This is a genomic window from Paraburkholderia sp. SOS3, assembly GCF_001922345.1.
In the GTDB taxonomy this organism is placed as follows: Bacteria; Pseudomonadota; Gammaproteobacteria; order Burkholderiales; family Burkholderiaceae; genus Paraburkholderia.
In genome coordinates, this window is record NZ_CP018812.1 from 2,869,487 (window position 1) to 2,978,015 (window position 108,529).

Sequence of the window (108,529 nt, forward strand, 5' to 3'; positions counted from 1 at the left end):
GTCGCGCACGCCCATCGAATAGGCGAGGCGCGCAACCTTCGATGGCCCGACTTTTTCCATCAGCTGCGCGGTGATGCGGTTCTTCGAATAGGCGAGCGCGTCGCGCAGCGTGACCGGCCGGCCGCTTGGCGGCGTATCGTCGTTCGGTTTCCAGATTTCGCCGCCCGCCAGCGTGATTTCCACGGGCTGATCGACGAATGTGTCGTCGGGCTTCGCGCCGTTTTCGAATGCCGCGCCATACACAAACGGCTTGAACGTCGAGCCCGGCTGGCGCCGCGCCTGCTGAACGTGATCGTACTGGTCGTCGCTGAAATCGCGGCTGCCCACATAGGCCTTGATCTCGCCGTCGCGCGGATCGATGGCAATGAACGCCGCCTGTACGCGCGTCTTGTCATCGCACAGCGACTGCATCAGGTGACGGTCCGATTCGACCTGCTTGAGCGCAATGTCGTCGGCAAGGCCCGACTGCTTTGCCGCGCGATACTCGGGCGTCTCGCGCACGAACGCGGTAAATACGTCCTGATGCGCCGAACACGCATGACGCGTGCCCCACACCGAATTCGCCACCGATTGCAGCTGGTTGCCCTGCCAGACGAGTGCCTGCGTCGCCATCGTCTGCAGGCGCGAATCGAGCGTCGTGCGCACAATCAGGCCGTCTGAATAGATGTTGTAGTCGTTGGCGTCGGCCCACTCGATCAGCCACTTGCGCAACTGCTGCGCGAAATGCGGCGCCGGGCCCGGCGGCTCCGTCTGGCGCTCGAAATCGACGCCGAGCGGCCGGCGCTGCAGCGTCTGAAATGCGGCCGGCGTAAGCCGTCGATACTTCACCATCTGCGCGAGCACGATATTGCGGCGCTGCAACGCGCGCTCGGGATTGATCACCGGGTTGTAGTAGCTGTTGCCCTTCAGCATGCCGATCAGCGTCGCGCTTTCGATCACCGTGAGGTCGTGCGCCGATTTGTCGAAATAGGTGCGCGCGGCCATTTCGATGCCGTACGCGTTGTACAGGAACGGCACCGTATTCAGATAGGTTTCGAGAATCTCGCTCTTCGTATAGACCGCTTCGATCTTGAAGGCCGTGATCGCTTCCTTGATCTTGCGCGTAAGCGTCGGCGCGCGGCCGATTTCGTCGGGGTACAGATTGCGCGCGAGTTGCTGCGTGATCGTCGAGCCGCCCTGGCGATCGCCCGAGAACGTATGCAGCGCCGCCGACGCGGTGCGCTTGAAATCGATGCCGTGGTGCTCGTAGAAACGATGGTCTTCGGTCGAGATCAGCGCGTCGATCACGTGCGGCGACACATCCTGCAGCTTCACCCATTCGCGGTTCGACGGTTTGAATGTCGCAAGCAGCTTGCCATCCGCAGAAAACACCTGGGCCGGCTGTTCGACTTTCGCCTTGCGGATGTCGCCGATGCTCGGCGTGAACGGAATCAGGATCAGCACGTACAGCAGCATCAGCGCCGGCACCGCGGCGACCGTCAGCGCGACGCCACGCCGTGTCGGATGACGCACGCGCTCGAGCGCGCGAATTGCGTAGGGCTTGAGGAAGTCGAGCGCCGTCGCGCAGAAACTACGGACGAACGGCGCGATGGGTCGTTTCACGCAGGCTTACCGTCGGCAGAAAAGGCTGCATCGTACCAAACCAGCGCGCATAGGCCCGCGTTTTTGCGTTGAAACGACGGCCGCAACCCATGCGGTGCGCAAAAGCGAAAACAGCCGCCCGAAGGCGGCTGTGATCCGGCACGGTGCGCGCAGACGGCTAACGATCAGGCATTCGCGCCGAGCGCCGAGCGCTTCGGCGTCACCACCGAGACGACGAACGTCACGACGATATTCGCCGCGAGCGCGATCAGGCCGATATAAAGCGGCCAGCTCGAATCGCCGACATGCAGCGTGAACACCGGTTTCAGACCTTGCGACATCGCGAGCCCCGTGCCGAGCACGATGCCGACGAGCCAGCCGAAGAACAGGCCCGGCGTATTGAGGCGCCGCGTGTACAGCGTGAAGACGATGGCCGGGAAGATCTGCAGAATCCACACGCCGCCGAGCAGTTGCAGGTCGATCGCGTATTGCGTCGGCAGGAACACGATAAACAGCAGCGCGCCGAACTTCACGACGAGCGACACGAACTTGGCCGTCGACGCTTCCTGCGCAGGCGCCATGTTCGGCGACACGAGCGGACGCCACAGGTTGCGCGTGAACAGGTTCGCTGCGCCGATCGACATGATCGCGGCCGGCACGAGCGCGCTGATCGCGATCGCCGCTGCGGCGAAGCCGACGAACCACGACGGGAACAGCGTGCCGAACAGCGTGGGCACGACGTCCGAAGCCGACTTCACGTGGATGCCGGCGGCGATCGCCATATAGCCGAGCAACGCGATCAGGCCGAGCAGCAGCGTGTACGCGGGCAGGAAGATCGCATTCTTGCGCACCGTCTGCTGCGACGACGACGACAGCACGGCCGTCATCGTGTGCGGGTACATGAACGCGGCAAGCGCCGAGCCCAACGCGAGCGAAGCGTACGCGGTGAACTGCGTCGGCTTCAGGATGATGCCGGTCGCGCCGCCCTTCGCCTTGAAGTACGTATCGGCCGCATCGAACACCTGACCATAGCCGCCGAGCTTCTGCGGAATCAGCCAGACTGCCGCGATCACGACGATGTAGATCATGATGTCCTTGACGAACGCGATCATCGCCGGCGCACGCAGACCGCTCGTGTACGTGTAGAGCGCGAGGATCACGAACGCGATGACGAGCGGCAGTTCGCCCGATACGCCAAGGCCCTTGATCACGACCTGCATGCCGACGAGCTGCAGCGCGATATACGGCATCGTCGCGACGATGCCGGTCAGCGCGACCGCCGCCGGGAACCACTTGCCGCCGTACTCGCCGTGCACGTAGTCGGCTGCCGTGATGTGGTTTTTCGCATGGGCGATTTTCCACAGTTTCGGCATCACCGCGAACACGAACGGATAGACGATGATCGTGTACGGCAGCGCGAAGAAGCCGTACGCGCCGACCGAGTAGACGAGCGCGGGCACCGCGATCACCGTGTAAGCGGTATAGAAGTCGCCGCCGACGAGGAACCACGAGATGATCGTGCCGAACTGGCGGCCGCCGAGGCCCCACTCGTGCAGTTGCGTGAGATCGCCGCGCTTCCAGCGCGCAGCGAGGAAGCCGACTATCGTAACGAGCGCGAAGAAGGCGATGAAGACGGTCATCGCAACCGGGTTGACGGGGTTCAGGTCGCTCATCGGATACCTCGGTAGACGACGTAGATCAGCAGCGACGTGAGCGGAACCCACAGGAACTGATACCAGTAAAAGAACGGAAAGCCGGCGAAAGATGGGCGCGTGTCGTTATAGAAAGGCAACCACAACAGCGCGATATAGGGGATCAGCAATATGAGCCAGAGCCATGAACGGCCGGCCTGATCTGATGGTTCCACGATTGTCCCTCTTGATTTATATAGGAAAAACGAATTATTCCCCGCGTCGGCGGCAAGGCCTGAGCCTCGCCGTTCGGTCAGCCCCGCGCAAAGGTACGCGCATTATCCAGGAATTTGTTCGTCAATGCCTACGTTTAGTAAAGGGACGGGCTCGTGCGCTGCATCATGACGCGACGCGGCCCGCGGGGGTGAGCCGCGGGCCGCGCAAAGCACTACGCCGGCATCAGGTCTTGTCGCCGACCATCCGGCTGCCGGCCGCCTCGAGCTTCTGTTCGAACGCTTCCATTCTTGCCGCGAGCTTTTTGCCGAGCGCGCCGAGATCGGCGTTGCTCTGACGCAACTCCGGAAAGAGCGTCTTCTCCTCTTCCTCGACGTGATGGCGAACCATCTCGGTCAGCACCTTGAAGGTCGCATCGAAGCCGCGCTGACCCGGCTTCAGCGTATCGAAGCGCGCGATCAGCGTCTTGACGAGAAAGTGCTCGACATAGGCTTCGTCGACATCGATCACGTCGCGGCCGCTCAGTGCGTCGTGAGCCGCCGGATAGAGAATTTCCTCCTCCACCATGGCGTGGACGGTCAGCTTTTCGCACGCGCGCTGCACCAGCGTGCCCTTCGCATCGAGGTCGTCATCGGCGGCGCGTTCGAATGCCTCGAACAGCTTGTCGACCGCGCGGTGGTCTTCTTTCAGCAGCGCAATCGCATCGGTGGTCGCTTTATCGGGGGTAGCGGTGCTCATCGTGGCTCCTGTGGGTCGGTGTCGGGCGCATCCGTAGGCCTTGCCCGAGGTTGTCGAGTGCGCTCGATGGCGCGTTCCTGGCGCCGTCGACGGCGCTCGCGTAATCAATGCGCAAGGGACGTTCCACGGCCGCGCAGCGCGCGAGACGGGCGGGAATAAAGCGTGCTGGGCCGTTCTCGCATCCGTGGCGACCCGCGTCGTCTTACGCTCGGAGCAATGAATCGTGACCACGCGCAACGCAAAAATTCAGATCGGCATATCGGGCTGGCGATATGAAGGATGGCGCGGCACGTTCTACCCAAAAGGCCTTCGACAGGCGGACGAATTGCAGTTCGCGTCGCGCGCGGTGCAGACGATCGAAATCAACGGCACGCACTACAGCCTGCAGTCGCTCGACAGCTACCGGAAGTGGTACGACGAAACGCCGGACGATTTCGTGTTCAGCGTGAAGGGCGCGCGCTACCTCACGCATATGCTGCGCTTTCGCGACGAAGCCGCACGCGCAGGCCTCGCGAATTTCTTTGCGCAGGGGATGCTGGCGCTCAACGAGAAGTTCGGGCCGATTCTCTGGCAGTTTCCGCCTTCGTTTCGCTTCGACGCGGAGCGCCTCGAGCGTTTTCTCGCGATGCTGCCGCGCGACACGCAAGGCGCGCTCGACCTCGCCCGCCGGCACGACAAGCGCGTACGCGAACCGTATCTCGCCATCGACCGGCCGCGGCGCCTGCGGCATGCGATCGAAATCCGGCACCCGAGCTTCGTCGACGCCGCGTTCGTCGCGCTGCTGCGCAAGCACGGCGTGGCGCTCGTGGTTTCCGACTCGACCGAAGACTGGCCGCACGTCGACGACCTGACGGCCGATTTCGTCTATTTGCGGCTGCACGGCACGAGCGCGCGCTACTCGGGCTCGTACGACGACGCGGCGCTCGACACGTGGGCGCAACGCATCGAGGCATGGGCGCACGGCGGCCAGCCGGCCGATGCGAAACTGATCGCGCCTGACAGGCCGCCGCGAAAACGCTCGACGCGCGACGTCTTCTGCTACTTCGACAACGACACGAAAACGCAGGCGCCGTTCGACGCGCAACGTCTGATGGAGCGGCTCGGCGTCGAGCCTGAAATACCTCTCGTGCGCCGCGGCAACGTGGCAAGCACCAAAGACAGCGGGCGCAAGCAGGGCGTGCCGGTCAGGCGCCCGGCCCCTTAGCAAACCGTTCGCGCAAAAACTGCGTGAACGCCCGGATCGTCACCGAGCTTTGCCGGTGCTGCGGATACACGGCGAAGAGCGTGATCGGCGGCGACGCAAACGCTTCGAGCAGCGGCACGAGCTGCCCGTTCTTCAGCGCGCCCTCGACGATGAATTCCGGCAGCAGCGCGACGCCGGTGCCCGCAATCGCCGCATCGCGAATCACCTCGCCGTTGTTCGCGCGCAACGGCCCGTGCACTTCGATATGGCGCACCGCGCCGTCGATCTCGAACCGCCATCCGGTACGCGCCTCCTCCCCGTACAGCAGGCACGGGTGCCGGGCGAGGTCGGCCGGCGTCACGGGCAGACGCCGCGTGTCGCGGTAGACCGGGCTGCAGCAGGCGATCATGCGGAATTCCGCGAGCTTCTGGGCAATCAGCGTCGAATCGGCGAGCGTGCCGATGCGCAGCGCCATGTCGTAGCCCTCGCCGACCACATCGACGACACGGTCGCTCAGTTCCATATCGATGCGCACCTCGGGGTTCGAGCTCAGAAACGCGCCGACGAGCGGCGACAGGTGGACCATGCCGAACGACAACGGCGCGCTGACGCGCAACAGGCCGCGCGGATACGCGCGCTGCGACGACATCGCCAGTTCGGCGTCGGCCACGTCGGCAAGGATGCGCGTGGCGCGCTCGTAGAACTCGTAGCCGAGGTCGGTCACCGCGAGCTTGCGCGTGTTGCGCACGAGCAGCCGCACGCCAAGGCTCGCCTCGAGCGCCATCACGCGGCGGCTGACGAACTGCTTCGACAGTTGCAAACGGTCTGCCGCGGCCGTGAAATTGCGCGCCTCCACGGTCGCGACGAAGATTCTCAGGTCATCGAGTTGCATCGGCTTGGCTCCCTTCGGCGCCTGTTTCGGCGGGGCGCGTCGACGTCCATTTCGCGTTGGATTTCACGTTCTATTGTCAACTATATGAGGACAGTCAATCGCGTTTCATGTCGATTATAGCCTCTCTAATTGACCTAAACTTCGTTTCAACGCGTGTGGCTTCTGACACGCCCGAATTGAAACCGCACCTCTTACGGAGATCGCCATGATTGAAATCAGACACGCCAACGAACGCGGCCACGCCAATCACGGGTGGCTCGACTCGCACCATACGTTCTCGTTCGCGAGCTACTACGACCCGAATCAGATCGGCTTCTCGGACCTGCTCGTGATCAACGACGACCGTGTCGCGCCGGGCCGCGGCTTCGGCAAGCATCCGCACCGCGACATGGAAATCTTTTCGTACGTGCTCGAAGGCGCACTCGAACACAAGGACTCGATGGGCACGGGCTCGGTGATCGTCCCCGGCGATATCCAGCTGATGAGCGCCGGCACCGGCGTCGCGCACAGCGAGTTCAACCACTCGGCGAGCGAGCTCGTGCATTTCCTGCAGATCTGGATCGTGCCTTCGGTGAAGAACGCGACGCCACGCTATCAGCAGCAGCATTTCGCGGCCGAGCAGAAGCGCGGCAAGCTGCGGCTCGTGATTTCGCCCGACGGCGCCGACGGGTCGCTCGAAGTGCGTCAGGACGTGCGCGTCTACGCAGGCCTGTTCGACGGCGCGGAAGCGGCCGACATCGAACTCGCCGCAAACCGCTACGCGTACGTGCATGTCGCACGCGGCGCGATCACCGTGAATGGCGTGCGCCTGACCGAAGGCGACGGCGCGCGCATTCGCAATGAACGCGAGCTCAGCTTCAGCGCCGGCGACGACGCGGAAGTGCTGGTGTTCGACCTGCGCAACAACGAAGTGTCGGAGCTGTGGTCGTGAACGCGCAGGTCGCGATCGCCATTTATCAAGCGATATAAGCAGAGGAAACAAACATGAACAATCTGATCGACCAACGGCGCGACGCGATTCTGCTCGTCGCTCGGGTGCTGCTGATGGTGCTATTCGTCGTATTCGGCTGGAGCAAGCTAACCGGCTTTTCCGCAGCACAAGCGTATATGGCGACGACCGGTGCGCCAGCTCCGTCGGTGGCCGCCGCGATCGCCGTCATGATGGAACTGGGCGTGGGCGTGCTGCTCGCGGTCGGGTTTCTGACGCGGCCGCTTGCGTTGCTGCTCGCGCTCTATACGCTCGGCACCGCGCTGATCGGCCATCACTTCTGGACGCAGACCGGCATGGAGCAGTACGCGAACATGGTCAATTTCTACAAGAACGTCAGCATTATCGGCGGGCTGTTGCTGCTGGCCGTGACGGGGCCGGGGAAGTATTCGTTCGACAGGCGATAACGGTAGAACGCGGCGTAACGCACTGCGCCGGCTGTGGTTGAACGAAGTTTCGGGCGGCCAGCGTGCCGCCCTTTTCGTTTGCGCGCCGCGGCCGAACCCTATTCGGCCAGACAGTAGAAGCCGCCCAGGCGGTCGATCCAGATGATTTCCTGCGCCTCTTCGAGCCGGCGCCATTCTTCGTCCGTCACCATGATCTCGGTCTCGTCGCCGAGCTCGTAGAATTCTTCGTCTTCTTCGGTGAACTGCTGAACCTTGACCGTTCGCATCGCCGCACCTCGTGCTTGAGAGAGCCGCACCCACCGCGCTTCGCGTGCGGCCGGCGCGGTTCCCGACGCGGCCATTCTACCGGCATTGCGCGCATGCAAAATCAACCCGCACGCGCTAAAAAAACGGGCGCGCTGCCCGTGAAGGCAGCGCGCCCGCTTCATTTCCACGCCATTCGCGCGATCCGCGCTTGCGGCGAACCCAACGGGTCCGACGCCGCGCCGCGGCAAGCGGTGCTTAGAACTTGTGGCGCAGACCGAGGTTGACCATCGTCTGCGTCGACGTGCCTGCGTAGCCGTACGAACCGATCGACGCTTGCGCCGCCACGGCTCCGCCGTTGCCGTCGCCCGTCTCGCCGCTTGCGTGCTGGTACGCCGCCGTCATGTACACATCGGTGCGCTTCGACAGCGAGTAGTCGGCGCCGATCGATACCTGATGGTAGGTCGCCGAAGTATCGCCGTTCGACTTCGTGTAGCTATAGCCGACGCCGAGCAGCATCGCGGGCGAAGCCTGCCAGTTGAAGAAGCCCTGTCCCGTGTTGTACTTCTCGTCCTCGCCGAACAACGACGAATTGTCGCGGCGGTATTGCGCGTTGCTGTAGCCGGCGCCGACCGTGAACGGCCCGAACACGTACTGGCCCGCGACGCGCGCGATCGCGAGCGAGTGAGCGGTTGCGTAACCCGTGTTGATCGGACCGTCGAACGTGCCGTCGGACGTGCTCGCGAACGTGTCGCGAGCCGCAGCCGATGCCTGGCTGTTCGCCGCGTAGAAATAGCCGGCTGCCAACGACAGCGGACCCGTGTTATACGCCGCGGCAAACGCGTACGACTGCTCAGAACCGGTCGAGCCTGCGATGCCGCCGAACGCGTACATTGCTTCGAACTGGAAGCCCGACCACACCGGCGATGCGTACTTGACCGCATTGTTCACGCGGAAGCTGTTGTCGTAGTTATCGACGTCGCCCGCGGTAGCGAATGCGCTGCCGAAGTAGTTGTCTGCGGTGATGCCTTGCACGAGGTCGATCAGCGGGTCGTACTGGCGGCCGAGCGTCACTGCGCCGTACTGGGTGCTCGTCAGGCCGACGTATGCCTGGCGGCCGAACAGACGGCTACCCTGGCCCAGTTGGCCCGTCGACGGGTTGAAGCCGTTCTCCAACTGGAAGATCGCCGCGAGACCGCCGCCGAGATCTTCGTTGCCCTTCACGCCCCAACGCGTGCCGGACAGGTTGCCGTTACTGGAGTTGCCGAGCGCCCACAGGTTCTGGCTGCCCTGAGCATGATTCACGTACGTGATCGACGTGTCGATCGTGCCGTAGAGCGTAACGCTCGATTGCGCGTGCGCGGCCCCGGCGGCACCTAGCATCGCCAGCGAAATGACCGAGAGGGAGGTCGTGCGTTTCATTATTTCTCCTTGCACTTTTAGTTGAGTGGACGCGAAGCGCAGACTACCCGTGCAAAGAATTAATGTAAAAAACGGCAAAAAGACACGTCTCGGATGCGCGACACGAGTAATTCGCGCATTATTTCCTTTCCATCAATAGATAGAATCGGAATAAGAAACAATCCAGGTCGTTTCCGCGAAAATTCGCGCTGATCTGGTCGAAAACAGACATGCGCATAACCCTCATCAAGCTTCACCGAGGATCATTGCGAAAAATAGAATAAGTAATTTCACGGAACGAATAGCCGCGACAAATTGGACCGGCTAGAGTGCACTCGCTTCACAATATCCGTAGACAGCGGATATCCACGCATTTGCGCGGCTCAGGCCGCGCTTTTTTCTTTTGTGAAGCGTTTTTGTAAACGCGCGATAAGGCTTTATAAAAGCTGACAATAATTTTTCAAAAGGCCTTTAAAGCGCGTTTTAAAACTGTCGCGGCGCTCAGATCCCGCCGAGCAGCACGTTGACGTTTTTCAGCTTCGTGAATTCGAGCAGTTCGTCCTTCGACTCTTCGCGCCCCTGTCCCGACTGCTTGTGGCCGCCGAACGGCGCACCGAGAATGTGCGTCGACGTATCGTTGATCCACACATAGCCCGATTCGATCGCCGCCGCGACACGGTGCGCGGTATCGATGTTTTGCGTCCACACCGATCCTGTCAGGCCGACCTCGAGGCCGTTGACCGTCGCGAGCATCTGCGTCTCGTCGCGCCAGCGAAAAACCGACAGCACCGGCCCGAAGATTTCATCACGGGCAATCGCCATATCGGGCTGCACATCGACGAAGACGGTCGGCTCGATAAAGAAGCCGTCCGCAAGCGCCGGCTCGGCCGGATGCTTGCCGCCGAGGGCAAGCGTCGCTTTCTGCTCGTGCGCCTTTTCGATGTAGTGCAGCGTGCGCTCGTACTGCGTACGGTTGATCATCGCGCCCATCGTCGTGCGCATGTCGGTCGCGATGCCGGGGCGATACAGCGATGGCAGCTGCTTCACGAGCGCATCGACGAAGCGGTCGTGAATCGAATCGTGTACGAACAGCCGGCTCGTCGAACCGCACGACTGGCCGCACCATGTGAAATTCATCCCCTTGATCGCGCCCGCGACGGCTTTTTCGAAATGCGCGTCCGGATAGACGATCATCGCGTTCTTGCCGCCCAGTTCGAGCAGCGTGTGCTTTATCGTATCGGCCGCCGCGCGCAGCACGGCCTTGCCGGCTTGCACACTGCCGATCAGCGCGATCGCATCGACGCCAGGGTGGCTCGCGAGCGCCGCGCCCGCTTCGCGGCCGCCGACCACACAATTGAGCACGCCCGGCGGGAACACGTCTTCGAGCAGCTCCATCAGGCGGATCGTCGACAGCGGCGCCTGCTCGGGGGGCTTCACGACGACCGTGTTGCCCGCGGCAAGCGGCGCCGCGATCTTGCCGGCGGCAAACATGAATGGATGGTTGAACGGGAAGATCCGCGCGACGACGCCGCGCGGCTCGCGCACCGTATAGTTCAACGAGCCATTCGATGTCGGTATTGTTTCGCCCTTTATCTCGAGCACGAGGCCCGCAAAGTATTCGAGCAGCTTCGCGCCGGCCTGCGCATCGAACATCATCGCGTTGACCGGATTGCCGCAATTCGCCGCATCGATCAACGCGAGTTCCTGCGCGTGACCGAGCACGCGCGACGCCGCCTCGCGCAGGCAGCGCGCCCGTTCGAGCGGCGGCGTGCGCGCCCATGTGTCGCGCGCGGCACGCGCGGCGGCCACGGCTGCCGAGACTTCTTCGGTACCGCCGCTCAACACGTCGCGTAGCGGCTTGCCCGTCGATGGGTTCATGCAGGAGAGCGTCGCGGCGCGCGATGGCGCGTGCCATTTGCCACCCCAGTAGAGTCCGCCCGCCTTCGGCAAGCTCGACGGCACGCGCGGCGACAAATCGCCGTGCGCGGCTTGATTCGCCTCGATTCGATCGTTCATCGGTTATTCCTCGCTGATTCGCTGGTCGGGATATAACGTAGACGTTTTCGCGACTCGCCTATTCCATGGGCAATACAATCGAAAGCACATTGCGCTTCGGTGAGCGGAATAGCGGATGCGCGGTGAATGTTCTTGTAGGAAGGCCACGAGCAGGAGCATTGATGAACGACATTGCGCAACGCATGCTTTCCGAAATCCGGGACCTTTCATCCGAACTCGCCGCTCGTGCCGCACAGATCGAAGCGGAACGGCGCTTACCGGCCGATCTCGTGCAGACGATGCGTTCGCTCGGCGTGTTCCGCATGTACGTGCCGCGCAGCCATGGCGGCCTCGAGCTCGATATCGAAGGCGCAATGGCGGTGGTCAGCGCGCTTGCCCGCATCGACAGTTCGATCGGATGGCTCGCCGGGATTGGCGCGACGGCGCCGCTCTTCGCCACGCGTTTGCCGCGCAAGGTTTTCGACGAGATGTACGGCCGCGGCCCGGATGTGATCATCGCGGGCGCGGTGCAGCCTACGGGTACGCTCGAGCAAACAGCCGAAGGCTGGCGTTGCAGCGGACGCTGGGCATTTGCGAGCGGTTGCCTGCATGCGGACTGGATGTTCGGTATCGGCATCGTCAACGCAAATGGCTCGCCGGCAAGCGGCACGAATGATGCGGGCACCGCGCCGACGATGCGCGGCATGATGCTGCCGGCCGGCGCGTGGCGCATCGAGGACACGTGGAGCGTCGCAGGGCTCGAAGGCACCGGCAGCCACCATATTTCGCTGATGAACGCGCCCGTCCCCCCGAGCCATCTGTTCGATCACATCAACGGCGAATCGTGCGTGGCGGGCCCGCTTTATCAGGCAGTGGCGCCGTTGCTCGCGCCGATGGGGTCGGCCGTGATGGTTGGCATTGCCGAAGGCGCACTCGATGCGATCGTCGCGCTCGCGAATACCGGTCGCCAGCAGTTTCGCGTCGCGACGGCCATGCGCGATTCGGAAATTTTCCTGCACGATCTTGGACGTATCGAAGCCGAACTGCGCGCGGCACGCGCATTCCACGAGACTCAGGTTCGCGTGCTGTGGCAGCGCGCGCTAGAAGGCACGTTACAGGACGATGCGCTGTATCTGCAGGCCTCCCAGGCAGCGGTCTGGATTGCGCGGACATGCGTGCAGATCGGCGACGCGTGCTTTGCGCTAGGCGGCGGCGCGGCGATCTACGACGGCTCGCCGCTGCAGCGCCGCTTGCGCGATCTGCACGTTGCCGCGCAGCACGCGGCCGTGCATCCGCGCCACTATGTGTCGGCGGGAAAGTTGCTGTTAAAACGCGGTCATCCGATCGTATCGGGTTCCTGACTCTGGGCGAGCGCCGCACGCAGTCGGCACGCTACCAGGTGTGAGGTTGGCTCTACCCGCATGACCGGTTCGACACAGCCGGTTCGACACAGCCGGTTCAACGCAGCGGTCAACCCGGCAGCTCAATCGCAGCGATTCGACGGCCCCAACCCATCGGCCCCGCTCACCGGTCTTCGCTCATCCCCGCGAGACGTGCCTCGCCCGCGTCCTTCGCAGCGGCTGCCGTGCTGAACGATTCGTCGGAAACCAGCGACCGCCGCACATTCTTCGCATCGAAATCGACGAGCGTGATGACCCAGACGAACCCGCCTGCCCGCTCCGCGGTCTGCACGAACGCGCGCAGATTGCCGTTGCTGCCCTCAGATTTCATGATGACCTCCCGAAAAGCATTGCACTGAGAAACTGCGCCTGCCGGTGGGGTTTCGCACATCGCGTTCCTGCCCGGGCGCACGAGCCGCCACGTCAGCGCAACGAGCGCCGCGAACGCAACGTACGCGACCGTGAAAACCCACGCGGGTAATTCGTAATACAGCAGACGGCCGACCCAGCGCTGCACGAAGCCTTGCGTTGCGCCCGCATCGTGACGCAGCGCGTCTTCGAGCACGGTCAGCGGACACGCGACGCCCAGCAGCGCGAGCAACGCGACGATACCGATCGCCGCAAGATGCACGCCACGAAATACGTGACTGCGCACCCAGCGCCAGTGGAAAGCCGCGCCTACCCAGATCGCGGCCAGCCCGCCGACGATAAACAGCACGAGCGCCGCATGCACGACGAGCACGGCATCGGCGAGCGCGGTCACCGTGCCTGTCCGCTCGCCCGACCTTCAGCGCGCCGCCGTCACCACCTGCCCGGTTATGTTCTCTTCGACGCACTTGCGATACGCCTGCGCCACGACCGACGCGCGCACCGCATCCGATGCATCGCGGCCCATCTGCTGCAGCGTTTCGGCCACCCATCCCGGACTCACGACATTCACACGCAGCATGCCGCGCAATTCGAGTGCCGCTGCGCGCGCAAAGCCTTCGACGCCCGCGTTGACGAGACTGATGGCGGCGCCGCCCGGCATCGGATGTTGCGCAAGCGTGCCGCTCGTCAAGGTGATCGAGCCGCCCGGATCGATTTTCCGCATGCCGCAACGCACCAGATTCACCTGGCCCATCAATTTGTTGGCGAGACTGAAGGCAAAATCGCTATCCTGTAGCTCGCCGAGCGGCGCGAATTTTGCTGTCCCGCCCACGCAAACCACTGCATCGAGCGGCCCCGCATCGTTGTACATGGCGACGATCGACGCCTGATCGGACAGGTCGACTTTCAGTGCCGGGCCATTGCGGCTCGCACCGATTACTTCATGCTTCGGAGACAACAGCTGGATGATTTCCTTACCGAGGAGCCCTGTCGCTCCGACGACCAGTATGCGCATACCGCCTCCTGTACTCACGATGCATCGCGATGCATGCGGTAAGCGCGCAATGGCCGCGCGACAACCGCGCCGTGTTCCCGTGGCGATTCACGCTGTCATCCATTTCGCGAGCCTCGTGTTGCCCTGTCTGATCGTTCTATCGGGCTTCGGCGGCCATGCGGGAGCCCGACTATTCTGTTCCGCTGAGTTCCCGCGTGCAACCACCCGACACACCTGAACCTGCAACTCGCGACGTCATGCACATGACTCAAACGATCGGTCCGAATCGCGACCTCATGCTGACCCTGTCGGATGTCGTCAAGCGCTATCCTGGCAATCCGCCGCGCACTGTGCTGAACGGCATATCGCTCGAACTGCGGGAAGGCGAGTGCGTCGCGATCGTCGGCGAGTCGGGCAGCGGCAAATCGACGCTGCTCAATCTCGCGGCAGGGCTCGACAGGCCCGACGCCGGCCGCATCGTGTTCGACGGCCAGGATCTCGCCGCACTCGACGACGATCGCGCGACACGGCTGCGCCGTGCGCGCATGGGCTTTGTCTTCCAGGCGTTTCACGTGCTGCCGAACCTTACCGCCGCGCAGAACGTGGCGTTGCCGCTGCGGCTCAATGGCGTGCCGGCCGCCGATGTCGCCGCGCGCGTCGCGGCCGCACTCGCGTCGGTCGGGCTCGCCGATCGCGCGCATACCTTGCCGCGCGAACTGTCCGGCGGCGAACTGCAGCGCATCGCGATCGCGCGCGCGCTCGTCCACCAGCCGCGCCTCGTGCTCGCCGACGAACCGACCGGCAATCTCGATCACGACACCGCGGCGCGCATCCTGCGATTGCTGCTCGATATGACGCGCGAGTCGCGGGCCGCAGTGCTGCTCGTCACGCATTCGACAGCGGCCGCGGCGAGCGCCGATCGGGTGCTGCGGTTGACGCGCGACGGGCTGGCACCGAACGCGCCGCTGCATCTGCCACCTGAAGAGCGCGCACGATGAGCCGCAGGCGATGACCATGGCCGACATCCCGCAACGCTTGTCGCGCGCGTCCAAAGTGCGGTCCAATTCCGCGCGCGCGATGCTGTCGACCGCGGCGGCGCTGATCGCCGGGGAAAGCCGCAGCCATCCGCTGCGCGCGCTCGTCGCGATGCTCGCCATCGCAGCCGGCGTCGCGATGGGCTATGCCGTGCAATTGATCAACGGCGCGGCATTGTCCGAACTTGCGTCGACGGTCAATTCGCTGACGGGCGACGCGGACCTCACGATCCGCGGCCCGCGCAACGGCTTCGACGAATCGCTGTATCCGCGTATCGCGCAACTGCCCGACGTCGCGGCCGCGAGCCCGGTCGTCGAAGTCGATGCGCGCGTCGTCGGACACGCCGACGCGTTGAAACTGCTCGGCGTCGATGTGTTTCATGCGGCGCGCGTCACGCCCGACCTGGTCGGACGCATCGAGCCGGCGAACCCAAACGAGAACCCAGGCAACGGCCCGAACGCAAACGCGAGTGCAAACCGGCTCGATCTGCTCTCGCCGGATACGGTGTTTCTGTCGCCCGCCGCGCTCGCATGGAGCGGTCGCAAGGTCGGCGACACACTGACGGTGCAGGTCGGCCTGCGGCAGGTCCCGTTGCGCATCGCGGGCACGCTGCCCGCGTCGGGCACGAGCGTGCGCGTCGGCGTGATGGACATCGGCGCAGCGCAATGGCGGCTCGAACGGCTCGGCACGCTGCAGCGCATCGATGTCAAGCTCAAGGCCGGCGTCGATGCCGCGCGATTTGCGCAGCACATCGCGGCGCAGCTGCCGGCCGGCGTCGCGGCCGTCTCGCCGCACGAGAACGCGCATCGCACCTCGCAACTGTCGCGCGCCTATCGCGCGAATCTGAACGTGCTCGCACTCGTCGCGCTGTTCACCGGCGCATTCCTCGTATTCACGATCCAAGCGCTCGGCGCGCTGCGGCGGCGCACGCAATTCGCGTTGCTGCGCGCGCTCGGCGTGACGCGCCGCGGCGTGGTCGCGCTGATCGTCGCCGAAGGCACGGTGCAAGGCGTGATCGGCGCGCTGACCGGCGTCGCGCTCGGATATGCGGTCGCGGCTGCCGTGCTGCATTTCGCCGGCGGTGATCTCGGCGGCGGTTACTTCGAAGGCGTGCACCCGCAGGTGCATTTCGACACAGCGGCCGCCTGCCTGTTCGTCGCGCTCGGCCTCGGCGCCGCGGTGCTCGGCAGCGTCGCGCCGGCGCTCGACGCGGCGCGCGCGCAGCCGGCACAGGCACTCAAAGCCGGTGACGAAGAAACGAGCCTTAAGAAGTTGCATCGATCGCGCGCGCTGATTGGCGCGCTTGGCGCAATCGGCATCGGCATTGCGCTCGCGCGGTTGCCGGCCGTCGACGGTCTGCCGCTGTTCGGTTACGCATCCGTCGCATTGCTGCTGATCGGCGGCGTGCTCACGATGCCGACCATCGCGCGCATCGTATTCGATGCCTTGCCGCGCACGCAGCATGCGTTGCCCCAGCTCGCACTCGCGCAACTGGCGCATGCGCCGGGGCGCGCGGCAATCGGGCTCGCGGGCATCGTCGCGAGCTTCAGCCTGATGGTGGCGATGGCAATCATGGTGTCGAGCTTCCGCATCGCCGTCGACGACTGGCTGCAACTGCTGTTGCCCGCCCCGCTCTACTTGCGCGCGGCGCCTGCCGGCGACAGCGGATATCTATCCGCCGCGGACCAGGCCGCGATCGCGTCTACGCCCGGCATCGAACGCAGCGAATTTCTGCGCGCGACGCAGATCACGCTCGATACGCATCTGCCGCCGGTCGCTTTGATCGCGCGTCCGATCGATCCGCGTCACCCGGCCGCGCGCCTGCCGCTGACGGGCACGCCGCTGGTTCTGCACGACGACGCCGTGAGGCCCGCGTGGGTCAGCGAGGCGATGGCCGATCTGTATCGCCTGCATGTCGGCGATCGCATGGTGTTGCCGGTCGGCGGCCGTTCCGCGACGTTCACGGTCGCCGGTATCTGGCGCGATTACGCGCGGCAGTTCGGCGCGGTCGTGATCGATGAAGCGGACTACCGCAAGCTCGCGGACGATACGCGCGCGACCGACGCCGCCCTGTGGCCCGCGTCCGGCGTATCGACCGGACAGGCCGTCGAGCGCATACGTGCGCGCGTTGCGGGCGGCGATCGGCTCACGTTCTCCGAACCCGGTGAAATTCGCGCGGCGAGCCTCAGGATTTTCGACCGCAGCTTCGCGGTCACCTATCTGCTCGAAGCGGTCGCGGTGCTGATCGGACTGTTCGGCATCGGCGCGAGCTTCGGCGCGCAGGCGCTGTCGCGCACACGCGAGTTCGGCGTGCTGCGTCATATCGGCGTGACGCGCGCACAGATCGCCGCGCTGCTCGTGATCGAAGGCGCACTCGTCGCGCTCGTCGGCGTCGCATCGGGGCTCGTGCTCGGAACGGGCATCGCGGCAGTGCTCGTCTATGTCGTGAACCCGCAGTCGTTTCATTGGACAATGACTTTGCATATGCCGTGGGCGCTCGTCATGACGCTCGCTTCTGCGGTCATACTGGCCGCCGCGCTCACTGCATTGTGGAGCGCGCGCTCCGCGCTGTCGGTCGATGCCGTGCGCGCGGTGCGCGACGATTGGTGAACCGACCACGATGAAACGCCGCACATTCCTCGCATTGCCTCGCGCGCTTGCTTCGCTGCTGCCGGTCGTGGCGCTCAGGTCGCCTTTCAGGTCGCTTTTGAGGCCGCTTTTGCCCCTGGTTTCGCTTGCGTCCTTGCCGCCGCTGATGCGAGCGCAGCGCGCGTTAGCGAAAGAACCCGACTATCCGCCCGTCACCGCAGGCCGCACACTCGTGTTTCCGCGCGACTTCGGCGCGCATCCGCAGTACCGCACCGAATGGTGGTACGCGACCGGATGGCTGTTCGCCGCCGATCGCACCGCGCTCGGCTTCCAGGTCACGTTCTTCCGCTCGCGGCCCGCACTCGACGAGGCGAATCCGAGCCGGTTCGCGCCGCGTCAGTTGCTGTTCGCGAACGTCGCGCTCAGCGACCCGCAAGCGGGCAAACTGCAGCACGATCAGCGCTCGGCGCGCAGCGGCTTCGGTCTCGCGCAGGCGAGCGAAGCGGACACGAGCGTGCAGATCGGCGCGTGGTCGTTCGTGCGCGATACGCATAACGGCGCATACAAGGTCGACATCGATGCCGCCGACTTCGTGATGGAGTTCGCGATGCAGCCGACGCAGCGCGTGCTGCTCAACGGCGCGCAAGGCTATAGCCGGAAAGGGCCGCTTGCGAGCGAGGCGAGCTACTACTACAGCGAACCGGCGCTGCACGTGAGCGGCATGCTCACGCGCAATCGCACCTCGGGCGGCAAGGCCGAGCCCGTGCAAGGTATCGCGTGGCTCGATCACGAATGGTCGTCGGCGTATCTCGCCGATGAGGCGATCGGCTGGGACTGGATCGGCCTCAATTTCGACGATGGCGCCGCGCTGATGGCCTTCCAGATGCGCGACAAGGCAGGCCGTAAGTTCTGGGCAGGCGGCACGCTGCGGCGCGCGGACGGATCGTCGCATGAACTCGCACCGGCCGACGTCGTGTTCACGCCGCTACGCTGGTGGCGCTCGCCGCATACCGATGCGCGCTATCCGGTGGCGATGCGCGTCGATGCGGGCGATCTGCATCTGACGCTGACGCCCCTTTTCGACGACCAGGAGGTGGATAGCCGCGCGAGTACGGGCGCGGTGTATTGGGAAGGCGCCGTAACGGTGACGGCGGCCACACCGGCAACGCAGAGCGGCTCAGCGTCAGCAGCGCCCAGAGCAACAGCAACGGCCTCGAACGAAGCGGCGAAGCCGCTCGCGCGCGGCTATCTGGAACTGACCGGATACGTTGCGCGGCTGCGGTTGTAGGCGCAACTCAGCTTTCCGAAGTAACGGGTTTGGGTCTCTCGACTCGCTTCATTGCAACCGGCGCGGCCGCGCCGAGCCGCCCTTGCCGCTCTTCTTCCACGCGGCGCAGCATCTCCGCGGCTTGCCACGAGATCAGCGCGAGACAGCCGAAGATCACCTCGCGTATCCGCTTGACGAACGCGAGCGACAGCGCCGCATCGTGACTGACGCCGAACATCTCCGCGAGCAGCACGACCGATGCTTCCTGCACGCCGAGCCCCGATGGCACGAAGAATGCCGCGTGGCGCACCGCTTGCGTAATCGCCTCGATCGCGACCGCGCCGCCGACCGACACCGGATGGCCGAGCAGCGCGAGCGCGACATACGCTTCGAGCGCGCCGAGCACATAGCCCGCGAGCTGCCACAGGAAGGCGCGCAGCAGCAGGCCCGAGCGCACCATCAGCGCGTCGATGTCGGCATCGAGACGCTTGCCGTCGATACGCTGCAATAGCGGATGCGATTCGCCGAAGAGCCGCCCGGCCCAGCGCTCGATCGCATGGAAGATGCCGCCGCGCCGCAGGAACACGACTGCCGCGGCCGGCAGCGGCAACGACAGCAGCAGACCGAGCGTGATCGCATGCCAGGCGCCTGAGCTTTGCGCGGACGCAACGATCAGCACGATGCCGATCGCGGAGAACGCGTACTGCACCGCGAGCGTCACGATCACTTCGACGATCACGCTCGCGCTCACGAAACTCCCGTCCGCGACCCGCCACTGCGCAAGCCGGATGCCGATCACTTCGCCGCCGATACCGACCACGGGCAGCAAGCGGTTCACCGCTTCGCGCACGGTCGCGACCCACAGCAGAAAACCGAGCGGCGCACGCCGGTCGAGCAATAACCGCCACGCCTGTGCGTCGAGCAGCAGCGGCAGCAGATGCAGCGGCACGAGCAGCAGCAACGGCCAACCGGCGTGCCGGATCATCTCGACCGCTTCGCCGACGCGCACATGCAGCGTCAGCGCGATCAGAATCGCGATCCCGACCGGCCAGCCCACGAAACGCAGCCACTTCATGACAGTACCGCCGCTTCGGGCAGCGCATCGCCGAACACATCGCCGAAGCCGCCGCACGTTGCGCCCGCCGCACGCAGCGCCGATGCGACTCGCGGCGACAGCAGCGCATTCAGTTCGTCAGCATGGCGATAGCTGCGCATGCCGTCGGACAGCGCGGTGTCGCCCGCCGTGGCCGGATGGCAATAGATTTCGCCGACGCCGTGCGGCAGATTCGCGATGGTTTCCAGCAGCACGGCTTCGTCCATGCCGCCCGTATGCGCAATGCCGACGACGTAATCGTTGTGCGCAATACCTGCGCGCCTCAGGCGCGCGCGCACGCTCGCCATCCACGGCCGGATCCATGCGGGCGAATGCGCTTCGTACGGCAGCCGCATCGCGCGCATGCCGTAGTTGCGGCCGATGGCGAGGATCATCGAGAGCACCGTCGGGTGCAGATGGAAATGCTTGTGCGTATTGACGTGATCGAGCGGCAAGCCGGTCGCTCTGAATGCTTCGAACTGCGCGCGAATTTCCCGCGCAAGCTGCGTGCGCACGTGAGGCAGGAAGAAAAAACGGCAACCGTCGCGCACCATGTTGTCGCCGAAACGGCCCTGCGCATCGACGAGCGCGGGAATGTCGCCGCGCGGCAAGGTTGCCGCGCCGTCGGCCAACACCAGATGCAGACCGACGCGCAAGCGCGGCAAACGCCGCGCGCGCTCGATCGCATCGCGTGCGGCCGGCGCGCCGACCATCAGGCTCGCAGCGGTCAGCACGCCGTGCAGATGCGCGCGCTCGACTGCGTCGTTGACGCGCTCATGCAGGCCGAAATCGTCGGCGGTCAGAATCAGCGCGCGGCCGGACGGTGGCATGGCGAAGCTCACGCCTCGTGCGCCCTCAGGAAGCGGAAGAATTCGACGCCTTCGCGCAGACGCCGTTTCATCATCTCCCAGCTCATCAGCATCTCGCGCACGATCTCCCAGATCTTCGACGGGCGGAAGTAGAACTCGCGATAGAACTGCTCGAGGTGGTGATAGATCTCGTCGCGCGACAGGTGCGGATAACCGATCGCCGCCAGTTGAACGCCTTCCTTGCTGACGAGGTTGATGACCTTGTTCTCCTCCATCCAGCCGTTCTCGACGGCCTGCTTGTAGAGCGTCGTGCCAGGATACGGCGCCGCGAGCGACACCTGAATGGTGTGCGGATTGATCTCCTTTGCGTACTCGATGGTCTTGCGGATCGTCTCCTGCGTTTCGCCCGGCAGGCCGAGGATAAACGTGCCGTGGATCTTGATGCCGAGCTTCTTGCAGTCCGCGCTGAAGCGGCGCGCGAAATCCGTGCGCACCCCCTTCTTGATGTTGACGAGGATCTGATCGTCGCCCGATTCGAAGCCCACCAGCAACAGGCGCAGGCCATTCTCCTTCATGATCTTGAGCGTCTTGTACGGCACGTTGGCCTTCGCGTTGCACGACCACGTCACGCCGAGCTTGCCGAGGCCGAGCGCGATCGCTTCGGCGCGCGGCGCGTCGTCGGTGAAGGTGTCGTCGTCGAACATCACCTCTTTCACTTCAGGCATGTTGTCGCGAATCCACTTCACTTCCTCGAGCACGTTGTCGACCGAACGCACGCGATAGCGGTGGCCGCTCACCGTCTGCGGCCACAGGCAGAACGTACAGCGCGACTTGCAGCCGCGGCCCGTGTAGAGCGACACATACGGGTAGTTCAGGTAGCCGATGAAGTAGTTGTCGATCTTCAGATCGCGCTTGTAAATGGGCGCCACAAACGGCAGCGAATCCATGTCCTCGAGGATCGGACGCGCTTCGTTGTGTTCGATCGAGCCGTCCCTGGCACGCCAGGACAGGCCCTTGATTTCGGCGAACGGTTTGCCTTCGGCGATTTCCTTGCAGGTGAAGTCGAATTCCTCACGGCAGACGAAATCGATCGCCTCGGTCGCGGTGATCGAGTTGTGCGGATCGACCTGCACTTTCGCACCGACCATGCCGACGACGATCGACGGCTTGTGCTTTTTCAGGTCTTCGGCAAAGAGCGCATCGGTCGGGAACGACGGGGTGCTCGTGTGAATGATGACGAGGTCGTACTGTTCCGCGATCTTCAGCGTTTGCGCGACGGAGAGGCCGTCGGCCGGCGCATCGAGCACGCGGCTGCCGGGCACGAGCGCGGCCGGCTGCGCAAGCCACGTCGGATACCAGAAGGAACGGATTTCGCGCTTGGCCTGATAGCGCGACCCTGCGCCGCCATCGAATCCGTCATACGACGGCGCCTGCAGGAACAATGTCTTCATGGTCGTCTCGGTACTCGTGTTCGCGCTCATGTTCGTACTCATCTTCGTACTCACTCCGCCCTGCAATATGTCAGCGTTGCGTTCATTCATGGAATTGTCAGATATTTGTGCGCTCGGGGTTTATCGGCCATCGGAGACTTCGAACACCTCCACGGTATCGAGCTTGGCCGTTCCGCTTTCTGCGGTCTGCGTCGTAACGGGAACCCGCGCGCCGCGCCAGATCACATAGGACCCGAACGCACCGGCGAGCCACTGTAACATCAGCAATGCGTCGCGCAGCGGGACGAGCAGCAGGTCGCGCCAGAACGTCCACCAGTTGCGCGTCGCATGAATATGCATCGAGAGCCGCGCGAGGCAGCCGGCGAACGTGATTGCCGTCATCGCCGCCGCGGCGACCGGTTGCGTTCCTTCTGCCTGGAACGCGCCGGCGAGCCGCGCGCCGAGCAGCAGCCACGGCGAGGTGAACGTGATGAACAGGAACGCGAAGCCCGCCGGATTGACCGAACGGATCGTGCGCAGCCAGCGCGTTTCGCGATGCCAGAGCGCGACAAGGCCCGGCTCGATCACGTCGGTCGCGACGATCACTTCGGACAATACCGTGCGCAAGCCTAGCGCGCGCACGTGGCTTGCCAGCCAGTAGTCGTCCGCGAGGCAATCCTTCAACGGCTCGAAGCCGCCGATTCTCTCGAACGTCTCGCGGCGCAGCGCGATCGTTGCGCCGAAGCCGAATTCGCGCGAGCCCGTTGCGTGCGCAACGAGTACCGAGGGCAGAAACCATTCGTTGACGAACAGCGCGCCGACACGGGACCAGAAACCCTTGATGCCGGTCGCGCGATACAGACAGGTGACGACGCCGTTACGCGGATCGGCGAGCGGCGCGCAAACGCGCTGCAGGTAATCGGGCGCGACGGCAATGTCGCTGTCCGCCACGACGAGCAGCTCGTAACGTGCGTGCTCGGCAAGATTCATCAGATTACTGACTTTCAGGTTGCTGCCGTGCACGCGCGCATCGACCACGAGCGTGATGTCGCAATGCGGATACGCGGCCTGCAGCCGGCGCACGACGCCGATCGCCGGATCGTGCGCGGACGACACGCCGAACAGCAACTGGAAGCACGGATGTGTCTGCTCGCAAAACGACGCGAGGTTTTCGTAGAGCCGCGGCTCCGCGCCGCACAGCGGCTTCAGTATGGTGACGGCACCGAGCGCCGCGGGTAGCGGTTGCGGCTGCCCTTTGCGCGAACGCCAGCGTGCCGTGCGCCGCAACAGACCGGCCGCAAATCCTGCATAGACCGTCGCGCCGCAGCAGATCGCCGCAAGCAGCCACTGCGCATAAGACGTCCAGTTCGCGGTCATCGGGCGCGAGCCTCCTTCGAGAAGCGCTGGAGGGCCGATCCTGTCGACAGACGAGACATGCTCACGCTGATTGGTCTGATTAACATCGAAGGCACTCCGCTCGTGTCGTCGAATGCGAGCGTAAGGTTTGTATGTGAAGCGTAGATGTTCCGGCAGAATTTGCCGGCGTCGGAGTAAAGGTTAGCCAAATAAGGGCGCACGTGCATCGACCGCACGCAAACCAAGCGCAGACGAGCCTTATGGACGGATGGCATGCCCCGCCCTCCGACGCGCGCAACCGCACTCGCGATCGCGTGGCTGACAATGGAGCGCTGCACCGTCAGCGGAATCGCCGGTGCAGGGTGTCTCTGGCAATGTTCGTTTCATCGATTGACTACAACGCGCGCAAAAGAACACTTGCAATTTCGTTGGGATCGGCAAAGCCGCCCTTACGAAAATATAATTATTTCTTTCAAATAAAATATGCTGCGGAAAGCAAAGCCGCAACACGAATACTAGCAGTGGTTTCTTAGCAAAACATTAAGCTGCATCAGCCGGCCGGCGTACGTCACCGTCGCGCAGCGGTCTACCGTGTGCCGCGAAAGATCCCTGTTTTACAGTACTCTTAGATTAAAAACGACAAACTTTGCGACGACGCTATGCGCTGACGACCTGGGACGCAATAGACTTTTTCGGTATTGAAAAAATAGAATTCGAGGATGCTTCAATTGCAAGGCAATCGCGTTATTCAAATCCTCGACATACCGCCCGATAATCGGGTGGTTGCCGATATGGCAAAGACGCCGTGCCGCGAATTTCGCGTCTGGGCCGGCTACGGCTTGTCGCACCCCGATTGTCAGCGACTACGCGATGCAGTTGACTTGCCGCCGCTATCCGCGATGCCGGTTCAGGCGCGAAGCATCGCTTTGCGCCCATGTCGGATTGCGGCGATCCGTCACAGCTATTTCACATCGAACGTGTATTCGCCGTGCGTGCGGTGCCCATCGGATGCGACCGCCACCCAATGCACGGTGTACTGTCCGGCTGCCAGCCCGGACAAGGGCACGCTAATCACCCTGGGCGTTTTCGCGTCGATGCGCGCCTTGCTGGTCGTCACCGGCTTGCCCGACGCGTCGGTGACTGTCAGCGTCGAGAATGCGGGTTCGAGCGGACCGTTGAATGTGACGCTGACCTGTGCGGGTGCGGATACCGTCGCGCCCGCGGAGGGCTCCTGCTTCGACGGGAAGACGTGCGCGAATGCGGTCTGCGCGACAAGCAGCGTCGCGGCACATAGTGCGCATAGGGTCGTGTGCTTGCGCGCGAGGGTTGATTCTTTCGGTTTCCGGAACATAAGGCGTCGCTGCGGTTATGGGTGGATGCGCGAGCGCATCGATCAGTCGCCGATGCGCCGGCGACGGCTTCGACACGGCGTGGCCGGTTAATGTTCCAGAGGCGGTTCCAGAGGCGGTTCCAGAGGCGGTTCCAGACGCGGGGCCAGCGGCGGCCTCAATAGTGTTTCAGGCTCGTTTCAGCCGCTCGATCAGCGCGATACCGGCAGCCGGGTTGTGCTCCTTGAAACCGCTGATCACATACAGGAACACCTCGCGCGGGCTTTTGCCGGCGGCCACCGGCTTCGCGACGGTTTCGAGGCCGGCCGGGTGACCGCCCGACGCCCACGTTCGCATCCGCGCGGTCCATAGATTGAGTGCGGCGTCATCGTAGCCGTGCTCGAACGCGTCGGACGTGCCCATGATCCGCGCGTAGACGAACGGCGCGGTGACATCGGCGATCTGCAAATATCTGGAATCCCCGGCCACGACGATCGCCACGCCGTGCTTGCGGGCAAGCGCGACAAAGGCCTCGTTGCGAAAGCTCTCGTGCCGCACTTCGACAGCATGGCGCAGCGCGCGGCCGCCGGCCTCTTTCGGCAGCAATGACAGAAAGGCATCGAAGTCCTGCTCGTCGAACTGCTTGGTCGGCGCGAATTGCCAGTTGATCGGCCCGAGCTTGTTCTTCAGTTCGAGCACGCCGCTTGCGATAAAGCGCTCGATCGACTCGCCCGCTTCCGCAAGGATTCGCCGGTGCGTCGCGAAGCGCGGCGCCTTCAGCGAGAAAATGAAGTCGTCCGGCGTCTCGTCGTGCCACTTCGCGAACGATTCGGGCTTCTGCGATCCGTAGAACGTGCCGTTGATTTCGATGGTCGTGAGCTGGCGGCTCGCGTATTCAAGCTCGCGTTTCTGCGCAAGGTCTTCGGGGTAGAACAGGCCGCGCCACGGCGCGAAAGTCCAGCCGCCGATGCCCACGCGGATGGCGGGCATCGTTGAACCGGCACCGCTGGCCGATTTTGCGGTGGCGGGCCGGGTGTTTGCCATGGGCTCGGGTTTGCGGGAGGCCGCCTTCGTGGCCGGCGCTTTCTTAGTCGCTGCCTGCGTAGCGACTTTCGTCGCTACCGCCTTCTTACCCGCCGCTCGAGCCGCCGTCTTGCCCGCCGCACCCAACGCGCCCGACGCGCGTTTAGCCGGTGCCTTCGCGGCCGCCTTCGTGGATTTCGCCGCCTTCGCGGCCGGTTTGCGCGCTGCCATGGATGACGTCTCCCCTCATGCGTTCGACCCGCTCCAGTGTAGCGAATCGCGCGAGGCTGCGCGTCGTCCTTCGCACGCTATGACCGGTACGCTTCGGGCCGTCGATCACGCAGCACATGGTTGAATGCATTGAGCTGGCGATGCCGGCGCGCATCGGCCAGATTCACCTGCGCGAGAAGAATCTCCTCATCGGTCGCACTCGCGGGGCCGGCGACCGGCCAGCCGTGCGCGTCGACGATCACGCTGCAGCCGAGGAACGGCTGGCCGCGCTCGTTGCCCACGCGATCCGCGGCCGCGACGAAAAGTCCATTCGAATGCGCGCCGCTCATCGCGAGCAGATTCGCCATGACCGGCAATCCGGCCGGCTGCGCGGGCATCGGCACCCAGTTGGTCGGCACGCACAGCATATCGGCGCCGCCGTTTGCAGCAAGCCGGAAGACTTCGGGAAACCAGATGTCGTAACAGATCGCGCATGCAATGCGCCCAAACGGCGTATGAAACACCGGCACGCCGAGATTGCCGGGCTCGAAGAACAGATTTTCGTCGCCCCACAGATGCAGCTTGCGGTAGTTGCCAAGCACGCGTTGCGGGCCGATGATCGCCGCCGCGTTATAGAGCACGTCGCCGTCGCGCTCCGCATAGCCGGCGACCAGCGTGACGTCGAGACGCGCCGCCACGGCCGCCCATGCGCGAATCGTCTCGCCGTCGGCAAACGTCTCGGATAGCGCGAACGCTTCCTCGCGCGTCTCGAACACATAGCCCGAATTGCACAGTTCGGGCAATACGATCAGACGCGCGCCGCGCGCATGCGCTTCTTCGATCAACGCGGTTGCGCGTGCAACGTTGTGCGCCTTCGCGCCGACTTCCGGCCGCATCTGGATGCAGGCAACGCCTACCTTGCTTTCGCTCCCCGCAGTCATAGAACCACACTCCTCGCAATCGGCGAACGGATCGCATGCCAGCAATGCACGTTTTCATAAGCATGCGCAACGCGCAGCACGGTCGCTTCGTCAAATGGCTTGCCGACGATCTGCAGGCCAACTGGCAATTCGCGCGCATCGAAACCGCACGGCAGCGACAGCGCCGGCAGACCGGTCAGATTGAACGGATAGGTGAGCCGCCATGATGCGGCAAGCGGGCTTTCCTCGAGTCCGCCGGTGATCACCGACGCCTGGCCGCGATGCCATGCGGTCACCGGCGAGGTGGGCGTCACGATCGCATCGACGCGTTCGAACACCGCATTGAAGTCTTCGATCAGCACGCTGCGCAGCTGCTCGGCCTTCAGGTAATCGGCAGCCGTCACCATGCGGCCGATCTCGACGAGCGTGCGCACGTCGTCGTTCATCGCCGCTGTCGCACCTCGCTGCAGGCCGCGGTCGTGATAAGCGCTCGACGACGCAAGCTCGATGGCATAGATCGCGCCGAGCCCGTATTGCAGATCCGGCACTTCGAAATCGACGATTTGCGCGCCGAGCGCAGCCAGATCGGCAATCGCCTGTTCGACGCGCGCTTCGACGTCGACTTCGTTCGCGCCGAAAAAGTGATTGCGGCACACGCCGATGCGCAAGCCCGCCACGCCTCTCTCGAGCTGCGCGGTGAAGTCGGGCACGGGCACGTCGGCACTGCCGGGGTCGCGCGCGTCGAAGCCGGCCAGCACGTTGAGCATCAACGCGGCGTCGCGCACGGTGAGCGCAAGCGGGCCCGCATGATCGAGCGACCAGCTATGCGGCACGATGCCGGCGCGGCTCACGCGGCCAAAGGTCGGCTTGAGGCCGACCACGCCGCACAGGCTCGCCGGAATACGGATCGAGCCGCCGGTGTCCGAACCGAGCGCGCCGAATGCGAGGCCTGCCGCGAGCGCCGCGCCGGAGCCGCCGCTCGAGCCGCCGGGAATGCGCGACAGGTCCCACGGATTGCGCGTCGGCGGCGTCTCCGTGCCCCATGCGAATTCGTGCGTGCGAGTCTTGCCGATCAGCACCGCGCCCGCCGCGCGCAGGCGCGCGACGGCGGCCGAGTCCTCGTCGGGAAACACGTAGCCCGGTGCGCGGCTGCCTGCGGTGGTCGGCATGCCGGCCGTCAGGTAGTTGTCCTTGATCGCGATCGGCACGCCATGCAGCGGTCCGCGCCGCTCGCCGCGCGCGATTTCGGCGGCACAGCGTTCGGCGTCGGCCCGAGCGCGCGCATTGATGCATTCGTATGCGAGCACGTCGGTGTCGAGGGCCTCGATGCCGGCGAGCAGCTTATCGATCACCTCGACCGGCGAGACGTCGCCATCGGCGATGCGCGCGGCGAGCGAAGTGAGATCTTCGATATCGCTCATGGTCGCTCCATCGTGCGATAAAGACGCGCGATGTCGAACACGATCGCCGGGTGACGATCCGACAGATCGAGCGTGCGCAGCTTGTCGATCTCCGCGAGGATCGTTCCGTACACCGACAGATTGTGCGCGATGCGATCGTCCGCGAACTCGATACCGATCCAGCGCGCGAGTGCATCGATGCGTTCGTCCGCTGTAACGTGCGCACGCCGCGTCGCTCCCGGACGCGCCGGCGGGGACGTCAACAGCATCCGCGTGACCGCGTCCGACGGCGCGCGACCCGGGTCGTCGCGCGTCGGCATGCTTTCGACAAACGGTGCAACCTGGTGTCGCGCGAGCTCGAACACGCGCCGTAATTCGGCTACCGGATTCTCATGTTCGTCGACGCGCAAATCGACCCATGCATACGCGTCGTCGCGCATGACCTTGAGCGCCGCCGATTGCTGTCCGCGCATGTCGCCGCCCGCGGCCTGCCCCGCCTCGAGCGCCTGCATCAGGCGTTCTTCGAGCGTGAGGTCCGGCGTCGCTTCGAACGCGGCCTGCATCGCATCGAGCGTCGCGGCCCCGACCAGCATGTTGCCCTGAACCGAATAGGTTGCACCGGTGCGCTGCCCGGCCACGCTCGTGCATTGCGCACCGGTCCATGCCGCGCCGTGCCCGCGGCTGCCGATCATGCCGATCTGCCGCAAATCCGCGGCCGGGTCGCCGCCGAGCGCCTGCGCGAGCGCGCTCTCCGCGTCGGCGCCTTGTTCGAGCAGCGCGAGCGCGTCGAGCGCGAGATACGGGTTGACCCACGATTGCGTCGACACTGCGCCGACGCCCGCGCGCACATAGATGCACATCGCACCCACGGCCGGCACTGCGGTGCTGACAGCCACGCCGAGCGCGCCGGTGCCCGGGCAACGCGCGACAATCGAAAATGTCATGAAAAGCGGTCTCCGTGGCTAAAGCGATAGAAAGCGCGCAACGGTCTCGTGCGCTGCCGGGTCGGACGTCGAACCCGCGGCCGGAATTTCGCCGAGTTCGAGCACCGCATAGCGGTTCGCAACGGCGAACGCAAAGTGCACGTGCTGCTCGACGAGCAGCATCGATGTGCCGGAGCGGTCGCGCTCGCGCGTCAGGATGCCGACCAGCCGTTCGATCACGGACGGCTGCATGCCCTCGGTGATTTCGTCGATCAGGATCAGCTTCGGCTCGCGGATCAGCGCGCGGGCCACGAGCAACATCTTCTGCTCGCCGCCCGACAAGGTGCCGGCCTTCTGCCGCAAACGCTGCTTCAGAAAGGGGAACAGGTCTTCGATACGTGCAAAAAGCGGCTTGAAATCGCGGTCGCGCACGAGTGCGAGCTTCAGGTTTTCCTCGACGGACAGATCCTGGAACAGGGCCTGTTCCTGCGGAATATAAGCGACGTCGCGCCGCGCGATCCGGTTCGGCGGCAGGCCCGTGATGCGCTCGCCGAACAGCGCGACGTCGCCGCTTTTCGGCCGGATATAGCCCATCAACGTCTTCAGCAGCGTCGATTTGCCCATTCCGTTCTTGCCCATGATCGCAACCACTTCGCCGCGCGCAAGCGTGAGGTCGATGCCCTTGAGCACCATCGCTTCGCCATAGCCGCTTTGCAGCGCGCCGATATCGATTGCAGGTGATGTGCTCATGCACTGCTCCCTGTGTTGGCCGCCCCCGCGTGCGATTCGCCCGCATACACGGCGCGCACGAGGTCCGAGTTCACGACTTCGTCGACGCCGCCGTCCATCACAATGCGCCCCTGGTGCAGCACGACGATGCGCGAGCTGATCTGCCGCACGAAATCGAGGTCGTGCTCGACGAGCAGCAGGCACATCCGGTAGCGCGTTGCGAGCGAGACGAAGATCGAGCCGATCTGCGTGCGCTCCTGCTTCGTGAGGCCCGCGGTCGGTTCGTCGAGCAACACCGTGCGCGGTTCGAGCGCAAGCACCATGGCGAGTTCGAGCGCCTGCTTCTGGCCGTGCGACAGATACCGGCACGGCCGCTCCGGTATGCGATCGAGGCCTGTCAGCCGCAGCACGTCGAGCGCGGGCTGCGGCAACTCGAGCGTCGTTGCGCGTTGCCATCTCGATGGCCGCGCCACGCGATAGCGCGCGATCCGCAATGCTTCGGCCACGCTCAGCGAGTCGAATACGGTCGCTGTCTGGAATTTGCGTCCGACGCCAAGCGCCACGCAGTCGTAAGGCGCAAGCCGCCGGATCTCGGCGCCGCCGATCTCGACAGTGCCGCCCGAACGCTGCGCGCCATCGGCAATGCAGCGCATCAGCGTGCTTTTACCCGCGCCGTTCGGTCCGATCAGGCTCAACAACTCGCCGGCATGCGCGTCGAAGCTGATGCCGTCGAGCACCTTGAGACTGCCGAAATGCTTGTGTATGTCGCGCAGCGACAGCGCCGGGGCCGGCGTGCCCTGAGCTTCGCCATCTCCCGGACCTTCGTGCTCGCGCGCGGGCGCCGCGACGAACGTGACCGCGACCGGCGCCGGGCCTCGGCGGCGCGGCAGCGCGCGGCGCACGCCATCCGCGACCAGCGGCGCGAGCCCGCGCGGCATCGCGACGATCACGACGACAAAGGCGATGCCGATCAGCAGCGTCCAGATATACGGCAGGTCGCCGCTCAGATATGCGCTGCCTGTATCGATGAGCAACGCGCCGACGATCGGGCCCAACAGCGAACCGCGTCCGCCGAGCGCGACCCAGATCACGAGTTCGGTGCCGAACACGAAGCCTGCATACTCGGGCGCCACCACCATCTGCACGCACGCGAACAGAAAGCCCGCGAACGCGGCGACGAGCGCGCATGTGTCCATCAGCCGGGCCTTGTAGCGCGATACGTCGATGCCCAGATATTCGCAGCGCGACTCGTTCTCGCGAATCGCGACCAGCAGCCGGCCCGCGTCGCTGCGCACGAACAGCCACGCGATCACCGCGACCAGCGTGAGGAAAGCGCCGGCGATAAAGAACCACGCCGAAAGCGGCAGGTCGATGCTGTCGAAACCCGACAGCCCGCTGCTCGAGCCGGTGAATTCACCGCCCGAATAGATCGCCTGCACGAGCACGATCGGCAGCACGAGTGTCACGACCGACGCATAGAGCGGCGAAGCGCCGTGATAAAACGCGAGCCAGCCGATCGCGCGCGACACGAGCCATGCGGCCGCGAGTCCCGCCGCGAGCGCCCCCGCCGCGAGCAGCGGCGAATAGCCCGCGTGCACGAAGACGAGGCCCGCCGCATAAGCGCCGATGCCAAAGAATGCGGACTGCCCGAACGTCAGGATGCCTGTGTAACCCCACAGCAGATCGACGGTCAACGCAAGCGCCGCATACAGAAACGAGCGGATCAGGTTATTGACGAGAAAGGTCGGCAGCACGACGCTGCCCACCGCCAGCACGGCGAGCGCGGCCACGCTCACGACGAGCGGCATGCGCCACGGCCGCGCAACCGGCGCGCGCAACGGCATGGTCGAAACAGGATCAGCCACGAGCAAAGCCCTCCGGCCTGATACGCAGCAGCAACGCCGCGAGCACCGCGATCGTCAGGCCGCCGAGCACCGGATTGACGAAGGTGCTGACGAGCACCTGCGCACCGCCGAGCACCGCGCTTGCCACAGCAAGATTGACGAGCGATGCGCCCGCTACCAGCACGAGCATGAATGCGCCCACCACCCACGCGACGCCCATATTCGGATCGACGCTCGCGAGCGGCGTGATCAGGCAGCCGGCCAGCGAAGCGAGCGCCGCGCCCGTGCAGAACGTAATGAACCGCACGCGCGCACTGCTGATGCCGAGACCGCGTGCGAGCGCTTCGTTCATGATGACGGCGCGTGTTTGCAGACCGAGGCGCGTGCCGTTGAGCAGCCAGCCGAGCACGAGCGCGATGACCAACGCGACGCCGACGAGCACGAGCCGGTATGCCGAATACTGCGCGCCGAGCCAGTGAACGGCGCCGGTCAGCGGACTCGCGACCATCTGCACGCCGCGCCCGAACGCGAGCGTGATCAGCTGGCCGACGATAATGCCGAGGCCCCAGGTCGCGAGAATCGCATCGAGCGGACGCGCATAGAGCGGCCGCACGATGAAGCGTTCGACCGCCATGCCGAGCACGAAGCCGATCGCGAGCGAACACGGAATGCTCCACCACCAGCCGAGCCCCGCCTGCGCGACGATCACGCTTGCATAACCGCCCGTCGTCAGGAATGCGCCGTGCGAGAAGTTGATGATTTTCATCACGCCGAATACGAGCAGCAATCCGGTCGATACGATAAACAGGATCGCTGCGGTCGTGACGATATCGAGGCCCAGATTCAGCATCGCGGTCGCCTCGCTGCGCTTACTTGAGCGCCGGGCACTGCGCGCCCGGATCGACGTTCTTGAACGACTCGATCACCTTGACCGAACCGTCCGCCTGCACCTGGCCGAGATACATCGTGAGCGGCGTGTGACGCTGCTTGTCCATCTGGATCTTGCCGCGCGGGCCGTCGAACGACACCTGTGCGAGCGCGGGTATCACTTTGGCGGTGTCGACGGTGCCGGCTTTTTCAACCGCGGCCTTGTACAGATAGATCGCTTCGTATTCGGGCACCGACAGATCGTTCGGCGTCTTCAGATCGGCGCCAAAGCGCTTTTGCATCGCCGCAAGAAACTGATGATTGGCAGGCGTGTCGATGTTCGTCACATACGAGCCGGAAATATAGATGCCTGCCGCATCGGCGCCCATGCTCTTTGCCGTGCCTTCGTCGACGGCGAGATTGCCGTACGGCAGTTTCACGCCAGCCGCGCGCAGCTGTTTCGTCAGCGTGACGTTCGGCGCGCCGCCGGCTGTCGACGTGATGATCGCGTCAGGCTTCGCCGCCTGCAGCTTGCTGATGATCGGCGTCCAGTCCGAGCCGTCCATCGGCAGATATTCGTTGCCGACCACCTTGCCGCCCTGCTTCTCGATGTAGCTCTTCGTGAAGTCGAGCATGCCGCGGCCGAATGCATAGTCGCTGCCGATCAGGAAGAACGTTTTGGCGTGCTTCTGCTTCATGAAGTAGTCGACGATCGGGGCGACCTGCTGGTCCGGCACCCATGCGTCGACATACATATAGCGGTTGCACGAACGGCCTTCGTAGAACGACGTGTAGATGAACGGCACCTTGCCGCGCGAGACGATCGGCAAACCGGCATTGCGCGCGGCGCTCGTTTCCATCGAGATCAGCGCGTTGACCTTCTTGTCGAAGATCAGCGAATCGAAGGCCTTTTGCGCACCGGCCGCGCCGCTGCCGTCGTCGGCCACTTCGAGGCTGACCTGACGGCCGAGAATGCCGCCCTTCGCATTGATCTCGTCGACCGCGAGTTGCGCCGATTGCACGACGGACGGCGCCACGACGCTGTTCGCGCCGCTCAGCCCCACCGGTACGCCGATCTTGATCGGGTCGGCGGCGAACGCCGTATGAACGGTCACGACGGATGCAAGCAGTGCGGCGGCCGCCGCCGCGAAAGAGATGCGCTTCATTGTTGTATGGCTCCTTGTATGATTTGTTTCGATCAAACCGTTTCGGTCGAACGCTGTTTGCCGCGCCTCAGAACTGCACGCCGCGCGTCAGCGCACCGTCCACCACGAGGTTGGTTCCGCTGACGAAACTCGCCGCCGGACTTGCGATGAAGACCACCGCATTCGCAATCTCCTCGGGTTTCGCCATGCGGCCGGTCGGATTCAACGCGAGCGAATCCGCGAACAGCTTCGGATCGTTGCGTTCGATGTGCTCCCACAAGCCGCCCGCGAAATAGGTATTGCCCGGCGACACGGTATTCGCGCGAATGCCCTTTGGCGCGAGCTGATAGGCAAGCCCTTGCACGTAATGCACGACCGCCGCCTTGAACGTGCCGTAGGGCCCCGCCGCGAAGTCGATCTCGCGCGCCGATACGCTGGAAATGCCGACGATCGATGGCGCTTTGCTTGCCTCGAGGAACGGCATTGCCGCATGCACGAGGTTCACCGTGCCCATCAGATCGGTCTCGAACTCCGCCTGCCACGACGCAAGTTCGTCCGCAGTCGACAAGGCGCTGACGTTCGCCACGACGATGTCGAGTCCGCCGAAATATTCCGCGGCCGTGCGCGTCCATGCTCGCAACGCTTCGCCATCCGCTACGTCGACGGCCGAGCCGGTCACGCGTACGGTTCCGGCAGCGCGCTGTGCGAGATCGGCCACCGTTTGTTCGACCGCCGCGCCGTCGCGTGCGCACAGCGCGACATCGGCGCCTTCGTCGACGAAAGCCTCGGCGATCGCGAGCCCGATGCCGCGCGTACCGCCCGTGACGAGCGCCTTCATTCCTTTGAGCTTAAGGTCCATGAGCCGGTCTCCTCTACGCCGCTTCGGGCGCCAGATACTTCTTGTCGATCGCCGCGCCGACCGAATATTTCGGATCGACGAAGTTGCCAAGGCGCACCTTGCCGCATTGGCTCAGCATCATGTAGGCATCCCAACGGTCGAATCCGTACTCGAGCTCGAGCCAACGCACGAGTTCGTGATACGCGATACGCGTTGCGTCCTCGAGCGGCCGGGCGCTGCCGATCGTCATCAGCAGCCGGTCGGTCTCGAGGCGCGGCCAGTCGATCTGCCAGCCTTTGATCAGATCGACGTGAATCGTCGTCGTGCTCTGGAATTCCACGGCCGTGCCGCACACTTCGCCATCGCCCTGGCACGCATGCGCATCGCCGATAAAGAGACGCGCGCCGGGCGAACGAACCGGCAGATAGGTGATGCTGCCCGGGCCCATATCGGGCACGTCCATGTTTCCGCCATGGTTGTCGGGCGTCAGCGAATTGATCGAATCGATTTCCGGCGACAGGCTCAGCGTGCCGATATGCGGCTTGTACGGCAGCTTGATGCGCTTGCTCCAGTACACGCCATCTTCGTCGAGGTCGATCTTGCGCGTGATTTCGGGCAGCGGTTCGTTCAGCGTGGCCGTGTATTCGGTGCCGGTCAGCGCGCCGAAACGCGGAATCAGGCAGCACGTGCCGCGCGGATTGTCGCCGCGCGGCTGCATCGATTCGATGTACACGGCGACGACGTCGCCCTTTTCCGCGCCGTCTATCATGATCGGACCGTTCTGCGGATTCAGAAACGGCACCTTCAGGTGCTGGCTCGGCAGATCTTTTTCGGTGCGGATCTTGCCGTCGAACGCATCGCGCGTTTCGACGACCACCCGGTCGCCCGGCGCGATATGCAATACGGGCTCCGAATACGGGCCCATCGTGTAGTGAAACGTGCCCTGCCGCGCTTCGGTCAATTCGTGCGTCGTGCCGACCTGGCCGCGCGCGAGCCCGCGTGTGTACATGATCGATTGTGAAAGCCAGTTCATCTACGTGTGTTCCTGTGAGGTTGATCGGAAGTGGGCGACATGTTCAAACCGAGATCAGCGCCCTGACGTTGTTCGCCTCCATCTGGTCGCCGCGGCCGGCTGACACCACCTGGCCGCGCACGAGCACGACGTAGTCGTCGGCCACTGCCTGTGCGAAATCGAAAAACTGCTCGACGAGCAGGATCGACAGCGAGCCTTTCAAAGAACGGATCACCGCCTCGATTTCCATCACGATCGACGGCTGAATGCCTTCGGTCGGTTCGTCGAGAATCAGCAGTTTCGGGTTGGTCAGCAGCGCGCGGCCGATCGCGAGCTGCTGTTGCTGGCCGCCGGAGAGATTGCCTGCAATGCGCCGGCGCATTGCCTTCAACACGGGGAATGTCTGGAACACATCGGCAAACGTGAACTGCCGGCCGTTGCGCGCTACGCTGCGTTCGCCCGCATACGCGCCGATGCGCAGGTTTTCCTCGACGCTGAGCAGCGGGAAGATGTCGCGGCCTTGCGGCACATAGCCGAGACCCGCGGCGACGCGCCGGTGCGACGGCGTGCGCGTGATTTCGCGGCCGTCGAGCGCGATACCGCCGGCCTTCACGGGCAACAGGCCGACGAGGCATTTGAGCAGCGTCGTCTTGCCGACGCCGTTGCGGCCGAGCACCACCGTGCAGGCGCCGTCCGCCACGTCGAGCGATACGTCGCGCAATGTATGGCTGCTGCCGTAGTACTGGTTCAGCGATGAAATGGTCAGCATCGTCAGCGCCCCAGATAGACGCGAATCACTTCGGGATTGGCGCGCACGCTTGCCATCGATCCTTCGCCGAGCAGCTTGCCTTCGTGCAGCACGCTGACGAGATCGGCAATCTCGCCGACGAAGTCCATGTCGTGCTCGATGACGATCACTGCCCGCTCGGGCGCCTTGAGCCGTGCGATCAGCTCCGCCGTGCGCGAGGTTTCGTGATCGGTCATGCCGGCCACCGGTTCGTCGAGCAGGATCACGTGCGGGTCGGCGACGAGCAGCATGCCGATCTCGAGCCATTGCTTCTGCCCGTGCGACAGCGTGCCCGCCATGCGTTCGCCTTCGGCTGCGAGATTGATCGTGTCCAGCACTTCGTCGATGCGCGTGTGCTGCCGCTGCGTCAAACGCGAGCGCACCATATCGGCATAGCCGCGCCCGTTGCGGATCGCAAGCTCGAGGTTTTCCCGCACGCGCAGTGCTTCGAATACGCTGGGCTTCTGGAATTTGCGGCCGATGCCGAGACGCGCGATCGCGGTTTCGTCGAGCGCCGCGAGATTCGTCACCTTGTTGAGGAATACCTCGCCGGCCGCCGGCCGTGTTTTGCCGGTAATCACATCCATCAGCGTCGTTTTGCCGGCGCCGTTCGGCCCGATAATCGCGCGGATTTCTCCGTAGCGAAATTCCATCGACAGGTTCGTGATCGCGGCAAAACCCGAGAACGTGACAGACAGGCCGCTGATGTAGATCGCCGTTTGCGGTGTCGGGCTCATCGGCGCGCATCCTTGTGCGGCTCGACCGCCGCCCTGAACGTGCCCCATACGCCGTGGCTGAAGCACACGACGATCAGCAACGTGACGCCGGCCAGAATGAACGGCCAGACGGCAGGCAATTCCGCGGTGAGCCAGAACTTGATGCCGTTCACGAGAATGGCGCCGAGGATCGCACCGACCAGCGTGCCGCGCCCGCCGATCGCCACCCACACCGCGATTTCAACCGACAGTTGCGGCGATACGATGGTCGGATTGACGATGCCGACCTGCGGCACGTACAGCATGCCGGCCAGCGCGGCGAGCACGGCCGAGAGGCACCAGGCCACGAGTTTCAGCGTATGCGTGCGATAGCCGAGAAAGCGCATGCGCGCTTCGTCGTCGCGCACCGCGATCAGGGCGCGGCCGAACGCGGAACGCGTCAGATAACGCACCGCGAGGTACGCCACCACCAGCAGCACGCACGACGCGACTGCCAGCCCTATCTGCGTGCCCGTGGCCGCGACCGGATGACCGGCGAGCTGCGTGAAGCCGGTCATGCCGTTGTTGCCGCCGAGCCCGACGTCGTTGATGAAGAGCAGCAGCATCAGCGCGTACGTCAACGCTTGCGTGATGATCGACAGATACACGCCGTTGATCCGCGAGCGGAACGTGACGAAACCGAACACGCCGGCCACGACGGCGCTGACGACGATCGTGGCGAGAACGGCGACGTAAAGACGCGCGAGCACCGTCCACAGCTTCGGGAAATCGTGCGCGCCCATGTATTGCATGAAGTCGGGCAATACGTGCGTCTGCTCATAGGCGCCGTTGAGCAGGTAAATCGCCATCAGATAGCCGCCGATGCCGAAGAAGATACCGTGGCCGAGGCTCAGGATGCCTGCGTAGCCCCACACCAGATCGAGCGCCAGCGCAAGCAGTGCAAAGCACATGATCTGCCCGATCAGGTTGATGCCGAACAACGAAAGATGCAGCACGCTCGACTCGGGCACGACGAAATAGGCGAACGGCAAATAGAGCGCGACGAGTATGAGCAACGGCGCGACGAACGCTTCGGTTGCCGGTCCCATCCATCGTGCGGCGAGACCTGACAAGGTGAAGCGCCGCGAGGCGGCATGCGGATCGGGGAATGTGTTCATACGCGGGTCTTCAGAACAAAGAGACCTTGCGGCCGCTTCTGGATGATCAGCACGATCAGCAGCAGCACCGCGACCTTCGCGGCGACCGCGCCATAGAACGGCTCGATGAACTGGTTGATCTCGCCGAGCGCGAGCGACGACACCGCAGTGCCGACCAGGCTTCCGGCGCCGCCGAGCACGACCACCATGAACGAATCGACGACGAAGCCCGTGCCCATCGATGGATTGACGCTGGCGATCTGCGTGAGCACGACGCCGGCAAGTCCAGCGAGGCCTGCGCCGATGCCGAAGGCCATGCGGTCGACGCGTTCGGCGGGCACGCCGAGGCACTTCGCCATATCGCGCAACTGCGTGGTCGCGCGCATCAGCAGGCCGAGCTTCGTGAGCCGGATGACCGCGAACGTGGCGACAAAAATCAGCAGCGCGAGGCCGATTGCGAAGAGCCGGTTATAGGTGACGAAGAAGCCGGGCGCGGCCTGCACGCCGCCGTTCAGAAAGGCCGGCGTGACGAATTCGAGGTTCTGCGAGCCGAACAGCACCTGCACGAGCTTGATCAGCGCGATGCTGACCGCCCAGGTCGCGAGCAGCGTTTCGAGCGGGCGGCGATACAGGAAACGGATCACGCAGAACTCGAGCAGCATGCCGCACACCGCGCACACGACGAACGCGACCGGAATCGCCACGAAGATATACGCGTCGAATAGCGCGGGAAGATGCGCCTGCATGAAGCGTTCGACGAGCCACGTCGCGTACGCACCGATCATGATGAACTCGCCGTGCGCCAGATTGATCACGCCCATCAGGCCGAACACGATCGACAGTCCGAGCGCGGTCAGCAGCAATACGCCGGCATAGCTGAGTCCGCTAAAGAGTATCGACAGCGCTTTACCGACCGATAGCCAGGTATCGATATCGTGCATCGCTGCTTGCACCGCGGCGCGCAGATCGGGATCGTTACGTACGGCATCCTGCGTGGCCAGGTTCGCGAGCGCGGTGCGGGCGGTCTCGCTCGGCACTTGCGCGACCGCTTTGATCGCAGCAAGGCGGTCGGCTTTGACGTCGCTGTTGAGGCCGCGCTTGGCGAGCGCGAGCGTCAGCACGGCGGCGATATCGGGATTGCGTTCCTGCTTGCTTGCGCGCGCAACGATGGCCGGATCGAGCAGGCTGAAGAACTTGTCGACCTGGCGAGCCGCCGTCGCGCGTTTATCTTCGTCGTGCGAAAACAGGCTGATTTCCGCGGATGCGACGGCCAGCTTGCGCATCATGAGAATGCCGGGCACGTATGGCAAATCGGCCGACGACCCCGAACCCGCGGCCGGCTGGCCGCTTGCCGCATCGAGCGCCGGACTGCCTGCTATCGTCGCGTGGCCGTTGTCGCCGCACACGAGCGCGCCGTTGCGCATCGCATCGACGATGCGCATGGCCCACGCCTGTTCGCCCGCATCGGCCGACACGCCGCGTTCGACGATTCGCGACAGTGCAGCGGCCTTGTCGCCGTCCTGCGCGCAGAACGCGGCGAGCGCGGCCGCACGCGCAGCCGGTGCCGCTGCCGCTGCCGTCACCGAGGCGTCCGGCGACGACGCAGCGTTCGCGGTAACCGCGATGACGCTCGCTGCAAGCGCCATCGTGGCGACCGCGATGGCGAGGAAGATTTGCCTGATGTTGATCACACGAGTTTTCCGGTCGATGCTGCCGCGCCGGTCCATGCAATTGCCATGCGCGGACCGGCGCGAACTTGCCACTGCGGCGTCAAGCCTTGCCGATATACGGGCTGAACGGCACCGGCTTCACGATGTCCTTCGACTTCCACAAGATGTCGAAGCCCTGATTCGCGTTGATCGAACCGATCATGTCGCCGCGCCACAGGTATTGCGTGGTTTCGTCCATCTTCGCCGTGTAGCCGGCCGGATCCGCGACCGTTTCGCCCGCCAGCGCCTTGCGCACCGCATCCGGGCTCGTCGAGTGCGCTTTCGTCGCGGCCTTCGCCCACAGGTTGAGGCCCAGATAGGTCGACACCATCGGATCGATCACCATGTCCGGCCGGTGCTTCAGGTTGTGCGCGGTCACATAGTTCTTCCAGTCGCTCTTGAACTGGCGGTTCAGGGGCGTGTCGACGTTCTGGAAGTAACACCAGCAGCTCAGGTGGCCGACCAGCGGCTTCGTGTCGAGACCTTCGAGGTCGCTGTCGACGACGTCGAGACCGAGGATCGGAATATCGGTCGCGCGAATGCCCTGGTTGATCGCTTCCTTGAACATCGCCGGAATCGAATCGCCGACCACCGTCATCACGACGATTGCCTGGCCACCGGGTTGCGCGGCGAAGTCCTTGATCTCGCGCACGATAGTCTGGAAATTCGACTGACCAAACGGCACGTAATGTTCGCGCCACGCAGATTCCTGAATGCCTTTCGTCTTCAGATAGCCCTTGAGCATCTTGTTGATCGTGCGCGGCCAGACGTAGTCGCTGCCGATCATATAGAAGCGCTTCGCGCCGCCGCCCTGCTCGCTCATCAGATAGTCCACCGCGGGCAGCACCGAACTGCTCGGCGGCGAATTCAGATAGACGACGTTCTTCGACTGCTCTTCGCCTTCGAAGTGAAGCGGATAGAACAGCAGGCTGTCCTGCGCTTCGACGACCGGCAGCACGGACTTGCGCGATACCGACGTCCAGCAGCCGAACAGCGCCGAGCATTTGTCGCGCTGGATCAGCTGCTTCGATAGTTGCGCATACATCGGCCAGTCCGAGCCCGGATCGACGACCACGCCTTGCAATTTGCGGCCCATTACGCCGCCCTTTGCGTTGATCTGATCGATGGTCATCAGCGCCGTGTCCTTCAGCAGCGACTCGTTGTTCGCCATCGTTCCCGACTGCGAAAACAGCAGTCCGAGCTTGATCGGCTCGCCGCCGCCCGCGGCAAACGCGGCTTTGGGCAACGTGACGCCAGCAGCGGTCACCAACCCCGAACCGACTGCCGACAGGAAGGTACGTCTTTTCATGTGCATCACTCCGACGTGTATGAGAAAACCGCAAACGCAAAAAGCCCGAAACCGGACGAACCGGTTTCGGGCTTTTTTGGCCGGTGCCGCACAAGACGCCTTTGTCTCGAGCGACGCAAAGAGGTGAGCTGATCCGCTGCGCGCGCTGGGTCAGCGAAAGCTAAAAAGCAATCGGTATGCCAACGATAGCCACGGACCCGCAGCGTCGCTCGATAAACGTTGAAGCGACGCACTCCGCATATTGTTCACTTGCGCCGCGCGATGCGCAGCGGGCATTATCGACGGGCGCCGCGCACTCGCACGCACGCGCAGGCCGCACGCAGACTGTGCATGCCTGCACCAGCGACGCGCAGCACGCACAAGCAACGTCCTTTGAATGACACCCATGACAAGCAACGTGCCGGGCTCTACGTCGGCCCCCATCCGGATCGGTGTGCTGTACTCGCGCTCGGGCGTCACGTCCGCGGCCGAGATTACGCAGTTGCAAGCAACGATGCTCGCGGCCGAGGAGATCAACCAGGCGGGCGGCGTATCGGGCCGGCCGATCGAACTCGTCTGTCTCGACCCGCAATGCGCGCCGCGCCGTTACGCGGACCTCGCCGAGCAGCTGATTCTCGAACATCGTGTGAAGATCATCGTCGGCTGCTATATGTCGAGCACGCGCAAGGCCGTCATCCCGATCGTCGAGCGGCACAACGCGCTGCTTTTCTATGCAACGCCGTACGAAGGCTTCGAATACAGCCGCAATGTGATTTATACGGGCGCCGCGCCGAATCAGAACACACTGCCGCTAGCCGGCTTCATGCTTACGCAGTTCGGCTCGCGCGTCAGCATGATCGGTTCGGACTACGTTTGCCCCTATGAATCGAATCGCGTGATGAGCGATCTGATTCTCGAGCGCGGCGGCGAGAAAGTCGAGGAGACCTACCTCGCGCTCGATGCGCCGTGGCAAAGCTACCTCGACGCGGCGCAGCGCATCAAGCAGCGCGCACCCGATTTCATCTTTTCGACCGTGGTCGGCGAAGGCATTCCGCTTCTGTATCGCGCATTCGCGCATGTCGGACTCGATCCTTACCGGATGCCGATTGCGAGCCATATGACGAGCGAAGCCGAGATCGCCGTGATGGGCAGCGACCTGGCCGAAGGCCACATCACGTCGGCGACCTATTTTCAAAGCATCGGAACGCCGGCGAACGTCGCCGCGGTGCAGCGCTATCAGGCGCGCTTCGGCAGCGAGCAGCCGACCAACATGTGCTGGGAAGCAGCCTATTTCCAGATGCATCTGCTCGCCGATGCAATCCGCCGGGTCGGTTCGGACGATCCCACCTTGCTGCTTCGCGTGCTGCCCGGCCTTGAATACGATGCGCCGCAAGGACGCGTACGCATCGACGAGCACAACAACCATACGTACCTGCATCCGCTGATCGGCCGCGTCAATGCACGCGGTCAGTTCGACATCATCGGACGCGCACCGGGCCGCGTGAAAGCGGACCCGTATGTCGTGTCGCATACGACACCCGCGTGGACCGCTGCCGCGCAACCCGAGCTCACGCGCTCAGGAGCCGCCCGATGAAACCGGTGACTGGCACTCCCGCGATACTTCGCGATCTGCGCTCGCTGAAAGTCGCGGTCATTCATCCGCACGATCAGGATGGCGAAGAACTGCTCGCGCAATTGCAGCGCATCGGCTGCGATGTCGAAGTGTTCTGGCCGCGCCTCGACAGCTTGCCGCCGGGTACCGGTCTCGTCGTGATGGCGGTGCGCCCCGAAACGCTTGCGACTTCGTTCCCATGGCTCGGCGAGAGCTCGACGCCGCCCGTGATACCCGTCGTCACATACGAGAACCCGATCACGATCGAAGCCGTGCTGCGGTTGAATGCGTTTGCAACGATTCCATCGCCGGTGCGCTCATTCGGGCTGCTTACCGCGATTGCCGTCGCACTGACTCAATTCAAGGCGTCCAGAATGCGCGAGCGCTACATCGAGCGGCTCGAACAGAAACAGGCGAATCTGCGTGTGATCCAGCAAGCCAAGCGCATCGTGATGGATGCGCGCAAAGTGTCGGAAGACGAGGCGTATCAACTGCTGCGCTCGCAGGCAATGCTTAAGCGCGAGCAGATCGAGACGATCGCGAGCGCGATCGTCAAGGCGCATGAAACGCTGAGTTTTTGAGGCGCGGTGCTGGGCGCCGTTTGCCGTCGTCGCGAGCTATGACCCGAACGTCAGGCTCGGCCACACCATCTCGAGTTCGACCGCAATCGACTTCGCGAGGCCATCGAGATCGGGAAACAGCGACGCGTTCGTGATGTTCATCCGGTATAGCCAGCGCATCGCATCGCTGCGCAGGCCAGGCGGCAGGATGATCTTGCGCAGCAGTTCGGCGTCGCTTTCGTAGTCGTCGAGAATCGCATGCAGCGGCCGGTCGATTACGCCAGGCACGACGAACGTGCCCGATTGCGCAATCAGGCGGCCGTCCATTTCGGAGGGCTCGCCGAACCAGATCACTTCGTTTTCGTTGCTAAGGAAATACCGCTCCAGATTGCCTTTCACGCGCGGATCGAGTTCGTCGCGCGTCAATGACGGCGCTGCCTTCGGGCGTGCGCTATTACGCCATAGCGCCGGCGTGTTCAACGCAAAGATCGCGGCATCGGTCGTCGTCCGCTCGAGTGCGAAAAATGCGGCAACGAACGGCGACTTCGTGAAATCGAGCAGCCGCGTCGGCGCGCCATGATGTTGCATCAGGCTCAGGCAACGTAGATCGTCGTTGAGCAGTTCGGGGTTCGACAGGTAATTGTGAGCCTTGCGCCGGAAAATGCGAATCGCGCGCGCTTCGCGCGCCTGCCATTCCGAGCGGTCCGCGACGTAAGCAAGAAGATAGCGCGACAACGAACTTTGCAGATGCCAGCGTGCGTCCGGTTGTCCGCGAAAAGCCCAGCCGTCGAGATCCAAACACAGGTCGACGAACGCGCCCCAGCTCGAGATGACCATCGTTTCCATCGCGCCGCTTGCCTCCGCGTAAAGCTTTCAACGGTCACAGACTATTCGCTTTAGCCTGATTCGGCGCGAGTATAGAAGGCAATTGTTTCGGTCGTGCGTAAATTTTCAATCGTGTGGCCGGTCAAACGCGGCCGAGCGCGGCTTGCGGCAAAGCGAGTTGTCGCCGCAAGCGCCGGCTGCCGTGCTCAACAAGCCTCAGAACAGCACCAGCGTGCGCAATTCGATGCTTTTTCGCGGCAGCGCATCGGCCGGCGAGGACGGATCTTCGAACGCGGTGTGCGCGGTCAATCGGGCGATTCCGTCTTCGGTCGAATCGAAGATTTTCAGCAGCACGACTTCGCCCGGTGTCATCCGCGGAAAATAGTACCAACGGTGCTGCGCGTTATGAGCGAACGTGTAAACCTCGCCGCTCGTGCCGTCCTGGCGGTGCAGATCGGTTGGGATCAGGTCGCCCGGCGCGATGCTGCGCGCATCGCACATCGCGAGCGGCGACGACTCGACCGGTGCGACGATCGGGCGCCACAGGTTGATGATCGCCGTGCGTCCTTCGAGCCATTCGTCGGCTTCGTCGGCGGGCGCGAGTTCGCGGACGCGGCGCGGTCCCGAGACGAAGGTCTGATCGTTGTGGATCGTCTTCACCGGCTCGTGGCCATTGCCTGGCCGTGTCGCCGGATCGGCATCGCGCAGCGTATGGTCGAAAATGACGCCACGCCGTGCGCCGGTCAGCCGCTTGATCAGCTCGATCGATTCGGGGTAGTACACCGATTCGATCATGCGCGCGTCCGAGAAGTCATCGAGTGCGCTCTTATGCGCGTGCAGTTCGAAGCCGTTGCGGTCGAGCGACAAGCCGCCCGGCGGCGCCGCGACGCGCGCATTGACAATCGGCACGCGATGCGCGCGGTAGATGCCGCCCTCGCGCGGTACGCCCGTCGGCGGATCATACATATAGCGATAGGGCCGCTGGCCGTCAGGCACCAGATAGTTCAGGTCGGCCTCGACCATGACAGGTTGATCGATGACGATGTCGCTCATGGGTATTACTCCGTCCTTGCGAAAAACAGATTTTGCGTGCCGCGTGTTATTCGGGCGGCGGCAGCTCGCCGGCGAGATGAAACATCTCGAACGTGTAACCAAGGTTGAAATATCCGGCGCACGCATAGGCTGCGACGCGTTCGAGGCGCTCGGCCTCGGAGCGAGTCGAGCGCTCGCGCGTCGATGAGTCATCCGCCTCATCGGCTCGCAAACTTAGGGGAGAAGTTGCAACGCCGCGGATCGCGGCAGCACCGTCCGATTGTCGAAAAAGCTTTGATCGACGGAAAAGCGGTCGACGAAAAATCGATGCAAGACCCGGCATGACAACCCTCCTACTTCCAGATGCGCTGATTCAACTAGCGAGCATGCTCAATGCAGACAGGCAGTCGCTTCAGCGATGCTTCGAACACGCAAATGGATTGCGTGCCGCCATCTGCATGATCGATACGCCTGGCTTGGCTGGCTAGTTAAACTTCGACACCGCGGAGGGGCAATGTGATTCCACGCTTGGCGAAAAACGCAAGCTCATGCGTGGGTGATGAATGAATTTTCTAAAGCGGACTTGCACGACGGGGGCGGTGCGTTAAGGCACATATTAGAAGCGGTGAACGCTTCCTTGTGGTTTAAGCGTGCTGCTTCAACGAGATTTGAGGATTTCGTGTTCTGGTTGCGGCGCGAAAAGCACGAGTGCGCGCGAGCTTACGGGAATTCATGCAAGCTCGCGCGGGATTTCGCAATCTCAAGGAAGCGATGCGGGAGCTAGGCGACGGCCTGAAGCAAGCCATCGCGCACCAAACCGGCGAGCGACTTGCGATCGATCTTGCCGACCGCCGTCTCGGGAAGCGCATCGACGAAATACACTTCGTGCGGCACATAGATGCGCGACAGTCTGCGGCGTACCGAATCGCAAATATCCTGTGCGTGCAGTGTCGAATCGTTGCCGGCCACTACGACTGCAACCGGAACTTCCCCGAGATCGTGATCGGGCTTGCCGACCACGCAGCAGGCCCGCACGTGCGTCTCGCTGACAATTACGTTTTCGATCAGCAATGGCGAGAGGTTTTCTCCACCGCGAATGATCACATCCTTGATGCGGCCGGTGACATACAGATACCCGTCCTCGTCGAAGCGGCCGAGGTCGCCGGTACGCAGCCATCCATCGGTGACCGTGCGCGCCGTCGCGTCTTCCGCGCCGAGGTAACCGGTCATCACGCTACGTCCGGCGATACAGATTTCTCCCTCGACACCGGGCGCGTCCGTCATCGTGTCGTCGGCTTGCCGCAGCTGAACCGACTGCCCGCGCAACACGGTGCCGACCGAACCGATGCGGCGTGCGTGCGGCGGGTTCATCGTGCTCGTACAGGTTGCTTCCGACAGTCCGTACGAGACGATGAGCGGACAGCCGAGCTTCGCTTCCACCTCGCGGTGCAGCGCCTCGGTGATCGGCGCCGAACCGCATCGCGCGATCCTTAGCGATGCAAGCGCCGCCGGCGTGAACGTCTGCGACAGCATGCGTGAATACATCGTCGGCACGCCGGTGATGATCGTCGGGCGGTGCCGCTCCATCAACACAGGCATGTCGTCGGCGCGAAAGCGGTCGGCGAAGATAATCGTCGCACCTGTCAGCAACGGGGCGAATAACTGATTGTTCACGCCGTTCGTGTGATAGATCGGCATCACGTGCAGCAAGCGGTCTTGCGCTGAAAGGCCCGTGTGGGCGATTACGCCAAGCGCATTGTTCAACAGCGCGCGTTGCGTCAGTTCAACCGCCTTGGGGCGGCCGGTGCTTCCCGATGTGAACAGAAGCAATGCGGGCGTGCGTTCGTCGACATCGTGTTCGCATGTCGAGTCAGCCGTGGCTTCGGCTGCGGCGTACGCGCCGAGTTGCGCAACATCGATGGCGCGGATGGTGCCGCGCCCGTCGGGATCGCGCTTAAGCCCCTGTACGAGGTCGCTATTGGCGGAATCGAATACGAGCCCTTTCGCGCCGACCAGCGTCAATCGTTCATCGATCTCTTCCGCCGGCAGTTTAGGTTCGAGTACGCATGGACACAGCCCGCAACGGATGGCGGCAAGCAGAACCACGACCGCGTCGAGCGAGCGGCTCATTGCAATCGCCACTGCGTCGCTTCGCGCGAGGCCCTGCGCAAGCAGGCCGGCGGCGGTCGTTGCGGTGGCATCGGCGAGTTGCGCGTACGTGAATGACCGGTTGCCGTCGTCGAGCGCGGTCAAAGCCGCGACTTCCGGTTTGCTCCAGCACGCGGTGAGCGCCTCGGCCAGCGTTTGCGTGGCGCGATTTGCGGTGCTGGTCGTGCCGCGTTCCGTGTTCCGCGGCGAATCGGATTGCTTCAGCATCGTGCTTACCTCAGGCGAATGGCCGCGTCGTGTTCGAATTGCCCAGCGTGATCGAGCGCGCGCAGCGCCTCACGCTCACGTTGACTCGGCGGCCGAGTCGGTTCCGCACCGGTTGCATCGAATTCGAAGCCGGTGCGCTCACGCACTTCGTCGAGGCTCGATTCCGGATGCCACGACTGCAGCGCGAGCCGGTTATCGCGCTTCACGAATACCGCAATCGGTGTGACGACGCCATGCATGCCGCCCCACGACGTGACGAAATCGAGCTTCTGCACAAGGGTGCGGCGCGAATGTTCGGTGCGCCACGTGCATGCGCGACGCGCGGTCGGCAGCATCACGGCGCCGCCGCCGCCGCCGGGCAGGCGTACTTTTGGATGATCCCATTCCCCAATGCACGAGTTGTTCGCACAACCGCTTCCGTCGAGCTGTGCGGCGCCGAGAAAAGTCAGGTCCATGCGGCCGCGCGCGCAGAGGTCGTAGAAGTCTTCGTTCGCGAAGATCGAAGCCGAGCCTTCGGCCAGCACCGGGTCCGAACTCGACAGCGGAATCGACGACGGCGTAGGATTCACGCCGCCCGCGACGTTGATATAGACGAAGTCCCAATCGTAGGCGCGCTTGGCCATCAGGCACGCGAGCATCGGCAACGTCGAATTCACACCGCTGAAGGTGATCTCGTTCGGGCGGATGAAACGTGCGAGATTCGTGACGATATAGGAGAAGCCTGACCACGGTTCATGCATGATGCGCGCTCCTTTCTTCCGGCGCTTGAGCGAGGTGTGCGTCGAGCACCTGTTCGCCCGCGGGCAGATACGCCTCCACCGCGGCATAGTCGACTGCGTACTTCGGCCAGCACGACCCCGGCCACGCGCCGTTCGGAACGATTGCGTACGCTTCGACCATGAAGTAGGGAATCACCGTCAGCTCCGGCTGAGCCGAAAAATCTTCGTCCGAAATCTCTTCGGCGACGACGAGCACGCTCTTCGAAGCACGACTGATGATGCGGTCCCAGTGATACGTGCCGGCAATGCGGACATTGCCCTGTCTGTCGACGCTATTCGCGTGGACAACGGCAAAGTCCGGCGCGATTGCCGGAATCACCCACGTCGCAACGCCGCTGCCATACGGGTCTTCGATGCACTTCCAGTTGTTGATTCGTGTGAGGTCGCTGCCGTGCAGTCCGGCGCAAGGCTGAAACGGCACGCCGAATGCGGCTGCGCGCAAGCCGGCGGTCAGGCTCGCGCACGCGTGTTCTTCAAGCGCGAGCGCGCCGCTTTCGACCGCTTTGCGGTAGTACGGAGCAAGACCGAAATTGCCCTCCATCGCAACGATGCCGCAACGCGCGCGGCTCGCGACACCCGCGCGGCAGAGGATGTCGATGTCGTATCCCGGCGACTGCTTGATCACTTCGATGCCGCGCTTCTGCTGGCGAATCAGTTCGCGCACGAACGCGAACGGACCGCGATGCAGGAAGCTGCCGCCAAGGCCCAGCGATGCGCCATCGGGTACGCGTGCGACGAGTTCTGAAAGGGACACCTGCTTATCGGTGTCCGGAAAACCGGAAGTCATGACGTCTCCTTCTGCGGATGCTCACTGCGCGGGCTCGACGCGGGGTTTCGATAGGCATCGATGCGGCGCTTGAGACCAGGTTCGGCTGCCGAGCGGACGAGAGCGGCAAGATCGGCGTTCGCGTGGTCGTCGTGCATCGCCTCGCGCAGCGCATCGCCTAGCAGTGCGCGGCTAGCACCGGGCAGAGACGTGGCTCGCGCAACCGCATCCGCGATGACATGGTCGCGCTGCTCGGGCGACGCAACGCGCTCGACAAAACCGTTTCGAACCGCACGGTCGACATCGAACGTTTCGGATGCCTCGAGGATACGCTTTGCTTCGTGCGAACCTACAATGCGCGCAAAGCGGCCCGTACCCAGTACGAGCCCGAATTGCAGCCCTGGCATGCGGAACGTCGTACCGGGCGCCGCGACGCGCATATTGCATGCGGCGATCAGGTCCACGCCCGCGCCGAAATTCTTGCCGTGTGCAAATGCGACCGTCAACGCCGGCGACGCGGCAACGCGCTGCAACAGCGTTTCGATACGTACGAATCGCAACAGCAGGTCGCCTTCGCTCGCTTGATCGACGTCGGTCATATCGAATCCGGCGCTAAAGCAGCGGCCCTCACCTTGCAAGACCGCGGCCGGCACATTCGATGCGGCGATTTCGTCGAAAACGGCGATCAACTGTTCGACGAGTTCGGCCGACAAGGCATTGTGCTTTTCCGGCCGTTTCAGCGTAATAGACCAGTATTCAGGGTACTTTTCAATTGCCAGCAGGTTCATGCTTCGACCTCGCTTGCCGCACCGGCGAGCAGCTCGCGATTGTGTTCGCCAAGCGCGGGCGGACGCATACGGATGGGTGGCGTCTCGCCGGAAAAGCGCACGGGCGACGCGAAAGTGCGCGTTTTCACGCCATTCGGCAATTCGAGCGGTTGAACCCATGTCATATGCGCGACCTGTTCGTCCGCAAGGACCTGCGAATAGGTATTGATCGGCGCGCACGGCACGCCTGCCGCACGAAACCGTGCAATCCACGTTTGCGCGTCCGCCGATGCGAAAATGCCTTCGAGAATGTCTCGCAGTACGACCTGATGCTGCGCCCGCAAGGTTGTCGTGGCAAAACGGTCGTCGGCTTCGAGATCGCTTCGTTCCACGACCTGGCATACCGAACGCCACAGCGCGTTGTTGCCTGCGGCCATGCCGAACCACGTGTCGCGCGCTTTGAACGCCTGGTACGGTGCATTGCGCGGATGCGCGGAGCCGAGTTTCACCGGATCACGGCCGGTGCCGAAGTATTCGGACGTCTGCAGTGCGGCGATTGCGAGCGTCGCGCCAAGCATCGGCACATCGATATGGGTGCCGACGCCGGTGCTTTCGACACCACGCAAGGCCGATGCGACCGAGAAAGCGGCATAGAGCCCAGCGGAAAAATCCGCGAGCGGTACGCCGCATTTGACCGGTGCGCCATCGGGTTCGCCCGTGATGCTCATGATGCCGCTCATCGCCTGCACGGTGAGATCGAAACCGCCTTCCTGCGCACGCGGGCCCGTCTGGCCATACGCGGAGATCGAGCAATAAACGATGTGCGGTACGAGCTTGCTGATCGCTTGGTAGCCGAGACCGAGCCGGTCCATCACGCCGGGACGGTTGTTTTCGATCAACACGTGCGCGGTTCGAATCAAGGCTTTGGCCTGCTCGATATCGGCTGCGTCTTTCAGATTCAGCGCGACGGATCGCTTGTTGCGATTCAGCGACGCGAAGTTTTCGCTGTAGCCGTCGGAAATCGGCGGCCACGCACGCAGCGTGTCGCCGCCTTCCGGATGTTCGACCTTGATGACATCCGCACCCATATCGGCAAGCAGCATGCCGCAATACGGCCCCGCCGCGACGTTGCAAAACTCGATGACCCGAATTCCCTGAAGTGGCAATTCCATCTCAACCCTCGCTGATTTGCCCGATGTTCGTGCCGCCTGACCCGGCACCCTGATTAGTGCATTTGCGAATGCGGTGTTGCGCGGTTCCAGGGAATTCCCCTGGATGCAGCGTTGCCGCTTGACCTCATTTTGCAGCGGTGCGAGGATCAAGTAAACCAAAATTTGAGAACACATTCCTGAATTTTAGGAAACTAAATTCGATTCGGAGAGAGACACAGATGGCGACGCACCCAGCGCCCGACGCGCGAGCAGGAACCGTTTTTCGCGTGGTAAGCGGAAATTTCCTCGAGATGTACGACTTCATGGTCTACGGCTTTTATGCGTCATCGATCGCGAAGGCCATGTTTCCCAGCGATAACGAGTTCATTTCGCTGCTGCTGTCGCTTGCAACGTTTGGCGTCGGATTTCTGATGCGGCCGCTCGGCGCAATCGTGCTGGGCTCGTATATGGACAAGCACGGGCGGCGCGCGGGCCTGATTCTTACGCTGACCCTGATGTCGGTCGGCGTGCTGCTCATTGCAGTCACGCCGAGCTATGCGTCTATCGGTTCGCTCGCGCCGGTGCTGGTCATTGCGGGCCGTTTGCTCCAGGGGTTCTCGGCCGGCGCCGAATCAGGCGGCGTGTCGGTGTATCTATCGGAAATTGCCCCGCCCGGACGGCGCGGCTTCTATGTGTCGTGGCAGTCCGCGAGCCAGCAGATCTCCGTGCTCATCGCGGCCATTCTCGGTGTCGTACTGCGTTTCACGCTGTCGGCCGAACAAATGGACGCATGGGGATGGCGCATTCCGTTTCTGTTCGGCTGCTCGATCATTCCGGTGCTGTTCTGGATTCGCCGCTCGGTGCAGGAATCACACGTGTTCAAGGCGCAAAAGCCGCAATCGGTCGGCGATATCTTCCGGTCGCTTGCGACGAACTGGAAGATCATTCTCTGGTCGACGATGCTCGTTACGCTTACCAGCATCATGTTCTACCTGATCACCGCCTATACGCCGACCTATGGACGCGCCGTGCTCGGCCTCAAACCGATCGATACGTTCTGGGTGACGATCGGCGTCGCGATGACGACCTTCGTGATGATTCCGGCAATGGCTGCGGTGTCCGACAAGGTGGGCCGCAAGCCGATGCTCGTCAGCGCCTCGCTGATCATCGCGCTCGTGTCGTATCCGACCATGAGCTGGCTCGTCAGCGCGCCTTCGTTCGGCACGCTGCTCGCGGTCGAGGTCGGCTTCGCTGTGCTCTATGCAACGTATCAGGCGTCACTTGTCGTCACGCTAACGGAAATCATTCCGCCGAATGTGCGCGGCACCGGCTTTTCGCTTGCTTATAGCCTGTCGCAAGCGATTTTCGGCGGCTTCACGCCGGCGATCTGCACGCTGCTGATTCACACGACGGGGAACAAGGCGGTGCCCGGCGCGTGGCTTTCGATCGGTGCGCTGCTTGCGCTCGTCGCCACGCTGGCTGTCGTGCGCGGCGACAAAAACCGTGTGAGGGAAATATCGACGGTTACGTCGTGAGTTCTTCCATGCGGGCGGTCGTGCTTGCCCACACTTCGCTGGCCAGAATGCGTGATAGACTTCCTATTATTTAGGAAGTTAATATGGACAAGACACTGCTCAAAGGTCTCGTCGTTCTCGAGGCGGTCACCGACCTCGAGAACCAGCCGAAGACAATCGAAGAATTGGCGACGCGTGTCGGGCTCACACGCAGCAATGCGCATCGCACGTTGCAGACGCTGATTCACGCCGGCTACGTCGAGCGCGACGAACAGGCCGGCGGCTATCGCGGCACGATCCGACTGTTCGAATTAGGCGCGCGCCAGCTGGCGCAGCTCGACGTGCGCAGGGTTGCGCTACCGTTGATGCGGGCGCTTGCCGAGCGTACCGAAGAAACAGTGCATTTATCGGTGCTCGACGGGCTCGACGTCGTGTACGTCGAGAAAATCGACAGCGCGCAGCCGATTCGCGCCTATTCGATGGTGGGCGGACGCGGTCCCGCCTATGCGGTGGCGACGGGCAAGGCATTGCTTGCGTATCAGCATGACGGCTACCTCGATGGCTACGCGAAGCAGTTGACGAGGCACACGGCCGCAACGATCACATCGCTGCCCGCGCTCAAGGCGGAGTTGCAGAAGGTCGTGCGCGTCGGGTACGCGGTCAATAACGGGGAGTGGCGCGAAGGGGTCGGCGGTGTGGCCGCGACGGTGTTCAACGGGCTTGAGCAGCCGATCGCGGCGGTGGGCATTTCGGGACCGCTCGAGCGGCTCACCGCGCGGAAGATGAAAGAGTTCGCGCCTGATGTGGAGGCGTGCGCGCTTAAGATTTCGCGCGCGATGGGGCATCGGGGGGCGGGGAAAAGTTAGGCGGCCGCGACCCGAACCGCTGTGCGGCCACCGCGTCATCGGCGTTCATGTGCTGCGACTCTGGATATCCTGCACGAGCTTTGCCACCTGGTCGGCACTCGCCCCTCTTACCCGCGCGTTGACGCGCGTAGTACCGAATCCGACGAACAGTACAATTTCGTTCGGCGCCGGCGCACCCGGCACCGACACCGCGATGCCGTCCATTGCGTCGTAATCCCAGGCATCATCGGCGCCGCCGAAAATCAGATCGATCGTGGTACCTGCAGCACCGAGCTTCGCGTTTCCAGGAATCAGTGCGGGGCCCGCTCCGAGTCCTGTACGCATCGCGAGGCCGAGCCTCGGATGGATGAGCGCCGCGCCGTGCTCCGATTCTCCGTTCGTGCCGACCAGAGCGGCCTTGCCATACGCTCGCGGACGCGCCTCGCCCGCGAATCGTTGCAACGCCTTTTGTGTTAGCAAAGCGCCGATTTCGACGGAAATTTCGGCGAGATGCGTGAGCGCTTCGCCGGACGCGGCACCCTGACCCGCATAGGGATTGGCAAACACCGCGGCAGCTACGACATGACGCGATGGCTGACCTGCGACGCGGCCCGCTTCGCTGAGCGTTTCGCGTTCGATGACGTACGTCTGACGGATCGAGGAAATTGCGGACGATGTCTCCATTTCTTCTTCTCCCATGCGTAAATGAACGGTCGGGGGCGGCGACCGCTCATGCGGTCGCCCGATTGAAGAATATGGCGAAACGCCGGGCGTGTCAGGTCACAGCCGTAGCAGGCCCTGGACCGATCTACCAGTCTGTTCCAACTTTCGGCGAACGCGGCCCGTAAAGCAGTCCATCGGGCGGACCTGCTTTTAGAAGACGATTCGCGGCAAGCGCGGCCACATCATGGCTTTCATCGGTCACGTTGTGTGCCACCTGCTTGACGGCCGCCTGAACGAGCGCAACGATAATGCCGCCGCCCACGTTCACATTGCCGCCGAGTTCCTTGCCACTCGCGCTGGCAGAGCCGACCCAAAGCGTATCGCCCGTTCGCAGATCGACCATCTTCGCCGATGCGGAAACAATGGTGGTGCTGTCCACCACCTGATAAACCGAACCGTATTTCGTCACTTTCGGGTAGATAACCGCGTCCGCGCCGAAATACTCGCGAAGTTTATCCATTGACACTGCCTGGATGTCGTTTGGCGTCGTCAGGCCGTTTTGCCTGAATGTCTCTTCCATCACAGCGACCGGGACGACGTAATAGCCGGCTTCGGCAACAGGCAGCGTCATTTGCGAAAGCAGGCTATAGCCGGCCGCGGTATCGTTCGTGTCGTTGACGGGCGGCAGGATCAGTACGCTTCGAGGCTGGCTTTTTCTGAACGCGGTGTAGTCGACGTGCCGCTTAGGCACCGCACAGCCTGCAAGCAGCACTGCGGCGAGCATGCCGCAGACAAGTGTAAGAAAAAAGTGGCGGCGCATGATTGATGTCCTCGGGTTATTTGTTCTTGGCCAGGAAGTCCATGAAGGCAGACGACTCAGGAAACGCCGCTTTCTCGGCGGCGAACTCCTTCATTGCCTTGCCGTCATCACCCACGGACGCGTAGAGCATGCCCAGGTGCGCGTAAAAACCAGGCGGCGGGTGATTACCCTTGGCCGCGATTTGCTCGCGCGCCTTTTCCATCCCGTCGATCTGCTCTTGCGGCGACTTCACGTTCTTGAAGTACGCATAGACTTCCGGCTGATACCCGGTCCATTGGTAGAGCGGCGGCGTCGCGTTCTGATTTGCACAGCCCGTCAGCACGACTACGCTACCCAATGCAAGCGAAAGCAGCGAATCCCGTAAAGTGATTTTTCTCATCTTCATATTAGTTAGGCATTCGAATTTTATTGAATCGACTTCGCCGAGCGGTGCTTTTCGGCGGTTGTGGCCGGGGAACTACATTTTCAGCGTGCCGGCATCGACCTGTTCGAGCAGATGCCGCACAGCCTCGCGCATGGCGAGCTCGAGCACCTTTCCGTTCAACGTGGAGTCGTAGCTCGCCGTTCCGCCAAAGCCGATAATCTCGCGGTTCGACAGGCTGTATTCCCCGGCGCCCTGGCTCGATGCGATGACTTCCGACGTAGAGGTGTTGACGACGTTCAGGCTCACTTTCGCGTAAGCAACCTGCTGCTTGCCGCGACCGAGGATCCCGAACAGTTGCTGATCGCCGACTTCCTTACGGCCGAACTCGGTCACGTCGCCCGTGATCACGAAATCGGCGCCCTTGATGTGCAGCGCTTTGTTGGCGAATCCCGCTTCCTGCTGGATCTCTCCGAGATTGTCGCGATCCAGTACGTTGAAGCGCCCTGTTTGTTGCAACGACGTCACAAGAACGGTCTTTGCCTGACTGCCCAGGCGGTCGACACCATCGGAGAAGATGCCTCGCATATAGGTCGAGCGGTTGTCGAATTTCCCAACCGAGACCTTGATGAGGCTTTGCGCCGCAGATGCTTGAACGGGAACAGGCGCAGGTACCGACAGCGCCTGAGACGATTCCGTTGCACACCCAGCCAGGCCAGATAAAGCCACAACGGACGTTGCGATTAACCTTGATCTTATTTGCATCATCGCTTCTTTGAGTTTTGGTCTGTTTCTTTTGCTGCGCGATTTCGAACTTCGACAAGCACGGCAAACGTTTCCGCAAGCACATCCGCTAGTCCCCGCCCAACGAATGCACCTGGCCTTTGCGAGCGATCCAAATGACATAAGCAGTTCATGCCAATTCGGGAATGCTCGTTGCAGGTCAACCGTAATGATAAAAGAAAGCGGGCTGTGCGGAAATGCACAATTCTCTACTCGCAATCGGAGGGTTCGTACGCATTGCGTGAAAACGATCGATCGCGAAATAGATTGTAGAGCTAACTAAATAAAATGTCGTCGTATGCTGCTTAAGCAGCAATCGTCAGGGAAGGAAACCGAGAAATGAGGCGAGCAAAAAGCGGCTGGGGAAGCCGTTGACACGCTTGCAAAACTTGGTGGGCCGGGTGGGATTCGAACCCACGATGTCCTTTCGGAGGCGGATTATGAGTCCTCGCGCAAATTTATAATAATCAAATAGTTACACCGAATTTTGTTCCGCAATTGCTCAAAATAAAGGCCTCTCAAAGCCGCTTGCCACTTGGGGGCGCGAAGAATTGCGGAACGATTTTAGCGCGTGGGGCCGACCTTATCGCCGCGCCTCTTCCTCACGTAGTGCTCGGTCATCGTGATCGATCCGTGGCCCAGCTGCTGCTGTGCTTGGCGAATGTCGGTCGCGTCGGTTTTGTCGGTGCCAGCCTTCGCGCGCAGATCGCGGAACTGGAAGTCCTTCGCCGGAATGCCAGCCGCAGCGCGCGCTGCGCGGAACCGGTACTGCAGCGTGCGCAGCGTCATGCGCTGCCCTGTCTCGGTCACGACGAGCGCCGTGCTGACGACCTTGTAACCCGCTTTTCGAGCCTTGATCCTGTCGATCACCGCCTTGAGCTCGCCGACGACCTCCATTCTCAGCTTCTTGCCCGTCTTACCCTGTCCGATGAACAGGTAGCCGTCCCGGATGTCCCGCTCGTCGTAGTTGAGCGTGTCCTGAGGCCGCTGGCCAGCCAGGTATGCGAGGTCCATCGCGTCGCGCGTTGGCTCGTCGGCATGCGCGTACACGCGCGCATACAGATCGTCCTCGACATAGACGTCGCGGCCGTCCTCACTGTTCTTCTTCACACCCAGACAGGGGTTCGGTGCCTTCGTGAGACCGATCTCGCGCGCATTATTGAAGATGTGGCTGAACAGCGCGATCTCCCGGTTCGCTCGCACGTGCCCCGCGTCCTTCGGAACAGGCTGCTTCTTCGCCTCGAACCAGGCAACAGCCTTCTGGTGACGCCAGCGCAGGTATTGCTTGATGTGGACAGGCTCGATCTCGTCGAGCGGCGCATCGCCGAAGAACTCGCGCAGGAAAATGAGCTCCTTCAGATTGTCGCTCTGCGTGCGCGGCGCCTTTGTCGGCAACACATCGCGTATGTAGATGTCGGCCGCGTCTTTGAACGTCGGCGCGGCCGCCGCCGGCGCCTGTGTCTGCTCGAGTTCGGACCAACGGCGCACGGCCAGCACAAAGTCGGTGCCGAGCGACTCTTCGCGCCGCGGCTTACCGCCCCAGTCGTAGTAGTAGTACGTCACCTTTCCGCGCGGCCGCGCGCGCATGCGCGGTGGCAGGTTCAGGTTGACAGTAGGCTTCCGGCCCATAAATCACCTTAGCGAGAGCACTTTCGGCTGCCATTTCGGACGCGGCTGTTCGTCCGCCCGCGCACCGCCTTCGATCGCAGAGCGGGCGATGATCGGGCGCCCACGCGCATTCGTCCAGAACGGAATACCGGAGGTGCGCAGCCATTCTATCTGCAGCTGCTCGCGCGTCTTGCCGCCGCGGCCGACGCGAATTCCTGAGAGCTCTTCCACCTCTTCGGGCGTCAGAAACGTGTCGCTCAAATTCCACCTCCCGCGAAAGAAAAAGGCTGCGGCCGCGTGCGGCCCCATTCCCGCCGCAGGCAAAATCGGTGCGCGCCACAGTCGCTCAGGATGCACCCGCGCTCGCCGGCGAGATCGCGGTCGGTCAGGTATTGCATGCGATCGCTCCAAGGTCGTGCATCTGCCGCAAATGTGAAGCGACTTCCTTCGGCACGTCAAAGAAGCCGAGAGCGCCCTTGCACGCCACGAACGGCACCGGCCGCGTGTCCACGAGATGGAAACCGAAACATCCATCCGCGTGCCACTTTGACGATCGATGCATGGACTGGATGCACGCATCGATCGTTGCTGCGCCCACGATGCCCCCGCGTTGAAGCTGCTCGAACGGTGGCAGTTCGATGGTCGGGCCACCGCACCAATACAGCGGATCTTCGGCGTCCTCGTACTCGGCGCGCGTCATGCCCTTGGCCGCGTGAATGAGCACGCGGCCGCGAAACCTAGTCGGCCAGCTGCGGTTCTCAATGTCCTTCAGTTCGCCCGATGAAACTGCTGCCGCGCGCGCAGTACCTGTTAGATCCGGTCTCACGATGAGCCACGCCCACGGCTGGCGGATGGAAAGGGCCTTCATGCTAGGATTTGTCTCCTGATATGGAGGTCGCAATGAACAGCTCGGGTCTCATTAAGCACGCTGCATACGCCTTTAAGCGAGGGGATAGGGATTTCTGGCCAGCCATCGCCATTTTTTCGGTGGACGAGGATGGCAAGGAGGAGCAGCTGTTTTACGGGGAACCCGGCTACGGCAAAGGCTTTCGCGGCCCAGGTTTCGAAACTGAGGAAGAAGCGCTCGCGGCGGCGAGAGAGATCAGTGCGCCACACTTCTCGAACGGCGTTCTCATGGTCGCTTATCGCGGGCAGATCTATCCGGTTGCGCGACTGTAAGGATTTCTCGGGCTTTTTCACGCTGCGCCCTTCGGAAAGTCGTCGTGCGTGCGGCCGTCGAGGTGACGGCCGGCGAGCTTCTTGCCGACACGATCCATCAGCATTCGCCCGTCGAGCCTCACATTGCCGGCCGCTTCAAGGCGCGCACCATCGTCGAACGGCGGCACATAACCTTCGCTCATCAGCAGGAAATCGCCATTCGGCAAGACGCCAGCCGTATCCCGCAATCCAGCACGCTCGCCCCAGTCTTCGTCCGTCCACTCGCCCCACTGTTTGAATAAGAACGGAACGCCCGCAGCCGCGCACTGATCGCGCAGTGCGCGCGGCCACGATGGATGCATCGGCCGCGCGCCGTGGCCACTTTCGCCGCCGACGATGACCCATCGGACACCATGGCACCAGCCCCACGGCTTGGGTCCCGCTCCAATGTACGGCCGCAGATCGACCGGCCCCAGCAGCGGCTCCATGCTCACGAAATGCACGCGCGCTGGAATGGCGAGCAGCTTATCAATGTCGCGGTCCGCCTCTTCCTGATTGACGATCGTCGCGCCCAGCCAGACGTTGGGCCATGGCCACACCGGCCCGGCGGCATCTGCATCGCGCGCATCGTCGATCATTTGCCGTGCGTTGCCGATACGCTTCGTTAGCAGCAACCAGTCGAGGTTCGGTGTGCTGCGGATCAGGCGAAACAAATCCGCACGCCACGTCTGATCAACCGCGTTGTCGTATACGTCCGCGAGCGACGCGCAGAACACGCGCTGGCGGCGGCCATGCTGCGCGAAAAACTCGGCATGAGCCATGTTCCATTGCAGCGGCTTGCGCCAGTTCGCCGGCGACGTGCGGCGCCGTGGCGCACCCGGCCCCCAGTTGATCGCCGTACCGCCGCTAAAGCGCGCATTGCGCGCCTCGGCGTAGCAGTGGTCGCAGCCGGGCCCGACCTTCTGGCAGCCTTCCCATGGGTTGAACGTGTGGTCGGTCCATTCGATTTTGCTGTTCTCGCTCATACGGATTCACCTGCGCCGCGCGGCTTACGCTTGATCGTCAAACATACGGTGCCGTTGCGATACTGCATTGAACTATCGATGTACATCTGCTCGCCGAGGAGGATCTCGAAATCGAGAGGGCCCAGCTGCGCAGATTCGTCGCTATCTTCCTTCTGCACGAGTTCTGGCAGTGCCGAATGCTTCGGCTTCGCTGCCTGCTTCGCGCGAATCTTCGCCATCGTGGCTGGCGCGCTGATTCGCGCGAGCTCGATCTCGCCGGCGGCGTGCATATCGAGCCCGCTCGCGAGGCACAGCGCCGCGAGCGTGACCATCACGCCACCGACTTCTTGAACCGGCTCGCCAACAGGTCGCGACCACGTGTAATCGACGAGTGCATGCGCTTCCTCGCGCGTCATGCCGCAGGACTGGACCAGCTCACCAGCCTCTTCGAAGAATCGGTGGTTGCGCTCGAGCTTATCGGCCGCGATATCCGCGCCGAAGCATTCGAGCATCCACGGCTGCACGCGCGCCTGAAACGGCTCGTCTGCCGCAGCGGCTTGCGTTGACGCAGCGAGAGCGTATGAAACGAGTTCGACAGCTGCGGCGTAGGCTTCCCCATTCATGCTCGTGCCGCGTGACTTGATCCACTTGGCAACGATATTCGCGGGGTCGTCAGTCGCCTCGCTAAACCCAACAACAGGAGACGCGAAGCCCTGCAACGTCACAGGACCGGCGCGATGCCATTTCGGATCGCCGATTGTGAACGTTGCTGCTTCGTCGCTCGGCGCGACTGCATAGCGGCCGTCTTCATGGTCGTAAAGAACTGCAATCTGTGCTTTGATTCCCATTAGAAAAGCTCCAGTTGACTCGCGTCGATCAGCCGGTCTCTGTTCCACACCGAACGCCCGTCGAGCGTGTATCCATTAAGCCAGTAGGTCTTGCCGCGCTGGTGTCGCACTTCGCCGAGCACAGTTAGATGGAAATGCGGTTTAGAAGGTGTGTCGTCGCCGTCCAGCGACCGGACGTACTCAGGGCATGTGCACGGGCCATCGATCGACTTCACGATGTACGGACCCGTGTCATAGTTCGTCCGGACACGCATACCCACACGCAACGGCACGGCGTTAGCCACGAAGTACATGTCGGGTGATGCTAGAAATCCCATCGGGCAGCGCTTCGCCCTCGATCACCGTCTTTTCCTGCTGCATGAAGTCCGAGCCGTTCGCTCCGGATGCCTTGATGAAATCGACCTCGACCTTGGCGCTATCGACAAGAACGCGCGCTACATCGGCGACCGCGCGCGCACGATCTATCTCCATCGGGTTTTCGCGATTGCGAAGATCGGCCAGCGTGTCCAGCAAATGCTGACGAACGGTGTTGATGTTGTTGCTCACGATTGCTTCTCCTTCGCCTCGCGGGCGATGCGGTTGACTTGTCGCGTAATAGCGCCCTTCAGCTGCACCAGCTTCGCAAGCTCCGGGTCTTTGGAGCGAGGATGATTGCGCCGGGCCATCTCAGCACGGTGGACGAGCTCGAGGGCATCGATGGTGATTTTCTCGACGTCGGTACTGAAACGACCTTCGCGAAAGCACACCACGTATCCGTCCGGTATCGGACCATTTGCCTGTTCCCAGACGATGCGGTGAACGCCGGTCCATCTTTGAGCGGGAACGATCGACGGATCGTCCGTCACCGTTCGGCACAGATAGCCGTCTTTCACCTTTTCGGTTCCGATCGGAACGTAATTTCGAGCATCAGCCGCCGGGCGCCCCTTCTTGTACTGCGCCTTTCGGCAATTAGGATGGGTTCCAGTAAGTCCCTTCGTACCCTTGCTCCACGGCACATGTCCTGACTGGAATCTCGTCCCGGCACCACGACCATCGCCAGTGCGACCGGAGTCGTTGCCGACGTAAAACGCCTCGCTCTTCGATAGCCCGAGCTTCTTGGCACGCTTATAAATTTGCGTGACATGCAGCTTCAGATCATCGGCAATTGCCTGCGCGCGCTCGTCCGGATAGCGGCTCGTCAGGACTGCGTCTTCCTCCGGTGTCCAGACATGTCTGTACCGCTGCGTCGAACCGGGTTTTCGCTTCGTCATGATCTCGTGCCTCGGTAGGTCTTCGTGAGACCGTGGTTCACCGCATGCCCGCGGCCCCGCACCACATTCGCGAGCCGCGCGCGATCGTGATGACTGGCCGGTGCTTGCCCGTACAGACCGAAGTAGCTATTCGCCATAACGTGCACGTCAACGGCCGGCGCGTTCGCGACGCGCCGCACGCCTTCATTCACCGTGCGCCGCCGCGTCGACCGGCGCCACGGCTTGATGACGTGGCCGACAAAATCGACGCCGCGCTCGATCGGCTGCAGGATCGTCTTGTGTTCGTTCAGACGCACGCAGAGGCGTGCCAGCAGAAAGGCTGCAATGTCGGCGTGCGCGGCATTGAGCCAGTCGGGCGACTCGTGCAGGAACACGAAGTCGTCGACGTAGCGAACGTAGTGCCGCGCGCGCACGATGTGTTTCGCGCGCTGGTCGAGCGCGTCGAGGTAGACGTTCGCGAAGAACTGCGACGACAGATTGCCGATCGGCAGCCCAAGGTGCGCCGGCTGGTTCATGAGCCGCTTGTGCGCCGGCACGAGGTCGATCGATGCCGGGTCGCCGCGGAATTCGAAGTCGGTGCGTGGATCGTGCATCAGCACGGCGCCGGTCAGCCATTGCCAGAACGGATCGCTGATCTTCGCGAGCAGCAGCTCGGACAGAACGGTTTTGTCGATGCTCACGAAGAAGTTCGCGAGATCGCACTTCAGGTAATGAGCCGGGCGCGTCCAGTTCTGCGTGATCGAGCGGATCTTCGCCTCGAGTCGCTGCGCTGCGTACAGCGTGCCGCGCTCCTTGATGCATGCGCACGAGTCGGCAACGAAGCTGCGCTCGAACCGCGGGCCTATGCGGTTGTACAGCAGGTGATGCACGACGCGATCGCGAAAATCGGCTGCCCATACCTCGCGCGCTTTCGGTCGCGTGATGACAAAGCAGATCGACCGGCCGGGACGATACGAGCCGTCGAGCAGTTCGTCGTACAGGTCGCGCAGGTTGTGTTCCAGATTCGCTTCGAACGCAAGCGCGCTGGCCTTGTTCCGTTTGGTGCGTCGACAGTCGACATACGCTTCGACCAGTTCGACGAAATGAAACGCCTGATCTCCATTTTTCCAATCTGCGGACGGCCACGGCGCGAAGCTTGTTGTTCTTGTCGTTGTAGTTCTGGTTGCCGTTGTTGAAGTTCTGATACCAGGCGTAGCCGGATATATCGCACTATCTACGTCGCCCGATCGATTGCTCAATTGGGAAACTGCGCTGGACCGGTCCGCACGCCGGCGGACGGTATCCTCAATGCGCATGTCGGTGGCCTCGTGAGCCAGCGGTGCGACCAGATTGAAAGATCGCTCAGCCATGGGAGCCTTGACCTCCATGGAGCGGGCGATTGCTTGCAGCCTTCTTCCATCCGGTGGCCTGCTTGCCGATGCTCGTGGTCAGTTCGACCGCGCGAGCGTAGGAACCCTTGTCGACCTTGCGCTTGTTGAAACCGAGCCGAAGCAGCAGGTTGATCACCTGCAGGCGCTCGATGAGCTCGGTCAGATGCGGCGATTTGTCCGTCGCAACATTCGCGCGATATACGAGCACGATGATCTCGATGCACTCTAGATTAATCTTCTCGCCGATCGACCGCTTGAAGTCCCGCTGCATGTTCGTGACGACATCTGTCACGACATCCAGCAGGTCTTCTGCGGCGCGGTAGATCGGCAGTTGGGTGTGCAGGGCCACGATGGATTTAAATCGTTAAATTACTGAAGGAATAAATCTGCGGACGGCCACGGCGCGAAGCTCGCAGTCCTTGCCGTCGTAGCCCTGGCCGCCGCTGGTGAAGTACTGAAACCAGGCGGAGCCGGAATTGGATTCGTACTGCTCACCGGACCAGTACCAGGCCGATGCGAAAGCACTCTTGACGTTTGCGAACAGGAGCGACTGCTCGCGCCGCGTCGGCAGGTCGCCGCCCTGCTCGATGGCCCACTCGCGTGCCGCTTCCCACTGAACCGACTCTTTCTCGCCGGGTAGCAGGATCAGGTAGTGCGCGAGGCTGCCGTCGTCGTTCAGCACGGCGCCGGCGAAGCGCTCACCCGACGCGAGCGGAATCGCGGCCGCGGGGACGCGGTATTCGGTCGTCGCCTGCTTTTCGAAGGTGGCGATCATTTCGGCTACCTTCGCGTGCGCCGATTTGATCGCTTCAAGCGTGATCGTCATGCGATGCTCCGTTGAAAATGGATGAAGGGTTAAATCGACAATCTGCGGACGGCCACGGCGCGAAGCTCGAGGTCCTTGCCGCCGCAGGTCTGGCCGCCGGTGCCGAAGCCCTGACACCAGGCGTAGCCGGAATCCCACTCGACGTCATCGTCGGTCCAGTACCACTCCGGCTTCACGAGCGCGCGATGCTCGTTGTAGATGACGAGAGCGTCGAAGCGGTTGAACAGCACGCCGCCGACACTCTTTGCCCATTCGCGCTGTAGCTCGCGCGGCAGGCGCTCATCGTTCACGGCTACCAGCACCGTGTGCTCGACGTCACCGGTCTTGCTGACGCGGCCGTGCAGATAGACTTCGCCCTCGGCAAGCGGCGGAATTTGAATCTGTTGCATGTGTTCTCCTGAAAAAGCAGGGCGCTGAATAAAGCCGCCCCATCAAAACCGGCGCTCAGAAAACGCCGGCGGGAGTGATTCGAAAAAGCGGGCGTCATGTGGACCGCCCTTCCACAAGCGCCGCGGCTACGGGGAGCGCCGCGACGGACCACACAACCCTGCTAACGGGGCCGCCATTCGCTGCCGCGAATTACCCGACCCACCGGCTCAAGCACCAGCACCTCAGATTCCTTTTCCGAGCGGATCAGCGCACTCGCGCGCTTCTGCGCCTTGTCGAGCGAGCCGTGACGCTTCGGCTTCGCGTAACGTCCGACCGTCACGAACAGCGGCGACTTCGCGCCGATCGGACCCAGCGTCAGTTCGTCGATGCGCAGTTCGAGCGCCCTGGTGTTCTGGGTCAGCTTCGCGACATCGCTCTTCAGCGAGTCGTTCTCGACCTTCAGTTCGTCTCGATCGGTTTCGGCCTGCAGTCGCGCGCTCGACATTTCGTGGTACCGAGTGGTCAGGTCAGTAAGCTGATTCGTCAATGCGGCGACCTGGCGCTCGAGGGCGGCGCGCGCGTCCGGTTGCGCAGCAGCGGGCGGCGACGCGGGGGGCAGCGCGGGCGCAGCTGGCGCAGCAGTCGTCACGGCAGCGGTCGCCGGCGTGCGCTCGGCACGCGAGAGCCAGTAGTGGTACTCGTTGCCGGCGCCCTGCCTCTTCTCGCGCTCGACCACACCATCGTTAAGCATGTGATTGAGTTCGCGCGCGACGTCGAGCTGCGGCAGGCCGAGCTTGTGCGAGATCGTCTTCGCGGTGGACTGCTGCACAGTGCTGAGGTACTTCTCGATATCTGCTCTCACGTTCGTATGCTCCTGCGCGAGGTTGGGTTACTGCGCGTCGTCGCCTTGCTCTTCGTGCCAGCGCTTCCAGCCCTTCACCCACTCGATGCACAGCGCGCCGGCCATGACGGGGCAATCGCTCTGCGGCTTGCCATCGGCTGCCGCGTCGAAGCCCGCTTGTTCGGCCGCTTCGAGCTCCTCTTGCAACGGCTGGTGTTCGATCTGCCGCACATCGCCCGGGCCCGCGTCTACGACATCGCCGGTCGGCCCATTCATGCCGTCACCGTCCTCGGACGTGTATTCCTGGCCGAGGTCGAGGCCGCGTTGATCGCCTTCGCCCCTCACTTCATCCATGCCGGCGGTGTGGTCAGCGGAGCTCGCTACAACCACCAGCACCGCCTTGCTTTGCGCGTCATACAGCTCGTGCAACGAAGGTGCGTTCGCACCGAACTTGATGACCGCCTTAACGCCATCCTTGATGGTGATCTGATCGAGGTCACCCGCCACCACCGTGCGACCCGCGCTGGCCAGCGTGTGAACGGCCATCGCGATGTTCGATTGCACGCGTGCACGCAGGCGATCGATGACGTCGTTCTGCTTGGCCTCGGACAGCTTCGCCCAGACGTCGGGCAACAGCTTCAGTTCAAGCACGAGCGCCTGCAGAAGATCTCGACCGATCGTGTCGGCGGTCATGGCGCGGAAGTCTTGCGGTGCATTCATCAGGGTTCATCAGGTGGTGGCGGGGTCAGGGATTCTTCAGGCAGCTTTACCGGCGGTCGCCTGCTTGATGCCGTAGTACACGGCCTTGCAAGCCTCGAGATCGACCGCGGCGTTGTGCGCACCCTCGAGCTTCTTGCCGGTGAAGTACTCGTACGCTTCGCCGAGGTTCGGCGACTTCGCATGCTTGCGGCCCGCGGCGAGCATCTTCGCGGTGGGCGGCAGATTGAGGATCTTCGTGCAACGCCCTTGCGTGCAGAAGGCTTGCCCCCCCTTCCACTGGTCGTGGAACGGATCGTCGTGATCGAGTTGCCGGAAGTACTCGATGCGCAGCATGCGGGCATCGAAAGACTCGTTGTGCGCGACGCGCATGCCGGCGCGGCGCCACATCTCCGTGAACTGCCGCAGCGCATCCGAAATCGGCACACCTTCGAGCGTCGCCCGCTCGGTCGTGATGCCAGTAAGCGCCGCGAGATCGTCGGGGATCGTCCAGCCATCCGGCGAGATCAGCACGTCCATCGCGGCTATCGTGTTGCCGCTGCGCTCGTCGCACAGGTGCGCGGCGAGTTGCGTGACGTGCGGCTGCGACGGATCTTCGGACGGCAGATTCCACTGCGGCAGACCGTTCGTTTCCGTGTCGTAGAAGAGGATGAGTTCCATGAATTGTTCCGTTCGTGGTTGGTGGGACGCTCAGGCGGCCTGGGCGAAGCGAGCGGCGTGCAACTCGCCCTTCTCGATCCAGTGCGCGCGTGTGGTGGACGGCAGGCCTTCGGGTGCCTTCTTCAGCGTGCCGAATACAAGCGCCGTCGCGATCTCGTTCTGCGAGGCCATGTCGTCGAGCAGTTCGAGCAGATCGCCGCGGCCCTTCAGGTCCAGCACGTCGAAGCGGTCGAAGAAAACGATGCGCGACTCCGACAGCACCGCGATCGTCAGTGCGATCAGCGCGTCGACGCGGTACCGCTCGGACTCGCTCAGCAACGAATAGAGGCGGCCGCCGGCGCGGATTGTCATATCGGTGTCGAGCATGGGCACGGCCCACTGCGCGAACGCAGCGAGTTCGGCGAGACGGTTATTGATCGGCGCAAGCGCCTGCGCGAGCATGTCACCCGGGATGCCATCCGGCGACAGCGCAGCGGCGATGTCGAGCCATTGCGTGATGTCGGCGTGGTGCTTCGCGGCAGTCTGCGTTTTGCTGTCGGCAGCGTCGGCCGCGAGCTTCGCGTTGTTCAGCCGATCCAGCTCGGTGCGCAGAGAATCGCGTTGCGCTGTCGATGCGGACACGCTCGTACGCGCTGCGGTCAGTTGCTCATCGGTCACTGCTTCGACGTCGGACTTCAACTTCAGCGCTTCCGACGCAGCGAGAGCGGCGGCGAGATCGCGCTCGTCGTTCTCGACCGAGCGCTTCATCAGGTCGCGCGCCTTGACGAGTTCGGGCAGCTGGGCGCGCGCGTCGGCATCGCCGCCGGTGCCCGGCTCTCCATGCTGATCAACGTAAGCGGCGTAGGCTCGCTCGACGGTCGACAGGTCGTAATCGCTCCACGGCCTGATTGCACCGGTCACACGCTGCACGAGGCTCTCCGCGTCAGCAATGATCACGGTGAACTCGCGTACCGCAGCAGCCAGATCGTGAACGAGGCCTTCGCGCGGCGCGTCGCCGGCACGCTGCTGCGCATCGAGCAGGCGCGCCTCCGCGTCGGCGAGGTTCTGCTTGTCAGTCGCGAGCTTTGCTTCGATGCGCGTCACGCCTTTCGCCAGTTCGGCGCTGCGCTCGGCGGATTCGCGCGACGCGGCGTAGGCGCGGTGTTTTTCCTGCAGCGCGCCCAGGTCCTTATTTGCCTTCGCGATACGGCTCTCGACGGCGGTCATCTGCTGAGTTACCTCAGCGTGCCGCGCTGCATCGAACAGAGGCACCTCGGCCTCCCAATCGGCGGCCTTGTCCTTACCCCACTGTTCATTGGTCACGGCCTTCCATGCGCCCTTCGACTCGCGCGCTTCGTCCTCGGCGAACTTCACGGCGGCCGGGAAGCCTGACCGCAGCATCGGCAGCACCTTCTCGACCTTCGCCGCGTCGCACTTGCGCTCAGCGAGCAGACCCTTCACCTTCTCGGGTGTCGCGCGCAGGCCCGTCAGTTCGAACAGGAACGTGCGCCGATCGTCGGCCTTCATTTGCGCGAACCGCTCCGGGTTGAGCAGGTACGGCAGCGCGCCGGTGTACACGGTGAGGCCCACATGCTTGGCGTCGGGCAACGTGAGGTTCGCCGGACCGACATCCAGATCCAGCGACACGATCGACTTCTTCGCACCGTCGGTCACCATCGACGGGTATTCCTTCTTCAGCGCGACGCGCGAAATGTCACCGGTCAGCGCTGCGCAGATGGCCTCGCGCAGGCTGCTCTTCCCCGCGCCGTTCGGGCCCGCGAAGATGGTGACCGGCGTGTCCACTTCGATGTCCACAGCGCGCGCGCCGAGGAAACTCTTTACGGTGATGTGCTGGATCTGCATGTCAGTCTCTATGGATTGGGGCGGGACTCACCGGGCGGCGGCGTAGATCAACGCGCGGCGGCTACATACGCCGCGGCTGCCCGGGAGCCCCATTGACGGTTACTCGACGCTCGGCGCGGATCCGCGCGATGCGCGGCGGCCGGCGCGCTCGAACTTCTGGCGCAGCGTTGATGCGAGCTCGGTGAGCCGCTGTTCGGCGTCCGGATCGGGTACGTCAGCGATCAGTGCGATGGCGGCGTTCAGCTCGTCGCTGCTGTTCGCTGCGTTCAGGCGCGCGGAGATCTCCGATTCGGGGAGCGGACCTGACTTCGAAGCGGTCTGCGCGGGCGCCGCGCTCTGACCATCCGGGCCGGTCGTTTCGCCCTGCTCGGTGCCCTGGTGATGGTGTTGAGCCTGCTGATCCATCTGCTCGACATTCGCTGCTGGCGCATCAGCTTGTCGCGATGTCTCGGCTTGCGCGGCCCGGTCGGCTGCCGGCGACACGCTTGCGCGGCGCAGCGTGTCAATGTCGGCGGCGTAGGTGCCGTCCGGCTGCTTCGTGACATCGATAATGTCGAGCTCTTCTTCCGACGTGCGTCCCATGCCCATCACGATGTCCGGCGCGTGGATGTTGCCGAAGAAGCTACCGGCGCGGTACTGGAACATCAGGGCGCGCAATTCCGTTTGCCACTTGGACCCAGGCTTGCCGTACCACCCTTCCTCGACAGCCATCTTCATCGTGACGGGCGCAGATTCGACGACGGGCATGCCGAGGGAGCGGTACAGGTCCAGCAGGCGGTTCGGGTACTGACGCAGCATGTCCGGCGTCAAATGCGGCTCGGGAACGCCCTTCGGCAACGCCCACGCGATGCACTCGATGTCGTCGACCTCGACCTCGCGCTCAGCGAAGATCGGTCGCCGCGCTTCTTTATCCCAGCCGGTCTTTTCCTTGTATGTCGCCTTGATGCGGCCGCGGTTGATCGCCTGGAAGCGCAACGGTGTAAAGCGGCCTGACGCATTGATGGCGGCGATCACGAACTTGCCCGACCAGCGCAGCTTGCCTTCGATCGGGTCGGCGTTTTGCATGACCGCGGTGATCGACATGCGGACTGCCCGCGCGACTTCGATAGCAACCAGGCAATTACCGACCGCCGCCGGGTTCTCGACCCAATGCTCTTCGTTACCGACCCTCTTCAGGTTGTGCGAGCGAAACTGCGCCGGCACGGCGTCGCTGCTCGCATACGCCTTGGCAATCCGGTTTGCGAGCACGAAGCCGCGCTCGGTGAACATGTCGACCGCGACGTCAGCAGCGACAACCGCCTGCGGTCCTTGCGCGACGTCAGACAACGCGCGCGCCTGTGTAGGTGCGTTCATTTGTTACCCCTTTGTTTGTTTCGGTAATCCGCTTCGACCTGGCTCCAGTACGGATGCCGGCGCATGCGGGCATGCAATTCCATGTGGTACGTATGCGTACAGATCACGAGATTCGTGTTGCCGTTGTCGCCACCGTCAAAATTCACGTGATGTACGTCTTCGCTACGCTTGAGTGGGCGACCGAGCGCCTTCTCGGCGATAACGCGATGCTCCAACTGCTTCGCGCGGTTCCCGCGTTGAACCAGATAGCCATCCTTCCGCTGCCTCGTGCCGCCCTTGAACTGGTGATTAAGCTGGCCAGCGCCAGCGCCCCGCGGGCGGCGCGGAACACCCATCCGGATCAGGGCGCGCCGCACGTCTTCGTCGTCCAGACCCATCTCGGACGCGATTTGATTCAGGGAGCTACCCGCGAGGTAGGCTTCGCGCACCATGTCGTAGTCGAATTCTTTGCGTTTCATGGTGGTCACTCGTGATAGATGCAGGTGGACCATCTAGAGCAATACGACTTGCTACAAAGCGGACTACTTGGGTTGGGCGGGAAAAGACCGGCCTTGAACATGTCGGCGGCCAACTGGATGAGGCCCGGTGTCTCTTCGTTACCGATCAGCACGCGGCGCGCGTCGAAGATCGGGCTCACGGCGACCGGCGTCTTGGACGTCGTGCCGAGGCCGATGATCTGCGCGCCCGCCGTGCGCTCGCCGGTCGTCTGCTCGTACATGAGCTGATAGGTACCGGTCTGTGCCGAGCGCGACTTGATGTTCGCCTCGCCGTTCGTCACGACGCGGGCACCGGTCTTCACGTCAGGAATGATCGTGCCGTCGACGCCCTTCGCGACGCGCGCGCGGTCCATCGTGCCGGTGAGCGTGATCGTCGTGCCGCCGCCGCAATCGATCTGCAGGGGCTCGAGCGGCATTTCGACGGCCGTGTATGTGAACTGCGGCGCGACCTCGGTGCAGTACTTCGTGGTCAGCGTCAGGCCGATGCGCTCCGCCTCCGCGAACTTGATGTTGTCGTTCGAGAAATCGACGTCGTATTCCGGGTGGTGCAGCGTGTCGACGAACGCGCCTGCAGCATCGTCCGGCGTGATCTCGCTGCCGTTCAGGCGCGCCGAGTCGAACGCGGCGGTACCGGCGTGCACGCTCGTGCCGAGCAGCGCGCGCAGGCCTGCAGGCTTGCGCTTGCCGAGCAGATGTTCAGCCTCCCAGGCATAGGCGCAGTCGAAGAATTTGCCGAACGACGAGGCGCGGATGCGAAGATCGCTCACGTTGCGCTCCTCGATGCCATCAGCTGCAGGCGCAGCGCCGTGTCGTTGTCGCTATCCGCGCCGGCCGCCGCGTAGAGGCATGCCGCGCAAGCAGCAATCATCAGCGCGGCCGCGATGCGCGGATGCTTCGCGTAGAAGCGGTCGAATGCACGAATCACCGCACACCCCCGACGTTCGTGTACGTGAACACGCGGGAGATCTCTTCCGGCACGTAGCCGGTCGAGATCGGCGTGCGAGGCGCAACTCCCTGACGGCTCAGTGCTGCTTTTGCGTCGCGCTGCCGACGCGCCGTGCGGGCGCAAAGCGCTTCGTGCTTGAGCTCGAGTACGCGATCGCGAGTAATGCCGGTCGGACGTCGACGAAAAATGGTCAGCATGCTGATCCCCTGTAGAGCAACAAAAACACGATGCAGACAAGCGCGCCGAACAACGAACCGGTGAGCAATCCGCACTTATGCTCGAGCGCGCGCCACTGGTCTTCGGTAAGCGGTTCTTTCCGAATCGGCTCGCGCTCGATTCCACGCACACGGCGCAACGCGAAGCCAACGAGCTTGCGACACGTCCACTTGAGCGACGGTGTGCGCGTGATGTTCGCGAGGAAGACCGGGCGTCGCACGTCAAGCTTCCTCGCGCTTTTCAACGCACGGGACGCCCAGCTCAGCGCCATCGATGGGGCAGCGATTCACCCAGTCCTCGTGCACCACCGTGCGTCCAAAAGCGTCATCGCGACCGATGCCACCGTCGACGAAACTGCCGGCCACGTTGCATTCGCACGTTGGGCAGAAGCCGATACGACCGCGACGGATATATCGCGGACGTCTCACTTCATTCGGCATTTCGTCGTAGAGCACAACCACAATGGACTCCTAAATTAGGACCGGCCTTCCACCGGTACGGCTTTCGCTCGCAGAGGTCGGATTTCGACATGCATCACGGACTTTCGCCGCTCTGCCGGAAACTGCACGCCTATTCCGGTCACTCCACGGCGCGGGACACTGTTCCCGCCCGCTTCTCACGGGCTGCGGCTTATAGTTGCTTAAAGCGGCCGTCGCTTCGTTGAGGCCCTCAAGGGTGGATGCCCAGCGCTCGCATAAGGCAGCGTTGTGACGCCATTCGTGGGGGTCCATCATTAGTGCAGCCGCGCCCACCGACTGCCGCCAGACACCCACACTTCAGGGCGCCGGTGCTCTCCCGGCTGTCAAGCCTCAATTGCAGGTCGGCTTTCACCTTCTTCACTTCACACTTGGGGCCGGCGGCTGCGCTTATGGTGCAAACCTCGCGAACCGGGGAGTCCCGCAGCCCTCTCCCCGCCCAAACCCTCGCCGTACTGCGCCCCTCTTCGCACGGGGTATGACGTCGACTCCTTCGGAGTCGAATAACTGAATGACTAAATGAACAATCTGCGGACGGCCACGGCGCGAAGCTTGCTGAGCTCGTCGCCGTAGAGCTGGCCGCCGTTGCCGAAGAGCTGAAACCAGGCGTAGCCGGCCGTCTCCTGCGTGCTCGACCAGTACCAGTCCTTCTCGAACTTGTGCGGGATCGTCGCGTAGCAGAGGTTGAGCTCGCGCTGCGCCGGCAGATGGAAATCGGTGTGGCCGTCGGCCGAGTACTCGCTGGCCCACTTCGCCGCGGGATGCTCGGTCGTCGCAGCGAGCAACGCGCGCGTGTTCGCGGCGCCGTCGTAACGGCTGTCCGCACCCGGCACCTTGCTGCCGTAACCGCCGTACGCGACGTCTTCGACATCGGTCGCTGAAACGATCAGGTGATACGGACGCTGCCCGTCTTCGCCCGGCATGATGCCGGCGTAGATGCCGCCCTGACCGGGCCAGTACTCGCCAATGGCGGGCGCTGCGATCGCGACAGCGGCTTCGTTCACTGCATTCATGTCGTTCATCCTTTATTCGTTGCTGCGGTTTATCGGGTCCGGCGCCAGCTGGCACCGGTCAAGCTGCTTAATCGAATCGGCGTTCGCCCTTGCTTCCCGCCTTGCAGATCACAAGGGCAAACAGCAGCGCGATACCGAAAGCGGTGAATCCAACTGCCACGCAAGTTGCAAACATGATCAGTGCCCCAACGCTTCGTTGCGGACCAGCACGAGACACGGCTGGCAGCAGTACGCAGAAAACCTTTGCCCGAACGCACCATAGAACGAGCGCGTCTCGACGCCTTCGACCAACTTCTCGCAGCGCGGGCACAGTTCCATGACCGTCACTTTCATCGGCCGGTTGCGCCACGCTTCCAGTGACTTCGACTCCATGTCAGCACCCTCCCCGAACATCCGCGACGCCCGGCGCGATCAGGTTCAGCGCTAGCTCGCGCAGCAAGTGCTCGATCAACGCGCCGCGCGGCATCGCGCGCAGCTCCAGCAGATCCTTTGCGAAGATGGACATGACACCCTCACTGACGTGGTTGAATCAGTTCAGATCGCGACGTTGCGGTAGTGGGCGAACTGCTCGCCATCGACGTCAGCCATGCCGACGAACTCGGCGCCGGTGATCTGCTGAAGCTTCGCGCACACCGCGGCGTTGTCGATGACGCGCTTTGCCGTCGCCGCCGCCCGCGCTTCGCGTTGCGCCGTGATGCGCTTGGATTGTTCGCACATCGCGACTGCTTCTTCATCGCTGATCTTGTTCAGACCGTTGTGCGGAACGAACGCGTACAGCTGCGTGCCGTTCGTGAGGATGTAAGCGCCCGGCAGGCCGTCACCGGTTGCCTCGAGCGAGGCGACGACCGTGAGACTCAGGAAACCCACGCGGACCTGTTGACCGATTTCCCACGATTGCTTGCTGTGCTTGCCCATGTCCCGACTCCCGCGATGCGTTGTGTGCTGCCATGGACTTGATTAAACACCATGTTTATAGCGATGTCAAACACCGTGTTTAATTTCTACGTGGAAATTTGTAACAGGTGTTATGCGCATAGCATTCGCGTATGGGAAATGCCACAAAAAAGCCCGCTCTAGGCGGGCTTCAGTGGAGATATGCGGCGGGGTACGTCAGATCGGGCGCCACATGGACGCACGCGTGTAGGCGACGACGTAGTGCATTTTTTCGATTTCTTCCTGCGCGATCGCGACGGACGGGTGCGCTTCGTTGATCGAAACAAGGTGGATGCGGCCAGCTCGCTTGTAAAGGAATGTCTTGACCATCACGCGACCGTCGATCGACTTTACGAGCACATCGTCACCCGGCTCGGGTTCGTGGTTCGGCTCGATGATGACGAATTCGCCGTCACGAATGCGGGGGCGCATCGAATCGCCCACGCAGCGCAGCGCATAGGCGTCTGGGTCCCGCGAAGGGAAGTCAACATAGCCGTCCCCATGGCCGACCGGATACTCGAGATCCGACCAGTGCCCGTTGTCCCCTAGCTGAGCCATTCCTAGTACCGGAATCGGTTTCCAATTTGTGATCGGGATAGGCCGGTATTCATCGGCGTAGCGGACAGCTACGCCTGGGTCACCTTTGCCCTTTATTAGCCAAACCGCGTTCACGCCGTACGTTTTCTGAATGGCGACAGCCTGATCAAGCGTCAAAGTCTGGCCTTCGCCGGCAAGCCATTGAGAAGCGACCTCGAGGCCAACGCCAGAGACGCTTGCCAAAGTCTGCGCAGTGACGTTCTGCTCGGCGAGCACCGCTTTTAGACGTTGTGGGGAAGTAAGTTTGGCTGCATCAAGGGTAGTGCTCGCGGCTTTTTCCGATTCCGCAATAACCGGCATGTTTAATACAGTGATTGCCGGATCATCTTCGGTGGAAACGTGCTTCGCGCCGGCATCTACCATTTCGCCTTCGCCCGTGCGCAGCCACACGGCGCGGCACCCGATCACGCGCTCCGCTTCCAGCATTCCGTCGGAAGACACGCCGCGGCCCATCCAGTTAGTCACTTTTTGCGGCGAGACATGAAGCAGGCGTGCGACCGCCGAAGGGCCCTCGGCGCCCTTCAGGGTTTTTGCGGCCTCGAGCAGACGCCCGGCGGTTGGATGGATTTCACGGCTGCGAGCATTCATGCGCGGCATGGTTGCACAAGTAAACAAAATGTTGTTACACGCGGTGTTTGCTTTTCTTTTAAACATGGTGTTTAATCATGCTCACTATGAGCAAACACCGTGACCTCCACCCGGACGCAAAGATCATCGACGAGCTCGGTGGTCCGACGAAGCTTGCTGAGCGCCTCGGCTACGACAAGGCGTCGGGCGGCGTCCAGCGCATCCAAAACTGGAAGTGGCGCGGCATTCCCGCTCACGTGAAGGTTGAGCACCCCGAAATTTTCATGACTGACCTGATAGATCGCGTCAAGGCGTCCGATGACGCTCAACCGCCTGCGGGAGGATCTGTCGACGACGCAAAGATGGCGAAGATGGTCGTGTGATTGGAGTCGGTGCATTGAAGTCCTGATCTGATTTTCGCTTTTGGGCTGACTGCTTGTCGGCCTTTATTTTCGGCCCCACTCCATGTGGGTAAGCAAGTGGGTAATCAACCGGGTTTTCATCATTTTTCACTATCGCAAAGGCCATGAAACAACAAGAAATCCGCCTCTTCGCGCCGTATGTCGAGGGCGAGCGGCTACCTAAAGAGCAGATCGAGGCGATGACCTTCGAGGAGTGCGTTGCCAAGGCGCTCGAGATCGGTCTCAAGCGTTTCGATCGCAAGACGCTCGCAAAGCAATGCCGCATCCACTACCCGCACTTCTCGGAATACATGTCCGGTGCGCGCAAGCTCGACCACCACCGCCTCTTTCTCTTCTGCATGTTCTCCGGCTGCGAGTACCCGCGGCAGTGGCTCGAACTTGCAGAAGAAAAAGCGCGCGCCGAATACAAGCGCCAGAGTGCGCAGGTCGTCGGCGAGTACGTCCAACAAGCTTTCGCACAACGGGCGGCTGCATGAAATTGAAGCAGGGCGACAAGGGGACCGTGTTCGTCGCGCCTTCCCAGCGCCGCGTCGTGTTCGATCACGAGCACCGCGGCCGTTACGTTTTCATCTACGAGGACGATCCGGATGATGGCCTCGCGCTGTCGGCCGAGGGGCTGAAGATCCTGGAGCGCGCGCCGGCGCCCGCGGTAGGGGGTCAATCGTGATCCTGCACGGCCTTCTCGATGCGCTGCTGCGCGCGTTCGTCATCGCGCTGGTCGCCGCTGCATTTTTTCCGCACCGCTGGATCTTCTCGGTCAGCCTCGTCGTCGCGTTCATCGGCGCCGTGGCCACGATGTTGTGGGGACGGCTGTGAACGCGCGCCTGCCGACCGATTCGTATCGCTCGTTCCTTGAAGCGAAGGTGCGTTTGGCCCGCTTCGACGGGTTCGACGTCTCGCTCGACGAGATCAATCCGAAGCTGAAGCCACATACGCGCGACATCGTGCGATGGGCGCTGCAGGGTGGCCGTCGCGCGGTCTTCGCGTCGTTCGGGTTGCACAAGACGGCGACGCAGATCGAAATCATGCGACTGATCGGCGCACACCGGCCGTGCCTTCGGGCCATCGTCTTGCCGCTCGGCGTGAGGCACGAATTCACCGGGCAGGCGGAAGAGCATTTCGCCGGCGACTACGCGGCGCCGGTGCGCTTTATCCGGTCGGACAGCGAGATCGGCGACGAGCGCGAGATCTATCTGACGAACTACGAGTCGGTGCGCGAGGGAAAGGTGACGCCGAAGCTGTTCGGCGCGGCCAGCCTCGACGAGGCTAGTGTGCTGCGCAGCTTCGGGAGCAAGACATACCAGGAGTTCCTGCCGCTGTTCGACGGCGTCGAGTTCAAGTTCGTCAACACGGCGACGCCAAGCCCCAACCGGTTCAAGGAACTGATCCATTACGCGGCGTTCCTCGGCGTGATGGACAGCGGCCAGGCGCTCACGCGCTTCTTCCAGCGCGACAGCGAGAAAGCCGGAAACCTGACGCTGTATCCGCACAAGGAAGAGGAATTCTGGCTGTGGGTCGCGAGCTGGGCGGTCTTCATCCAGCGTCCGAGCGATCTCGGCTATAGCGACGAAGGCTACGACCTGCCCGAGCTCGACGTGCGCTATCACGAGGTCCCGACAGACTATGCGAAGGCCGGCGCGGATCGCGATGGGCAGACGTTGATGTTTCAGGATCCGGCTCTCGGCCTCGCCGCGGCTGCAACTGAGAAGCGCGACAGCATGCCGGCGCGGATCGCGAAAGTGCAGGACATCGTCAGCGCCGACCCGGCCGACCACTTCGTCATCTGGCACGACCTCGAAGCCGAGCGGCACGCGATTCAAACCGCGCTGCCGGAGGCGGTGAGCGTTTGGGGTACGCAAGATCTCGACGAGCGCGAGCAGCGCATCGTCGATTTCGGTAAAGGCGCGTATCGCCTGCTGTCGACGAAGCCCATCATCGCCGGCTCTGGCTGCAACTTCCAGCGGCACTGCCACCGCGAGATCTTCGCGGGCATCGGTTTCAAATTTAACGACTTCATCCAGGCGATTCACCGCGTCCAACGTTTCCAGCAGCCGCACCGCGTGCGCATCGACATCGTGTACAGCGAGGCCGAGCGCGAGGTGCTGCGCACGCTGCAGGCGAAGTGGGCGCAGCACGAAGAGATGGTGCAGAAGATGACCGACATCATTCGCAAGTACGGGCTCAACCAGCTGGCGATGCAGGAAACGCTCGCGCGCTCGATCGGGGTCAAACGAATCGAAGTATCGAGCGATCGCTTTTGCGTCGCGAATAACGATTGCGTCGACGAGGCGCGCCGGCTGCCTGAAAACCATGTCGACCTCATCGTGACCTCGATCCCGTTCGCGAACCACTACGAGTACTCGCCGAGCTATAACGACTTCGGGCATACGGACGATAACGCCCATTTCTGGCAGCAGATGGACTATCTGACGCCGCAGCTGCTGCGCATCCTGAAGCCGGGCCGCATCTACGCATGCCATGTGAAGGACCGGATCCTGTTCGGCAACGTGACTGGCGCCGGCCTGCCGACCGTCAGTCCGTTCCACGCGGAAGCACTCTTCCACGGCATCAAGCACGGCTTCGACTACTGCGGGATGATCACTGTCAACACGGACGTCGTGCGCGAAAACAATCAGACATACCGCCTCAGCTACACGGAAATGTGCAAGGACGGCTCGAAGATGGCCGTCGGCTCTCCCGAATACATTCTGCTGTTCCACAAGCCGCAGACCGATCGCACGAAGGGCTATGCCGACGTGCCGATCCGCAAGTCGAAAAGCGAATACAGCCTCGCGCGCTGGCAGATCGACGCGCACGCATTCTGGCGTTCGAGCGGCAACCGCCTGCTGACCGCGGAGGAGCTCGCCGCGCTGGGCCCGGAGAAACTCGCCAGCCTATTCGCGAAGTACTCGCTCGAGAACGTGTACGACTACGAGTTCCACGTCCGGATCGGCGAAGAGCTGCAGGAGCGCGGCGCGCTGCCGACCAAGTTCATGAGCCTCGCGCCCGGCGCGCACCATCCGGACACGTGGCACGACGTCACGCGCATGCTGACGCTCAATGGCGAGCAGGCGAAGCGCGCGGTCGAAAAGCACGTGTGCCCGCTGCAGTTCGACATCGTCGATCGTCTGATCGATCGTTACAGCAACCCCGATGAGCTCGTCTACGACCCGTTCTGCGGCCTCGGCACCGTCCCTTACCGCGCGATTCTGAAGGGGCGCCGCGGCGGCGGCTCCGAGCTTAATCCGACCTACTTCATGGATCAGGTGCACTACCTGCGCGCGGCCGAGCGCGAGTACTCCATGCCATCGCTGTTCGACATCGAGGAGGCTGCAGCGTGAACGCACCAGACCTTTTCCGCGATCACAAGCCGCCGCTGTGGCGCGAACAGGATGCTATCGCCGCGCGGGTAGTGCACGCGCGCAGCCGCGATGAGAAGCACCAGATCGTGCGCTCGCTTTGCCATTCGCTCGCGCGCATGACCGACAAGCGTCGCTATCGGCTCTGAGATCCGCATGGAAAGCCCTCGCCCAATCCACGCAGACCCTCTGCTCGGCGAAGTATTCGAGTTGCTGCACCGGATGGAACTGTGCAGGTCGCTCGAACCATTCCAATGGATGGCAAGCGACGCGCTGAAGAAGCTTCGCGCGTATGAAGTCAAGCAATTGAAGGAGGCGTGTAGTGGCTGGTGACTGGATCAAGATGCGCACGGATCTCTTCACACATCCGAAAGTTGTCCGAATTTCGTCCACATTGAAAGCGGACAGATTTCGGACGGTTGGCGGACTCATGTCCGTGTGGTGTCTCTTCGACGCGCACTCAATTGACGGACATCTCGACGGATACGATCTGTCGACGGTGGACGATCTGATTGGATGGCCCGGCTTTGCGGCGGCCATGAAAATGGTCGGCTGGCTCGACGATAACTCGGAGGGCCTTGTGCTGCCTGAGTTTGACACGCACAACGGTCAATCCGCGAAGCGTCGCGCACAGGATAGCGACCGCAAGAGAGCGTCCCGTTTGTCCGCTTCCGATGCGGACAAAAAGCGGACTAGAGAAGAGAAGAGTAAGAGTAGTAAACAACCCCCCATACCCCCCAGGGGGGGCGAAGCCGAAGAATCGAAAAAACGGCCAACCATCGCTCTGAAGACCTTCCTTGAGCAGTGCAAGGAAAAAGGCGAAAAGCCGATCCTGGAAAACGACACGGTTTTCGACTATGCGTCGAAGACGGCTATCCCGGACGACTTCCTGCGTCTGCACTGGCTCGAGTTCAAGGCGCGTTACTGCGAAGAGGGTTCGAAGCGGTACAAGGACTGGCGCTCGGTGTTCCGTAAATCCGTCCGGGGCAACTGGTTCAAGCTCTGGTGGATCGCTGCTGACGGTGCCTGTTCGCTGACGACTGTCGGCGAGCAGGCGAAGCGCGCGCACGGCAGGGACGCAGCATGAACGCGCGCGCGCCCCATGACGAAAGCAGCGCGTTCGTCCCGCCGCACAGCGTCGAAGCCGAGCAGTTCGTGCTCGGCGCGCTTCTCATGGACAACGATGCGATCGACCGCATCGGCGAACTGCGCGCGGAGCACTTCTATCGCCACGACCACCGGACCGTTTTCGACCTGATATCGCGGCTGATCGTCGCCGGCAAGCGCGCGGACGTCCTCACCGTGCTCGAGGCGGCACAGATCGGCGGCCGGGACGAAGCAATCGGCGGCCTGGCCTACCTGAACGCACTGTCGGGCAACTTTGTCGGCAGCGGCGGTATCGCGCGCTGGGCCGAAATGGTCATCGAGCGCTGGCGCCTTCGCGGACTGCTCGCGGCGGCGCGCGACGTTGAGGCGCTCGTGCATAACCGCGGCGCGCGTACGGCGTCCGAGCTGATCAGCGAGGCGCAGGCGAAGTTCGAACCGCTCGCTGACATCCGTTCGTTCGAGCCTCAAATGCCCGGCCCGGTGCTGACGGAGATCGTTGAGGAGATCGATCAGACCTACCACGGCGCCGAGTTGCCGGTCGTGCCGACCGGCTTCCGGGATCTCGACGCCAAACTCGGTGGCGGCATGCGCGGCGCCGAGCTGGTCATCATCGCCGGCAGACCGTCGATGGGGAAAACCGCGATCGCGATGGCCATCGGTGGCTACGTTGCCGAGTTGCAGGGCATGGTGCTGGTCTTCTCGCTCGAGATGTCGTCGAAGCAGCTGCATCAGCGGAACATCGCGCGCGTGGGCGGGATTCACCTGTCGCACGTGCTCGACGGCAAGAAGTTCGTCGATAGCGACTGGCCGAAGCTGACACACGCGGTGACCGTGCTGTCCGAAGCGCAGATGCTCGTCGACGACACGTCGGGCCTGTCGATGGACGAGATCGCGAGCCGCGCGCGAACGGTGAAGCGCCAGCACGGGCTGAAGCTGATCATCGTCGACTACCTCGGCCTGATGACCGGCGGCCCCGACGAGCGGCACGACCTGAAGATCGGCAGCTACTCCGCGGGCCTGAAGGGGCTTGCGAAGCAGCTCGACGTGCCGGTGATTGCTCTCTCGCAGCTCAACCGCGGCGTCGAGCAGCGGCCGAACAAGCGCCCGACCATGGGCGACCTGCGCGACTCCGGTGCCATCGAGCAGGACGCCGACATCATCCTGATGCTCTACCGCGACGAGGTCTACAACGCCGATAGCCCCGACAGGGGCACGGCCGAAATTATCGTCGGCAAGCAACGCAATGGTGAGACGGGACCCGTGCGCCTGGCGTTCGCCGGCGAGTACCAGCGCTTCTCGGATCTCGCGTACGACTACGTGCCGGCGACCCCCGAGCAACCCAAGAAAACACGTCGAGGTTTCGAATGACCTGGATCGCCAATCAAACCCCGGAGGAGCTTCGCGCGTTCCTGCGCAAGCGCGAGAAAGAGTGGATTGGAAGCATGACCGACCCGCTCGCGCAGCGCCTGTGGAAAGAGGTACAGGTGCTCGACGCGCGGATCGTCGAACTCGAAAAGCAACTTGCCGCGCGGACGCCGGCAAAGGCGGTGGCATGACCGCGATCCTCGCTATCGATCCGGGCACAGACGAATCCGGCTGGTGCCTTTATCACGACAGCGGCCGCTTGTTCGCCAGCGGCGTGAAGCCGAACGATTTGCTGTTGCAGGAGATCCGGGAGACGCCGGCCGACGTATTGGCGATCGAGATGATCGCCAGCTACGGCATGCCGGTTGGCCGCGAGGTCTTCGAAACATGCGTGTGGATCGGCCGTTTCACGCAGGTGTTCCGGCGCCCCGATGACGTCCTCTTCGTCTATCGCCGCGACGTGAAGTTACACCTGTGCGGCAGCCCTCAGGCGAAGGATCCGAACATCCGCCAGGCGCTGCTCGACAGGTTCCCGCGCACTGGCGGCGGCAAGGTCCCGCAGGTTGGGGTGAAGAAGCAGCCGGGCCCACTGTTCGGTGTCTCGACGCACGCATGGTCGGCTCTTGGTGTCGCTGTTACTGCCGCGCACCAGCTCGCGCAGAAGGAGGTCGCATGAGAAAAGCATGGACAACACGCGAGGAGGCGAACGTGCGAACCGTTCACGCGAGCGGCATCGCATACGCGCAAATGATGCATCTGTGGCCTGGGCGCACGCCTAAGGGGGTCAGCGCGCACGCGAGCGAGATGGGGCTTGGTCCTCGGCCGGTGCCGATCCGTCGGGACGTCTCCCGCACTCTTCCGCTGATGCTCAAGGAACTGCTTAAGGGCGCGTGCGATGCCTACGCTCTGGCAGATCGGATCGGCGTGAACCGCGAGTGGGCTGGGCGCCTCTTGCGCGCAAACCTGACGTCGGACGATCCGCAAGTTCAGGTGGTGCGATGGTATCGCGAGAAACCAGTCGGCCCCTATCGCGAGGTCTGGGCGCGCGGGCACGGTGAAATCGCCGAGCGTCCGGTTGTGCTGTCTCGCGTCGAGCGCAAGCGTCTTACACGTGCATCGCGACGCGCTGCAAAAGCCAGTCCGTTCGCGGTAGCGGCTGGGCTTGCGCAAGTGCCGATTTCGCGCCCGGGCCGCGTGTTCAACCTGCTGCGTGACGACGATCTGGAGGAGGCAGCGTGAAGCGAGCGTGGGATCCGGTAAAGCTGCGCGTCGCATCGTGGGAAGCGCCCGCGCCTGAGTGTGGCGACGAGTTGCTCACTCGCACCGGTCGCCGCTATCGGATCCTCGAAGTGCGCACGCGCCGCGGCGCGATCGTCGGGCTCGATTGCATGGTTCTGCCGAAGAGCGAGCCGGCCAGTGGCCGGATTTTCAACTGGGTCTGGAATGTGAGGGGTCGCCAATGAGCAAGGTTGTTCTTCGCATCGATGAGCGCGGCAAGCTGGCCGGCGTCGACGAGCGCAACGATCGCGCGTACGGGCGCTTTCGCAAGAAGCTCGCCGAGCTGCAGCCTGGTCAGACGCTCGCTTTCGAGTTCCGCATCCCGCGCAGCCCGAAGTTCCATCGCCTGCACTTCGTGATGCTCAACGCGATCTTCACCTGCCAAGAGGTTTTCACCGATAACGAGCGGATGCGCAAGTGGCTCGAGGTGGGCGCCGGCCACTTCGATTTCGTCCCCGGCCCGGGTGGCGACCTGATCGCACTGCCGCGCTCGATCGCGTACGAGGCGCTCGACGATGCTGAGTTCCACGACGTGCACGAGAGCGTCAAGGCCTTCCTTCGTACACCGCACGCGTACCGGTATCTGTGGCCGCACCTGAACGACGAGCGCGGCGAAATCATGGTCGAAGCGATCCTCAACGAGTTCGAATCGTGACCGCGCGTCTCATCTTCCCGAAGAAGCTCACCTTCCGCTCAGAAGCGTTGCGCCGAGCCGTCGTTCAGCTTCCCTGCATGCAGTGTGGCATCGAAGGCCACACGCAGGCCGCGCACATGAATTTCGATAAGGGAGGCGCCATCAAGGCGAGTGACGCCGCGCTGGCCGCGCTCTGTAGCGACAGGCCGGGCGTGCGCGGCTGCCATGCGCTACTCGATCAGGGCGGCAAGATGCAGAAGGCTGAGCGGCGCGCGTTCGAGTTCGAGATGGTTGCGAAAACCTATATCGCGCTCGCCGAGCGCGGCTTATTGGAGGTGGCGAAATGTTGAACTGGCTGAAGCGGCTCGTTGCCGGCCGGGAATTGGCAGAGCTGGAACGGTGGCGCGTTGAATGCGCACAGGCGCAACGTTGGCTAGCCGAATTCTACGAAGCCGAAATTGCGCTTCACCACGTGCGGCAAGCGGCTGAAGGTAAAGCATCGTCTTTCCATCTGCCTCGGATTCGCGATGCGCTCCGCGCGCGCCGCGCTATGGAAGGACGATCGAAGCCGGGCCCGTTCTCGGTGGGGACGAGGATTTGAGCCGTAACTGGCCAGACGCCGACGATCCGGCGATCGTGCTCCAGCGTAAACAGCGCGCTTGCTGCCACGGCTGCCACTTCTTGCGACAGGACCGGACACCTGGCTTTGAGAAGTTCACCTGCGCGAAAGGCATGCGCAAAGCGGCGCGTGACCTGTACGAGACCGAGCGCTGCTCGAAGTACAGCGAAAAAAAAAGCCGCCCATCAGGCGGCCAAACCATTGAAGCGTTCACATTCTAAAGCGAGATCGAAAATCCATGAACGCAATCTTTCGTGACACCCGCCAGGCGCTGCACGTGTCGTTTCTGGTCCTGTCGACGGACCCGCGCGCGAAGAACATCTTCCGTACCGCGCTGATCCAGATCATGGAGATGCAGCCTAACCTGACTGCCCGGCAACAGGCATGGCTCGACCAACTCATCGGTGACGCATCCGACTCGACTGTCAACTTTGCGGGATTGAGCGGCGACGACGTGCGCGCGCAGTGCGCGGCCGTGGTAAGCGCGGTGCGCTCGAAGTTGCCGGATGTCGAACGCTGGGCGGTCCTCGCGCGGTTCGGGCAGATGGGCGACGCACGCATGCCTGACGGCGTGAAGCGGTTTTACTTCCTGCAAGAGCGATCCGAGGCGATCCAGAACCTCTCAGGCTGGCTGGCGCCCTCGTTCGACGGTGTTTCCATGATGGCACTCGACTGCATCCTCGCGCGGCTGTACGCGAACCATGCGAAGGTCGATATCAGCTTCCGGGATCTCGCGAAATCATTCGGCGCGAGTCACATGACTTACAAGCGCGCGTTCGACAAGATCAGCAAAAGGATGCGCGAGGTGGAAAACCGCGCGATTGACATCCTGATGCCCTACTTCGAACGCACTGGCCTGATTGAGCAGGAACCCGAAAAGGTCGCTTGACGCTGCTGTTACAGCGCAGTATGATTTTTGTCATTCTGCACGAGTTGCCACTAAGCCCCGCCCGGTTCGCCGCGCGGGGCTTTTTCATACACGCTTGAGCCCGTTGAACCACGTGTCCGCCGTGAGGCTGGCGACGATCGACGCACGCCTGCCGACGATGGAACAGGCCGCATGCGCAAAGTCGACGACGCGGCTCGTACCATACTGCGACTGTCCCCAATACGTGGCAGGTGGCAGTTCATATGTGACGCCTTTAGTGTCGGTGATCGTCCTCCAGAAGCCAAAAACTGCCATTTGAACGTGCAGGGCTTCGTAATCGTCGTCGGCGGCGCCATGCAGCTCGACGCGAACCAAGAAGCTTTCCATTTAAGGTCCTTTTTATATCTGCGGTTGATGGCACCCGGACATTCCGGTACGCCTCGCGCCTAAGTACGGTTGCGCACGCAACTTTCAATTCTGTCGTAAACCCCAGGCATTCCTGTCATATGTCGGTCACGCATGCATGAAGCATGTGGGCTGGCGCCCTCACCGAAACCGCAGACTGCCGTCGTGGACGGCCAAGCGCGCCCGTGCGGCGAACGGGTTGGCGGTTTGGCTGAGGGCTTCTTACGCGTCAGCACACCGATGAATCCTGCTCAGGTGCTCGCCCTGATGGCGCTATGGCACCTCGCGTGGGCCGAATGGCTGACTGAGCTCGCGAACGCGATGCCCGAGTCAGAGGCGCTGTGTTTCTGGTGTTGCAGGCCGATGGGCAAGCGAAGAGTCTGCTGCGATTGGCGCACAGTCGGCGATTAACCGATTTCCCCTGTAGCGGGGTGGTGTAACTGGCTGCATGCCGGGCTCATAACCCGGAGGTCTGGTTCGACTCCAGCGACCGCTACCACTGTGTCTCCTCTCAGGCCATCAGGCCGAGATTCGCCCGGCCACGCGCCGGGCTCTTTTATTCGAACGGGTAGGCCGTGAGAGCCCTCACATCCGCGGCAGTCGCCGACGTGACGTAAGCCCCTCCTTTGCCGGCGCAATGCCGGATTTAAAAAGGCGACGGGCGGCGACAACCTTGAAGGATCAACCATGCAAAAGCGGATGCGCATCGTGAGCGACGGCACCGGTCTCGGCACGAAGGTGTATGACGCCGACGGCCACGAGATCAAAGGGTGCATCACGAAGATCGTTTGGGTCATAGACGGTGACCGCCGTGTTGGTCGCGCACGCATCACGTTCGATATGGTGGAAGTCGATCTGGTTGGCGAAGTCGGAAAGCAATAGAGACGCTCTATGGAGTGTCGCTGAAAGTCTCCGAAAACGCGGGTTTATATCCGGCGATTGCAGTCGTCCGATAGGAAAAACCTAAATCGCGGAAACAAACCCCATGATTGAGGCCGCACATGGCGAAAACATGTGGGGCAAAGACAAGGTCTGGAACCCCTTGCAAACGCGCCCCGATGGAAGGGAAGAGGCGCTGCAAGTTGCACGGCGGCGCGAGCACCGGGCCGAAGAAACCGAACACCGCGACCAACGCGCTGAAGCACGGCTTCTATAGCGACGCGCTACTTCCTGAAGAGCGGAAGCTGTACAAGCGCGTCGAGGTCGGCTCACTCGACGACGAGCTCAGGTTGGCGCGCGTGAAGCTGCATCGCTTCGTGAAGCTCTCCGGCTCGCTCGAACTGATGGACGTGGTCGACGGCGCGCTCGAGATCGTGCGCAAGACCGGCATGGCGTACAACCATGCCACGAAGGACATGGAGCCGTACGACAAGCGGGAGATCAAGGCGGCTGCGCCCGACTATGCGGACCTGATCATCCGGCAGATCGACCTTATCCGGAAGCTCGAGCTTGCGCGCCACGATCTGATGGCCGACGAGGACGACGACGCGCCGGAGGCGATCCGCATCACGGTGCGCCGCGCGAGGAAACAGGATGGCGACTGAGCTCGAGGTCGATCTCGACCTGACCGAGCCGCAGGAAGATTTCGTTTTCTCGGACTACCAGTTCCCGGCGTTCGTGGGCGGCTTCGGTGCTGGCAAGTCCGATGCGCTCGTGACGCGCCTGCTGCTGAAAAAGTTGGCCTACCCGAAGTTCAATGTCGGCTATTTCGCGCCGACGTATGACCTGATCAGCCTCATCGCATGGCCGAAGTTCGAAGAGCGCCTGGATGCGATGAAGATCCGGCACAAGCTGAACAAGGCTGACAAGGAACTGAAGCTGCGCACGGGCGGCAGCGTCATCTTTCGCACGCTGGACAATCCGAACCGAATTGTCGGCTTTGAGATATCGGACGGTGGGATCGACGAGTTCGACATCCTCGATCCGAAGAAGGCTGCGAACGCGTGGCACAAGTGCATCGCGCGGTGCCGCAAGAAGAAACCCGGCGGCGAACGCAACACGCTTGCGATCGCGACCACACCGGAAGGATTTCGCTTCGTCTATGAGACGTGGCACAAGCAGAAAGACGCCGAGGCCAAGGGGTACAAGCTCTACCGCGCGCCGACATGGAGCAATCCGTTCCTGCCCGATGGGTACGTCGATCAGCTCCGCGCGATCTATCCGGCGAATCTGCTTGATGCGTACCTCGAAGGCCTCTTCGTCAACCTGACGAGCGGCGCGGTCTACCCGGAATTCGACCGGCGCCTGAACCATACGGATTCGGTCATCCAGCGCGGCGAGGCGCTGCACGTCGGGGTGGACTTCAACGTCTACAACTGCACGGCGATCATTTGCGTCGATCGCGCGAACTACCCGATGGTGCTCGACGAACTCACCGGTGTTCGCGATACACCGACACTCGCGCAAATGCTCGTTGAGCGATTTCCCGGGCATCACATCACGGCTTACCCCGATGCGTCGGGCCAGAGTCACAAGTCGGTGAATGCATCGTTGTCCGATCTGCAGATATTGAGGCAGCACGGCATTTCGGTGCGCGTGAATGGCCGCAATCCTGCGGTGAAGGACCGCGTCAACGCGCTGAACGCGCAGATCCTCAACGGCGACGGATTGCGACGACTGCAGATCAATACGAACACGTGCCCGGTCATGACCGAGTGCCTCGAGCAGCAGGTGTTCGACAGGAACGGCGAGCCTGACAAAACCGCTGGAAAGGACCACGCGCCGGATGCATTGGGCTATTTCATTGCCGAAATGTGGCCGCTGCACAAGCCCACCTGGGTGTTCTGAGAGAAACCTTTGAAGAAACCGACCCTCACACAGCGCGTCGCGGAATGGGCCGGAAACCGGGTTGCTCGCATGATCTGGGCGGGGCGCACGAAGCATCTGCCCGACCGCGTCACGACCGCGTATTCGCGTCTGATGAACCTCGGCAGCATCCGGTATCAGAAAGACCGGCCGCTGATCAAGCCGACGCCCTCGAACCTGCGCATGTTCAGCCGCACGCCGTACGCGCGCAAGGCGATCAACCGCGTCAAGGGTGCGATCGCAATGCTCGAGTGGGAGATTCGCCCCAAGCATGGCGTGACGGTAAGCAGCGAGATCAAGCGGCAGATCGAGATCGCGACCGAGTGCTTCCGACGACCGAACACCGACGACTCGTTCCGCACGCTCATCGAGCAGGTCGTCGAAGATTATCTGCTGTGCGGCGCCGGCGTAATCGAACAGGAGCTCGGCGGCGACAAGATCCGACCGCTGTGGCTGTGGCCGGTCGACGCGCTGAGCATCCAGATATTCGCGGGATGGAGCGGCGACAAGAACGAGGCGCGCTATATCCAGACGCACGGCTATGGCAATGTCGGCGGCGTGTCGGGCATTCCGCTGCGCAACGACCAGCTGATCTATGTCCGCAAGGATCCGAACACCGAAAACCCGTTCGGCTATGGCTGCCTCGAGGTCGCGTTCAACTCGATCAACCGCCAGCTCGGCACCGGCGAGTACGCCGGCAACGTGGCAAGCAACGGGCAGCCGGAGAACCTGATCCAGTTCATCGGGATGGATCGCAACACGCTCGATTCATTCCGGGACTGGTGGCGCAACGATGTCGACGGCCAGGGGCAAACGCCGCTGCTCGGCGGCGATGAACTGAAGGTCCACAAGCTGCGCGGCGCGACCGACGATGCGCTCTATCTCAAGTATCAGGAATTCCTGCTGCGGGAGATCGCAACCGCGTTCGAACTGAGCCCGCAGAACCTCGGCGTCGAAGCCGACGTCAATCGCAACACGGCAGAGGTTGCAGACGACCGCGATTGGGACGGGGCAATCATCCCCGCGGCGACGAACTTCGCGTCATACCTGACGCGCGAAGCGATCGAGGCAAAGCTTGGCTTCAGCCAGCTCGAGTTCGCATTCCTCGGGCTGGACCGTGACGACGAGCTCAATCTCGCGAAGGTCTTCGAGACCGAATACAAGAACAACGCGATCGTGCCTAACGAGTATCGCGCCGCTCGCGGCCGTGCGCCTCTAGATAACCCGTGGGGCGACATGACGTTCGCCGAGATGGAGATTGCGACGAAGGGTGCGCAAGGCGCCAAACAGATCTCGCCGCGCATCGTTGAGAAGGAATAGGGCCGAACGCCCGATCACCGAAGTACAAATCACTGGGCGTTCGCCCGACAGGAGCTTTCCATGGGTCAACCCGTTCACACCGTCGAATCGCCGACGGGCTTCCAGCTCGCGCTGCAGGATCGCATTGTCATCGGCAATCTGCCGAACGTCGCCACGCCGGCGGCCTCGGGCGCTGGCGCCACCGTCGTCAAGACGTTCACCGGCCTGCGTCTGCCCGCGAACTACAGCGTGCAGGTGTCCGCCAGTCAGGCGTGCGATGCCAGCGTCAGCAGCAAGAGCGCAACTGGCTTCACGGTCACGCTCACGCCCCCGCAAACCAGCATCACGCTCGCGGCCGGCACGATCGACGTGACGGTCATCGCGTAAGCCCTCCTCCATCACCGCTACAGGAGCCATAAATGGCCGCTGTCACTCCCCTTGCAGCAATCGCGTGGAACGCCTCCGAAGTTGCCGCTTCGCAGACCCTTCCGTCCGTCGTCGACCTCGCCGGCATGCAGTCTGCGATGCTGAATGATCTCGAAGAGATCATCAAGAACGTGAACTACCTGATCAGCATTCTGCCGTCGGGCACCAACAAGACGACGCTGACCACGCTTGCGTCGACTCTCGCCTGATCATGGCGGCCTCGACGAAAGAGCAGCGCGGCGAGAAGGAAAAGCGCGTTGCTGATGCTCCGCGCGAACCGGCCGTGAGCATCGCGCCGGGCGCGGTCGAACAGTTGACTGCCGCATCGCGCGATGCCCTGAGAGCGGGCGATCAGGCCGGACACGCCGCGCTGGAATCGGCGCTGTTTGCGCTCTACACCGCTCGCACGCGACTTGCTGCCATCGACCTTGATGGCGCGGTCGGCGCTGTGAAAGCACTGCTTTAAGGACCTCGCATGTTGTCGAATCTCGACAAAGCGGCCCGCGATGCGCTCCCGGCCGAGCACTTTGCCGTGCCTGGCAAGCGCAAATTGCCGATCAATGATGCGAACCATACCCGCCTTGCGTGGGACATGGTCGAGCGCACGAAGGATCTCTCCGATGAGGAGCGGTCCGAGGCGCGCGCAAACATCCGGCGCCGCGCGAAGGAGTTGGGCATCGACACGACCGAATGGCACGTCACCGCGACCATCTCTTTCGAGGCGATGGCGCTCGACGTGCCCACGGTCAGCGGGCACCCGAACCGCATGCCGTTCTCAGGCGTGCTCACGCGCATCGATCAGCCCAGCGATGCGCCTCCGGAAGGATCGACCGGGAAACGGACGATCTTGCCGAAGGCTGTTGCGGAAGCCGCGTTGCCGAGCCTGCTCGGCATGGCGGTGGACTTCAAGCCCGGCTTCGAGGGTCACGATCGCAAGCGAAAGATTGGCCTCATCACCGGCGCGACCATCGTCGGCGATGCTGTTGAGATTGAAGGCTTTTTCTACGCAAGAGACTTTCCTGACGAGTGTCAGCAGATCAAGGCCGAAAAGGGAGCGCTCGGGTTCAGCTACGAACTCGACGCCCGCATCCGGGACCTGGACGCCGATCCGTGGGTGATTGACTACTGCGTGTTCACTGGCGCGGCCGTGCTCTACAAGGAGCTGGCCGCCTACCGGACCACATCACTGGCCGCCAAGGCCGCACAGGAATTCGATATGGACAAGAAGGAACTCGAGGAACTGCTCGCCGCGACGCTGAAGCCGATCTCGGACGCGATCACGGCGCAGGGCAAGGAGCTGGCCGAACTGAAGGCCAAGGGCGCATCGCTCGGCGGCCCGATCATCGACCAGGTGAAGCCGCACGTCGAGGCGTGCATGGCTTGCGCCGATGCGATGGATGCCGCCGGCGTCGGTTCGCATCCGACCATGGGGCATGCCGCCGCGCTGCGCAAGATCGGCCGTCACATGGCCGTCGAGGCAGCGATGGGCAAGGTGCCGCACATCTTCAACGACCACAGCTATTTCGATGCGTCGCCGGAAGCGGCTGCCGCGAAGAAGGACGCTGACGAGAAGGCTCTTGAGGCCGCCGTCGAGAAGGCTGTCGCGCCGCTGAAGACCGAACTCGAGGCGGCGAACACGAAGGTCAAGGACCTCGAAGCCAAAGCGTTCAACAATGCGCAGGCGCCGCAGCGCGCGACGTTGCCAGCCGACGTTCAGTCGTTGCTCGCCAAAGCGAAGATCGAGCCGGAACAGGTCAAGGACGGCGTGCTGTCGACCGATCAGGTCAACACGGTGCTCGACGCCGCTGGACTGCATGGCCAGAAAGCCATCGAGTTCAAGCTCAAGCTGCGTAGCCAGGGCCTGATGCCCGCCGGCCGCGCCTGACGCGTCCTCTCCGAATCACCCGCTAACCCGCTTCGGCGGGTTTTTTCATTTCTGGAGCATAGAACATGGGTGTTGAAGCCAAACTGTTGAGCCTCGACGCGGCAGCCGACTTCCTCGGTACGGGCGCGATCGAAGTTCCCGAGTTCGATCGCGAGATCATGGACGTCGTTCGCCGCTCGTCCATTCCCCTGCAGCGCATCGAATCCCGCCCGGCGACGGGCCATCCGCACCGCTACTTCGAACAGACCGCAATCGCGCAGGCGGCGGCCGTCGACCCGCGCAACCTCGCGGCAACCGCGACGGGCCCGACGCGCGTCGAGCGGCCGGCGTTCATCAAGGCGATGACCGCACAGTCGAACCTGTCGCTGTTCGACAAGGACGTGACCGAGCAGCAAGGTCAGTTCGCATCGGTGGTGGCGAAGGACGTCGACGACGTCATCAGCGCGATCGAGATCCTGCGCGCGCAGATGTTCTGGGCCGGCACCGACACGAGCATGTCGGCGCCGACCACGCTGCAGTGGATGGGCGGCCTCGCCCAGATCACGCAGCAGTCCAACTGCGCGCTGGGGGCCTCGATCATCGACGCGATCAAGACGGAAGTCGCGACGATGGTGGCGAACCAGAACTTCGTGGTGCGGCCGACGGCGGTCTACATGAACCCGATCCTAGCCGACTACATCGATCAGGAAGCGAAGGCCTCGCGCATCACGCTGGACTCGATGGAAGTCGTGGCCGGCGTCACGGTCGCGGCGATCTCGACGCAGGTCGGCAAGCTGCCGATCATCGGCGACCCGTTCATGCCGACGGACACGACCGGCAAGTACGGCTTCTCCACCCCGGCGAGCGGCAAGAACTATTACGCCGCGATCCTGATGGAGTCGGAAGTCGAGAATCCGGTGATCTCGGGCAAGGAATACAACCCGAACCCGCGTCTCTTCCAGCTCGGCCTCGTCGGCAACCTCGCTGGCCAGTTCGTCGGCGTGAAGTTCGACACGATCATCTTCAAGGGCGCGTCGTATGCCCATGCGGTGGTCTGCGTGAACCGTCCGTAATACGGGCGGATTCGTGTTGGAAATGGGCGCTTTCGGGCGCCCATCTGCATTTTGAGGACGTCAATGAAGGTCTACAAACCCGGCGCGCGTGGCAGGCAGCGTCAATACGTGCAGCCCGGTTCGGAATTCCCGGTGGCTCACTTCATGGACGAAAGCGGCAAGCCGAAACTCTTCACCGTCACCTTCACGGAAGGCGCTGCTGAAGTTGACGACACGCTCGGCCAATACATGCTGGATAAGGGCATCGCACGCCGATCGCCGATCCTGCTTCCCGGAGATTTCGCATGAGCGTCGCCGCACAAATCGTCGTCGCTGCGCAGACCGCGGCCGCCAACTCGGTACCGATCCAGCGCACCGTCTCCGATGGTCCTTTCACTGTTGTCGCCGGTGGCCTCGGTTCGGGCGAGACGGTCACGATGCAGGTGCAGGACGCGTCCGGCAACTGGCAGAACGTTCCGTCCGCGATCGCGCCTCAGTTGGGCAGCACCGTGCCGGCGCTGGTCATGGCGTACCCGGGCATCTTCCGTTTCGCAAAAACAGCTACCGCCGCCGCGGTAGGCGTTGTCCTGTATTCGATCTGAGCCATGCCTAGCGCTTACATCCAGCAAGCCGACTACGCTACCTACGGTTTGCCGACCAGCACGAACGCGGCGCAGGTCACGCAGGCGAGTGAACTGATCGACGGCTATCTGCGCCGCCCCGAGGGACTGATCTATGTCCCCGACTCGACAGGGCAGCCGTGCTACATGGCCGCGCTGAGTCCGGAACTCACGTTCGAGGCGCAATCATCGTTCGGCCCCGGAAATGGCATCACCGTCGACGTCAGCGGCCCGACGGCGATGCTGCAGGTCGGCGATTGCGTGGTGCTGGACCGCGCCAATGAGGATCTCGTCGAGGCGGTTCAGATCACCAGCATCAACGGGCAACAGCTGACACTCGGCACGACGGCGGCGAACGTGCCGAACGGCGTCATGTTCGAGCACGCGGCTGGCTGCACGATGGAAACCGGCCTGCTGATCACCGAGAAGCGCTATCTGCCGAAGAATCGCAGCGAGATCTCGCTCGCGAAGGTGCCAGTCGCGCGCATCGTGGGCGGCACCGGGCGATACGGATACGGGCGCCGTGGCGATCAGGCGAGCTACAACACCGACAATTTCAACCTGCTGGCGTCGCTGATGAAGTTCGGCGGACCGCCGGCATGGGAAATATGGCCGGCAAACACGGCGGCCGGCATCGAGGCAGAAACCGGTCAGGTGTGGGTGCCTGCCGGCATCATGCTGGCGTACTACAGCGAGATCAAGGCGCGCTACGTGGCAGGGTTCCAGTATTCGAACCTGCCGTCCGTCGTCAAGATGGCGTGCGCGCAGATCATCACCTCGCTCGCGGCGCTGCCACCGCTCGGTAATGTCCGCATGTATCAGGCCGGCGACACGAAGATCGAACAGTTCACCGCAAGCCTGTTCGGCGAAGACGTCAAGGCGATGCTCGGACCGTACCGCGCGCGGATGTTCGCATGAGTTCGTTTATCTATCCGCGCACTGTGACGGTCAGTCGACCGGACTCGGACCTCACGCCCGGGTACACGTCGGACTACAGCGGCGTGGAACCGGCTAATGAGACGATCGTCGCGACAGGTCTGCCGGCGTCGATCCAGTTGAAGAAAGGGAAGGGTCGGCCCGATGCCGGGCTACCCGCAGACGCGGTCGAGAAGACGCTGTGGACCGTGTTCATTCCGAGGGGCGCTGCGCAACTCGGCCTGATCCGGACGAACGACATCGTCACAGACGACCTTGGCGAGCGGTATCAAGTTTCTGCCCCCTACTGGAATTCGCTAGGATATGCGCTCCAAGTCGAACTTCTGGAGCCGTAATGGCTGACTACTCCGATGTGATGAACACGCTCGGCGCTCTCGCTGGCGAAGCGATGTATCCGAACGGCATCGGACAGCCGAGCGTGGCAGACGTCGCGGTCGTCGTGCGGTCCGGTTGGCCTGTTCCGCAGCAGCTGAAGACGCTCATGGCTGAAGGCAAAGCCATGATCACCATCTACGGCATGCCCGGCATGGGGAAGAACACCACGCGGTTCCTCGGCGACGACGATGCGCAGACGACGATCCCGGATCCTGAACTCGCCATCAACATCTCGGCGAATCAGGTAACCATCGGCGGCGAGATCAACCCGGGCGAAGCGGCAACGATCCGGGTCAATTACGTGCCGTACAGCTACGGCGTGCAAGCCGGCGACAGCGTCGAAACCATCGCGGCCGCGCTGGCCGCAATGATTCCCGGAGCGTCGGTCGACGGCGCCGTTATCACCATCGAACGCGTTTTTGACCTCGCAGCCGCGATCTCGGTGCCGGTCACCGTGTATCAGGAAATCGGGCGTCAGGCGCAGGTGTTCATGGTCGTCGTCTGGACGCCATCGGAATCGCTGCGCGACGCGATTGCACGGCCGCTGGAACTGGCATTCAAGAAGAATCCGCGCATCGTCATGCCCGACAACACATGGGCGAGACTGCTCCATCGCGGCATCACGCAGTCGGACGGCTCGGAAAAGCAGCAGATCTATCGACGCAACCTGCTGTACGAGGTCGAATACGCGCTCACCGAGCCGATCACCCAGAACACCGTGACGAACTTCGGGGTAACGGTCACGCCGACCAACGGCAGTCCGAAAACCTTCAACATCTGAGGCATCCATGGCATCCAGGCAAACCGATGCAGTTACCGATACGCAAGAGACGTCGGGCGAAGTAGCGCAAGCCGAAAATGCGCCCGCGAACACGCTCGGCCACTACCTCATCGTGCGGCACGCCTTTGGCACCTATCGCAAAGGAGACGCGATCCGCGATGAGGCAACGATTGCGGCGGTCCTCGCCAATGCCGTGCAGGCTCGCAACGTGCACAAGGTGCTTGATTGAGCGCCGATCTGAACCGTCCGGCTGCCGCGGCACTGAGGCTCGCTGTCGATCGCTTCGTCGGACAGGAAGCGACGCCGCAAGTCTGCGTGCGCATCAAGAAAGCCTTCATCCAGATCATGCGCGAGCAGTTCGGCGTCGACTGGAGCCGGCACGCGTGGCAGATTCAGGTCTCGTTCGTCGACGGCAAGAAACCGAACCTCCATATCCCGCCGCGCCTGCTGATGCGCACCTGATCTTCTCTCACTTCCGCACCTAAGCCGCCCTCGAGGCGGCTTTTTTATTTCCGGCCCGCCTTGCGCGGGCTTTTTTACGCCCGGAGCAAACGATGCCCGTCTTTCAAGCTGGTCAGATCAATCAGACCGCACTGCAGGCGCCGGACCTGTACGTCATCATCCAGCCGCCCAGCGTCGCGTTCATTAACGGCGTGGCGACCGATGGCCTCGGTCTGGTCGGCGTCGGTTCGTGGGGTCCCGTCAATGCGCCGATGATGGGTGTCGGCAATGGCGCGCAGGCGCAGCAGCTGATCGGCCCGGTCACGAACCGCCTGCACGACATCGCGACGGCCGTTGCGATCGGCGACCTGAACAACGTCCAGAACTACATTCTGGTGCGTGTGACGGACGGCACCGATACGGCCGCCAGCGCACAGCTGAAAGACACCGCCGGCTCGCCGGTCACCGGCATGACGCTCACCGGGATGTACACGGGCGTCGTCGGCAATGGCATCACGGCGGCTATCACGGCGGGCACCGCTGCGAACACGTACAAGCTTTCTGTCACGCGTTCCGGCTTCACGCCGGAGGTGTTCGACAACGTGGGCATGGGCGTGAGCGGTGGCACGGTCACGCCGGGCACTGGCTACACGTCGGTGCCGACGCTGAGCCTGTCCGCGCCGCAGGCGGCCAACGGTGTGCAGGCTGTTGGTTCGATCAGCCTCAAGGTCCTGTCGGCGGCCGTCGCTGCTGCGGGTACGGGTTTTCAGACGGGTGACACGCTCACGCTGCCGAATGGCGTCCTGCTGACCGTGACCGCCAATGCCGGCGCGATTACCGCGCTTGCCGTCACGAACGCTGGCGCGCTCACGAGCGGCTCGGTACCGGCAAATCCGGTGTCGCCGTCCGCGACCTCGGGCGCCGGCACTGGCGCGACGGTCACGCTGACGTGGGGCCTCGGTGCATTCACGGTTAGCAATGCCGGCAACGGCTACACGAGCGCCACCGCGACGCTCACGGGCGGCGGCGCCACGGCGCCGGGCTCGATCGCCCTGACGGTCAGTGTGTGGCTGAACCTCGTGAACGCCGTGAACAACGGGCAATCCGGGTTGCGCGGTCCGTCGCAGAACGTCATCGCGACGCTCGGCACGTCGCCGAATGTGCCGAACCTCACGGCGACCTACCAGCTGTCGGGCGGCACCGATGGCGCTGCAGGCGTGTCGGACAACACGCTGCTCGGCGCCGATGGCCTTGTGCGCTCGGGCATGTATGCCCTGCGCAAATCGGGCGCACAGGTCGGCAACCTGATCGACTGTACGAGCCAGAACACATGGAGCGCGCAGCTCGCCTTCGGCCTGCAGGAAGGCATCTATTTCCACGGCGCGAACCCGGCGGGCACCAGCATCACGGACAGCGCGACGAATCTCGCGAATTCTGGCGTGGACGGGTATGGCTTCATGTGCCTGGTAGGCGACTGGACGTTCTTCAACGATACGGTCAACGGTGTCCAGCGCATGGTCTCGCCGGCGACGTACACGTCGGCGCTTCAGGCCGCGACGAGCCCCGAGCAGTCGATCCTGAACGCTCCAATCAACGGCATCATCGCGACGCAAAGTAGCCTGCAGAACCTGACGTATAGCGACGCGGAGATCGCGCAGTGCTCGACGTCGCGTCTCGATGTCGTGACGCTTGGCGCGCCGGCGGGCAGCATCTTCGCGTGCCGCACCGGCCAGAACGCGAGCAGCAATAGCGCAACGAATGGCGACAACTACACGCGCATGACGAACTACATCGCGTTCACGATCGCGAGCGCGTTCGGGTATGTGCCGGGCAAGGTGCAGACGATCAACCTGCGCCGCAACGTGAAGGGCGCGATGGACGCGTTCTTCGCGAACCTGCAGACCAACAACATGATCGGCAACGTCAACGCGCCGACACAACCCGGCTGGTCGGTGGAAATCGACGCGAAGAACAACCCCTTCAGTCAGGTCGCGCTCGGCTACATGCAGGCGCTCGTGAAGGTGACCTACCTGTCGATCGTCCGCTACTTCCTCGTGAACATCGAGGGCGGTCAGACCGTGACCGTAACGCCTGTCCAGAACCCCTAAGCCGTCCATCACCCTGTTGGAGTAAGCCATGCCGCAAAACGGTTTAAACCTCGGGCGCGACTACAAGTTCGACATCCTGACGGCGACGGGCCCCCTCGTGCTGCCGACGCTGCTGAACTTCAAGCGCCGCAAGATCAACCAGAAGCTCACGGTCAAGCCGCTGAACAGCTTGCCAATCCAGCTCAACTTTCAGGAGGGCGGCTGGGAGGGCTCGTTCGAAGTGTCGCGCGCCGATGCGACGCTGGACGCCTACTTCGCCTCGATCGAAGCCTCGTATTACGCGGGTGTGAACCAGCCACCCGGCTTTATTCAGGAGACCATCGAAGAAGTGGCCGGCGTCGTGAGTACTTTCCAGTACCAGGGCGTCGTTCTCTACTTCGAGGATGCCGGTGACGCCGAGGCCGAGAAAAACGTGATCCAGCGCGTGTCGTTTGCTGCCAGCACGCGCATTCAACTCAACTGACCATGACCGAACTGAACGTTACCGAAACCAGTGGCGACAAGCTGAACGACGAGCTCATGATCACGGGCGATACGCTCAACGTGCCGGTCGGCGACGGCCGCACGCTCACCCTCACCTACCCGGGCCCGCTCGCGCAATACGACATGGTGCAGGCGATGGGAGCGGAGGCAGCCGACAACGCGCGTCTCGTGCGTATGTACCTGCCGCTCATCTACCTGAGTGCGATCAACGACGAGCGTCTCTCGCCGTGCACCACGTTGCGCGAAATGCGCGGCCTCGTGACCCGTCTCGGCCATAAGGGGCTCGCCGCGCTTCAGCGCGGCGTGAATGCTTTCGACAGGCGCGACGAGAAAGATCTGGTCGATCAGGCAAAAAAATAAGCCGGGACTCGGGCCTGCGTCAGGTGCTGATGCTGACAAGGTCGGGGGTCCCGTGGGAAGTCGCGACGAAGCTTTCGCGCTCGAATCTCCTGGGCTTTTGTATTGCCGTCGGCGAGCTTGAGGGCCGCAAGTGGTCGTGGTCACAGATGGAATGGGCGCGCCCTGAATGAAAACGTACCAGTCCTTCGGTGCCTTCGCGCGAGCGATGGAGCGCGCGGTGGCCGAGCTCGACGTCGCCTATGCCGCAGCAATGGAGACGGGCGCCATCCTCGTCACGGCAGAGGCCAAAGCCGAGTTCGGCCACTACCAGCGCGAAGACATGGGGCCGCTGACTCCCTGGGCCGAGCTGAAAGACGAGACGAAGCAGGAACACATTCAGGCGATCGTCGACGGCGAGGCAGCCGACGACGCTGGGCCGAACACGCCGCTGCTGGTGAAAGGTGGCCTTCGTGACAGCGTCGAGCATGAATCTGACGCGCGCCAGTTTATAGTGGGTAGCGAGTCGGAGATCATGGTCTATCAGGAAGAAGGCACACCGGAAGGCATTCCGCCGCGCCCGGTGCTCGCGACGGCGATGTACCGGCACGCCGAAAACATCGTGAATATCGTCGGACAGGCCGTCGAAGACACTCTGGCAGGCAAAAAATGATCAACGCGTACGCAATCGGCGTCGGCGCCACGTTGGAGGACAACGTATCCGGCCCGCTGATGCGCATCGTGGAGTGGGCCGACAAGGCCAACGCCGCCATGCTCGAGTTCGCCTCGAATGCGCGCAAGGCGTCGGCGGCCGGGGCGAGCATCGCGCGCAGCTTCGACAAGGCGGCGACCGCAGCTACCGCGCTCGGTGACAGCGCAGGCAGTCTCACGCGCGCCAGTTACGTGCTCGACACGATGGCGGCCAGCAGCGCTGACCTCGCGCGCAATATGGCGGCCGCGCGAACCGAGGCTGCCGGCATGCGCACGCCCGGCGTCCCCGGCGGTCCGCGGGTGCCCGGCGGTGGTGGCGGCCCGGCAGGTGCGACCGCTGAGCCGCGCGCGAGCGGCAGCATCGGCACGGCGACGGGCGTCGCCACGGCCGGAATGCTCTTTGGCGCATATGAGAACGCCCGCCTGACCGATCAGAACGTCAAGGCGGTCGCTACCGCGCAGGTGCCGTTCGACCAGTGGCAGCCGAGCATCGAGAACCTGCGCGATCGCGAAATGGCGTACGCGAGCAAGTACGCGTGGGCTACGGGCGGCCGCATTGAGCCGTTCGGCGAGTCGATGCTGGAGGGTTCCCGGCTGCTGCGTACGCTGTCGCCCGACAAGCAGAAGCAGATGATGGACTTCGCGATGCCGTACATCGCGCTCGAGGCGAAGCTGAAAGGCGTCTCGATGACCGAGTCCACGGACGCGTTTATCGGCCTGTCTCACATGGCGGGTGCGTACGATCCGAAGCAGGCTGAGCCGCTTTTCGAGTCGATGCTCCAGGCGTCTCTCACCTCGCACGCATCGCTCGGGCAGATTGCGCGCGCTGCGAGCTACGCACTTCCGGCACTCCATGCCGCCGGCGCAAATTCGAGTGATGTGATGCTGCTCGTCGCCACGATGATGCAGGGCGGCATCATGAACACGAAGAGTGGCACGTGGCTGAACGCAATGGCGGGTAACACCCTGCCGAACACGCTCGGTAGCGGGCTGTTCTCGAACAGGAAACAGAACGAGGCACTGCACGATCTCGGTCTATATCGCGGCAACCAGGCGCAGTTCTATGCGAATGGCAGCATGGACCTGATGAAAATCGTATCCATTCTTGCCGACGACCGGCAGAAGATGGAGCCGCTCAAGTTCAACGCCCTTCTGAAGATGGCGTTCGGCACGCAGGGTCAACGCGGCGCATCGTTCTTCAGCGAAGACACGACGCTGCAAAACCTGCATGCTCTGTCGGGGCTGAAGGACCTGTCCCAGCCGCCGATGGACGTGGGCAGGATGATGCAGCAGGTCAGCACGGTCGGCCTTGCGGACCAGACCATCGCGAACGCCAACATCATGCTGATGAACGGCACAGCAACGCTCATGGGGCCGATCAACTCGGCCCTTCGAGGCGCGGGCTCGTTCTTCGGAGCGACAGCCGATTTTTCGAAAGACCATCCCATCGCGGGAGGCGCGCTCGACTTCGGATTGCTCTTCGGAGGCGCGGTTGCCGGTCTCACCACGTGGAAAGGCGCCAAGAGTGCGGCCGGATGGGTCGAAAAAGGCGTCGTCAGCCTCACGAAATATCTGACGCGCACGACGGCGACGCTGATTGCCGAAGCGGCGACGTCGCTCACAGGCGAAGCGATCGGCGCTGCCGCGATCGCGGAGGCCGGCGGCGCAATCTCGATCGGCGCGCTGGTGCTCGGCGGCATTGCCTACCTGATCCATCACGCGATGGATAGCGTGACGTCCAAGATGTCGCCGGACGATCAGGCGAAGTTCTATCAGGACGTCGCAGGCGGCGAGCCCATCTCGTTCGGGAACAAGGTCACGGCTCCGCCGCACCCGGCCAAGGCGCCTGACGTCCACGTGAACGTGAACGTCGATGGTCACGAAGTCGCGTCGCACGTTCAGTCGAAGATGATTCCGCCCAAAACTACGGGCCCCACCGGCATGAATCCGGACGCGGCGCCGTTTAGCCCTGGCATGGGGATGTACTGATGGCCGCACCTTTCGTCACGCTCACGCTCGACACGCCGAATGGGTCGTTCGTGTTCAGCGGCGCGGAGGTTCCGGAAAACATCCCATTCGGCGGAGCGCAGCTGCTCGACAAGCACGTCATGATCGGCGGCCGTCGTCGCATCAATGCGCTGGGCGCCGACGACATACCGTTGCAGTGGTCGGGGCTCTTCCTGTTCGCATCGGCGGTGCCGCGCGCCCGGTTTCTCGATTCGGTGCGGCGCGAAGGGCTGCAATGCACGCTGTCCTGGGATCAGCTGCGGTATCAGGTCGTCATCGACCAGTTCCGGGCGACGTACAAGTACCCGTTCCGGGTCCCTTACTGGATCAGCTTCGAGGTCATTCAGGACCAGACCGCGACGGTCGATTCCGTGCCTGCCGTTACGCCGGCACAGTCGCTAGCGACCGATATGGCGCGCATGGGGACGCTTTCGAATTGCCTCGGTGATTCGACGTTAAACGGTCTGGTCGGCGACCTGCAAAGCGCGATGAGCGACATTCAGGCGGCCGCGCAGCCGATTGCGAACGGACTGAAGGCGGTCACGTCGTTCATCAGCGGCGTGGCCAACTGCGCCGATCAGGTCGTGAATGCAGCGGTGTCGACTGTCGCTGCAGCCGCGGCTCCGCTTGCCGCCGTTGCGACGCGCGTGCAGTCGATGATCGCGAACGCTGAAGGCGTCGTGGCCACTGGCGCTGGCGTGATACCCGGCTTGCCAGCATCGCAGAACGTCTTCAACGCACTGGCGAAATTGAACGCGACGGTGCAGTTGCCCGAACTGTACGAATTGCGCAGCATCACCGCGCGTATGCAGACCAACCTGCCGCTCGTTGCGACGCCGACCAGCCCAAGGTCGATCACGGTCGGCGGCGGCGATCTGTACACCATCGCGTCGCAGCAGTATGGCGACGCAAGCCGATGGACCGATATAGCGGCAGCCAACGGTCTTACGGACCCTGTTCTCACCGGCATCAACACGCTCATCATTCCCGCCTGACATGCTGAACCAGCTACCCACCACAGGAACGCTCGCCGCGCCGCGCGCGATCCTGAAGGTGGGGTCGAAGATCATCGAATGGGACCTGTGGGATGCCGAGCACAACGGTATCTATGAGGCGGGCACGATCCGCATCGAGGTGCCGGGCAACTATGCGGACTGGCCGTGGTGGACGCAGCAGACCGAGATCCTCGTTGACGTGTACGTCGGGTTTCCGAAAGACCCGATGAACTATTCCGCCGGCGATATGACGTTGCTCCAGACGTACCGGATCGATTCCATCCGGCCGAACTGGCAAACGCTCGGCATTTCTCTGGCCGGCCGCGACCTGACCTCGTTGCTGACCGATCAGAAGATCGACGTCAAATTCCCGAACCAGACCGCGAGCCAGATCGCGACGCAGATCGCGCAACAGGTCGGCCTGACGCCGAACGTGCAGGCAACGACGGATCTCGTCGGCCGGTTTTTCACGCTCGATCACGTGAGCCTGCACCACGAGAAAACGATGTGGACGCTGCTCACGTACCTCGCCCAGCACGAAGGGTTTCAGTGCTTCGTGCTCGGCCGCACGCTCTACTTCGGCAAGTTCAGCAGCGCGCTCTCGAACGAGCCGTTCCTGATCCAGTGCGACCCGCCAAACACTCAGCGCCCCTACCCGACCAGCAATGCGACGAACCTCGAGTTCGAGCACGACCTCACGCTCGCGCAGGACGTGAAGGTGCGCGTGCGCAGCTATCACGGCGACAAGAACGCGGTCTACACGTCGATTGCAACGGCGAGCCGCACCGCAAAACGCATCGAGCGGGACGCGGACCTTGCGCAGAGCGTGCAGACGTTCGACTTCATCTTCAACGGCCTGACGCAGGCGCAGTGCGACGCAAAGGCGCAGGAACTGCTTACGCAGATCAGCAAGCACGAGCTGAAGATGAGCGCCCGGCTGCCTGGTGAAACGCTGATTTACCCGTGGACGCCCATCGTCGTGCAGGGTACCGGAACGCCCTTCGACACCACCTATCAGGCCGCGCGCGTGCGCCGCACGTTCCGTGCGAAGCCAGCGAGGTTCGAGGTCACTGTGCACGGTAAGACGGTGACCGCTCAACAGACCGTGGCGCTTTCATGATCGAGCACATCAAGCGCGTCGTCTCGGAGTTCATGGCGAACTTCATGTCCACGAAGTACGGACAGATCAGCGCCTACAACCCCGACGACTACACCGTGAAGGTGCTGCTCATGCCGACGCTGAAGGAAACGGGCTTCATCCCGCTAGGCGCGCAATGGGTTGGCAACGGGTTCGGCGCGGTATTCGGGCCCGCGATCGGCGACGCAGTGCGGCTCGATTTCGTCGACGGGCGCGTTGAGGTAGCGATCGTCGGCTCGCGATTCTTCAATAACTCCGCGCGGCCGCCGGTTGTTCAGTCAGGTCAGGCCGCGATCGTCGACAGCACCGGATCCTTCGTGAGGCTGAACAACGACGGCACGATGACGTTCGGCGCGCCGGAGCAGATCAGCATGGCATCGAAGTCGATCGTGCTGCAGGCGACGCAGACCATTGGTCTTACCGCTGGCACCGAGGCGACGGTCTCCTCGCCGCAGATCGAACTGGACGGTCAGGTCACGCAGGGGACCGGTCCGCAGGGCGGCGAAGCCACGTTGAACGGCCCCGTGACCGTCAACAACGACCTCACCGCGCAAGGCAAGAGCGTGCACAACCACACCCACCTTGAACATGGTGCTGGAAGTCAGACCAGCCCACCGACCTGAGAGCAAGGCAATGCCCGATTCCTTCCACTGGTGGGGCCAGGACATTCAGTTCTCGGCCTCTGGGGACGATCTGCTTGCGACAGGCGTAACGGAACTCAACCAGCGCATCGTGCGCGGGCTGCTTACGCCTCCCGGCACGTACATCTGGCATCCGACGTATGGAGCCGGTCTCGGCCGCTTCGTCGGCCACGCGCTCTCGCCCGAAGAGCTTGCCGAGATCCAGTCGCTGATCAATTCGGTCGTGATGGTCGAGCCGGATGTGCAGAAGCAGCCGCCGCCGACGATCACATATCAGCACGACGCGACAGGGTTGCTGAGCGTGACGATCCAGTACATCTACGCGCCCACGGGCGTGCCGCAGACGCTGAACTTCAACGTGCCCGCATATGGCTCTTAACACGCAAAGCTTCACGACGATCGTCCAGCAGCAGGTCGCGGCGATCCAGTCGGCGGTCGCCTCTGCGGCGACGGGCGTCGCGGTCTTCCTGTCGTTCGTTATCGGTTCGCTCGAGCTCGCGCGCGTCGAGGCCGTCGCCGGCGTGACGATGTGGCTGCAATCGCTCGTGCAGCAGGTGCTCGCGACCGCGCGTCTTTCGACGTCCGAGGGCAACGACGTCGACACGTTCATCTCGGACTTCGGCTGCCCGCCGCGCGAGCAGGCTGTCGCATCGACCGGGCAGGTCGTCTTCTCGCGCTTCACGCCGACTGCGCAAGCGACGATCCCTGCGGGCGTTTTCACGCCCAATCCGGACGGCATCGGCGGCACGTATTCCGGCGGGGCAATGGTGCTCACCGCGGACGGTACGCAGCCGTTTCAGGTGATTCCCGATTCGTCCCAGACCTACTACAACGCAGCGGCGAATGCGTACATCATCCCGGCCGGTGTGACGAGCGCGCAGGTCACCGTGCAGGCGCAGAACGCTGGCACGCAGGGCAACGTCGCAGCAGGCAGCATCACGACGATCTCGACCGCTATCCAGTACGTCGACACTGTCACGAACCCGAGCGCCTTTGCGAACGGCGTGAATCAGGAGAGCGACGAAGCAGTGATGGCGCGCTTCCAGCTCTACATTCAGGGCCTGCGCGCAGCTATCAAATCGGCGGTGGAATCCGCCATCGACGGCCTCGAACAGGGCATCCAGTACGAAATCGTCGAGAACGAGGCGATCGACGGCACACCCTTCTACGGCTATTTCTATGTCGTCATCTCGCCGTTCACGGACACGCTGCAGGAAGCTGTCTATTCGGCTATCGATGCGATTCGCGGGCTGAGTATCCGCTTCGACGTGTTCGCCGCGTCGGACCTGACCGCGAATGTCACGGCGACGGTCACAGCGGCGCCAGGGTACACCCTTCCCGATGTCGAGGCTGCCGTGAAGAATGCGATCGAATCGTTCATCGCGTCGATCCCGCTTGGCGGCTCGCTGCTCTGGACGCAGCTCTTCTCGGTCATGTGGGCGGTCCCCGGCGTGGCGTCGGTCGCGAACAGCATGACCATCAACGGCAGCAACGCTGACCTCGTCGCAACCGCGCAGCAGACGATCGTCGCGGGCACGATCACGGTGAACTGATGGCTAAGGGCGATCAACAGGACATCTTCAGTCGCCTGAAGGCGCAGTTCCCGAAGTCGTGGTTCAAGGCATCGCCGAACTTCGACGCGACGCTACAGGGGCCCGCGTGGGCACTGTCGTCGATCTACGCGCAGATCACCTACGCGGCGCTGCAGACGCGCATCGCGACGGCGACCGACGGTTACCTCGACCTCATATCGAACGACTTCTTCGGCACGTCGCTGCCCAGACTGACGAACGAACCGGACGGCGATTTTCGCGCGCGCATCCTCGCGAACCTGTTCGTGAAGGGACCGACGCGCGCGAACATGTCGGCGGTCCTCACGCTTGTCACCGGGCGCACGCCGGACATCTTTGAACCGAGCAGGACCGACGACTCAGGCGGCTTCGACGGTGCTTTCTACTGGGACACCGGCGTCGGCAAGTGGGGCGCGCCGATGCCCTATCAAAGCTTCGTGACGGCCTATCGGCCCATCACCAATGCTCAGTCGCTCGGCGAACTGGATTCCTGGCGCTGGTCATTCGACTCATACGGTGCCTGGTCCGACGCGCAGATTACATCGGTGACGGATGCCGCGATCATCGCGGCCGTCGAGTCGACCAAGATGCTTGGCACAGTCGTATGGCTGCGTATCGCCAATAACCCGGTCACTCCCTGACCCACTCTCACCTTCCGCTTTAACGAGCCGCCTTCGGGCGGCTTTTTCTTTTTTCTGGAGCCTGAATGGATCGCGCAACCGTCTATACGCAGGAACAGGGCCGCAGCGTCGATTTCCTGTTCGCGCAGCGCGCCACGATGATCGCTATCGCGAAGCTCGCGCAAGCTGCGCTCGGCAGCAACACGATTGTGCGAGGTCTCGCCGTTACGCCGAATTCGCCGGCCGCGCTGAACGTGCTCGTCGGCATCGGCGAGATCTACACGATGGCGCAGGTCGATGCGACGACGTGGGGATCGCTGGGCGCCGACTCAGACGTCATCCTGAAGCAGGGCCTCAACATGGCGGCCCAGACGATCTCGACCCCCGCGCCGTCGACGAGCGGCTTCAGCATCAACTACCTGATCGAAGTCCAGTATCAGGATCAGGACACGACACCGGTCGTATTGCCCTTCTTCAACAGCGCGAATCCGCAGCAGCCGCTGAACGGTCAGGGTGGCAATGGCGCTCCGCTGCCCACCGAGCGTCAGGGCGTCTGTGCGATTCAGGCGAAGGCCGGTGTCGCGGCGACGACCGGCACGCAGGTGACGCCTTCGGTCGACGCGGGCTGGACCGCGATCGCGGTCGTGACGGTCGCCAATGGCCAGAGCACGGTGACGACCGGCAATATCTCCGTTCCGGCCGGCGTGCCGCAGATCACGAGCCTGCTGAAGATGATGCAGCTCGGCTCATCGCAATATGCAGTAGACAGCAGCACCACGGCAAACCAGGTCGCGCTCGCGCTGACGCCGCCCATCACGTCGTACACCGATGGACAGGAAATCGTCTTCAAGGCCGCAAACAATAACACCGGGCCGTGCACGATCAACGCGGGCGGCGGCTCGGTTCCTCTGGTTGGTGCGGCCGGTGCGCTTCAGGGCGGCGAGATCGTCGCGGGCAAGCAATACACGGTGCTATATAGCGCATCGCTCACGGAATTTGTTCTGAGCGGACAGACTGGCGGCTCTCTCCAAATATCTCCCGCTACGGCAAGCAATCATGCGGTGACGTTGGGGCAGGTTCAGAATCACGGCCTCCAAACCATCACTGGCACCGGAAACTTCACGGTCCCCGCGAACGTGTTTTTCCTGCGGTATCGCATGTGGGGCGGTGGTGGTGGCGGCGGCGGCGTCGGGTCGGCCGGGAATGGTGGCGCTGGTGGTGCGGGCGCCGGAGAATTTGCTGAAGGCGTAATCGCAGTAACGCCGGGCCAGATCATTTCCTGCGCAATCGGAGCGGCGGGAGCCGCTCCGGGCCCTGGCGGCGGTGGCGGCACAGGAGGAACGACGTCGTTCACGGCTGGTAGCACTACCATTACATGCGCAGGCGGTAGCGGAGGAGCGGCAAACGCAGCCGGCGGAGGCAATGGCGGAAGCGGTGGCACCGGCGGAACGGGGGCCGCTGGAACGCGCATCCCGGGCGCTTCGGGTGGATCAGGTGCTGGCGCCAGTGGAACAGGCGGCCAAGGCGGATCAACTGGGGGCGGAGGTGGTGCAGGAGCGGGTGGCGCCACTGGTTTGGCAGGTTCTGGCGCTGCGCCTGGCGGTGGCGGCGGTGGTTCCGGCGGCGCTGCTTCGAATAATGGTACGTCAGGTGGACGCGGTCAGATTAACTTCGAATGGTGATTTATGGAGATGCAAACCTACGCTCTTGTAGAAAACGGAATCGTAGTAAATACGATCGTTTGGGATGGCGACACTCAAGACTGGTCGCCTCAATCTGGGCAGACTGCCGTTCTTGTCCCGGCCAAT

127 protein-coding genes, 1 tRNA gene and 1 pseudogene (1 of these 129 only partly in view) are annotated in these 108,529 nt (G+C 63.1%); 59 read left to right on the top strand and 70 right to left on the bottom strand.

Translation table 11 applies throughout. The features are described 5' to 3' along the window. From BTO02_RS32810 to BTO02_RS32825, 4 genes are all read right to left on the bottom strand, one after another. Positions 1-1,602: the 5' portion of a penicillin-binding protein 1A gene (locus BTO02_RS32810; protein WP_442953473.1), read on the bottom strand. The gene continues 996 nt to the left of window position 1, outside the view; 1,602 of the gene's 2,598 nt are visible here — the first part of the coding sequence; its start codon is at positions 1,600-1,602; its stop codon lies off the left edge, out of view. Between the two features lie 164 nt (positions 1,603-1,766). Beyond that, positions 1,767-3,254, bottom strand: coding sequence for a monocarboxylate uptake permease MctP (mctP, locus tag BTO02_RS32815; RefSeq protein WP_075161109.1), 1,488 nt, complete (start codon positions 3,252-3,254; stop codon positions 1,767-1,769). Beyond that, entirely contained in the window at positions 3,251-3,448 is a 198-nt protein-coding gene (locus BTO02_RS32820; RefSeq protein ID WP_075161110.1) for a DUF3311 domain-containing protein, read from the bottom strand. Before BTO02_RS32820 ends, mctP begins: the two co-directional genes overlap by 4 nt. Before the next feature lie 223 nt (positions 3,449-3,671). Then, complete coding sequence (locus BTO02_RS32825) at positions 3,672-4,184, bottom strand: hemerythrin domain-containing protein (protein ID WP_075161111.1); 513 nt, start codon at positions 4,182-4,184, stop codon at positions 3,672-3,674. Between the two features lie 223 nt (positions 4,185-4,407). Here BTO02_RS32825 and BTO02_RS32830 point away from each other — a divergent pair, with 223 nt between their 5' ends. Then, entirely contained in the window at positions 4,408-5,388 is a 981-nt protein-coding gene (locus tag BTO02_RS32830; RefSeq protein ID WP_083615496.1) for a DUF72 domain-containing protein, read from the top strand. On the opposite strand, the gene BTO02_RS32835 is transcribed toward BTO02_RS32830, so the two are convergent. Further along, positions 5,369-6,259 carry a LysR family transcriptional regulator gene (locus tag BTO02_RS32835; protein WP_075161112.1) on the bottom strand — a complete coding sequence of 297 codons (891 nt, stop codon included), beginning with the start codon at positions 6,257-6,259 and terminating at the stop codon, positions 5,369-5,371. The genes BTO02_RS32830 and BTO02_RS32835 overlap by 20 nt on opposite strands. Before the next feature lie 205 nt (positions 6,260-6,464). On the opposite strand from BTO02_RS32835, the gene BTO02_RS32840 reads away from it, so the two are divergent. Together BTO02_RS32840 and BTO02_RS32845 are read left to right on the top strand one after the other, a co-directional pair. Further along, positions 6,465-7,190, top strand: coding sequence for a pirin family protein (locus BTO02_RS32840; RefSeq protein ID WP_075161113.1), 726 nt, complete (start codon positions 6,465-6,467; stop codon positions 7,188-7,190). 53 nt (positions 7,191-7,243) lie between these two features. Next, positions 7,244-7,654 (top strand): DoxX family protein, encoded by a 411-nt coding sequence (locus tag BTO02_RS32845; protein ID WP_075161114.1) that lies wholly within the window; start codon positions 7,244-7,246, stop codon positions 7,652-7,654. A gap of 98 nt (positions 7,655-7,752) precedes the next feature. Here BTO02_RS32845 and BTO02_RS32850 read toward each other — a convergent pair whose 3' ends face one another. The 3 genes from BTO02_RS32850 to BTO02_RS32860 form a co-directional block, all read right to left on the bottom strand. After that, positions 7,753-7,920: a hypothetical protein gene (locus BTO02_RS32850; protein WP_156884050.1), complete on the bottom strand. Its 168-nt coding sequence runs from the start codon at positions 7,918-7,920 to the stop codon at positions 7,753-7,755. 235 nt (positions 7,921-8,155) lie between these two features. Continuing rightward, on the bottom strand, positions 8,156-9,319 hold the full coding sequence (locus BTO02_RS32855; RefSeq protein ID WP_075161116.1) for a porin: 1,164 nt from the start codon (positions 9,317-9,319) through the stop codon (positions 8,156-8,158). 480 nt (positions 9,320-9,799) lie between these two features. Continuing rightward, complete coding sequence (locus BTO02_RS32860) at positions 9,800-11,314, bottom strand: aldehyde dehydrogenase family protein (RefSeq protein WP_075161117.1); 1,515 nt, start codon at positions 11,312-11,314, stop codon at positions 9,800-9,802. Between the two features lie 161 nt (positions 11,315-11,475). On the opposite strand from BTO02_RS32860, the gene BTO02_RS32865 reads away from it, so the two are divergent. After that, a complete protein-coding gene (locus BTO02_RS32865; RefSeq protein ID WP_075161118.1) occupies positions 11,476-12,654 on the top strand; it encodes an acyl-CoA dehydrogenase family protein in 1,179 nt (392 codons plus the stop codon). 163 nt (positions 12,655-12,817) lie between these two features. Here the strand turns inward: BTO02_RS32865 and BTO02_RS34905 are convergent, their stop codons facing one another. From BTO02_RS34905 to BTO02_RS32875, 3 genes and pseudogenes are all read right to left on the bottom strand, one after another. Next, positions 12,818-13,024, bottom strand: coding sequence for a hypothetical protein (locus BTO02_RS34905; protein ID WP_198039355.1), 207 nt, complete (start codon positions 13,022-13,024; stop codon positions 12,818-12,820). Between the two features lie 63 nt (positions 13,025-13,087). Next, positions 13,088-13,456, bottom strand: a pseudogene (locus BTO02_RS34910) (DUF2784 domain-containing protein); the annotation flags it as partial. Positions 13,457-13,480: 24 nt separating this feature from the next. Then, the gene (locus BTO02_RS32875) at positions 13,481-14,077 is read right to left on the bottom strand and encodes a short chain dehydrogenase (protein ID WP_075161119.1); all 597 of its coding nucleotides are present in this window, start codon (positions 14,075-14,077) and stop codon (positions 13,481-13,483) included. 275 nt (positions 14,078-14,352) lie between these two features. On the opposite strand from BTO02_RS32875, the gene BTO02_RS32880 reads away from it, so the two are divergent. The 3 genes from BTO02_RS32880 to BTO02_RS32890 all read left to right on the top strand — a co-directional run bounded on the left by BTO02_RS32880 (position 14,353) and on the right by BTO02_RS32890 (position 18,968). Continuing rightward, entirely contained in the window at positions 14,353-15,054 is a 702-nt protein-coding gene (locus BTO02_RS32880; RefSeq protein ID WP_075161616.1) for an ABC transporter ATP-binding protein, read from the top strand. Between the two features lie 16 nt (positions 15,055-15,070). After that, complete coding sequence (locus tag BTO02_RS32885) at positions 15,071-17,701, top strand: FtsX-like permease family protein (RefSeq protein WP_442953474.1); 2,631 nt, start codon at positions 15,071-15,073, stop codon at positions 17,699-17,701. 145 nt (positions 17,702-17,846) lie between these two features. Further along, positions 17,847-18,968 (top strand): lipocalin-like domain-containing protein, encoded by a 1,122-nt coding sequence (locus tag BTO02_RS32890; RefSeq protein WP_075161618.1) that lies wholly within the window; start codon positions 17,847-17,849, stop codon positions 18,966-18,968. A 7-nt stretch (positions 18,969-18,975) separates the two neighbouring features. On the opposite strand, the gene BTO02_RS32895 is transcribed toward BTO02_RS32890, so the two are convergent. The 20 genes from BTO02_RS32895 to BTO02_RS32990 form a co-directional block, all read right to left on the bottom strand. Further along, a complete protein-coding gene (locus BTO02_RS32895; RefSeq protein ID WP_075161120.1) occupies positions 18,976-20,022 on the bottom strand; it encodes a lysylphosphatidylglycerol synthase domain-containing protein in 1,047 nt (348 codons plus the stop codon). Then, complete coding sequence (gene hpnK, locus BTO02_RS32900; protein ID WP_075161121.1) at positions 20,019-20,870, bottom strand: hopanoid biosynthesis-associated protein HpnK; 852 nt, start codon at positions 20,868-20,870, stop codon at positions 20,019-20,021. The genes BTO02_RS32895 and hpnK overlap by 4 nt, the downstream gene beginning before the upstream one ends. 8 nt (positions 20,871-20,878) lie before the next feature. Then, entirely contained in the window at positions 20,879-22,330 is a 1,452-nt protein-coding gene (gene hpnJ / locus BTO02_RS32905) for a hopanoid biosynthesis associated radical SAM protein HpnJ (RefSeq protein ID WP_442953518.1), read from the bottom strand. A gap of 90 nt (positions 22,331-22,420) precedes the next feature. Then, on the bottom strand, positions 22,421-23,656 hold the full coding sequence (gene hpnI, locus BTO02_RS32910; RefSeq protein WP_075161122.1) for a bacteriohopanetetrol glucosamine biosynthesis glycosyltransferase HpnI: 1,236 nt from the start codon (positions 23,654-23,656) through the stop codon (positions 22,421-22,423). 940 nt (positions 23,657-24,596) lie between these two features. Further along, positions 24,597-24,986, bottom strand: coding sequence for a copper resistance CopC family protein (locus tag BTO02_RS32915; RefSeq protein ID WP_075161123.1), 390 nt, complete (start codon positions 24,984-24,986; stop codon positions 24,597-24,599). 166 nt (positions 24,987-25,152) lie between these two features. Next, a complete protein-coding gene (locus tag BTO02_RS32920) occupies positions 25,153-26,007 on the bottom strand; it encodes a DUF72 domain-containing protein (RefSeq protein WP_083615566.1) in 855 nt (284 codons plus the stop codon). A gap of 287 nt (positions 26,008-26,294) precedes the next feature. Further along, positions 26,295-27,137 carry a nitrilase family protein gene (locus BTO02_RS32925; RefSeq protein WP_075161125.1) on the bottom strand — a complete coding sequence of 281 codons (843 nt, stop codon included), beginning with the start codon at positions 27,135-27,137 and terminating at the stop codon, positions 26,295-26,297. Beyond that, entirely contained in the window at positions 27,134-28,537 is a 1,404-nt protein-coding gene (locus BTO02_RS32930; protein ID WP_075161126.1) for an amidase, read from the bottom strand. Before BTO02_RS32930 ends, BTO02_RS32925 begins: the two co-directional genes overlap by 4 nt. Next, entirely contained in the window at positions 28,534-29,460 is a 927-nt protein-coding gene (locus BTO02_RS32935; protein ID WP_075161127.1) for a DUF1028 domain-containing protein, read from the bottom strand. Before BTO02_RS32935 ends, BTO02_RS32930 begins: the two co-directional genes overlap by 4 nt. Before the next feature lie 18 nt (positions 29,461-29,478). Continuing rightward, complete coding sequence (locus BTO02_RS32940; protein ID WP_075161128.1) at positions 29,479-30,189, bottom strand: ABC transporter ATP-binding protein; 711 nt, start codon at positions 30,187-30,189, stop codon at positions 29,479-29,481. Next, positions 30,186-32,033 (bottom strand): branched-chain amino acid ABC transporter ATP-binding protein/permease, encoded by a 1,848-nt coding sequence (locus BTO02_RS32945; protein ID WP_232243610.1) that lies wholly within the window; start codon positions 32,031-32,033, stop codon positions 30,186-30,188. The genes BTO02_RS32940 and BTO02_RS32945 overlap by 4 nt, the downstream gene beginning before the upstream one ends. Continuing rightward, positions 32,026-32,859 carry a branched-chain amino acid ABC transporter permease gene (locus BTO02_RS32950; protein WP_198039356.1) on the bottom strand — a complete coding sequence of 278 codons (834 nt, stop codon included), beginning with the start codon at positions 32,857-32,859 and terminating at the stop codon, positions 32,026-32,028. The genes BTO02_RS32945 and BTO02_RS32950 overlap by 8 nt, the downstream gene beginning before the upstream one ends. Before the next feature lie 22 nt (positions 32,860-32,881). Further along, entirely contained in the window at positions 32,882-34,045 is a 1,164-nt protein-coding gene (locus BTO02_RS32955; protein WP_075161131.1) for a substrate-binding protein, read from the bottom strand. Between the two features lie 67 nt (positions 34,046-34,112). Continuing rightward, complete coding sequence (locus BTO02_RS32960; protein WP_075161132.1) at positions 34,113-34,883, bottom strand: SDR family NAD(P)-dependent oxidoreductase; 771 nt, start codon at positions 34,881-34,883, stop codon at positions 34,113-34,115. Between the two features lie 13 nt (positions 34,884-34,896). After that, on the bottom strand, positions 34,897-35,895 hold the full coding sequence (locus BTO02_RS32965; protein ID WP_075161133.1) for an acetamidase/formamidase family protein: 999 nt from the start codon (positions 35,893-35,895) through the stop codon (positions 34,897-34,899). Between the two features lie 43 nt (positions 35,896-35,938). Then, positions 35,939-36,643 carry an urea ABC transporter ATP-binding subunit UrtE gene (gene urtE / locus BTO02_RS32970; protein WP_075161134.1) on the bottom strand — a complete coding sequence of 235 codons (705 nt, stop codon included), beginning with the start codon at positions 36,641-36,643 and terminating at the stop codon, positions 35,939-35,941. Between the two features lie 2 nt (positions 36,644-36,645). Beyond that, positions 36,646-37,398 carry an urea ABC transporter ATP-binding protein UrtD gene (gene urtD, locus BTO02_RS32975; protein ID WP_075161135.1) on the bottom strand — a complete coding sequence of 251 codons (753 nt, stop codon included), beginning with the start codon at positions 37,396-37,398 and terminating at the stop codon, positions 36,646-36,648. After that, complete coding sequence (gene urtC / locus BTO02_RS32980; RefSeq protein ID WP_075161136.1) at positions 37,395-38,534, bottom strand: urea ABC transporter permease subunit UrtC; 1,140 nt, start codon at positions 38,532-38,534, stop codon at positions 37,395-37,397. The genes urtD and urtC overlap by 4 nt, the downstream gene beginning before the upstream one ends. Beyond that, a complete protein-coding gene (gene urtB / locus BTO02_RS32985) occupies positions 38,531-40,204 on the bottom strand; it encodes an urea ABC transporter permease subunit UrtB (protein WP_232243611.1) in 1,674 nt (557 codons plus the stop codon). Before urtB ends, urtC begins: the two co-directional genes overlap by 4 nt. Before the next feature lie 79 nt (positions 40,205-40,283). Beyond that, entirely contained in the window at positions 40,284-41,531 is a 1,248-nt protein-coding gene (locus tag BTO02_RS32990; RefSeq protein WP_075161620.1) for an urea ABC transporter substrate-binding protein, read from the bottom strand. A 376-nt stretch (positions 41,532-41,907) separates the two neighbouring features. Between BTO02_RS32990 and BTO02_RS32995 the strand changes: the two genes are divergently transcribed. Continuing rightward, on the top strand, positions 41,908-43,104 hold the full coding sequence (locus tag BTO02_RS32995) for a transporter substrate-binding domain-containing protein (protein WP_232243612.1): 1,197 nt from the start codon (positions 41,908-41,910) through the stop codon (positions 43,102-43,104). Continuing rightward, positions 43,101-43,703: an ANTAR domain-containing response regulator gene (locus tag BTO02_RS33000; RefSeq protein ID WP_075161139.1), complete on the top strand. Its 603-nt coding sequence runs from the start codon at positions 43,101-43,103 to the stop codon at positions 43,701-43,703. The genes BTO02_RS32995 and BTO02_RS33000 overlap by 4 nt, the downstream gene beginning before the upstream one ends. A gap of 36 nt (positions 43,704-43,739) precedes the next feature. Here the strand turns inward: BTO02_RS33000 and BTO02_RS33005 are convergent, their stop codons facing one another. The 8 genes from BTO02_RS33005 to BTO02_RS33035 all read right to left on the bottom strand — a co-directional run bounded on the left by BTO02_RS33005 (position 43,740) and on the right by BTO02_RS33035 (position 51,399). Next, positions 43,740-44,528, bottom strand: coding sequence for an FRG domain-containing protein (locus tag BTO02_RS33005; protein ID WP_075161140.1), 789 nt, complete (start codon positions 44,526-44,528; stop codon positions 43,740-43,742). A gap of 195 nt (positions 44,529-44,723) precedes the next feature. Then, complete coding sequence (locus BTO02_RS33010) at positions 44,724-45,560, bottom strand: CmcJ/NvfI family oxidoreductase (RefSeq protein WP_075161141.1); 837 nt, start codon at positions 45,558-45,560, stop codon at positions 44,724-44,726. Between the two features lie 46 nt (positions 45,561-45,606). Further along, a complete protein-coding gene (locus BTO02_RS34610; RefSeq protein ID WP_156884051.1) occupies positions 45,607-45,882 on the bottom strand; it encodes a hypothetical protein in 276 nt (91 codons plus the stop codon). A 437-nt stretch (positions 45,883-46,319) separates the two neighbouring features. Further along, positions 46,320-47,915, bottom strand: coding sequence for a class I adenylate-forming enzyme family protein (locus BTO02_RS33015; protein ID WP_083615498.1), 1,596 nt, complete (start codon positions 47,913-47,915; stop codon positions 46,320-46,322). 5 nt (positions 47,916-47,920) lie between these two features. Then, positions 47,921-48,655 (bottom strand): CoA-transferase subunit beta, encoded by a 735-nt coding sequence (locus BTO02_RS33020; RefSeq protein WP_075161142.1) that lies wholly within the window; start codon positions 48,653-48,655, stop codon positions 47,921-47,923. Next, positions 48,648-49,481, bottom strand: a complete 834-nt coding sequence (locus BTO02_RS33025) for a CoA transferase subunit A (protein WP_075161143.1) — start codon at positions 49,479-49,481, stop codon at positions 48,648-48,650. The genes BTO02_RS33020 and BTO02_RS33025 overlap by 8 nt, the downstream gene beginning before the upstream one ends. Continuing rightward, positions 49,478-50,248: an enoyl-CoA hydratase/isomerase family protein gene (locus tag BTO02_RS33030; protein WP_075161144.1), complete on the bottom strand. Its 771-nt coding sequence runs from the start codon at positions 50,246-50,248 to the stop codon at positions 49,478-49,480. The genes BTO02_RS33025 and BTO02_RS33030 overlap by 4 nt, the downstream gene beginning before the upstream one ends. Continuing rightward, a complete protein-coding gene (locus BTO02_RS33035; protein ID WP_075161145.1) occupies positions 50,245-51,399 on the bottom strand; it encodes a CaiB/BaiF CoA transferase family protein in 1,155 nt (384 codons plus the stop codon). Before BTO02_RS33035 ends, BTO02_RS33030 begins: the two co-directional genes overlap by 4 nt. Before the next feature lie 218 nt (positions 51,400-51,617). Between BTO02_RS33035 and BTO02_RS33040 the strand changes: the two genes are divergently transcribed. Together BTO02_RS33040 and BTO02_RS33045 are read left to right on the top strand one after the other, a co-directional pair. Then, positions 51,618-52,913, top strand: a complete 1,296-nt coding sequence (locus BTO02_RS33040) for an MFS transporter (RefSeq protein ID WP_075161146.1) — start codon at positions 51,618-51,620, stop codon at positions 52,911-52,913. An 83-nt stretch (positions 52,914-52,996) separates the two neighbouring features. Then, positions 52,997-53,758, top strand: coding sequence for an IclR family transcriptional regulator (locus BTO02_RS33045; RefSeq protein WP_075161147.1), 762 nt, complete (start codon positions 52,997-52,999; stop codon positions 53,756-53,758). A 45-nt stretch (positions 53,759-53,803) separates the two neighbouring features. Here BTO02_RS33045 and BTO02_RS33050 read toward each other — a convergent pair whose 3' ends face one another. The 7 genes from BTO02_RS33050 to BTO02_RS33080 form a co-directional block, all read right to left on the bottom strand. After that, positions 53,804-54,421 (bottom strand): amino acid synthesis family protein, encoded by a 618-nt coding sequence (locus BTO02_RS33050; RefSeq protein ID WP_075161148.1) that lies wholly within the window; start codon positions 54,419-54,421, stop codon positions 53,804-53,806. Between the two features lie 124 nt (positions 54,422-54,545). Further along, complete coding sequence (locus BTO02_RS33055; RefSeq protein ID WP_075161149.1) at positions 54,546-55,220, bottom strand: DUF799 domain-containing protein; 675 nt, start codon at positions 55,218-55,220, stop codon at positions 54,546-54,548. Positions 55,221-55,236: 16 nt separating this feature from the next. Beyond that, positions 55,237-55,599, bottom strand: coding sequence for a DUF4810 domain-containing protein (locus BTO02_RS33060; protein WP_075161622.1), 363 nt, complete (start codon positions 55,597-55,599; stop codon positions 55,237-55,239). Positions 55,600-55,677: 78 nt separating this feature from the next. Further along, positions 55,678-56,349, bottom strand: a complete 672-nt coding sequence (locus tag BTO02_RS33065; protein WP_442953475.1) for a CsgG/HfaB family protein — start codon at positions 56,347-56,349, stop codon at positions 55,678-55,680. A gap of 579 nt (positions 56,350-56,928) precedes the next feature. After that, positions 56,929-57,993: a tyrosine-type recombinase/integrase gene (locus BTO02_RS33070; protein ID WP_075161150.1), complete on the bottom strand. Its 1,065-nt coding sequence runs from the start codon at positions 57,991-57,993 to the stop codon at positions 56,929-56,931. 3 nt (positions 57,994-57,996) lie between these two features. After that, complete coding sequence (locus BTO02_RS33075) at positions 57,997-58,233, bottom strand: DUF4224 domain-containing protein (protein WP_232243613.1); 237 nt, start codon at positions 58,231-58,233, stop codon at positions 57,997-57,999. A gap of 124 nt (positions 58,234-58,357) precedes the next feature. After that, positions 58,358-58,840: an ASCH domain-containing protein gene (locus BTO02_RS33080; RefSeq protein ID WP_075161152.1), complete on the bottom strand. Its 483-nt coding sequence runs from the start codon at positions 58,838-58,840 to the stop codon at positions 58,358-58,360. Between the two features lie 32 nt (positions 58,841-58,872). On the opposite strand from BTO02_RS33080, the gene BTO02_RS33085 reads away from it, so the two are divergent. Beyond that, positions 58,873-59,151: a hypothetical protein gene (locus BTO02_RS33085; RefSeq protein WP_156884052.1), complete on the top strand. Its 279-nt coding sequence runs from the start codon at positions 58,873-58,875 to the stop codon at positions 59,149-59,151. 17 nt (positions 59,152-59,168) lie between these two features. Here BTO02_RS33085 and BTO02_RS33090 read toward each other — a convergent pair whose 3' ends face one another. The 23 genes from BTO02_RS33090 to BTO02_RS33195 all read right to left on the bottom strand — a co-directional run bounded on the left by BTO02_RS33090 (position 59,169) and on the right by BTO02_RS33195 (position 75,542). After that, positions 59,169-60,155, bottom strand: a complete 987-nt coding sequence (locus tag BTO02_RS33090) for a phage Gp37/Gp68 family protein (RefSeq protein WP_075161154.1) — start codon at positions 60,153-60,155, stop codon at positions 59,169-59,171. Beyond that, positions 60,152-60,982, bottom strand: a complete 831-nt coding sequence (locus tag BTO02_RS34915; RefSeq protein ID WP_075161155.1) for a hypothetical protein — start codon at positions 60,980-60,982, stop codon at positions 60,152-60,154. Before BTO02_RS34915 ends, BTO02_RS33090 begins: the two co-directional genes overlap by 4 nt. Then, positions 60,982-61,275: a hypothetical protein gene (locus tag BTO02_RS33100; protein ID WP_156884053.1), complete on the bottom strand. Its 294-nt coding sequence runs from the start codon at positions 61,273-61,275 to the stop codon at positions 60,982-60,984. The genes BTO02_RS34915 and BTO02_RS33100 overlap by 1 nt, the downstream gene beginning before the upstream one ends. Then, on the bottom strand, positions 61,259-61,528 hold the full coding sequence (locus BTO02_RS33105) for a hypothetical protein (protein ID WP_075161157.1): 270 nt from the start codon (positions 61,526-61,528) through the stop codon (positions 61,259-61,261). The genes BTO02_RS33100 and BTO02_RS33105 overlap by 17 nt, the downstream gene beginning before the upstream one ends. Further along, positions 61,525-62,232, bottom strand: a complete 708-nt coding sequence (locus BTO02_RS33110) for an HNH endonuclease signature motif containing protein (protein ID WP_075161158.1) — start codon at positions 62,230-62,232, stop codon at positions 61,525-61,527. Before BTO02_RS33110 ends, BTO02_RS33105 begins: the two co-directional genes overlap by 4 nt. Next, entirely contained in the window at positions 62,229-63,233 is a 1,005-nt protein-coding gene (locus tag BTO02_RS33115; protein WP_232243699.1) for an RNA-directed DNA polymerase, read from the bottom strand. Before BTO02_RS33115 ends, BTO02_RS33110 begins: the two co-directional genes overlap by 4 nt. Before the next feature lie 340 nt (positions 63,234-63,573). After that, positions 63,574-63,951 carry a four helix bundle protein gene (locus BTO02_RS33120; RefSeq protein ID WP_075161159.1) on the bottom strand — a complete coding sequence of 126 codons (378 nt, stop codon included), beginning with the start codon at positions 63,949-63,951 and terminating at the stop codon, positions 63,574-63,576. 15 nt (positions 63,952-63,966) lie between these two features. After that, positions 63,967-64,428 carry a DUF1566 domain-containing protein gene (locus BTO02_RS33125; protein WP_075161160.1) on the bottom strand — a complete coding sequence of 154 codons (462 nt, stop codon included), beginning with the start codon at positions 64,426-64,428 and terminating at the stop codon, positions 63,967-63,969. A gap of 29 nt (positions 64,429-64,457) precedes the next feature. After that, a complete protein-coding gene (locus tag BTO02_RS33130) occupies positions 64,458-64,817 on the bottom strand; it encodes a hypothetical protein (protein WP_075161161.1) in 360 nt (119 codons plus the stop codon). A gap of 161 nt (positions 64,818-64,978) precedes the next feature. Then, positions 64,979-65,659 (bottom strand): hypothetical protein, encoded by a 681-nt coding sequence (locus BTO02_RS33135; protein WP_075161162.1) that lies wholly within the window; start codon positions 65,657-65,659, stop codon positions 64,979-64,981. Between the two features lie 27 nt (positions 65,660-65,686). Continuing rightward, positions 65,687-66,331 (bottom strand): Rmf/CrpP family protein, encoded by a 645-nt coding sequence (locus tag BTO02_RS33140; protein ID WP_232243614.1) that lies wholly within the window; start codon positions 66,329-66,331, stop codon positions 65,687-65,689. A 63-nt stretch (positions 66,332-66,394) separates the two neighbouring features. After that, the gene (locus BTO02_RS33145; protein WP_075161164.1) at positions 66,395-67,015 is read right to left on the bottom strand and encodes a 3'-5' exonuclease; all 621 of its coding nucleotides are present in this window, start codon (positions 67,013-67,015) and stop codon (positions 66,395-66,397) included. A gap of 30 nt (positions 67,016-67,045) precedes the next feature. Then, positions 67,046-68,857, bottom strand: a complete 1,812-nt coding sequence (locus BTO02_RS33150; RefSeq protein ID WP_075161165.1) for an AAA family ATPase — start codon at positions 68,855-68,857, stop codon at positions 67,046-67,048. A gap of 99 nt (positions 68,858-68,956) precedes the next feature. After that, positions 68,957-70,210, bottom strand: coding sequence for a hypothetical protein (locus tag BTO02_RS33155; RefSeq protein ID WP_075161166.1), 1,254 nt, complete (start codon positions 70,208-70,210; stop codon positions 68,957-68,959). Then, the gene (locus BTO02_RS33160) at positions 70,207-70,668 is read right to left on the bottom strand and encodes an HNH endonuclease (RefSeq protein WP_075161167.1); all 462 of its coding nucleotides are present in this window, start codon (positions 70,666-70,668) and stop codon (positions 70,207-70,209) included. The genes BTO02_RS33155 and BTO02_RS33160 overlap by 4 nt, the downstream gene beginning before the upstream one ends. Before the next feature lie 5 nt (positions 70,669-70,673). Further along, entirely contained in the window at positions 70,674-71,474 is an 801-nt protein-coding gene (locus BTO02_RS33165) for a RecB family exonuclease (RefSeq protein WP_075161168.1), read from the bottom strand. Continuing rightward, positions 71,471-71,632, bottom strand: a complete 162-nt coding sequence (locus BTO02_RS34615) for a hypothetical protein (RefSeq protein ID WP_156884054.1) — start codon at positions 71,630-71,632, stop codon at positions 71,471-71,473. The genes BTO02_RS33165 and BTO02_RS34615 overlap by 4 nt, the downstream gene beginning before the upstream one ends. Then, positions 71,629-71,850 (bottom strand): hypothetical protein, encoded by a 222-nt coding sequence (locus tag BTO02_RS33170; protein ID WP_075161169.1) that lies wholly within the window; start codon positions 71,848-71,850, stop codon positions 71,629-71,631. Before BTO02_RS33170 ends, BTO02_RS34615 begins: the two co-directional genes overlap by 4 nt. Positions 71,851-72,860: 1,010 nt before the next feature. Continuing rightward, positions 72,861-73,358: a DUF1566 domain-containing protein gene (locus tag BTO02_RS33180; protein ID WP_075161625.1), complete on the bottom strand. Its 498-nt coding sequence runs from the start codon at positions 73,356-73,358 to the stop codon at positions 72,861-72,863. A 177-nt stretch (positions 73,359-73,535) separates the two neighbouring features. After that, on the bottom strand, positions 73,536-73,730 hold the full coding sequence (locus BTO02_RS33185; protein ID WP_075161171.1) for a hypothetical protein: 195 nt from the start codon (positions 73,728-73,730) through the stop codon (positions 73,536-73,538). A gap of 1 nt (position 73,731) precedes the next feature. Next, entirely contained in the window at positions 73,732-73,863 is a 132-nt protein-coding gene (locus BTO02_RS35465; RefSeq protein ID WP_269668040.1) for a hypothetical protein, read from the bottom strand. Between the two features lie 29 nt (positions 73,864-73,892). After that, complete coding sequence (locus tag BTO02_RS33190) at positions 73,893-74,273, bottom strand: hypothetical protein (RefSeq protein WP_075161172.1); 381 nt, start codon at positions 74,271-74,273, stop codon at positions 73,893-73,895. Between the two features lie 195 nt (positions 74,274-74,468). After that, positions 74,469-75,542, bottom strand: coding sequence for a S24 family peptidase (locus BTO02_RS33195; RefSeq protein WP_198039297.1), 1,074 nt, complete (start codon positions 75,540-75,542; stop codon positions 74,469-74,471). 11 nt (positions 75,543-75,553) lie between these two features. On the opposite strand from BTO02_RS33195, the gene BTO02_RS33200 reads away from it, so the two are divergent. From BTO02_RS33200 to BTO02_RS33270, 18 genes are all read left to right on the top strand, one after another. Beyond that, entirely contained in the window at positions 75,554-75,838 is a 285-nt protein-coding gene (locus BTO02_RS33200) for a hypothetical protein (RefSeq protein WP_083615502.1), read from the top strand. Between the two features lie 143 nt (positions 75,839-75,981). Continuing rightward, positions 75,982-76,353 (top strand): hypothetical protein, encoded by a 372-nt coding sequence (locus BTO02_RS33205; RefSeq protein ID WP_075161173.1) that lies wholly within the window; start codon positions 75,982-75,984, stop codon positions 76,351-76,353. After that, on the top strand, positions 76,350-76,544 hold the full coding sequence (locus tag BTO02_RS33210; RefSeq protein WP_075161174.1) for a hypothetical protein: 195 nt from the start codon (positions 76,350-76,352) through the stop codon (positions 76,542-76,544). Before BTO02_RS33205 ends, BTO02_RS33210 begins: the two co-directional genes overlap by 4 nt. After that, positions 76,541-76,693 carry a hypothetical protein gene (locus BTO02_RS34620; protein ID WP_156884055.1) on the top strand — a complete coding sequence of 51 codons (153 nt, stop codon included), beginning with the start codon at positions 76,541-76,543 and terminating at the stop codon, positions 76,691-76,693. The genes BTO02_RS33210 and BTO02_RS34620 overlap by 4 nt, the downstream gene beginning before the upstream one ends. Next, positions 76,690-79,218 carry a DNA methyltransferase gene (locus BTO02_RS33215; RefSeq protein WP_075161175.1) on the top strand — a complete coding sequence of 843 codons (2,529 nt, stop codon included), beginning with the start codon at positions 76,690-76,692 and terminating at the stop codon, positions 79,216-79,218. The genes BTO02_RS34620 and BTO02_RS33215 overlap by 4 nt, the downstream gene beginning before the upstream one ends. Further along, the gene (locus tag BTO02_RS34625) at positions 79,215-79,385 is read left to right on the top strand and encodes a hypothetical protein (RefSeq protein WP_156884056.1); all 171 of its coding nucleotides are present in this window, start codon (positions 79,215-79,217) and stop codon (positions 79,383-79,385) included. Before BTO02_RS33215 ends, BTO02_RS34625 begins: the two co-directional genes overlap by 4 nt. 7 nt (positions 79,386-79,392) lie before the next feature. Beyond that, positions 79,393-79,569, top strand: a complete 177-nt coding sequence (locus BTO02_RS34630) for a hypothetical protein (RefSeq protein ID WP_156884057.1) — start codon at positions 79,393-79,395, stop codon at positions 79,567-79,569. Beyond that, entirely contained in the window at positions 79,559-80,323 is a 765-nt protein-coding gene (locus BTO02_RS35340) for a hypothetical protein (protein WP_232243615.1), read from the top strand. The genes BTO02_RS34630 and BTO02_RS35340 overlap by 11 nt, the downstream gene beginning before the upstream one ends. Further along, a complete protein-coding gene (gene dnaB, locus BTO02_RS33230) occupies positions 80,320-81,711 on the top strand; it encodes a replicative DNA helicase (RefSeq protein ID WP_075161176.1) in 1,392 nt (463 codons plus the stop codon). Before BTO02_RS35340 ends, dnaB begins: the two co-directional genes overlap by 4 nt. Then, on the top strand, positions 81,708-81,899 hold the full coding sequence (locus BTO02_RS33235; protein ID WP_075161177.1) for a hypothetical protein: 192 nt from the start codon (positions 81,708-81,710) through the stop codon (positions 81,897-81,899). The genes dnaB and BTO02_RS33235 overlap by 4 nt, the downstream gene beginning before the upstream one ends. Next, the gene (locus BTO02_RS33240; RefSeq protein ID WP_075161178.1) at positions 81,896-82,384 is read left to right on the top strand and encodes a hypothetical protein; all 489 of its coding nucleotides are present in this window, start codon (positions 81,896-81,898) and stop codon (positions 82,382-82,384) included. The genes BTO02_RS33235 and BTO02_RS33240 overlap by 4 nt, the downstream gene beginning before the upstream one ends. Positions 82,385-82,572: 188 nt before the next feature. Continuing rightward, positions 82,573-82,947, top strand: coding sequence for a hypothetical protein (locus BTO02_RS33245; RefSeq protein WP_075161179.1), 375 nt, complete (start codon positions 82,573-82,575; stop codon positions 82,945-82,947). Then, the gene (locus BTO02_RS33250; protein WP_075161180.1) at positions 82,944-83,171 is read left to right on the top strand and encodes a hypothetical protein; all 228 of its coding nucleotides are present in this window, start codon (positions 82,944-82,946) and stop codon (positions 83,169-83,171) included. The genes BTO02_RS33245 and BTO02_RS33250 overlap by 4 nt, the downstream gene beginning before the upstream one ends. Continuing rightward, positions 83,168-83,641 (top strand): DUF1367 family protein, encoded by a 474-nt coding sequence (locus tag BTO02_RS33255; protein WP_075161181.1) that lies wholly within the window; start codon positions 83,168-83,170, stop codon positions 83,639-83,641. The genes BTO02_RS33250 and BTO02_RS33255 overlap by 4 nt, the downstream gene beginning before the upstream one ends. Continuing rightward, positions 83,638-83,970 carry a hypothetical protein gene (locus BTO02_RS33260; RefSeq protein ID WP_232243616.1) on the top strand — a complete coding sequence of 111 codons (333 nt, stop codon included), beginning with the start codon at positions 83,638-83,640 and terminating at the stop codon, positions 83,968-83,970. The genes BTO02_RS33255 and BTO02_RS33260 overlap by 4 nt, the downstream gene beginning before the upstream one ends. Further along, on the top strand, positions 83,964-84,221 hold the full coding sequence (locus BTO02_RS33265; protein ID WP_075161182.1) for a hypothetical protein: 258 nt from the start codon (positions 83,964-83,966) through the stop codon (positions 84,219-84,221). Before BTO02_RS33260 ends, BTO02_RS33265 begins: the two co-directional genes overlap by 7 nt. Next, complete coding sequence (locus tag BTO02_RS34635) at positions 84,218-84,460, top strand: hypothetical protein (RefSeq protein WP_156884058.1); 243 nt, start codon at positions 84,218-84,220, stop codon at positions 84,458-84,460. Before BTO02_RS33265 ends, BTO02_RS34635 begins: the two co-directional genes overlap by 4 nt. A gap of 17 nt (positions 84,461-84,477) precedes the next feature. After that, entirely contained in the window at positions 84,478-85,128 is a 651-nt protein-coding gene (locus tag BTO02_RS33270; protein WP_075161183.1) for a hypothetical protein, read from the top strand. Positions 85,129-85,212: 84 nt separating this feature from the next. On the opposite strand, the gene BTO02_RS33275 is transcribed toward BTO02_RS33270, so the two are convergent. Continuing rightward, positions 85,213-85,494, bottom strand: a complete 282-nt coding sequence (locus tag BTO02_RS33275) for a type V toxin-antitoxin system endoribonuclease antitoxin GhoS (protein WP_075161184.1) — start codon at positions 85,492-85,494, stop codon at positions 85,213-85,215. 443 nt (positions 85,495-85,937) lie between these two features. Here BTO02_RS33275 and BTO02_RS33280 point away from each other — a divergent pair. The 29 genes from BTO02_RS33280 to BTO02_RS35470 all read left to right on the top strand — a co-directional run bounded on the left by BTO02_RS33280 (position 85,938) and on the right by BTO02_RS35470 (position 108,403). Continuing rightward, positions 85,938-86,011 (top strand) — tRNA-Met (locus tag BTO02_RS33280). A 188-nt stretch (positions 86,012-86,199) separates the two neighbouring features. Further along, positions 86,200-86,394 carry a hypothetical protein gene (locus BTO02_RS33285; RefSeq protein WP_075161185.1) on the top strand — a complete coding sequence of 65 codons (195 nt, stop codon included), beginning with the start codon at positions 86,200-86,202 and terminating at the stop codon, positions 86,392-86,394. A gap of 119 nt (positions 86,395-86,513) precedes the next feature. Further along, positions 86,514-87,056: an HGGxSTG domain-containing protein gene (locus tag BTO02_RS33290; protein ID WP_075161186.1), complete on the top strand. Its 543-nt coding sequence runs from the start codon at positions 86,514-86,516 to the stop codon at positions 87,054-87,056. After that, the gene (locus BTO02_RS33295) at positions 87,046-88,299 is read left to right on the top strand and encodes a phage terminase large subunit (RefSeq protein ID WP_075161187.1); all 1,254 of its coding nucleotides are present in this window, start codon (positions 87,046-87,048) and stop codon (positions 88,297-88,299) included. Before BTO02_RS33290 ends, BTO02_RS33295 begins: the two co-directional genes overlap by 11 nt. A 9-nt stretch (positions 88,300-88,308) precedes the next feature. After that, positions 88,309-89,637 carry a phage portal protein gene (locus tag BTO02_RS33300; protein ID WP_075161188.1) on the top strand — a complete coding sequence of 443 codons (1,329 nt, stop codon included), beginning with the start codon at positions 88,309-88,311 and terminating at the stop codon, positions 89,635-89,637. 60 nt (positions 89,638-89,697) lie between these two features. Beyond that, positions 89,698-90,003, top strand: coding sequence for a hypothetical protein (locus tag BTO02_RS33305; protein ID WP_075161189.1), 306 nt, complete (start codon positions 89,698-89,700; stop codon positions 90,001-90,003). Between the two features lie 32 nt (positions 90,004-90,035). Next, positions 90,036-90,251, top strand: coding sequence for a hypothetical protein (locus tag BTO02_RS33310; RefSeq protein ID WP_075161190.1), 216 nt, complete (start codon positions 90,036-90,038; stop codon positions 90,249-90,251). 2 nt (positions 90,252-90,253) lie between these two features. Continuing rightward, a complete protein-coding gene (locus BTO02_RS33315; RefSeq protein WP_075161191.1) occupies positions 90,254-90,508 on the top strand; it encodes a hypothetical protein in 255 nt (84 codons plus the stop codon). Positions 90,509-90,517: 9 nt separating this feature from the next. Beyond that, a complete protein-coding gene (locus BTO02_RS33320; protein WP_075161192.1) occupies positions 90,518-91,927 on the top strand; it encodes a DUF6582 domain-containing protein in 1,410 nt (469 codons plus the stop codon). Positions 91,928-91,992: 65 nt separating this feature from the next. Then, complete coding sequence (locus BTO02_RS33325) at positions 91,993-92,979, top strand: hypothetical protein (protein WP_075161193.1); 987 nt, start codon at positions 91,993-91,995, stop codon at positions 92,977-92,979. 63 nt (positions 92,980-93,042) lie between these two features. Further along, on the top strand, positions 93,043-93,267 hold the full coding sequence (locus BTO02_RS33330; RefSeq protein ID WP_075161194.1) for a hypothetical protein: 225 nt from the start codon (positions 93,043-93,045) through the stop codon (positions 93,265-93,267). Beyond that, a complete protein-coding gene (locus BTO02_RS33335; protein WP_075161195.1) occupies positions 93,264-93,560 on the top strand; it encodes a hypothetical protein in 297 nt (98 codons plus the stop codon). The genes BTO02_RS33330 and BTO02_RS33335 overlap by 4 nt, the downstream gene beginning before the upstream one ends. A 3-nt stretch (positions 93,561-93,563) precedes the next feature. Beyond that, entirely contained in the window at positions 93,564-94,496 is a 933-nt protein-coding gene (locus BTO02_RS33340; RefSeq protein ID WP_075161196.1) for a hypothetical protein, read from the top strand. Then, positions 94,493-94,849: a hypothetical protein gene (locus BTO02_RS33345; protein WP_075161197.1), complete on the top strand. Its 357-nt coding sequence runs from the start codon at positions 94,493-94,495 to the stop codon at positions 94,847-94,849. The genes BTO02_RS33340 and BTO02_RS33345 overlap by 4 nt, the downstream gene beginning before the upstream one ends. Further along, a complete protein-coding gene (locus BTO02_RS33350) occupies positions 94,849-95,670 on the top strand; it encodes a hypothetical protein (protein ID WP_075161198.1) in 822 nt (273 codons plus the stop codon). Before BTO02_RS33345 ends, BTO02_RS33350 begins: the two co-directional genes overlap by 1 nt. 7 nt (positions 95,671-95,677) lie before the next feature. Further along, entirely contained in the window at positions 95,678-95,899 is a 222-nt protein-coding gene (locus tag BTO02_RS33355) for a hypothetical protein (RefSeq protein WP_075161199.1), read from the top strand. After that, complete coding sequence (locus BTO02_RS33360; RefSeq protein WP_075161200.1) at positions 95,896-96,132, top strand: hypothetical protein; 237 nt, start codon at positions 95,896-95,898, stop codon at positions 96,130-96,132. Before BTO02_RS33355 ends, BTO02_RS33360 begins: the two co-directional genes overlap by 4 nt. A gap of 92 nt (positions 96,133-96,224) precedes the next feature. Beyond that, positions 96,225-98,219, top strand: a complete 1,995-nt coding sequence (locus BTO02_RS33365) for a hypothetical protein (RefSeq protein WP_075161201.1) — start codon at positions 96,225-96,227, stop codon at positions 98,217-98,219. Positions 98,220-98,247: 28 nt separating this feature from the next. Then, positions 98,248-98,682, top strand: a complete 435-nt coding sequence (locus BTO02_RS33370) for a hypothetical protein (RefSeq protein WP_075161202.1) — start codon at positions 98,248-98,250, stop codon at positions 98,680-98,682. A gap of 2 nt (positions 98,683-98,684) precedes the next feature. Next, positions 98,685-99,062 carry a hypothetical protein gene (locus BTO02_RS33375; RefSeq protein ID WP_075159034.1) on the top strand — a complete coding sequence of 126 codons (378 nt, stop codon included), beginning with the start codon at positions 98,685-98,687 and terminating at the stop codon, positions 99,060-99,062. A gap of 166 nt (positions 99,063-99,228) precedes the next feature. Beyond that, a complete protein-coding gene (locus BTO02_RS33380; protein WP_156884060.1) occupies positions 99,229-99,711 on the top strand; it encodes a hypothetical protein in 483 nt (160 codons plus the stop codon). After that, positions 99,708-101,738, top strand: a complete 2,031-nt coding sequence (locus BTO02_RS33385; RefSeq protein ID WP_075161204.1) for a phage tail tape measure protein — start codon at positions 99,708-99,710, stop codon at positions 101,736-101,738. Before BTO02_RS33380 ends, BTO02_RS33385 begins: the two co-directional genes overlap by 4 nt. Beyond that, entirely contained in the window at positions 101,738-102,751 is a 1,014-nt protein-coding gene (locus BTO02_RS33390) for a LysM peptidoglycan-binding domain-containing protein (RefSeq protein ID WP_075161205.1), read from the top strand. Before BTO02_RS33385 ends, BTO02_RS33390 begins: the two co-directional genes overlap by 1 nt. A gap of 1 nt (position 102,752) precedes the next feature. Then, complete coding sequence (locus BTO02_RS33395; protein WP_075159042.1) at positions 102,753-103,871, top strand: hypothetical protein; 1,119 nt, start codon at positions 102,753-102,755, stop codon at positions 103,869-103,871. Continuing rightward, complete coding sequence (locus BTO02_RS33400) at positions 103,868-104,512, top strand: hypothetical protein (protein ID WP_075159043.1); 645 nt, start codon at positions 103,868-103,870, stop codon at positions 104,510-104,512. The genes BTO02_RS33395 and BTO02_RS33400 overlap by 4 nt, the downstream gene beginning before the upstream one ends. Positions 104,513-104,522: 10 nt before the next feature. Beyond that, the gene (locus tag BTO02_RS33405) at positions 104,523-104,909 is read left to right on the top strand and encodes a hypothetical protein (protein WP_075159044.1); all 387 of its coding nucleotides are present in this window, start codon (positions 104,523-104,525) and stop codon (positions 104,907-104,909) included. After that, positions 104,899-106,083, top strand: a complete 1,185-nt coding sequence (locus tag BTO02_RS33410) for a baseplate J/gp47 family protein (protein ID WP_075159045.1) — start codon at positions 104,899-104,901, stop codon at positions 106,081-106,083. Before BTO02_RS33405 ends, BTO02_RS33410 begins: the two co-directional genes overlap by 11 nt. Further along, positions 106,083-106,742, top strand: a complete 660-nt coding sequence (locus BTO02_RS33415) for a hypothetical protein (RefSeq protein WP_083615276.1) — start codon at positions 106,083-106,085, stop codon at positions 106,740-106,742. Before BTO02_RS33410 ends, BTO02_RS33415 begins: the two co-directional genes overlap by 1 nt. 65 nt (positions 106,743-106,807) lie before the next feature. Further along, on the top strand, positions 106,808-108,403 hold the full coding sequence (locus tag BTO02_RS35470; protein ID WP_075159046.1) for a hypothetical protein: 1,596 nt from the start codon (positions 106,808-106,810) through the stop codon (positions 108,401-108,403). Positions 108,404-108,529 lie beyond the last annotated feature (126 nt).

What these genes read in the sequence shown, in the direction of transcription:
- BTO02_RS32860 (WP_075161117.1), bottom strand. Translation starts at nt 11,314, where the DNA reads ATGAACGATCGAATCGAGGCGAATCAAGCCGCGCACGGCGATTTGTCG.
- BTO02_RS33270 (WP_075161183.1), top strand. Translation starts at nt 84,478, where the DNA reads ATGAACGCAATCTTTCGTGACACCCGCCAGGCGCTGCACGTGTCGTTT.
- BTO02_RS32965 (WP_075161133.1), bottom strand. Translation starts at nt 35,895, where the DNA reads ATGAACTGGCTTTCACAATCGATCATGTACACACGCGGGCTCGCGCGC.
- urtE (WP_075161134.1), bottom strand. Translation starts at nt 36,643, where the DNA reads ATGCTGACCATTTCATCGCTGAACCAGTACTACGGCAGCAGCCATACA.
- BTO02_RS33070 (WP_075161150.1), bottom strand. Translation starts at nt 57,993, where the DNA reads ATGGGCCGGAAGCCTACTGTCAACCTGAACCTGCCACCGCGCATGCGC.
- BTO02_RS32865 (WP_075161118.1), top strand. Translation starts at nt 11,476, where the DNA reads ATGAACGACATTGCGCAACGCATGCTTTCCGAAATCCGGGACCTTTCA.
- BTO02_RS32960 (WP_075161132.1), bottom strand. Translation starts at nt 34,883, where the DNA reads ATGGACCTTAAGCTCAAAGGAATGAAGGCGCTCGTCACGGGCGGTACG.
- BTO02_RS33245 (WP_075161179.1), top strand. Translation starts at nt 82,573, where the DNA reads ATGCTCAAGGAACTGCTTAAGGGCGCGTGCGATGCCTACGCTCTGGCA.
- BTO02_RS33110 (WP_075161158.1), bottom strand. Translation starts at nt 62,232, where the DNA reads ATGACGAAGCGAAAACCCGGTTCGACGCAGCGGTACAGACATGTCTGG.
- BTO02_RS33255 (WP_075161181.1), top strand. Translation starts at nt 83,168, where the DNA reads ATGAGCAAGGTTGTTCTTCGCATCGATGAGCGCGGCAAGCTGGCCGGC.
- BTO02_RS33020 (WP_075161142.1), bottom strand. Translation starts at nt 48,655, where the DNA reads ATGCATGAACCGTGGTCAGGCTTCTCCTATATCGTCACGAATCTCGCA.
- BTO02_RS33335 (WP_075161195.1), top strand. Translation starts at nt 93,264, where the DNA reads ATGAGCGTCGCCGCACAAATCGTCGTCGCTGCGCAGACCGCGGCCGCC.
- BTO02_RS33090 (WP_075161154.1), bottom strand. Translation starts at nt 60,155, where the DNA reads ATGAGCGAGAACAGCAAAATCGAATGGACCGACCACACGTTCAACCCA.
- BTO02_RS34630 (WP_156884057.1), top strand. Translation starts at nt 79,393, where the DNA reads ATGGAAAGCCCTCGCCCAATCCACGCAGACCCTCTGCTCGGCGAAGTA.
- BTO02_RS33205 (WP_075161173.1), top strand. Translation starts at nt 75,982, where the DNA reads ATGAAACAACAAGAAATCCGCCTCTTCGCGCCGTATGTCGAGGGCGAG.
- BTO02_RS33035 (WP_075161145.1), bottom strand. Translation starts at nt 51,399, where the DNA reads ATGGAATTGCCACTTCAGGGAATTCGGGTCATCGAGTTTTGCAACGTC.
- BTO02_RS35470 (WP_075159046.1), top strand. Translation starts at nt 106,808, where the DNA reads ATGGATCGCGCAACCGTCTATACGCAGGAACAGGGCCGCAGCGTCGAT.
- BTO02_RS32995 (WP_232243612.1), top strand. Translation starts at nt 41,908, where the DNA reads ATGACACCCATGACAAGCAACGTGCCGGGCTCTACGTCGGCCCCCATC.
- BTO02_RS33320 (WP_075161192.1), top strand. Translation starts at nt 90,518, where the DNA reads ATGTTGTCGAATCTCGACAAAGCGGCCCGCGATGCGCTCCCGGCCGAG.
- BTO02_RS33045 (WP_075161147.1), top strand. Translation starts at nt 52,997, where the DNA reads ATGGACAAGACACTGCTCAAAGGTCTCGTCGTTCTCGAGGCGGTCACC.
- BTO02_RS33415 (WP_083615276.1), top strand. Translation starts at nt 106,083, where the DNA reads ATGGCTAAGGGCGATCAACAGGACATCTTCAGTCGCCTGAAGGCGCAG.
- BTO02_RS33235 (WP_075161177.1), top strand. Translation starts at nt 81,708, where the DNA reads ATGACCTGGATCGCCAATCAAACCCCGGAGGAGCTTCGCGCGTTCCTG.
- BTO02_RS33025 (WP_075161143.1), bottom strand. Translation starts at nt 49,481, where the DNA reads ATGACTTCCGGTTTTCCGGACACCGATAAGCAGGTGTCCCTTTCAGAA.
- BTO02_RS33295 (WP_075161187.1), top strand. Translation starts at nt 87,046, where the DNA reads ATGGCGACTGAGCTCGAGGTCGATCTCGACCTGACCGAGCCGCAGGAA.
- BTO02_RS33365 (WP_075161201.1), top strand. Translation starts at nt 96,225, where the DNA reads ATGCCCGTCTTTCAAGCTGGTCAGATCAATCAGACCGCACTGCAGGCG.
- BTO02_RS32840 (WP_075161113.1), top strand. Translation starts at nt 6,465, where the DNA reads ATGATTGAAATCAGACACGCCAACGAACGCGGCCACGCCAATCACGGG.
- BTO02_RS33185 (WP_075161171.1), bottom strand. Translation starts at nt 73,730, where the DNA reads ATGGAGTCGAAGTCACTGGAAGCGTGGCGCAACCGGCCGATGAAAGTG.
- BTO02_RS33170 (WP_075161169.1), bottom strand. Translation starts at nt 71,850, where the DNA reads ATGCTGACCATTTTTCGTCGACGTCCGACCGGCATTACTCGCGATCGC.
- BTO02_RS33125 (WP_075161160.1), bottom strand. Translation starts at nt 64,428, where the DNA reads ATGACGATCACGCTTGAAGCGATCAAATCGGCGCACGCGAAGGTAGCC.
- BTO02_RS33055 (WP_075161149.1), bottom strand. Translation starts at nt 55,220, where the DNA reads ATGCGCCGCCACTTTTTTCTTACACTTGTCTGCGGCATGCTCGCCGCA.
- BTO02_RS34915 (WP_075161155.1), bottom strand. Translation starts at nt 60,982, where the DNA reads ATGGGAATCAAAGCACAGATTGCAGTTCTTTACGACCATGAAGACGGC.
- BTO02_RS33275 (WP_075161184.1), bottom strand. Translation starts at nt 85,494, where the DNA reads ATGGAAAGCTTCTTGGTTCGCGTCGAGCTGCATGGCGCCGCCGACGAC.
- urtC (WP_075161136.1), bottom strand. Translation starts at nt 38,534, where the DNA reads ATGAACACATTCCCCGATCCGCATGCCGCCTCGCGGCGCTTCACCTTG.
- BTO02_RS33130 (WP_075161161.1), bottom strand. Translation starts at nt 64,817, where the DNA reads ATGCAACAGATTCAAATTCCGCCGCTTGCCGAGGGCGAAGTCTATCTG.
- BTO02_RS35465 (WP_269668040.1), bottom strand. Translation starts at nt 73,863, where the DNA reads ATGTCCATCTTCGCAAAGGATCTGCTGGAGCTGCGCGCGATGCCGCGC.
- BTO02_RS32940 (WP_075161128.1), bottom strand. Translation starts at nt 30,189, where the DNA reads ATGAGCACATCACCTGCAATCGATATCGGCGCGCTGCAAAGCGGCTAT.
- BTO02_RS33080 (WP_075161152.1), bottom strand. Translation starts at nt 58,840, where the DNA reads ATGAAGGCCCTTTCCATCCGCCAGCCGTGGGCGTGGCTCATCGTGAGA.
- BTO02_RS33145 (WP_075161164.1), bottom strand. Translation starts at nt 67,015, where the DNA reads ATGGAACTCATCCTCTTCTACGACACGGAAACGAACGGTCTGCCGCAG.
- BTO02_RS33390 (WP_075161205.1), top strand. Translation starts at nt 101,738, where the DNA reads ATGGCCGCACCTTTCGTCACGCTCACGCTCGACACGCCGAATGGGTCG.
- BTO02_RS33330 (WP_075161194.1), top strand. Translation starts at nt 93,043, where the DNA reads ATGAAGGTCTACAAACCCGGCGCGCGTGGCAGGCAGCGTCAATACGTG.
- BTO02_RS33240 (WP_075161178.1), top strand. Translation starts at nt 81,896, where the DNA reads ATGACCGCGATCCTCGCTATCGATCCGGGCACAGACGAATCCGGCTGG.
- BTO02_RS33400 (WP_075159043.1), top strand. Translation starts at nt 103,868, where the DNA reads ATGATCGAGCACATCAAGCGCGTCGTCTCGGAGTTCATGGCGAACTTC.
- BTO02_RS32895 (WP_075161120.1), bottom strand. Translation starts at nt 20,022, where the DNA reads ATGAAGTGGCTGCGTTTCGTGGGCTGGCCGGTCGGGATCGCGATTCTG.
- BTO02_RS34610 (WP_156884051.1), bottom strand. Translation starts at nt 45,882, where the DNA reads ATGCCGGGTCTTGCATCGATTTTTCGTCGACCGCTTTTCCGTCGATCA.
- BTO02_RS34905 (WP_198039355.1), bottom strand. Translation starts at nt 13,024, where the DNA reads ATGAAATCTGAGGGCAGCAACGGCAATCTGCGCGCGTTCGTGCAGACC.
- BTO02_RS32880 (WP_075161616.1), top strand. Translation starts at nt 14,353, where the DNA reads ATGCTGACCCTGTCGGATGTCGTCAAGCGCTATCCTGGCAATCCGCCG.
- BTO02_RS33040 (WP_075161146.1), top strand. Translation starts at nt 51,618, where the DNA reads ATGGCGACGCACCCAGCGCCCGACGCGCGAGCAGGAACCGTTTTTCGC.
- BTO02_RS33285 (WP_075161185.1), top strand. Translation starts at nt 86,200, where the DNA reads ATGCAAAAGCGGATGCGCATCGTGAGCGACGGCACCGGTCTCGGCACG.
- BTO02_RS33200 (WP_083615502.1), top strand. Translation starts at nt 75,554, where the DNA reads ATGCTCACTATGAGCAAACACCGTGACCTCCACCCGGACGCAAAGATC.
- BTO02_RS33325 (WP_075161193.1), top strand. Translation starts at nt 91,993, where the DNA reads ATGGGTGTTGAAGCCAAACTGTTGAGCCTCGACGCGGCAGCCGACTTC.
- BTO02_RS32850 (WP_156884050.1), bottom strand. Translation starts at nt 7,920, where the DNA reads ATGCGAACGGTCAAGGTTCAGCAGTTCACCGAAGAAGACGAAGAATTC.
- BTO02_RS33410 (WP_075159045.1), top strand. Translation starts at nt 104,899, where the DNA reads ATGGCTCTTAACACGCAAAGCTTCACGACGATCGTCCAGCAGCAGGTC.
- BTO02_RS33190 (WP_075161172.1), bottom strand. Translation starts at nt 74,273, where the DNA reads ATGGGCAAGCACAGCAAGCAATCGTGGGAAATCGGTCAACAGGTCCGC.
- BTO02_RS33405 (WP_075159044.1), top strand. Translation starts at nt 104,523, where the DNA reads ATGCCCGATTCCTTCCACTGGTGGGGCCAGGACATTCAGTTCTCGGCC.
- BTO02_RS32955 (WP_075161131.1), bottom strand. Translation starts at nt 34,045, where the DNA reads ATGAAGCGCATCTCTTTCGCGGCGGCGGCCGCCGCACTGCTTGCATCC.
- BTO02_RS33155 (WP_075161166.1), bottom strand. Translation starts at nt 70,210, where the DNA reads ATGAACGCACCTACACAGGCGCGCGCGTTGTCTGACGTCGCGCAAGGA.
- BTO02_RS33085 (WP_156884052.1), top strand. Translation starts at nt 58,873, where the DNA reads ATGAACAGCTCGGGTCTCATTAAGCACGCTGCATACGCCTTTAAGCGA.
- BTO02_RS33305 (WP_075161189.1), top strand. Translation starts at nt 89,698, where the DNA reads ATGGGTCAACCCGTTCACACCGTCGAATCGCCGACGGGCTTCCAGCTC.
- BTO02_RS33380 (WP_156884060.1), top strand. Translation starts at nt 99,229, where the DNA reads ATGAAAACGTACCAGTCCTTCGGTGCCTTCGCGCGAGCGATGGAGCGC.
- BTO02_RS32885 (WP_442953474.1), top strand. Translation starts at nt 15,071, where the DNA reads ATGGCCGACATCCCGCAACGCTTGTCGCGCGCGTCCAAAGTGCGGTCC.
- BTO02_RS33140 (WP_232243614.1), bottom strand. Translation starts at nt 66,331, where the DNA reads ATGACCGCCGACACGATCGGTCGAGATCTTCTGCAGGCGCTCGTGCTT.
- BTO02_RS32835 (WP_075161112.1), bottom strand. Translation starts at nt 6,259, where the DNA reads ATGCAACTCGATGACCTGAGAATCTTCGTCGCGACCGTGGAGGCGCGC.
- BTO02_RS33375 (WP_075159034.1), top strand. Translation starts at nt 98,685, where the DNA reads ATGACCGAACTGAACGTTACCGAAACCAGTGGCGACAAGCTGAACGAC.
- BTO02_RS33350 (WP_075161198.1), top strand. Translation starts at nt 94,849, where the DNA reads ATGGCTGACTACTCCGATGTGATGAACACGCTCGGCGCTCTCGCTGGC.
- BTO02_RS32930 (WP_075161126.1), bottom strand. Translation starts at nt 28,537, where the DNA reads ATGAGCGATATCGAAGATCTCACTTCGCTCGCCGCGCGCATCGCCGAT.
- BTO02_RS32925 (WP_075161125.1), bottom strand. Translation starts at nt 27,137, where the DNA reads ATGACTGCGGGGAGCGAAAGCAAGGTAGGCGTTGCCTGCATCCAGATG.
- BTO02_RS33340 (WP_075161196.1), top strand. Translation starts at nt 93,564, where the DNA reads ATGCCTAGCGCTTACATCCAGCAAGCCGACTACGCTACCTACGGTTTG.
- BTO02_RS32890 (WP_075161618.1), top strand. Translation starts at nt 17,847, where the DNA reads ATGCGAGCGCAGCGCGCGTTAGCGAAAGAACCCGACTATCCGCCCGTC.
- hpnI (WP_075161122.1), bottom strand. Translation starts at nt 23,656, where the DNA reads ATGACCGCGAACTGGACGTCTTATGCGCAGTGGCTGCTTGCGGCGATC.
- BTO02_RS32855 (WP_075161116.1), bottom strand. Translation starts at nt 9,319, where the DNA reads ATGAAACGCACGACCTCCCTCTCGGTCATTTCGCTGGCGATGCTAGGT.
- BTO02_RS32990 (WP_075161620.1), bottom strand. Translation starts at nt 41,531, where the DNA reads ATGAAAAGACGTACCTTCCTGTCGGCAGTCGGTTCGGGGTTGGTGACC.
- BTO02_RS32915 (WP_075161123.1), bottom strand. Translation starts at nt 24,986, where the DNA reads ATGTTCCGGAAACCGAAAGAATCAACCCTCGCGCGCAAGCACACGACC.
- BTO02_RS33385 (WP_075161204.1), top strand. Translation starts at nt 99,708, where the DNA reads ATGATCAACGCGTACGCAATCGGCGTCGGCGCCACGTTGGAGGACAAC.
- BTO02_RS32920 (WP_083615566.1), bottom strand. Translation starts at nt 26,007, where the DNA reads ATGGCAAACACCCGGCCCGCCACCGCAAAATCGGCCAGCGGTGCCGGT.
- BTO02_RS33005 (WP_075161140.1), bottom strand. Translation starts at nt 44,528, where the DNA reads ATGGAAACGATGGTCATCTCGAGCTGGGGCGCGTTCGTCGACCTGTGT.
- BTO02_RS32935 (WP_075161127.1), bottom strand. Translation starts at nt 29,460, where the DNA reads ATGACATTTTCGATTGTCGCGCGTTGCCCGGGCACCGGCGCGCTCGGC.
- BTO02_RS33000 (WP_075161139.1), top strand. Translation starts at nt 43,101, where the DNA reads ATGAAACCGGTGACTGGCACTCCCGCGATACTTCGCGATCTGCGCTCG.
- BTO02_RS33180 (WP_075161625.1), bottom strand. Translation starts at nt 73,358, where the DNA reads ATGAATGCAGTGAACGAAGCCGCTGTCGCGATCGCAGCGCCCGCCATT.
- BTO02_RS33065 (WP_442953475.1), bottom strand. Translation starts at nt 56,349, where the DNA reads ATGATGCAAATAAGATCAAGGTTAATCGCAACGTCCGTTGTGGCTTTA.
- BTO02_RS33015 (WP_083615498.1), bottom strand. Translation starts at nt 47,915, where the DNA reads ATGCTGAAGCAATCCGATTCGCCGCGGAACACGGAACGCGGCACGACC.
- urtD (WP_075161135.1), bottom strand. Translation starts at nt 37,398, where the DNA reads ATGAGCCCGACACCGCAAACGGCGATCTACATCAGCGGCCTGTCTGTC.
- BTO02_RS33355 (WP_075161199.1), top strand. Translation starts at nt 95,678, where the DNA reads ATGGCATCCAGGCAAACCGATGCAGTTACCGATACGCAAGAGACGTCG.
- BTO02_RS33290 (WP_075161186.1), top strand. Translation starts at nt 86,514, where the DNA reads ATGGCGAAAACATGTGGGGCAAAGACAAGGTCTGGAACCCCTTGCAAA.
- BTO02_RS33370 (WP_075161202.1), top strand. Translation starts at nt 98,248, where the DNA reads ATGCCGCAAAACGGTTTAAACCTCGGGCGCGACTACAAGTTCGACATC.
- hpnJ (WP_442953518.1), bottom strand. Translation starts at nt 22,330, where the DNA reads ATGAGCGCGAACACGAGTACCGAGACGACCATGAAGACATTGTTCCTG.
- mctP (WP_075161109.1), bottom strand. Translation starts at nt 3,254, where the DNA reads ATGAGCGACCTGAACCCCGTCAACCCGGTTGCGATGACCGTCTTCATC.
- BTO02_RS33310 (WP_075161190.1), top strand. Translation starts at nt 90,036, where the DNA reads ATGGCCGCTGTCACTCCCCTTGCAGCAATCGCGTGGAACGCCTCCGAA.
- hpnK (WP_075161121.1), bottom strand. Translation starts at nt 20,870, where the DNA reads ATGCCACCGTCCGGCCGCGCGCTGATTCTGACCGCCGACGATTTCGGC.
- BTO02_RS32875 (WP_075161119.1), bottom strand. Translation starts at nt 14,077, where the DNA reads ATGCGCATACTGGTCGTCGGAGCGACAGGGCTCCTCGGTAAGGAAATC.
- BTO02_RS33195 (WP_198039297.1), bottom strand. Translation starts at nt 75,542, where the DNA reads ATGTTTAAAAGAAAAGCAAACACCGCGTGTAACAACATTTTGTTTACT.
- BTO02_RS33345 (WP_075161197.1), top strand. Translation starts at nt 94,493, where the DNA reads ATGAGTTCGTTTATCTATCCGCGCACTGTGACGGTCAGTCGACCGGAC.
- BTO02_RS33395 (WP_075159042.1), top strand. Translation starts at nt 102,753, where the DNA reads ATGCTGAACCAGCTACCCACCACAGGAACGCTCGCCGCGCCGCGCGCG.
- BTO02_RS33060 (WP_075161622.1), bottom strand. Translation starts at nt 55,599, where the DNA reads ATGAGAAAAATCACTTTACGGGATTCGCTGCTTTCGCTTGCATTGGGT.
- BTO02_RS33100 (WP_156884053.1), bottom strand. Translation starts at nt 61,275, where the DNA reads ATGTACTTCGTGGCTAACGCCGTGCCGTTGCGTGTGGGTATGCGTGTC.
- BTO02_RS33010 (WP_075161141.1), bottom strand. Translation starts at nt 45,560, where the DNA reads ATGAGCGACATCGTCATCGATCAACCTGTCATGGTCGAGGCCGACCTG.
- BTO02_RS32845 (WP_075161114.1), top strand. Translation starts at nt 7,244, where the DNA reads ATGAACAATCTGATCGACCAACGGCGCGACGCGATTCTGCTCGTCGCT.
- BTO02_RS33265 (WP_075161182.1), top strand. Translation starts at nt 83,964, where the DNA reads ATGTTGAACTGGCTGAAGCGGCTCGTTGCCGGCCGGGAATTGGCAGAG.
- BTO02_RS33315 (WP_075161191.1), top strand. Translation starts at nt 90,254, where the DNA reads ATGGCGGCCTCGACGAAAGAGCAGCGCGGCGAGAAGGAAAAGCGCGTT.
- dnaB (WP_075161176.1), top strand. Translation starts at nt 80,320, where the DNA reads ATGAACGCGCGCGCGCCCCATGACGAAAGCAGCGCGTTCGTCCCGCCG.
- BTO02_RS33160 (WP_075161167.1), bottom strand. Translation starts at nt 70,668, where the DNA reads ATGAAACGCAAAGAATTCGACTACGACATGGTGCGCGAAGCCTACCTC.
- BTO02_RS33210 (WP_075161174.1), top strand. Translation starts at nt 76,350, where the DNA reads ATGAAATTGAAGCAGGGCGACAAGGGGACCGTGTTCGTCGCGCCTTCC.
- BTO02_RS32825 (WP_075161111.1), bottom strand. Translation starts at nt 4,184, where the DNA reads ATGAGCACCGCTACCCCCGATAAAGCGACCACCGATGCGATTGCGCTG.
- BTO02_RS33030 (WP_075161144.1), bottom strand. Translation starts at nt 50,248, where the DNA reads ATGAACCTGCTGGCAATTGAAAAGTACCCTGAATACTGGTCTATTACG.
- BTO02_RS33050 (WP_075161148.1), bottom strand. Translation starts at nt 54,421, where the DNA reads ATGGAGACATCGTCCGCAATTTCCTCGATCCGTCAGACGTACGTCATC.
- BTO02_RS33150 (WP_075161165.1), bottom strand. Translation starts at nt 68,857, where the DNA reads ATGCAGATCCAGCACATCACCGTAAAGAGTTTCCTCGGCGCGCGCGCT.